The sequence below is a fragment of the Rhizobium sp. 862_C5_N1_2 genome, assembly GCF_051811205.1.
GTDB lineage: Bacteria > Pseudomonadota > Alphaproteobacteria > Rhizobiales > Rhizobiaceae > Rhizobium > Rhizobium leguminosarum.
In genome coordinates this window covers 2,980,170-3,092,124 of sequence record NZ_JBPWPT010000001.1, presented here as the reverse complement: position 1 = coordinate 3,092,124, position 111,955 = coordinate 2,980,170, and the positions used below count along the sequence as shown (strand labels likewise).

At 60.8% G+C, this 111,955-nt stretch carries 113 protein-coding genes and 3 pseudogenes (1 of these 116 running past the window's edge); 69 read left to right on the top strand and 47 right to left on the bottom strand.

Annotated elements, in window-relative coordinates; genetic code table 11:
- Positions 1-765, top strand: partial view of a pyrroline-5-carboxylate reductase gene (gene proC, locus ACD590_RS15610; RefSeq protein WP_439003015.1) — the 3' portion only. It extends 63 nt beyond the left edge of the window; only the last 765 of its 828 coding nucleotides appear in the window; its start codon lies beyond the left edge, outside the window; the stop codon is at positions 763-765.
- 10 nt (positions 766-775) lie between these two features.
- Positions 776-1,117, top strand: coding sequence for a tRNA-binding protein (locus ACD590_RS15605; protein ID WP_439003014.1), 342 nt, complete (start codon positions 776-778; stop codon positions 1,115-1,117).
- Between the two features lie 113 nt (positions 1,118-1,230).
- Here the strand turns inward: ACD590_RS15605 and ACD590_RS15600 are convergent, their stop codons facing one another.
- Positions 1,231-1,914, bottom strand: coding sequence for an MBL fold metallo-hydrolase (locus ACD590_RS15600; protein WP_439003013.1), 684 nt, complete (start codon positions 1,912-1,914; stop codon positions 1,231-1,233).
- 288 nt (positions 1,915-2,202) lie between these two features.
- On the opposite strand from ACD590_RS15600, the pseudogene ACD590_RS15595 reads away from it, so the two are divergent.
- Both ACD590_RS15595 and ACD590_RS15590 read left to right on the top strand, forming a co-directional pair.
- Positions 2,203-2,820, top strand: a pseudogene (locus tag ACD590_RS15595) (DUF1236 domain-containing protein).
- Positions 2,821-3,002: 182 nt separating this feature from the next.
- Positions 3,003-3,272 (top strand): hypothetical protein, encoded by a 270-nt coding sequence (locus ACD590_RS15590; protein WP_003541697.1) that lies wholly within the window; start codon positions 3,003-3,005, stop codon positions 3,270-3,272.
- 116 nt (positions 3,273-3,388) lie between these two features.
- Here ACD590_RS15590 and ACD590_RS15585 read toward each other — a convergent pair.
- Positions 3,389-3,616 (bottom strand): annotated as a pseudogene (locus ACD590_RS15585) (hypothetical protein); the annotation flags it as partial.
- A gap of 328 nt (positions 3,617-3,944) precedes the next feature.
- On the opposite strand from ACD590_RS15585, the gene ACD590_RS15580 reads away from it, so the two are divergent.
- Genes ACD590_RS15580 through ACD590_RS15570 form a run of 3 tightly spaced genes read left to right on the top strand, consistent with a single transcriptional unit; the run spans position 3,945 to position 6,539 of the window.
- Complete coding sequence (locus tag ACD590_RS15580; protein ID WP_026230704.1) at positions 3,945-4,436, top strand: MarR family winged helix-turn-helix transcriptional regulator; 492 nt, start codon at positions 3,945-3,947, stop codon at positions 4,434-4,436.
- On the top strand, positions 4,437-5,138 hold the full coding sequence (locus ACD590_RS15575) for a response regulator (protein WP_003581129.1): 702 nt from the start codon (positions 4,437-4,439) through the stop codon (positions 5,136-5,138). It begins immediately after the preceding gene.
- Positions 5,139-5,162: 24 nt separating this feature from the next.
- Positions 5,163-6,539 carry an ATP-binding protein gene (locus ACD590_RS15570; protein ID WP_047618532.1) on the top strand — a complete coding sequence of 459 codons (1,377 nt, stop codon included), beginning with the start codon at positions 5,163-5,165 and terminating at the stop codon, positions 6,537-6,539.
- Between the two features lie 57 nt (positions 6,540-6,596).
- Here the strand turns inward: ACD590_RS15570 and ACD590_RS15565 are convergent, their stop codons facing one another.
- Entirely contained in the window at positions 6,597-7,055 is a 459-nt protein-coding gene (locus ACD590_RS15565; protein ID WP_439003012.1) for a winged helix-turn-helix transcriptional regulator, read from the bottom strand.
- Between the two features lie 34 nt (positions 7,056-7,089).
- Here ACD590_RS15565 and ACD590_RS15560 point away from each other — a divergent pair, with 34 nt between their 5' ends.
- Positions 7,090-7,956 carry an oxidoreductase gene (locus ACD590_RS15560; protein ID WP_113542334.1) on the top strand — a complete coding sequence of 289 codons (867 nt, stop codon included), beginning with the start codon at positions 7,090-7,092 and terminating at the stop codon, positions 7,954-7,956.
- A gap of 59 nt (positions 7,957-8,015) precedes the next feature.
- Here ACD590_RS15560 and ACD590_RS15555 read toward each other — a convergent pair whose 3' ends face one another.
- The 3 genes from ACD590_RS15555 to ACD590_RS15545 form a co-directional block, all read right to left on the bottom strand.
- Complete coding sequence (locus ACD590_RS15555) at positions 8,016-8,471, bottom strand: BA14K family protein (protein ID WP_026230703.1); 456 nt, start codon at positions 8,469-8,471, stop codon at positions 8,016-8,018.
- A gap of 141 nt (positions 8,472-8,612) precedes the next feature.
- Positions 8,613-8,828 carry a cold-shock protein gene (locus ACD590_RS15550; RefSeq protein ID WP_003561293.1) on the bottom strand — a complete coding sequence of 72 codons (216 nt, stop codon included), beginning with the start codon at positions 8,826-8,828 and terminating at the stop codon, positions 8,613-8,615.
- Between the two features lie 486 nt (positions 8,829-9,314).
- On the bottom strand, positions 9,315-10,205 hold the full coding sequence (locus ACD590_RS15545) for a DMT family transporter (protein ID WP_439003011.1): 891 nt from the start codon (positions 10,203-10,205) through the stop codon (positions 9,315-9,317).
- Positions 10,206-10,305: 100 nt separating this feature from the next.
- Here ACD590_RS15545 and ACD590_RS15540 point away from each other — a divergent pair, with 100 nt between their 5' ends.
- Complete coding sequence (locus ACD590_RS15540) at positions 10,306-10,776, top strand: hypothetical protein (RefSeq protein WP_026230701.1); 471 nt, start codon at positions 10,306-10,308, stop codon at positions 10,774-10,776.
- 4 nt (positions 10,777-10,780) lie between these two features.
- Here ACD590_RS15540 and ACD590_RS15535 read toward each other — a convergent pair whose 3' ends face one another.
- From ACD590_RS15535 to ACD590_RS15525, 3 genes are all read right to left on the bottom strand, one after another.
- Positions 10,781-11,923, bottom strand: coding sequence for a PQQ-dependent sugar dehydrogenase (locus ACD590_RS15535; protein ID WP_439003010.1), 1,143 nt, complete (start codon positions 11,921-11,923; stop codon positions 10,781-10,783).
- 168 nt (positions 11,924-12,091) lie between these two features.
- Positions 12,092-12,811, bottom strand: coding sequence for a class GN sortase (locus tag ACD590_RS15530; protein ID WP_439003009.1), 720 nt, complete (start codon positions 12,809-12,811; stop codon positions 12,092-12,094).
- Positions 12,801-15,185 (bottom strand): marine proteobacterial sortase target protein, encoded by a 2,385-nt coding sequence (locus ACD590_RS15525; protein ID WP_439003008.1) that lies wholly within the window; start codon positions 15,183-15,185, stop codon positions 12,801-12,803. Before ACD590_RS15525 ends, ACD590_RS15530 begins: the two co-directional genes overlap by 11 nt.
- Before the next feature lie 384 nt (positions 15,186-15,569).
- Between ACD590_RS15525 and ACD590_RS15520 the strand changes: the two genes are divergently transcribed.
- From ACD590_RS15520 to ACD590_RS15510, 3 genes are all read left to right on the top strand, one after another.
- Entirely contained in the window at positions 15,570-16,772 is a 1,203-nt protein-coding gene (locus ACD590_RS15520) for a pyridoxal phosphate-dependent aminotransferase (protein ID WP_018243012.1), read from the top strand.
- A gap of 270 nt (positions 16,773-17,042) precedes the next feature.
- Positions 17,043-17,948: a glycosyltransferase family 8 protein gene (locus ACD590_RS15515; RefSeq protein WP_427147867.1), complete on the top strand. Its 906-nt coding sequence runs from the start codon at positions 17,043-17,045 to the stop codon at positions 17,946-17,948.
- Positions 17,949-17,995: 47 nt separating this feature from the next.
- Entirely contained in the window at positions 17,996-18,865 is an 870-nt protein-coding gene (locus ACD590_RS15510) for a 3-deoxy-manno-octulosonate cytidylyltransferase (RefSeq protein ID WP_427147866.1), read from the top strand.
- A 111-nt stretch (positions 18,866-18,976) separates the two neighbouring features.
- On the opposite strand, the gene ACD590_RS15505 is transcribed toward ACD590_RS15510, so the two are convergent.
- A complete protein-coding gene (locus ACD590_RS15505) occupies positions 18,977-20,074 on the bottom strand; it encodes a calcium:proton antiporter (protein WP_018243009.1) in 1,098 nt (365 codons plus the stop codon).
- Between the two features lie 231 nt (positions 20,075-20,305).
- Between ACD590_RS15505 and ACD590_RS15500 the strand changes: the two genes are divergently transcribed.
- Complete coding sequence (locus ACD590_RS15500) at positions 20,306-20,587, top strand: DUF2188 domain-containing protein (protein ID WP_017965291.1); 282 nt, start codon at positions 20,306-20,308, stop codon at positions 20,585-20,587.
- Between the two features lie 2 nt (positions 20,588-20,589).
- Here ACD590_RS15500 and ACD590_RS15495 read toward each other — a convergent pair whose 3' ends face one another.
- Together ACD590_RS15495 and ACD590_RS15490 are read right to left on the bottom strand one after the other, a co-directional pair.
- A complete protein-coding gene (locus ACD590_RS15495) occupies positions 20,590-21,105 on the bottom strand; it encodes a GrpB family protein (RefSeq protein WP_439003007.1) in 516 nt (171 codons plus the stop codon).
- Positions 21,106-21,200: 95 nt separating this feature from the next.
- The gene (locus tag ACD590_RS15490) at positions 21,201-22,100 is read right to left on the bottom strand and encodes a LysR family transcriptional regulator (RefSeq protein WP_439003006.1); all 900 of its coding nucleotides are present in this window, start codon (positions 22,098-22,100) and stop codon (positions 21,201-21,203) included.
- 94 nt (positions 22,101-22,194) lie between these two features.
- Between ACD590_RS15490 and ACD590_RS15485 the strand changes: the two genes are divergently transcribed.
- Positions 22,195-23,217, top strand: coding sequence for an NAD(P)H-binding protein (locus tag ACD590_RS15485; protein WP_018243006.1), 1,023 nt, complete (start codon positions 22,195-22,197; stop codon positions 23,215-23,217).
- Here the strand turns inward: ACD590_RS15485 and ACD590_RS15480 are convergent.
- The 6 genes from ACD590_RS15480 to trxB all read right to left on the bottom strand — a co-directional run bounded on the left by ACD590_RS15480 (position 23,214) and on the right by trxB (position 29,147).
- Positions 23,214-24,014 carry an aminoglycoside phosphotransferase family protein gene (locus tag ACD590_RS15480; protein WP_018243005.1) on the bottom strand — a complete coding sequence of 267 codons (801 nt, stop codon included), beginning with the start codon at positions 24,012-24,014 and terminating at the stop codon, positions 23,214-23,216. The two genes, ACD590_RS15485 and ACD590_RS15480, sit on opposite strands and share 4 nt — an antisense overlap.
- Before the next feature lie 74 nt (positions 24,015-24,088).
- On the bottom strand, positions 24,089-25,213 hold the full coding sequence (locus ACD590_RS15475) for an alkene reductase (RefSeq protein ID WP_439003005.1): 1,125 nt from the start codon (positions 25,211-25,213) through the stop codon (positions 24,089-24,091).
- Between the two features lie 25 nt (positions 25,214-25,238).
- Positions 25,239-26,405, bottom strand: a complete 1,167-nt coding sequence (locus tag ACD590_RS15470) for an MFS transporter (RefSeq protein WP_018243003.1) — start codon at positions 26,403-26,405, stop codon at positions 25,239-25,241.
- Position 26,406: 1 nt separating this feature from the next.
- On the bottom strand, positions 26,407-26,700 hold the full coding sequence (locus ACD590_RS15465; protein WP_018243002.1) for an ArsR/SmtB family transcription factor: 294 nt from the start codon (positions 26,698-26,700) through the stop codon (positions 26,407-26,409).
- 553 nt (positions 26,701-27,253) lie between these two features.
- A complete protein-coding gene (locus tag ACD590_RS15460) occupies positions 27,254-28,150 on the bottom strand; it encodes a LysR family transcriptional regulator VtlR (RefSeq protein WP_018446649.1) in 897 nt (298 codons plus the stop codon).
- A 22-nt stretch (positions 28,151-28,172) separates the two neighbouring features.
- Positions 28,173-29,147, bottom strand: coding sequence for a thioredoxin-disulfide reductase (trxB, locus tag ACD590_RS15455; RefSeq protein ID WP_018243001.1), 975 nt, complete (start codon positions 29,145-29,147; stop codon positions 28,173-28,175).
- Between the two features lie 231 nt (positions 29,148-29,378).
- On the opposite strand from trxB, the gene ACD590_RS15450 reads away from it, so the two are divergent.
- Entirely contained in the window at positions 29,379-29,846 is a 468-nt protein-coding gene (locus tag ACD590_RS15450; RefSeq protein WP_003541645.1) for an Lrp/AsnC family transcriptional regulator, read from the top strand.
- Between the two features lie 32 nt (positions 29,847-29,878).
- Here ACD590_RS15450 and ACD590_RS15445 read toward each other — a convergent pair whose 3' ends face one another.
- Entirely contained in the window at positions 29,879-31,225 is a 1,347-nt protein-coding gene (locus ACD590_RS15445; protein ID WP_047618498.1) for a sigma-54-dependent transcriptional regulator, read from the bottom strand.
- A gap of 4 nt (positions 31,226-31,229) precedes the next feature.
- A complete protein-coding gene (locus ACD590_RS15440) occupies positions 31,230-33,098 on the bottom strand; it encodes an ATP-binding protein (RefSeq protein WP_439003004.1) in 1,869 nt (622 codons plus the stop codon).
- Between the two features lie 224 nt (positions 33,099-33,322).
- On the opposite strand from ACD590_RS15440, the gene ACD590_RS15435 reads away from it, so the two are divergent.
- Positions 33,323-34,657, top strand: a complete 1,335-nt coding sequence (locus tag ACD590_RS15435; RefSeq protein ID WP_064651908.1) for a dicarboxylate/amino acid:cation symporter — start codon at positions 33,323-33,325, stop codon at positions 34,655-34,657.
- Positions 34,658-34,730: 73 nt separating this feature from the next.
- On the opposite strand, the gene ACD590_RS15430 is transcribed toward ACD590_RS15435, so the two are convergent.
- Positions 34,731-35,789, bottom strand: coding sequence for a glycosyltransferase family 4 protein (locus ACD590_RS15430; protein WP_047618492.1), 1,059 nt, complete (start codon positions 35,787-35,789; stop codon positions 34,731-34,733).
- 27 nt (positions 35,790-35,816) lie between these two features.
- Positions 35,817-36,293, bottom strand: a complete 477-nt coding sequence (gene greA, locus ACD590_RS15425; RefSeq protein ID WP_003541639.1) for a transcription elongation factor GreA — start codon at positions 36,291-36,293, stop codon at positions 35,817-35,819.
- Between the two features lie 253 nt (positions 36,294-36,546).
- Here greA and ACD590_RS15420 point away from each other — a divergent pair, with 253 nt between their 5' ends.
- Positions 36,547-37,779, top strand: a complete 1,233-nt coding sequence (locus ACD590_RS15420; protein ID WP_439003547.1) for a putative DNA modification/repair radical SAM protein — start codon at positions 36,547-36,549, stop codon at positions 37,777-37,779.
- Positions 37,779-39,233, top strand: a complete 1,455-nt coding sequence (locus ACD590_RS15415; protein WP_439003003.1) for a UdgX family uracil-DNA binding protein — start codon at positions 37,779-37,781, stop codon at positions 39,231-39,233. Before ACD590_RS15420 ends, ACD590_RS15415 begins: the two co-directional genes overlap by 1 nt.
- A gap of 77 nt (positions 39,234-39,310) precedes the next feature.
- Here the strand turns inward: ACD590_RS15415 and carB are convergent, their stop codons facing one another.
- Both carB and ACD590_RS15405 read right to left on the bottom strand, forming a co-directional pair.
- Positions 39,311-42,799 carry a carbamoyl-phosphate synthase large subunit gene (gene carB, locus ACD590_RS15410; RefSeq protein ID WP_112904308.1) on the bottom strand — a complete coding sequence of 1,163 codons (3,489 nt, stop codon included), beginning with the start codon at positions 42,797-42,799 and terminating at the stop codon, positions 39,311-39,313.
- A gap of 269 nt (positions 42,800-43,068) precedes the next feature.
- On the bottom strand, positions 43,069-43,845 hold the full coding sequence (locus ACD590_RS15405; protein ID WP_427148773.1) for a LytTR family DNA-binding domain-containing protein: 777 nt from the start codon (positions 43,843-43,845) through the stop codon (positions 43,069-43,071).
- 47 nt (positions 43,846-43,892) lie between these two features.
- Between ACD590_RS15405 and ACD590_RS15400 the strand changes: the two genes are divergently transcribed.
- The 3 genes from ACD590_RS15400 to ypfJ all read left to right on the top strand — a co-directional run bounded on the left by ACD590_RS15400 (position 43,893) and on the right by ypfJ (position 48,711).
- Positions 43,893-44,366 (top strand): DUF2306 domain-containing protein, encoded by a 474-nt coding sequence (locus tag ACD590_RS15400; protein WP_439003002.1) that lies wholly within the window; start codon positions 43,893-43,895, stop codon positions 44,364-44,366.
- Between the two features lie 879 nt (positions 44,367-45,245).
- Positions 45,246-47,546, top strand: a complete 2,301-nt coding sequence (locus ACD590_RS15395) for an autotransporter family protein (protein ID WP_439003546.1) — start codon at positions 45,246-45,248, stop codon at positions 47,544-47,546.
- Positions 47,547-47,790: 244 nt separating this feature from the next.
- Positions 47,791-48,711 carry a KPN_02809 family neutral zinc metallopeptidase gene (ypfJ, locus tag ACD590_RS15390; RefSeq protein WP_112904300.1) on the top strand — a complete coding sequence of 307 codons (921 nt, stop codon included), beginning with the start codon at positions 47,791-47,793 and terminating at the stop codon, positions 48,709-48,711.
- 57 nt (positions 48,712-48,768) lie between these two features.
- On the opposite strand, the gene ACD590_RS15385 is transcribed toward ypfJ, so the two are convergent.
- Positions 48,769-49,764: an aldo/keto reductase gene (locus ACD590_RS15385; protein ID WP_113542320.1), complete on the bottom strand. Its 996-nt coding sequence runs from the start codon at positions 49,762-49,764 to the stop codon at positions 48,769-48,771.
- A gap of 139 nt (positions 49,765-49,903) precedes the next feature.
- Between ACD590_RS15385 and ACD590_RS15380 the strand changes: the two genes are divergently transcribed.
- The 3 genes from ACD590_RS15380 to ACD590_RS15370 all read left to right on the top strand — a co-directional run bounded on the left by ACD590_RS15380 (position 49,904) and on the right by ACD590_RS15370 (position 53,744).
- Positions 49,904-50,815: a LysR family transcriptional regulator gene (locus ACD590_RS15380; RefSeq protein ID WP_439003001.1), complete on the top strand. Its 912-nt coding sequence runs from the start codon at positions 49,904-49,906 to the stop codon at positions 50,813-50,815.
- A 138-nt stretch (positions 50,816-50,953) separates the two neighbouring features.
- The gene (locus tag ACD590_RS15375; protein WP_018242986.1) at positions 50,954-52,198 is read left to right on the top strand and encodes a TCR/Tet family MFS transporter; all 1,245 of its coding nucleotides are present in this window, start codon (positions 50,954-50,956) and stop codon (positions 52,196-52,198) included.
- Positions 52,199-52,340: 142 nt separating this feature from the next.
- Positions 52,341-53,744 carry an MATE family efflux transporter gene (locus ACD590_RS15370; protein ID WP_018242985.1) on the top strand — a complete coding sequence of 468 codons (1,404 nt, stop codon included), beginning with the start codon at positions 52,341-52,343 and terminating at the stop codon, positions 53,742-53,744.
- Positions 53,745-53,754: 10 nt separating this feature from the next.
- On the opposite strand, the gene ACD590_RS15365 is transcribed toward ACD590_RS15370, so the two are convergent.
- Entirely contained in the window at positions 53,755-54,075 is a 321-nt protein-coding gene (locus tag ACD590_RS15365; RefSeq protein ID WP_065276157.1) for an antibiotic biosynthesis monooxygenase, read from the bottom strand.
- Positions 54,076-54,204: 129 nt separating this feature from the next.
- A complete protein-coding gene (gene carA, locus ACD590_RS15360) occupies positions 54,205-55,410 on the bottom strand; it encodes a glutamine-hydrolyzing carbamoyl-phosphate synthase small subunit (protein ID WP_439003545.1) in 1,206 nt (401 codons plus the stop codon).
- A gap of 273 nt (positions 55,411-55,683) precedes the next feature.
- On the opposite strand from carA, the gene ACD590_RS15355 reads away from it, so the two are divergent.
- Complete coding sequence (locus tag ACD590_RS15355) at positions 55,684-56,139, top strand: GatB/YqeY domain-containing protein (RefSeq protein WP_439003000.1); 456 nt, start codon at positions 55,684-55,686, stop codon at positions 56,137-56,139.
- A gap of 3 nt (positions 56,140-56,142) precedes the next feature.
- Here the strand turns inward: ACD590_RS15355 and ACD590_RS15350 are convergent, their stop codons facing one another.
- The gene (locus ACD590_RS15350) at positions 56,143-57,033 is read right to left on the bottom strand and encodes a hypothetical protein (RefSeq protein ID WP_130729311.1); all 891 of its coding nucleotides are present in this window, start codon (positions 57,031-57,033) and stop codon (positions 56,143-56,145) included.
- 670 nt (positions 57,034-57,703) lie between these two features.
- Between ACD590_RS15350 and dnaG the strand changes: the two genes are divergently transcribed.
- From dnaG to ACD590_RS15265, 17 genes are all read left to right on the top strand, one after another.
- On the top strand, positions 57,704-59,713 hold the full coding sequence (gene dnaG, locus ACD590_RS15345) for a DNA primase (RefSeq protein ID WP_439002999.1): 2,010 nt from the start codon (positions 57,704-57,706) through the stop codon (positions 59,711-59,713).
- Positions 59,713-61,593: a DNA helicase RecQ gene (gene recQ / locus ACD590_RS15340; protein ID WP_439002998.1), complete on the top strand. Its 1,881-nt coding sequence runs from the start codon at positions 59,713-59,715 to the stop codon at positions 61,591-61,593. The genes dnaG and recQ overlap by 1 nt, the downstream gene beginning before the upstream one ends.
- 48 nt (positions 61,594-61,641) lie before the next feature.
- Complete coding sequence (locus ACD590_RS15335) at positions 61,642-62,370, top strand: class I SAM-dependent methyltransferase (protein WP_439002997.1); 729 nt, start codon at positions 61,642-61,644, stop codon at positions 62,368-62,370.
- A gap of 164 nt (positions 62,371-62,534) precedes the next feature.
- The gene (locus ACD590_RS15330) at positions 62,535-63,722 is read left to right on the top strand and encodes a glycine C-acetyltransferase (RefSeq protein WP_439002996.1); all 1,188 of its coding nucleotides are present in this window, start codon (positions 62,535-62,537) and stop codon (positions 63,720-63,722) included.
- A gap of 262 nt (positions 63,723-63,984) precedes the next feature.
- Positions 63,985-65,022 carry an L-threonine 3-dehydrogenase gene (tdh, locus tag ACD590_RS15325; RefSeq protein WP_047618441.1) on the top strand — a complete coding sequence of 346 codons (1,038 nt, stop codon included), beginning with the start codon at positions 63,985-63,987 and terminating at the stop codon, positions 65,020-65,022.
- A gap of 10 nt (positions 65,023-65,032) precedes the next feature.
- Complete coding sequence (locus ACD590_RS15320) at positions 65,033-65,380, top strand: GFA family protein (protein ID WP_028732902.1); 348 nt, start codon at positions 65,033-65,035, stop codon at positions 65,378-65,380.
- Positions 65,381-65,951: 571 nt separating this feature from the next.
- A complete protein-coding gene (gene rpoD, locus ACD590_RS15315; RefSeq protein WP_011652885.1) occupies positions 65,952-68,009 on the top strand; it encodes an RNA polymerase sigma factor RpoD in 2,058 nt (685 codons plus the stop codon).
- A gap of 242 nt (positions 68,010-68,251) precedes the next feature.
- Complete coding sequence (locus ACD590_RS15310) at positions 68,252-68,545, top strand: GYD domain-containing protein (RefSeq protein ID WP_018242976.1); 294 nt, start codon at positions 68,252-68,254, stop codon at positions 68,543-68,545.
- A gap of 167 nt (positions 68,546-68,712) precedes the next feature.
- On the top strand, positions 68,713-69,456 hold the full coding sequence (locus ACD590_RS15305; protein ID WP_131703940.1) for a DUF930 domain-containing protein: 744 nt from the start codon (positions 68,713-68,715) through the stop codon (positions 69,454-69,456).
- 85 nt (positions 69,457-69,541) lie between these two features.
- The gene (locus tag ACD590_RS15300; RefSeq protein ID WP_439003544.1) at positions 69,542-70,678 is read left to right on the top strand and encodes a DUF930 domain-containing protein; all 1,137 of its coding nucleotides are present in this window, start codon (positions 69,542-69,544) and stop codon (positions 70,676-70,678) included.
- On the top strand, positions 70,675-70,944 hold the full coding sequence (locus ACD590_RS15295) for a hypothetical protein (protein ID WP_131704352.1): 270 nt from the start codon (positions 70,675-70,677) through the stop codon (positions 70,942-70,944). Before ACD590_RS15300 ends, ACD590_RS15295 begins: the two co-directional genes overlap by 4 nt.
- Positions 70,945-71,047: 103 nt before the next feature.
- Positions 71,048-71,845, top strand: a complete 798-nt coding sequence (locus ACD590_RS15290; RefSeq protein ID WP_047618433.1) for an APH(3') family aminoglycoside O-phosphotransferase — start codon at positions 71,048-71,050, stop codon at positions 71,843-71,845.
- A gap of 72 nt (positions 71,846-71,917) precedes the next feature.
- Complete coding sequence (locus ACD590_RS15285; RefSeq protein ID WP_439002995.1) at positions 71,918-72,724, top strand: AraC family transcriptional regulator; 807 nt, start codon at positions 71,918-71,920, stop codon at positions 72,722-72,724.
- A gap of 83 nt (positions 72,725-72,807) precedes the next feature.
- Positions 72,808-73,707 (top strand): DMT family transporter, encoded by a 900-nt coding sequence (locus tag ACD590_RS15280; RefSeq protein WP_439002994.1) that lies wholly within the window; start codon positions 72,808-72,810, stop codon positions 73,705-73,707.
- A 3-nt stretch (positions 73,708-73,710) separates the two neighbouring features.
- Positions 73,711-74,403 carry a B3/B4 domain-containing protein gene (locus ACD590_RS15275; RefSeq protein WP_439002993.1) on the top strand — a complete coding sequence of 231 codons (693 nt, stop codon included), beginning with the start codon at positions 73,711-73,713 and terminating at the stop codon, positions 74,401-74,403.
- A 96-nt stretch (positions 74,404-74,499) separates the two neighbouring features.
- Positions 74,500-74,898: a DUF427 domain-containing protein gene (locus tag ACD590_RS15270; protein ID WP_003541590.1), complete on the top strand. Its 399-nt coding sequence runs from the start codon at positions 74,500-74,502 to the stop codon at positions 74,896-74,898.
- Between the two features lie 80 nt (positions 74,899-74,978).
- Positions 74,979-75,221, top strand: coding sequence for a DUF6894 family protein (locus tag ACD590_RS15265; protein ID WP_018242968.1), 243 nt, complete (start codon positions 74,979-74,981; stop codon positions 75,219-75,221).
- 159 nt (positions 75,222-75,380) lie between these two features.
- On the opposite strand, the gene ACD590_RS15260 is transcribed toward ACD590_RS15265, so the two are convergent.
- Positions 75,381-75,626 (bottom strand): DUF6894 family protein, encoded by a 246-nt coding sequence (locus ACD590_RS15260; RefSeq protein WP_439002992.1) that lies wholly within the window; start codon positions 75,624-75,626, stop codon positions 75,381-75,383.
- Between the two features lie 134 nt (positions 75,627-75,760).
- On the opposite strand from ACD590_RS15260, the gene ACD590_RS15255 reads away from it, so the two are divergent.
- Both ACD590_RS15255 and ACD590_RS15250 read left to right on the top strand, forming a co-directional pair.
- Positions 75,761-76,480: a Crp/Fnr family transcriptional regulator gene (locus tag ACD590_RS15255; RefSeq protein WP_028732895.1), complete on the top strand. Its 720-nt coding sequence runs from the start codon at positions 75,761-75,763 to the stop codon at positions 76,478-76,480.
- Between the two features lie 78 nt (positions 76,481-76,558).
- Complete coding sequence (locus ACD590_RS15250) at positions 76,559-77,494, top strand: LysR family transcriptional regulator (protein ID WP_439002991.1); 936 nt, start codon at positions 76,559-76,561, stop codon at positions 77,492-77,494.
- A 27-nt stretch (positions 77,495-77,521) separates the two neighbouring features.
- Here the strand turns inward: ACD590_RS15250 and ACD590_RS15245 are convergent, their stop codons facing one another.
- Complete coding sequence (locus ACD590_RS15245; protein WP_439002990.1) at positions 77,522-78,448, bottom strand: NADP-dependent oxidoreductase; 927 nt, start codon at positions 78,446-78,448, stop codon at positions 77,522-77,524.
- Complete coding sequence (locus ACD590_RS15240) at positions 78,448-78,915, bottom strand: ester cyclase (protein ID WP_439020870.1); 468 nt, start codon at positions 78,913-78,915, stop codon at positions 78,448-78,450. The genes ACD590_RS15245 and ACD590_RS15240 overlap by 1 nt, the downstream gene beginning before the upstream one ends.
- A gap of 239 nt (positions 78,916-79,154) precedes the next feature.
- Here ACD590_RS15240 and ACD590_RS15235 point away from each other — a divergent pair, with 239 nt between their 5' ends.
- The 6 genes from ACD590_RS15235 to ACD590_RS15210 all read left to right on the top strand — a co-directional run bounded on the left by ACD590_RS15235 (position 79,155) and on the right by ACD590_RS15210 (position 83,009).
- Positions 79,155-80,375 carry an MFS transporter gene (locus ACD590_RS15235; RefSeq protein ID WP_439002988.1) on the top strand — a complete coding sequence of 407 codons (1,221 nt, stop codon included), beginning with the start codon at positions 79,155-79,157 and terminating at the stop codon, positions 80,373-80,375.
- 74 nt (positions 80,376-80,449) lie between these two features.
- Positions 80,450-81,046: a DUF922 domain-containing Zn-dependent protease gene (locus ACD590_RS15230; protein WP_028732890.1), complete on the top strand. Its 597-nt coding sequence runs from the start codon at positions 80,450-80,452 to the stop codon at positions 81,044-81,046.
- Positions 81,047-81,137: 91 nt separating this feature from the next.
- Complete coding sequence (locus tag ACD590_RS15225) at positions 81,138-81,491, top strand: DUF1428 domain-containing protein (RefSeq protein WP_018242960.1); 354 nt, start codon at positions 81,138-81,140, stop codon at positions 81,489-81,491.
- Positions 81,492-81,596: 105 nt separating this feature from the next.
- The gene (locus tag ACD590_RS15220; protein WP_247266241.1) at positions 81,597-82,019 is read left to right on the top strand and encodes a secondary thiamine-phosphate synthase enzyme YjbQ; all 423 of its coding nucleotides are present in this window, start codon (positions 81,597-81,599) and stop codon (positions 82,017-82,019) included.
- A 126-nt stretch (positions 82,020-82,145) separates the two neighbouring features.
- Positions 82,146-82,451, top strand: coding sequence for a hypothetical protein (locus tag ACD590_RS15215; protein ID WP_018242958.1), 306 nt, complete (start codon positions 82,146-82,148; stop codon positions 82,449-82,451).
- A 177-nt stretch (positions 82,452-82,628) separates the two neighbouring features.
- Positions 82,629-83,009 carry a hypothetical protein gene (locus tag ACD590_RS15210; protein ID WP_028732889.1) on the top strand — a complete coding sequence of 127 codons (381 nt, stop codon included), beginning with the start codon at positions 82,629-82,631 and terminating at the stop codon, positions 83,007-83,009.
- A 325-nt stretch (positions 83,010-83,334) separates the two neighbouring features.
- On the opposite strand, the gene ACD590_RS15205 is transcribed toward ACD590_RS15210, so the two are convergent.
- Positions 83,335-84,075 carry an SIMPL domain-containing protein gene (locus ACD590_RS15205; RefSeq protein ID WP_018242956.1) on the bottom strand — a complete coding sequence of 247 codons (741 nt, stop codon included), beginning with the start codon at positions 84,073-84,075 and terminating at the stop codon, positions 83,335-83,337.
- 197 nt (positions 84,076-84,272) lie between these two features.
- Between ACD590_RS15205 and ACD590_RS15200 the strand changes: the two genes are divergently transcribed.
- Complete coding sequence (locus tag ACD590_RS15200) at positions 84,273-84,719, top strand: GNAT family N-acetyltransferase (protein WP_210067762.1); 447 nt, start codon at positions 84,273-84,275, stop codon at positions 84,717-84,719.
- Between the two features lie 194 nt (positions 84,720-84,913).
- Positions 84,914-85,465: a hypothetical protein gene (locus tag ACD590_RS15195; RefSeq protein ID WP_439002987.1), complete on the top strand. Its 552-nt coding sequence runs from the start codon at positions 84,914-84,916 to the stop codon at positions 85,463-85,465.
- A gap of 166 nt (positions 85,466-85,631) precedes the next feature.
- Here ACD590_RS15195 and ACD590_RS15190 read toward each other — a convergent pair whose 3' ends face one another.
- Positions 85,632-85,778, bottom strand: coding sequence for a hypothetical protein (locus ACD590_RS15190; RefSeq protein WP_018242953.1), 147 nt, complete (start codon positions 85,776-85,778; stop codon positions 85,632-85,634).
- 253 nt (positions 85,779-86,031) lie between these two features.
- Here ACD590_RS15190 and ACD590_RS15185 point away from each other — a divergent pair, with 253 nt between their 5' ends.
- Positions 86,032-86,232, top strand: a complete 201-nt coding sequence (locus ACD590_RS15185) for a hypothetical protein (RefSeq protein ID WP_028732885.1) — start codon at positions 86,032-86,034, stop codon at positions 86,230-86,232.
- 103 nt (positions 86,233-86,335) lie between these two features.
- On the opposite strand, the gene ACD590_RS15180 is transcribed toward ACD590_RS15185, so the two are convergent.
- Positions 86,336-86,530 (bottom strand): hypothetical protein, encoded by a 195-nt coding sequence (locus tag ACD590_RS15180; RefSeq protein WP_028732884.1) that lies wholly within the window; start codon positions 86,528-86,530, stop codon positions 86,336-86,338.
- 540 nt (positions 86,531-87,070) lie between these two features.
- Here ACD590_RS15180 and ACD590_RS15175 point away from each other — a divergent pair.
- Entirely contained in the window at positions 87,071-87,220 is a 150-nt protein-coding gene (locus ACD590_RS15175; RefSeq protein WP_080671773.1) for a transmembrane anchored protein, read from the top strand.
- 386 nt (positions 87,221-87,606) lie between these two features.
- Here ACD590_RS15175 and ACD590_RS15170 read toward each other — a convergent pair whose 3' ends face one another.
- Positions 87,607-88,287, bottom strand: coding sequence for a hypothetical protein (locus tag ACD590_RS15170; protein ID WP_439002986.1), 681 nt, complete (start codon positions 88,285-88,287; stop codon positions 87,607-87,609).
- Between the two features lie 147 nt (positions 88,288-88,434).
- Between ACD590_RS15170 and ACD590_RS15165 the strand changes: the two genes are divergently transcribed.
- The 3 genes from ACD590_RS15165 (at position 88,435) to ACD590_RS15155 (ending at position 91,866) form a co-directional block, all read left to right on the top strand.
- Positions 88,435-89,112: a hypothetical protein gene (locus ACD590_RS15165; protein ID WP_439020869.1), complete on the top strand. Its 678-nt coding sequence runs from the start codon at positions 88,435-88,437 to the stop codon at positions 89,110-89,112.
- Positions 89,113-89,515: 403 nt separating this feature from the next.
- Positions 89,516-90,898 carry a tyrosine-type recombinase/integrase gene (locus tag ACD590_RS15160; protein WP_439002984.1) on the top strand — a complete coding sequence of 461 codons (1,383 nt, stop codon included), beginning with the start codon at positions 89,516-89,518 and terminating at the stop codon, positions 90,896-90,898.
- Positions 90,895-91,866, top strand: a complete 972-nt coding sequence (locus ACD590_RS15155) for a hypothetical protein (RefSeq protein ID WP_439002983.1) — start codon at positions 90,895-90,897, stop codon at positions 91,864-91,866. The genes ACD590_RS15160 and ACD590_RS15155 overlap by 4 nt, the downstream gene beginning before the upstream one ends.
- A gap of 34 nt (positions 91,867-91,900) precedes the next feature.
- On the opposite strand, the gene ACD590_RS15150 is transcribed toward ACD590_RS15155, so the two are convergent.
- The 3 genes from ACD590_RS15150 to ACD590_RS15140 form a co-directional block, all read right to left on the bottom strand.
- Positions 91,901-92,182: a helix-turn-helix transcriptional regulator gene (locus tag ACD590_RS15150; RefSeq protein WP_439002982.1), complete on the bottom strand. Its 282-nt coding sequence runs from the start codon at positions 92,180-92,182 to the stop codon at positions 91,901-91,903.
- Positions 92,183-92,243: 61 nt separating this feature from the next.
- Positions 92,244-92,918, bottom strand: coding sequence for a helix-turn-helix domain-containing protein (locus ACD590_RS15145; RefSeq protein WP_439002981.1), 675 nt, complete (start codon positions 92,916-92,918; stop codon positions 92,244-92,246).
- Positions 92,915-93,487 carry a helix-turn-helix domain-containing protein gene (locus ACD590_RS15140; RefSeq protein ID WP_439020868.1) on the bottom strand — a complete coding sequence of 191 codons (573 nt, stop codon included), beginning with the start codon at positions 93,485-93,487 and terminating at the stop codon, positions 92,915-92,917. Before ACD590_RS15140 ends, ACD590_RS15145 begins: the two co-directional genes overlap by 4 nt.
- 127 nt (positions 93,488-93,614) lie before the next feature.
- Between ACD590_RS15140 and ACD590_RS15135 the strand changes: the two genes are divergently transcribed.
- The 5 genes from ACD590_RS15135 (at position 93,615) to ACD590_RS15115 (ending at position 98,582) form a co-directional block, all read left to right on the top strand.
- Positions 93,615-93,983, top strand: a complete 369-nt coding sequence (locus ACD590_RS15135; RefSeq protein ID WP_439002979.1) for a DUF6634 family protein — start codon at positions 93,615-93,617, stop codon at positions 93,981-93,983.
- Positions 93,983-95,962, top strand: coding sequence for an AAA family ATPase (locus ACD590_RS15130; protein WP_439002978.1), 1,980 nt, complete (start codon positions 93,983-93,985; stop codon positions 95,960-95,962). Before ACD590_RS15135 ends, ACD590_RS15130 begins: the two co-directional genes overlap by 1 nt.
- Entirely contained in the window at positions 95,963-97,285 is a 1,323-nt protein-coding gene (locus ACD590_RS15125) for a DUF2442 domain-containing protein (protein ID WP_439002977.1), read from the top strand. It begins immediately after the preceding gene.
- A gap of 52 nt (positions 97,286-97,337) precedes the next feature.
- On the top strand, positions 97,338-98,195 hold the full coding sequence (locus tag ACD590_RS15120; RefSeq protein ID WP_439002976.1) for a metallophosphoesterase: 858 nt from the start codon (positions 97,338-97,340) through the stop codon (positions 98,193-98,195).
- 72 nt (positions 98,196-98,267) lie between these two features.
- Positions 98,268-98,582, top strand: coding sequence for a hypothetical protein (locus ACD590_RS15115; RefSeq protein WP_439002975.1), 315 nt, complete (start codon positions 98,268-98,270; stop codon positions 98,580-98,582).
- Positions 98,583-98,602: 20 nt separating this feature from the next.
- Here the strand turns inward: ACD590_RS15115 and ACD590_RS15110 are convergent, their stop codons facing one another.
- The gene (locus tag ACD590_RS15110) at positions 98,603-100,462 is read right to left on the bottom strand and encodes an NERD domain-containing protein (RefSeq protein ID WP_439002974.1); all 1,860 of its coding nucleotides are present in this window, start codon (positions 100,460-100,462) and stop codon (positions 98,603-98,605) included.
- A gap of 406 nt (positions 100,463-100,868) precedes the next feature.
- Here ACD590_RS15110 and ACD590_RS15105 point away from each other — a divergent pair, with 406 nt between their 5' ends.
- Both ACD590_RS15105 and ACD590_RS15100 read left to right on the top strand, forming a co-directional pair.
- Positions 100,869-101,192: a hypothetical protein gene (locus ACD590_RS15105; RefSeq protein WP_439002973.1), complete on the top strand. Its 324-nt coding sequence runs from the start codon at positions 100,869-100,871 to the stop codon at positions 101,190-101,192.
- Positions 101,192-102,178 (top strand): aminotransferase class I/II-fold pyridoxal phosphate-dependent enzyme, encoded by a 987-nt coding sequence (locus ACD590_RS15100; protein WP_439002972.1) that lies wholly within the window; start codon positions 101,192-101,194, stop codon positions 102,176-102,178. The genes ACD590_RS15105 and ACD590_RS15100 overlap by 1 nt, the downstream gene beginning before the upstream one ends.
- Positions 102,179-102,507: 329 nt before the next feature.
- On the opposite strand, the gene ACD590_RS15095 is transcribed toward ACD590_RS15100, so the two are convergent.
- Positions 102,508-102,951 carry a hypothetical protein gene (locus ACD590_RS15095; protein WP_439002971.1) on the bottom strand — a complete coding sequence of 148 codons (444 nt, stop codon included), beginning with the start codon at positions 102,949-102,951 and terminating at the stop codon, positions 102,508-102,510.
- A 511-nt stretch (positions 102,952-103,462) separates the two neighbouring features.
- Here ACD590_RS15095 and ACD590_RS15090 point away from each other — a divergent pair.
- Positions 103,463-104,383 carry a hypothetical protein gene (locus ACD590_RS15090; protein WP_439002970.1) on the top strand — a complete coding sequence of 307 codons (921 nt, stop codon included), beginning with the start codon at positions 103,463-103,465 and terminating at the stop codon, positions 104,381-104,383.
- A gap of 148 nt (positions 104,384-104,531) precedes the next feature.
- On the opposite strand, the gene ACD590_RS15085 is transcribed toward ACD590_RS15090, so the two are convergent.
- From ACD590_RS15085 to ACD590_RS15060, 6 genes and pseudogenes are all read right to left on the bottom strand, one after another.
- On the bottom strand, positions 104,532-105,143 hold the full coding sequence (locus tag ACD590_RS15085) for a L,D-transpeptidase (protein ID WP_439002969.1): 612 nt from the start codon (positions 105,141-105,143) through the stop codon (positions 104,532-104,534).
- A gap of 1,389 nt (positions 105,144-106,532) precedes the next feature.
- On the bottom strand, positions 106,533-107,168 hold the full coding sequence (locus tag ACD590_RS15080) for a hypothetical protein (RefSeq protein WP_439003543.1): 636 nt from the start codon (positions 107,166-107,168) through the stop codon (positions 106,533-106,535).
- Between the two features lie 129 nt (positions 107,169-107,297).
- Positions 107,298-107,561, bottom strand: a complete 264-nt coding sequence (locus tag ACD590_RS15075; RefSeq protein WP_094088423.1) for a hypothetical protein — start codon at positions 107,559-107,561, stop codon at positions 107,298-107,300.
- 4 nt (positions 107,562-107,565) lie between these two features.
- A pseudogene (locus ACD590_RS15070) lies at positions 107,566-108,377 on the bottom strand (Ku protein).
- 11 nt (positions 108,378-108,388) lie between these two features.
- Positions 108,389-109,294, bottom strand: a complete 906-nt coding sequence (locus ACD590_RS15065) for a Ku protein (RefSeq protein ID WP_439002968.1) — start codon at positions 109,292-109,294, stop codon at positions 108,389-108,391.
- Positions 109,295-109,354: 60 nt separating this feature from the next.
- Positions 109,355-109,558: a hypothetical protein gene (locus ACD590_RS15060; RefSeq protein WP_130776557.1), complete on the bottom strand. Its 204-nt coding sequence runs from the start codon at positions 109,556-109,558 to the stop codon at positions 109,355-109,357.
- A gap of 71 nt (positions 109,559-109,629) precedes the next feature.
- Here ACD590_RS15060 and ACD590_RS15055 point away from each other — a divergent pair, with 71 nt between their 5' ends.
- The 4 genes from ACD590_RS15055 to ACD590_RS15040 all read left to right on the top strand — a co-directional run bounded on the left by ACD590_RS15055 (position 109,630) and on the right by ACD590_RS15040 (position 110,958).
- Positions 109,630-109,812 carry a DUF3606 domain-containing protein gene (locus tag ACD590_RS15055; RefSeq protein ID WP_130659861.1) on the top strand — a complete coding sequence of 61 codons (183 nt, stop codon included), beginning with the start codon at positions 109,630-109,632 and terminating at the stop codon, positions 109,810-109,812.
- Positions 109,813-109,959: 147 nt separating this feature from the next.
- Positions 109,960-110,196 (top strand): hypothetical protein, encoded by a 237-nt coding sequence (locus ACD590_RS15050; protein ID WP_439002967.1) that lies wholly within the window; start codon positions 109,960-109,962, stop codon positions 110,194-110,196.
- Positions 110,197-110,428: 232 nt separating this feature from the next.
- Positions 110,429-110,632 (top strand): dehydrogenase, encoded by a 204-nt coding sequence (locus tag ACD590_RS15045; RefSeq protein ID WP_131645327.1) that lies wholly within the window; start codon positions 110,429-110,431, stop codon positions 110,630-110,632.
- Positions 110,629-110,958 (top strand): hypothetical protein, encoded by a 330-nt coding sequence (locus ACD590_RS15040; RefSeq protein ID WP_439002966.1) that lies wholly within the window; start codon positions 110,629-110,631, stop codon positions 110,956-110,958. The genes ACD590_RS15045 and ACD590_RS15040 overlap by 4 nt, the downstream gene beginning before the upstream one ends.
- A 65-nt stretch (positions 110,959-111,023) precedes the next feature.
- On the opposite strand, the gene ACD590_RS15035 is transcribed toward ACD590_RS15040, so the two are convergent.
- Complete coding sequence (locus ACD590_RS15035) at positions 111,024-111,869, bottom strand: hypothetical protein (protein ID WP_439002965.1); 846 nt, start codon at positions 111,867-111,869, stop codon at positions 111,024-111,026.
- Positions 111,870-111,955: the final 86 nt, after the last annotated feature.

Genomic DNA, 111,955 nt, shown 5'->3' with positions numbered 1-111,955 from the left:
GGGGCGATGCTCTCCGGCTGGCTGAAAAGCGGCGTTCCGGGCTCAGCCGTCATCGTCGTCGATCCCGGCCCATCGCCGGCGATGTTGGCGACGATCAACGGGGCTGGCGCGACCCATCTGACGGCGCTTCCCACGGATTTGAAGGCAAGCGTGCTGTTCCTGGCGGTCAAGCCGCAGGTGATGGAGACGGTGCTGCCGGCGGTGAAGAGCGCCGTCGGGCCTGACACGGTCGTCGTCTCGGTGGCGGCCGGCAAGACGCTCGGTTTCCTCGAGAAACATCTCGGCAAGGCCGCCATGGTGCGGGCCATGCCGAATACGCCGGCCATGGTCGGGCGTGGCGTCACCGGCGCCTTTGCCAATTCAGGGGTCAGCGATCGGCAGCGCGAACGCGTCCATTCCCTTCTGCGCGTCTCGGGCCCGGTCGAATGGGTGCCGGCGGAAGCCGATATCGATGCCGTGACGGCGCTTTCGGGCAGCGGCCCGGCTTATGTATTCTATCTCGTCGAATGTATGGCGGAGGCAGGCCGTAAACTCGGTCTGCAGGCGGACCTCGCCATGCGTCTTGCGCGGGAAACAGTCGCGGGGGCTGGTGAACTCATGCATCAGTCCCCCGACGACGCTTCGCGGCTGCGGGAGAATGTAACCTCTCCCGGTGGCACGACGGCGGCGGCGCTGGCCGTACTGATGGCCGAAGACGGCATGCAGCCCTTGTTCGACGCAGCACTCGCGGCGGCGCGCAAGCGGGCCGAGGAATTGGCCGGCTGACGGAGACCATATGGCCGAAGAGATCAACTACGTCGATTTCGAGCGTGTCGACATTCGCGTCGGCACGATCATCGAGGCCAGTCCCTTTCCGGAAGCGCGCAAGCCGGCGATCAAGCTGGTGATCGATTTCGGCCCTGATATCGGCACTAAAAAATCCTCAGCGCAGATCACTGTGCATTATACGCCGGAAAGCCTGCTGGGCCGGCAGGTGCTCGGCGTCGTCAACTTCCCGCCGCGCCAGATCGGACCTTTCCGCTCGGAAGTGCTGACGCTGGGATTCGAGGACGAGAACGGCGCAATCGTGCTTGCTGCCGTCGAACAGCCGGTCCCGAACGGCCGAAAGATGATGTGAGCTCAAGCTCAACCTTAAGCGCGTCGGGTCTATCCAGATTTATGCGGCGCTTTAAGTCCTTGTTTTATGCAAGTCGTTATCCAAAACCGCTGCCCACTTCTGGGCGACATGCATTAGTTGTTCGGGGCTTCGCCTGATGTGCCGGCACGAGGTCTGATCTCCCGCAGAAATGGATTGCTGCGTCGCTCGTCGCCGATGCGGCTGCCCGGGCCGTGGCCGCAGATGAAGCCGACGTCGTCGCCAAGCGGCAATACCTTGTCGCGGATCGAATCGAGAAGCTGCTGATGATCGCCGCCCGGCAGGTCGGTGCGGCCGATCGAACCGTTGAAGAGGACATCGCCGAGATGGGCGAAATTCTGCGCACGGTTGAAATAGATGACGTGGCCGGGGGCATGGCCGGGCGTGTGATAGACCTCGAATTCATGGGCGCCGAAAGAGATCTTGTCGCCGTCTTTCAGCCAGCGGTCGGGCACGACGTTACGCAATCCTGATATGCCGTATTTCGCGGCCTGGGTCTCGATCCGCTGCAGCAGTGGCAGGTCGTCCTGATGCGGGCCAACCACGTCGATGCCGAGAGCTTCCTTCAGTTCACCGGCGCCGCCGGCATGGTCGAGATGACCGTGTGTCAGCCAGATTTCCTTGATGGTCAGGCCGTTCTGGGCGATCGCCTGCAGGATGAGCGGCACGTCGCCGCCGGGATCGACGACGATGCCTTCCTTGGTATCGGGATCGAAGAAGATCGTGCAGTTTTGCTGGAAGGGTGTCACCGGAATGATGCCGGCCTGGAGCATGCCCATAAGTGCCTCGCTTGGTGTCTCTGCTGCTTCGGGTATAATCCGAAACCGCGGCAAGGACAGCCGGAATCTTGTGCCATGGGCGGTGTGCCTCACGGTAAAAAGACGGACTGCAACAAGAATTTATGCCCTTCTTTGCCATCGTCGCAGGGTGATAAAATCGTTTTTCTCTCAATTCTTCCAAACATTTGCATGAAATCTCCCGCAAGTAGTGTTTCGCTCGGCGGAGCACAGGGGAACATCGTGGAACCCAGTGCGTTGTCAGCCCATCGAAACCAAGGAGACGCTCACATGACCTTGAAGAGAAACATTCTGCTGGCAGGCGCGGTGCTGATGGCTAGCGCCGGTCTTGCGCAGGCGGAGATGATGGCGACGACGGTCAACGATCTCAACGTCCGTGCTGGCCCCGGCCCACAATATCCCTCGGTCGGTCTTGCCACCCGCGGCTCCACCGCAGTCCTCGACGGCTGCATCGAAGGCAGCCGCTGGTGCCGTGTCGACGTCAACGGCATGCGCGGCTGGGTCTATGCCGATTATCTGCAGGTCGATCACGGCGGCAGCTCAGTCATCGTCGAGCAGCACCGCTCCGAGATCGGCGTTCCCAGCGTGACCTACGAGTCGACCGCGAGTGTCGTTCCGGCCGAGCCGCAGCCGGCGCCGGGCGACGAGTTGCTCGGCCCCGTCGGGTCGGTCGAGACTATCACCCCGCCGTAGACGGTCCGCACCTATATCGACACCAACCCGGGTGAGACGGTGCAGCTTGGCGGCGATGTCGTCGTCGGCGCGGAAGTGCCTGCAGACGTTACCTTCCAGACGATTCCCGACTACGAGTACCGCTATACGAGGATCAACGATCGGCCGGTGCTGGTCGATCCCGGTACGCGCCGGATCGTCTACATCTATCAATGACGTGATCGACAGAAACTGAGGCGAGGCGGACGTCGGACCGCCTCGTTTCGGGGCGCGTCTCCCTGCCTTAATCCCGCATCGGTTGATTTTTCTTAACGCTTTCCTCCGAAATATGATAAAATGCTAATACGCCAAAGATCGGCGTAGCTGGGCGATCGGGGAGATCGCCAGAGGAGGAAATCATGGAAGCCCTACTTCCGCTCATCACACAATTGATTGCCGGTGCAATCGGCGGCAACGCCGCGAGCGCCGCTTTGAAGCAGCAGGCGATCAACGTCGTCGCCCGTACGATCGCAGGCGCGATCGGCGGCGTTGCCGGCGGTATGCTGCTCAGCATGGTCGGTGGGGAAGCGGCTATGACCGGCCTGATCGCCGACGGCATCGGCGGCCTGATCGGCGGCGGCATTCTCTCGACGCTTGCCGGACTGGTCATGGCACGGGCGCACAGGTAAAAAGGCCCGGCAGGCGTTTATCTACAGCGCCGCGCGCTTTTGAGACGCGCAAAGAACGCTGTAGCACTTTAAATTGCTGCATAATTTTACCCTTCAATCGATTCCGATTTAAGGAATTATGCAGTAGCCGGCCGATTTCCTGAGGGTCTTATTCGGCGGCGATCACCGCCGGATAGACTTCCTTCATGTATTTCGGAGATCGTCGACGGCGTGAAGCGGTATGGGCCGGTTTCGGAAACCGGGGTCACTTCCGCAGCCGAACCGGTGAAGAAGCACTCGCTAAAGCCGGGGAGTTCCTCCGGCAGGATCGCGCGTTCGATCACCTCGATGCTGCGGCGTTTTGCAGCCTAGGGCTACGCCGATGCTATGGTGCTCGATTATCGCGGCCAGGTCGCCGAAGCGACCGGCGCATCCCTAACTCCTCCGGCGCTTCACGCGCCATGCCTGTTGATTGTTGTCCCCATTACGTCTTATCCACAGACGCAAGGGGAAATCGCGTGTTGCGTCGGAGTGCCAGACGGGCCTTAGTTTCCAGGAAGTGCCAGGGAAATGAGGAGACCGTGCGGGCCTCCCGCAGAGTTCGCGGAAGCTAAGCGGCAAATTTATGTCAATAAAGCTGACATATCTTCGCGAAAGTTTCCCGCAGCGCGCGGAACGAGAAAGGAATGCCGAGTGTCACGACAGACCGGCCCGAAAGTAGGCAAGCCAGAGCCGCTGGGCACGCCGATGGAAGATACTGATATCATCGATTTCGAGATCATCGAGCTGTTCTTCTTCGCCTATCGCGACTTCGTTTCCGATCCGGATGCCATCCTCGAAAAGAGCGGCTTCGGCCGGGCGCACCATCGCGTCGTGCATTTCGTCAACCGCAATCCCGGCATGACGGTGGCTGATCTTCTCGATACCTTGAAGATCACCAAGCAGAGCCTCGCAAGGGTGCTGAAACAGCTGATCGATTCAGGCTATATTCGCCAGGTGGCAGGTCCCGAGGACCGGCGGCAGCGCAAGCTTTATCCGACGCAATCGGGACGAGAGCTGGCGCTTGCCCTTGCCGAGCCGCAATCGCGCCGCATTGAGCGGGCATTCGAAGGGGCTTCTGCGGAGGTGCGGGAGGGCGTAAAAGCTTTCCTCAGCGGCATGCGGGACAGACAGAGGGCGGATTGAATGGCGGTCAAGACAGGTATTTCCGACGATGCGGCGCATTTGCTGGTGGTCGATGACGACTCCCGTATCCGCGCGCTGCTCAATCGTTATCTCGCCGAGAACGGCTTCCGCGTCACTGTCGCCGCCGACGGCGCCGAGGCGCAGCGCAAGCTTGCGGGTCTCGATTTCGACCTGATCATCATGGATGTGATGATGCCGGGCGAATCCGGCATCGACGTCACCCGCGGGCTTCGCGCCATCAAGAACGTCCCGATCATCATGCTGACGGCGCTGGCAGAATCGGGCAACCGCATTGAAGGCCTGGAGGCGGGCGCCGACGACTATCTTTCCAAGCCCTTCGACCCGCGCGAACTGGTGCTGCGCATCAACAACATCCTGCGCCGCAACGCCGGCGGCGAGGGACCGAAGATCGAACAAGTGATGTTCGGCCCCTACACCTTCTCGCTGACCCGCAAGGAGCTGAAGAAAGCCAGCGAGGTGATCCGGCTCACCGACCGCGAGCAGGAGATCATGCTGCTCTTTGCACGGCGCGCCGGCGACACGATCCCCCGCCATGAACTGATCGGCAACGATACCGAAGTCGGCGAGCGGACGATCGACGTGCAGATCAACCGGCTGCGGCGTAAGATCGAGGACGATCCCGCCAATCCCGTCTGGTTGCAGACCGTGCGCGGCATCGGATACAGGCTGAGCATCGACTAAACTCAAGGTTCGGGACCGGCGCTGATGGTGACGATCGACAGCTTGCGGCGGGAAGACCGCACTTCTGCGCCGGGCTGGCGCTGGATCGTCCGGTGGCTGCGCCGCCGGCTGCCGACCGGACTTTACGCGCGCTCGCTGCTGATCATCATCATTCCAATGGTGCTCTTGCAATCCGTCGTCGCCGCCGTGTTCATGGAGCGCCACTGGCAAATGGTGACGGAGCGGCTGTCGCTTGCCGTCACCCGTGACATCGCCGCCATCATCGAAATCATCGAGACCTATCCGCAGAACTCGGACTATAGCGAGATCATCCGCATCGCCCGCGACCAACTCAGCCTGCAGATCTCGATCGAGCCGGACGGCGATCTGCCGCCGCCGCGCGTCAAGCCTTTCTTCTCGATTCTCGATGGCATCCTCAGCGACGAGATCACCGACGAGATCCACCGACCTTTCTGGATCGACACGGTCGGCAATTCAAACCTCGTCGAGATCCGCATCAAACTCGACAACAAGATCCTGCGGGTGCTGACCAAACGCAGCCAGACCTATGCGTCGAACACCCATATCTTCATCGTTTGGATGGTTGGCACCTCGCTGGTGCTGATCGGCATCTCGATCCTCTTCCTGCGCGGGCAGATCCGGCCGATCCTGACCTTGGCGCGCGCGGCCGAAAGCTTCGGCAAGGGGCAGAAGCCCGATAATTTCTATCCGCGCGGCGCCGACGAGGTCAGGCGCGCCGGTCTTGCCTTCATTCTGATGCGGGAGCGAATCGAACGGCAGATCGAACAGCGCACCGCGATGCTCTCCGGCGTCAGCCATGACCTGCGCACCATCCTCACCCGCTTCAAGCTGCAACTGGCGCTCGCTGGCGACAATCCCGACCTGCATGGGCTTAACGATGACGTCAACGACATGCAGACCATGCTGGAGGCCTACATGGCCTTTGCACGCGGCGAGGTCGAAGAGGATGTCGGCGAGCTGAAACTCAGTGAGATCTTCGCGAAGCTGGAATCCGATTTCGCCCTGCACGGCAAAAAATTCAGCTATTCCATCGAAGGCGATGACGACATATCCGTCAGGCCGAACGCTTTCATGCGGCTCGTCACCAACCTTGCCTCGAATGCTCGGCGTTATGCCAATAGGCTCGACATCGAAGCCAAGCACAACGCCAAATGGCTGACCGTCGTCTTCGACGATGATGGGCCGGGCATTCCTGAGAAGAACCGCGAGGACGTGTTCAAGCCATTCTTCCGGCTGGATACGGCGCGCAACCTGGATGCGTCGGGCACCGGCCTCGGCCTTGCGATCGCCCGCGACATCGCCCGCAGCCACGGCGGCAACGTCACGCTCACCGACAGTCCGCTCGGTGGGCTGAGGGCAACGATCCGCATTCCGGCTTGAAGGCATGTCGCGCAAAATTGTGGAGCGGTTTTGCGCGACATGCCTTTGCGACGCGCTTTAGACGCCGGCGGCCGTCAGCTTCACGGCTTTGCGCGCATCGAAATCATCCAGGTGTTCGACGATCCAGCGCCAGAGCGTGACGACTTGCATGAGGAGGTCGCGTCCGAGCGGCGTCAACTCATATTCGACGCGCGGCGGCACTCCGGGATAGAGCGTGCGGATGATGAGGCCATCTCTTTCGAGGGTGCGCAGCGTCTGCGTCAGCACTTTTTGGCTGATGCCCTCGACCCTCTCCATAAGGCGTGAGAAGCGCAGGGGTGCGCCGGCATCGGAGAGTACGTGCAGGATGCGCAGCGGCCATTTCGCCGCCGCCCGCTCGATCAGTTCACGGGCCCGCCCATCCTGTTCGTCCGTCATACTGCTGCAGAAATCGAAGATGTCACTGGTCAAGTCAGTTACCTCAAGGTGTGTATAGATCGTCCGGGTACCTTCTTTCGATAGGATACAATAGACCATACATGAGCCGGGAACCAAAGCAGGAGGGTTTCCGATGTTCAGAGTCTGGTTGATAACAGGGAGTTCGCGCGGTCTTGGCCGGGCGCTGGCCGAGGCGGTTTTGGCCTCCGGCGACAATTTGGTGGCAACTGCGCGCGATCCCGGCCAGCTTGCCGATCTTTCCGAGCGGTATGGCGATCAGGTCCTGACGCTGGCGCTTGACGTGACCGACGAGGTGGCGGCAGCGGCAGCAGTCGAGGCTGGTGTGAAGAGGTTCGGGCGCATCGACGTGCTCGTCAACAATGCCGGCTACGGCAATGTCGGCTCGATCGAGGATACCAGTCTTGCCGATTTCCGCGCCCAGATCGAGACCAACCTCTTCGGCACGATCATCATGACCAAGGCGGTCATCGCCCTGATGCGCGGGCAGGGGGCGGGGCACATCATCCAGTTCTCATCGGTCGGCGGCCGGATCGGACCTGCCGGGCGCGGCGCCTATTCGGCAGCGAAATTCGGTGTCGAGGGCTTTTCCGAGGTACTGTCGAAAGAGATCGCGCCGTTCGGCATCAGGGTGACGGTGATCGAGCCCGGCGGCTTCAGGACCGATTTCGCCGGCTCCTCGACGGTGCTTGCCGAAGGGCGGCAGGACTATGCGGAGACGGTCGGTGCTACGGTGCGTTTCCAGCGTGAGTACGATGGTCGCCAGCCCGGCGATCCTGCCAGAGCGGCGGCAGTCGTCATCCACATCGCCGGTCTCGACGAGCCGCCGTTCCGGCTGCTGCTTGGCAGCGATGCGGTACTCAACGTCGAAAAGGCGGATGCGGCGCGTATCGAAGCCGATCGGATGTGGCGCACCGTGAGCGTCTCGACCGATTTTGATGCTGAGGCTGAGTTCATGCCCTGGAACAAGAAGACCGGCTGACGCAGGCAAAACAAAGCGCCGCTGAAAAGCGGCGCTTTGCATCAGGGATATTCGACGATTCAGCCGGCGGTGCAGAAGTGGCTGCGGCCGTCATTGCCGACATAGGTGCCGCTGCGCGGATCGAAGGAGCGGTAGCGGTAAGAGCAGTAACGCTCCCATTGCGGCGACCAGGGCTCCACCGCCGTGCGGACCGGCGCGTAATATTGCGGCTGATCGACATAGACGCGGCGGGGCGCGCGATAGACCGGGGCAGGCTCGTAATAATCCGGCTCGTAGGCCGGGTCGATGTAGCGGCGTTCTTCGTAGACCGGACCATTATTGGCGTTGGCGATGGCCGAACCGACGATCAGGCCGGTGGCAAGGCCGACGGCGCCGCCGACCCACGCATCGTTGTTGCCGTGATTGCCGTGGCGCCAGTGGCGGTCGCGGGCCGACGCTTCACCGATGGCGGAAAGCGTGAGTGCGGCAGCGGTTGCCGTCAGCAGAATGGTCTTGGCGAGCCTGTTCATAAGCATAAATCCTAATCCCGGGAACCGAACGCCGGCCCCTTTCTCGATGATGAGAGAAGTACAGATTTGTAGCTGAACGAAGGCTGAACGACAAAACCCGGCATTGCTGCCGGGCTTCAACTCGAACTCGCCAGCCTTGTTAAGGGTTCAGCCCGCAATCTGCAGATTGACGGCCTTCGGGCCCTTGCCGCGGCGATCCGGCTCCGTGTCGAAGCTTACCTTCTGGTTTTCCGTCAGACCGGCCAGGCCGGAGGCCTGAACGGCAGAAATGTGAACGAAGATATCGGCGCCGCCCCGGTCCGGCTTGATGAAGCCGAAGCCTTTGTCGGTATTGAAGAATTTTACAGTGCCAGTCTCTGCCATGCCTCAGGTCCTTTTCTCTCTGCCCGCCATCCACACGGGCAGCATCATAGCATTGCCTCCTTGCGGGGAGGTGTTGGCAGGCAATTCTTGAAATGTGAGAAAAAGGTCCCCTCTACCTCGGCCTGTTCCAGGCAGGACTTTCGCCCGCCATTTTCGGAACCGGCTGACCGGAATATTAGCGTTCCCGGCGCGCAAATACTTAAGGACTTCCCATGCTCGCAAAATGCCCGAACGCGGCGAGAGTGCTGCGTTTAAAGGATTTTGGCAAGCAAAAGTTTTTTAACGTGTCGTTCCGGGCACCCCCTGCCGACATCCAATTTGCGAAAAAACGCAAAATTTCCTTCGCTGATAGGGAATGATTAACGTTTTATATCGTCTGCAATATAAGTTCCGAGCAGATTTTCCCAAAAATGCAACGTGAACGCGTCTCTCGCGGCAAATGAATTTTTTTTCCGATGCGTGACTCACCCATATTTGGACGCGTGTTCACGCGGCTGGCAAGCGCCGGCGGGTCAGTCCCGGCACGAGTTCGACTACAAGCATAGCGATAAACATTAGCGCGCAACCTGCATAGCCTGTTACCGGCATCGTCTCGCCGAGCAGCAGGGCGGCGAGTGAGGCGCCAAAGAGCGCTTCGGAAGAAAGGAAGATCGCGGCTTGCGAGGGCGTCGTGTAGCGCTGGCCGATCACCTGCAGCACGAAAGCCACGCCCGAGGAGAAGATGCCGACATAAAGGATCTCCGGCGCCGCGGCCCAGATCGCCGAAAGGCTGACCGGTTCGACGGCTGCGGCAACGGCCAGCGCACAGACTGCGGTGACGGCGAATTGCACCGCGGAGAGCGCAAGCGGCCTTCCGGTCTCCGAAACGGTCGTGCCGGCAAGGGTGATCTGGATCGCCCAGAAGACGGCGCAGACGACGGTCAGCAGATCGCCTGGCGTCAGCGCCGAGAGATGGCCGCCGGACAGGAGATAGATGCCGGTGACCGCCATCAACGCGCCCGGCCAGATGACCCAATGCGGGGCACGGCGCAGGAAGAACACGGCGATCAGCGGCACGAAGACCACATAGAGGCCGGTGATGAAACTGGAATTCGTCACCGTCGTCGTCTGCAGTCCGACCTGCTGCGTGGCCGCGCCGCCGAAAAGGGCAAGGCCGATCAGGATATAGAGCTTCGCATGGCGTGCGCTGGTCTTCTCCTTTGCCTTTCGCGCTTCGAAAAGGACGAAGGGCAGCACGGCCAGCGTGGCGACGGTAAAACGCAGGCCGATGAACCAGAAAGGGCCGATCGCCTTCATCGCCGTCGACTGCGCGACGAAGCCGCCGCCCCAGATGGCGGCTGCAAGCAATAGGAGGAGGTTCGCCTGAACGCGCGTCATGTCGTCCTCGATGGGGAAGGGAGATGTGCGCAAGCGGTTAGCAGTTGCGTTTCCTTTCGGCAAGGGTGAAGACTTCGTGCCGGTTGACGGAGGCGAAGGCATGCGAGGCGAAGAACGGAAGCCGGCCGGCGACGTGGCCGCGCCGAGGGCGGCAGGCTATTCCGGCACGCCGCTCGTCAGGAAACTCGGCCTTGCACAGGGGCAGTCAGCCGCTCTTCTCGGCATTCCCGAAACGATCGGCGACATCAATGGTTTCGACGGTTTTGCCTCGGTCGTTCGGGCACTTCCGGAAACGCCCGCACGCGTATTCGACTATGTGCATCTCTTTACGACCGAACGGGCCGTGCTAGAGCGGACCGCGCCTGCGCTCCTGCCTGTTCTGGTGCCGAATGGCATGGTCTGGATCTCCTGGCCTAAGAAGAGCTCGAGGGTGCCGACTGATATCACCGAGGACGTGCTGCGGGAGGTTCTGCTTCCGATGGGCCTCGTCGACATCAAGGTCTGCGCCGTCGACGAAATCTGGTCCGGGTTGAAATTCGTCATCCGCAAGGAACTGCGCGGCGCGTTGTGACGTCTCAGCCGTTGCGGGCCTGCGCTCTGGAGATCCTGAGCAGCGCGCCGTTGTCCTCGTCCGTCACCATCAGCAGGGCGCCGTCGGGTGCGACGACGACGTCGCGGATGCGGCCGTATTCGCCCTCGAACAGACGTTCTTCGGTGACGAAGGCGCCGCCGTCGTCGCGCTGCATGCGCGAGAGCAGTTGGAACTTCAGCGCCGCGACGATGAAATTGCCGTCCCATTCTGGAAACATGGCGCCGCGATAGACGACGAGCGCGCCGGGTGCGATCGAAGGATCCCAATAGTGCAGCGGCTGTTCCAGCCCTTCCTTGGCCGTGCCTTCGCCGATCTCGGCACCCGAATAATCGCGGCCATAGGTGATAATAGGCCAGCCGTAATTCTTGCCGGCCTCGGGCTGGTTGATCTCGTCGCCGCCGCGCGCGCCGTGCTCGACGGTATAGAGCTTGCCATCCTTGGCGTCGAAGGTGATGCCCTGCGGGTTGCGGTGGCCTTTCGACCAGATTTCCGGCAGCGCCTTGCCGCCGTCTTTGAACGGATTGTCGGCAGGGATGCTGCCGTCGGCATTGATATGGATGATCGAGCCGGCATCGTCCTGCCAGTCTTGCGAGCGGTCGCGGTCGCCGCGGTCGCCCACGCTGATGAACAGCGAGCCGTCACGGGCAATCGCGATGCGCGAGCCGTACTGGATGTTGCCTGACGTGAAGCGCTGCATGGTGAAAACAGGCGTCACGGCAAGAAGCGTCTTTTCGTCATTTGAAAGCGTGGCGCTGAAGGCTTCGGTGCCGGAGCCCCGGCTGTTGGCGATGGCGGCGGTGAAATAGAGCTTGCGGCTCGTCGCAAAGTCCGGTGCGAGCGCCACGTCCATCAGGCCACCCTGGCCACGGGCGCTGACCTTAGGCACGCCGCCGATCGGGTCGGAGAGCTTGCCGTCGCGGACGATGCGCATGCGGCCCGGCCGCTCGGTGACGAGATAGGCGCCGTCGGGCAAGACCTCGACCGCCCAGGGATGTTCGAGGCCGTCGGCGAGCTTGTCGACCCGCACCGCGAGATCCTGCGTGTTGACAGTATCAGCTGCATCCGCCGATACGGTGCCGAACAGGACCAGCGCTGCGGCGAAATGGAAGGCGGACATTCTCTTCATCGTGCTTCCCCGTCGTCTCTCGGGCTGAACGTGGAGCGGGCAGGGGAGGGCTTCAACCCTCATTCGACCTGCAATAACGGCTTTGTGTTTACCGGTTGAACTGATCCCGTTGCGCAGATTCAAAAGAGGTAGAGCGTCCTTTGTGCGTCCAAGAGGACGCACGGCGCTCTAGCCATCGACCAATTCCGCCTCGAGGATGTAGCGCAACGCCCCGCGTTCCGTCGCGTCGAAGGGCCAGCAGGTGGTCAGCACCAGGCGGCGGCCATCGGAGGTGGGATCGATGCCGCTTGCATCCCACGGGGCGATGCGGCCCTCGCCGGCCTTGAAGGTCAACAGTTTGCCGTCGCGGCGCGTGACTTCAATCGTATCGCCGGGCCTTATATATTGCAGCCAGCGGAAATGCGTGTCGCGATGGGCAGCAATGACGGAGGTGCCTTCCTCTCCGGGCTGTGGCGTGTTGACGAGCCAGGCCGGACCGAAGGCGAGAGCTTCGCCGGAGGCGCCGGAGAGCACGATCGCCTCCTTGCCGAGGCGCGGGGCGCGTACCTTGGCCTCGGTGGTGAAATCCGCCCAGGGCCAGGGTTTTGTTTCTTCGCCCCGTAATTCGGCGGCGAAGGCGCGTTTCAGCAGCACCTGGGAAAGCTCCGCCTTCGCCTTCAGCAGGAAGCCGTCGCCGATCAGCGCCAAACCATAGAGGGCAAGGCCGGCGATGGCAAAGGCGATTGCTTTTTCGATCGAGGAAAGACGCCAGAGGAAGAAACCCTTCTTCTGGCGCATCTTCGGTCGGTCATAGGCCGTGGCGGCGGCCATGGCGAGTTCCAGATAGGTCGGAAGCGGCTCGAATTCGGCCACTTCCTCATTCTGGCTTGCAGAGAGCCTAGAGACCATTTTGTTTGGCTCCGACGGCAATAATGCCCTTGAGGCGCCGCCGCCAGACGGCCAGGCCGCTTGCCGCCATCAGCGCGAGGAGCAACATGGTCAGTCCCCGGATGATCTGCTCGTCGGCGCGCGTTGCCGTCTGCGGCAGGTTCACGGTCGTGCTTTTTTGCGCGATCATGGTGGCGGCCTTGGCGGTCGGGGCTGCAGCCATCATGTTTGCGATCTCAGGCGATGCGATGAGTTTCTGTGTTTCGGCCTCAGCCTGCTCCGGTCCGGCGTTTCCTGTCGGCGTAGCCGAGCCATGGCGCTCCGCGTCGTCACGAGGGGCAGGGTTTTCGCCTAGAACCTTATCAAAGTCCCAACCTTCCGGTAGGTTGAGCGGCAGCGTGGTCGAGCCCAGCGGCTGATCGACCGGGCGAGACGGGGTGACGTCGACGGCGACCAGGCTGGTGACGCGGGAGACGAGGTTATGGGCGAGCGCCACGGTCTCGATATCCTTGTCGAGCGCGGCCGGATCCTGACGTTCATAGGCGCGCGCCTCGAAATCGTCGATCTTGCGCCGCGCCCAGAGCTTGGAAATGCCGTTGCCGTTGGCGGCATTGGCGATATCCATCTCGACGCGCCAGGGCTGGTCGCCTGTCTTGCCGATGATCTGCAGCTTGCCGGCGGGCTTATCGTCAGGCAGTTGCGCGGTCAGCACGACAGGCTCGCCGCTATAGAGGTCCGGCATCGGGTTTGGCGTGATATCCTCGGCTGCGATGCCTTCGAAGCTTGCGGCGATATCGGTCATGGCTGGGTTCTGCAGCTTGGCGAAAAGCTCGCCCATGCGGCTCGCCACCTGATCGGTCGAGCCGATCGCCGTAAAGGTGCCGCGGCCGACTTCGGCGGCCTTGGTCATGAAATAGGTGTTCGGCGCCGAGCCGATGCCGACGGTGAAGACGCGGGCATCGCCGCGATTTGCGGTGATCTCCTGGAAAAGCTGCTGTTCGTTGCCGATCGCGCCATCCGTCAGGAACACGACCTGGCGCAGCGCTCCGGTTGCGACCGGTCCCTGGTTACGCAGCGCAGCCTGCAAGGCAGGTAGCATTTCCGTGCCGCCGTCGGCAGTCAGGCCTCTGACATAGGCAATCGCCTTTTCGCGATTGTCAGGGGTGGCAATGACGAGACCCTTGAAATAATCGGTCATCGTATCGTCGAAACGGATGACGTTGAAGCGGTCGTCGGCGTTCAGCTTGGAGATCGCAAGCGCCAGGCTCTGCCTTGCCTGCTCGATCGACGGGCCGGACATGGAGCCGGAATTGTCGATGACGAAGACCACCTCGCGTTTCGCCGGCGGCGCTGCCGTATCGGGGGCAGTGGGCGGGGTGACGAAGGCGAGCAGATAGGTCTTACCATCAATCACTTCGCGGAAGAGGCCGGCACTCGGCATCTTGCCGGGGGCGGCCTTCCAGGTGAGCTCGAAATCCTTATCGGCAGGAACGGAGTCCGCCTTCAGGCTGATCGTTCTCGTCTGGTCGCCGTTGCTGATATCGACCGCGTGGAAGGAGGATTTGACGTCGCCGAGCGGGAAACCGGCCTTGAGGTCGACGGTCAGCGAAACCGGATTGATCCTGGCGTTCTCACGCGGGTCAAGCACGGGGGCTTCGATCTTGTCGCGGTTTTCCACCGGGTCGCGCGGTGTGGCAAAACCGGCGCCGTTGTTGAATTCGACGGTCTGGACGATCGGCGCCGGATTGTAGCGCGGGGCGACGACCATCGGGAAGCGCAGCGAGAACTCGCCGCCCGACTGGTGGATGGTCTGCTGGTATTCGATCTGGACGACGATGGTTTCGCCGGGACCGATATTGGCGACCTGGTTGGTGAAGATGTTCGGCCGCTGCTGTTCGAGCAACGCCGTCTTCTTGCCCTCGGCCTTGGCCTGCTCGTAGATCTCGCGGGCTTCCTGGCGCGGCTTGATCTGGCCTTCGATGAAGCGTTCGCCGATCTGCATTTTCAGGGTGTCGACGGCGGAATTATCCGGCAGCGGAAAGACGTAGGTGCCCTCGACCCAACCCTGGCTCGGATTCTGGAAGCGTTGCGTCACCTTCACCCTGGCGATCGGGCCGGAGACATCGATGGCGACATCACTCTTCAGCCGCGGCGCTTCGACATAGAAGCCCGGCTCCTTCGAGGGAAAGAGCAGCGAGCCGCTGCGGACGTCGTTCGGCCGCACAAGTGCTGCGAGCTCAGCGGATGCCTGCGGCGTCTCGGCGGCGCGGGCGGCGGAGGCAAGTCCCAGCACCGCGGTGATGCAGGCCGCAAAGATAGTGAATGCAACAAGGACTGAAACGGAAATTCGGCGCGCGCGAATGCGCCCTATGGCAAACTCATCTTCCAGAAACATTGGCATACCCTCAATAACCAATTTCGGATGCCGGATGATGCGGCTTCGATCTCGGCGCGCTCGCGACCGAATTGCGGCGCGGCGCGGCATTTGTTGCGGCTTATTCGTGGCGATGGCCAAATTCGGCGATGCCACTGATTTCAGGGGATAAATCCGGATGACTTCAGAGATTGATTCAAGATCTGCGCATGGCGTTTCGACCAGGTGACGCAAGCCTCTCCCAAGGGCGCGGCATGCCGGGCTGATGGTGCGGCGAACCGATCAATAAGAATCATGCCACCATGACGCCTTTCCGCTTGAAATGCCGCCATACATTGGACATAGAGCTAACCGCAGAACTCCGGTCCCGGCTTTCTGCCCGTTTCAACCATTAGGACCGTTATCATGGCTTTCCTTGCCGATGCTCTTTCCCGTGTGAAGCCTTCAGCCACCATCGCCGTCTCCCAGAAAGCGCGCGAGCTGAAAGCAAAAGGACGTGACGTCATTGGCCTCGGCGCCGGTGAGCCGGATTTCGATACGCCCGATAATATCAAGAAGGCGGCCATCGACGCGATCAACCGCGGCGAAACGAAGTACACGCCGGTTTCCGGTATCCCGGAATTGCGCAAGGCGATCGCCGCCAAGTTCAAGCGCGAGAACGGCCTCGACTATTCCTGGGAGCAGACGATCGTCGGCACCGGCGGCAAGCAGATCCTTTTCAACGCCTTCATGGCAACGCTGAACCCCGGCGACGAAGTCGTCATCCCGGCGCCTTACTGGGTTTCCTATCCTGAGATGGTGGCACTGTGCGGCGGCACGCCGGTTTTCGTTTCTGCCACCCAGGAGCATAACTTCAAGCTTCAGGCGGCCGATCTCGAAAAGGCGATCACGCCGAAGACCAAGTGGTTCATCTTCAACTCGCCGTCCAACCCGACGGGGGCCGCCTATACGCATGACGAGCTGAAGGCGCTGACGGATGTGCTGATGAAGAATCCGCAGGTCTGGGTGCTGACCGACGACATGTACGAGCACCTGACCTATGGCGACTTCAAGTTCGTTACGCCTGTGGAAGTCGAGCCTCAGCTTTACGACCGCACGCTGACGATGAACGGCGTCTCCAAGGCCTATGCGATGACCGGCTGGCGTATCGGCTATGCGGCCGGCCCAATCCAGCTCATCAAGGCCATGGACATGATCCAGGGTCAGCAGACCTCGGGTGCGACGTCGATCGCCCAGTGGGCGGCTGTCGAAGCGCTGAACGGCACACAGGACTTCATCCCCGAGAACAAGAAGATCTTCGAAGGCCGCCGCGATCTCGTCGTTTCGATGCTGAATCAGGCCAAGGGTATTGTCTGCCCGGTGCCGGAAGGTGCCTTCTATGTCTATCCCTCGTGCAAGGGTCTGATTGGTAAGACCGCACCCTCCGGCAAGGTTATCGAGACGGACGAGGATTTCGTCTCCGAACTTCTGGAATCGGAAGGCGTCGCCGTTGTTCACGGTTCGGCCTTCGGCCTCGGCCCGAACTTCCGTATCTCCTATGCGACCTCGGAAGAGCAGCTCGAGGAAGCCTGCCGCCGCATCCAGCGCTTCTGCGGCGCCTGCAAGTAAGCGGATTTTCAAAAACACCGATCGAAGGCCTGCCGGCGACGGCCGGCCTTTTTGTTTGCGGCGACGTTGGGCTGGCGCTGCGATTATCGCTCACATCCCGATTCAACATGCTGCGGAGTTGATTCCGCTTTGCCTCTCAAGTCGTTGAAATCCGATTCAAAACGTGACGGCAGAGTGACGGTCCGGCGGGTGATCTGCGGTTGCGGGTTGGCATCAAACCAACTAGATATCCGGCATCAAGTTTAAGCGCCGCTTCGGGAGGCCGGGATTTTGCAGCAGAGTGCCGTGATCGTCTGTTCGGATGTCAACATGCTGCCTGCCGCCTGCTGCACCCTGCTTTCCGTCAAGCGCAATCTCTCAGGCTCTGCCGTGGAGTTCCTGCTTCTCGGCATCGACCTCAAGCCGAACGAGATCGCCGAGGTGGGAAATTTCGCGCGGCTGCATGATATGGCGATCAGGGTGCTGTCCTACAATACGCCGGATACGGCGCTGCAGGCGCGGGGCCGCTGGTCGGGCGCGACATTGGCGCGACTCTACATGGATCTGCATATACCCGATCATATCGAGCGCCTGCTCTATCTCGACGCCGATGTGCTGGCGGTTTCGCCTGTCGACGAACTCTTCACGAGAAATTTTCAAGGCAAAGCGCTGGCTGCGGTCGACGATTATGTCATGGCCTTTCCTGAAAAGGCCGGTGCGCGGCAGCGGAAGATCGGCATGCGCGAGGGCGGCCGCTATTTCAATGCCGGCGTGCTGCTGTTCGACTGGTCGGCCTGCCGCGAGAGGCAGCTTTTTGCCAGGACACGGGAGATCTTCGAGGAGCGGTCGCATCTTTTCGAGAATAACGACCAGGATGCGCTGAATGTTACCTTCGACGGCGACTGGCTGGTGCTCGGTCCGCGCTGGAACACGCAGACGGGCCTGCTGCCCTTCGTCGGCCGGCCGGCGATCCTTCATTTCACCGGCCGGAAAAAGCCGTGGCAGGCCACCGTGCCCTGGGTGCACCGGCGGATGGCCAAGCACTATATCGAGGATCTCAGCAATACACCGTGGGCCTCTTTCTGCAGGCAGCCGTCAATGGCGGGTCGAGTTGCGGGTTTCTTCTCGCATTTGGGAAAGCGCATCGGCGGGCTGACGCGGCTGGCACGAACGCGCGCCTATTTCAGCAACAGCTAGTAAGGCGGGCAGAGCGCATCGTCCTTGGAAAGTGCATGTGAGCCGGTATGGAAGCAATCCCCAGTGATACGCAGAGTGCCGCCGCCGCAGATGGCGGCTTCAACGTCCTGATGCCGGAGGCGTGGAAGGCGTTGCTGTCACCCTATTCCCACGTCGTGCTGGTGGCAAACAGCGAAGCAGTTGATTTCGGACGGCTGCGAAGCGAATTGCCGGAGACGGCGCTCTACGTTTTCTTCAACAATGTTTATAAGGTGCTCGACGAACCCTTCGCCGGCCATGCGGTGCTGGTTGCCCGCAGCGGCGTGATGGGCGCCAATATCGTTCACCGGCGCGAGGTGGTGGATGTCCTGCGTTTCTTTGCCGGCGACGATTTTCTGGGCGTCGTCAACATTCGCGTCTCCCCGGAGGAGAACTTCAGTGACGCGAGCGGCTTCAAGGGCGCGAGAACCCGCCATCTCGATCTGACGCAAATGCTCGGCGACCTCTATCCGACAGGAAAAATCGCGACGAGCGGCTTTGCGATGGCTCTTTGGCTCGCCGAGTTGCAACTGCCGGGCAAGATCCTGCTTGCCGGCTTTTCGGCCAAGAGGAGCGAGAAGTGGAAGGTCTTCGACGTGCACGACTGGACGTTCGAGCAGATCTTCCTGCGTCTCTTTGCCAGGATGGGCACGATCTCGATGATGGGCGGCGTGGACGCCGGCCCCTATGCGGCACTCGCCAAACGCTTCCCACAGGTGCCGCCGATCGAGATCGCGATGACCGCGGCTGAAGTTTTGTCGGAACGGCTCCACAATGCGAACGGCCAGATCGACAGGCTGATGTCCGTCACCAAATCGATCCGTGCCATCGAGGGTTTCTTCCGGCGCTTCAAGCCGAAAACCCGCAAGCAGCGTTTCCTCGAAAAGTCGAAGGAATGACTGTCGAAAGCCCTCCCCAAAGGCGAGGCTGTCCAGAAAGTTGCTCTTTGAGCTAACGTTCCGCGCGCGGATGACTGCTCTCCATTCCCCTGTCGGGGAGAAGGGAAGCCCTCAAAGTCCCAGCGCCGTCAGCATGACGAAGGTGGCGAAGAGGATGAAATGCGTCATGCCCTCGATGGCGTTGGTCTCGCCGTCGTTGAGGTTGATCGCGGCGGCAATCAGCGTGATCGCCACCATCACCGTCTGCACCGGGGTCATCGCCATGATGAAGGGCTGGCCGGTATAGAGCGCGATCGCCTCCATGACGGGCACCGTCAGGATGACCGTCGACAGCGAGGCGCCCATGGCGATGTTGACCGTCGCCTGCATGCGGTTCCTGAGTGCCGCCCTTAATGCGGTCAGGATCTCGGGGGCCGCCGAAATCGCTGCGACGACGACGGCGGTCACGGCGATCGGCGCGCCGCTGTCGCGCAGGCCTTCGGTCATGAAGGTCGCCATGAACTCCGCCAGCAGGCCGATGATGACGACGCCGACGAGAATGGTGGCGATCGAGATTGTGGTCGACTCGTCGGCGCTATGCTCGTCCGGACTTTCTTTCTTCCGTTCGGAGCGCGGGTAGCTGTAGCTGAAGAAATAGCTGTGCTGGCCAACCTGCATGCGCAGGAAGAGGCCGTAGAGCGCGATCATCGCGACGATGGTGAAGGCGGAATAATAGTGCCATTTGTCGCTCGGCACGAATTCCGGCACGATCATCGAGATGCCCATGGCGGTGAGGATCATCACGCCGTAGGTCTTGCCGGAATTGTCGTTATAGGGCTGTTCGCCGTGCTTGAGGCCGCCGAGCAGGGCGGCAAGGCCGAGAATGCCGTTGATATCGAGCATCAGGGCCGAGTAGATCGTGTCGCGCACCAGCGTCGGCGAACTCTCGCCGCCCATCATGATGGCGAGGATGATGACTTCGACGGCAACAGCCGAGAGCGTCAGGATCATCGTGCCATAGGGATCACCGACCTTGACGGCGAGCAGTTCGGCATGATGGGCGACGCGGATCGAGGCGAGCACGATGGTGCCGACCAGGACGACGGCTGCGATCAGCGCGACGCCGCGCCCCATCCCGATCACGGCGTGTTCCAAGAGATAAGCGATCCCTGCAACGACAAGTGCGGCGACCAGAAACTTTTCTTCTTTAAAGCGTGACGCGATCCTCAAGCCTCAGCTCCTGTCCAGATTCACGCATTTTATCTAAGTCGCTGATTTCGCCTATCAAGCGAGCTCCGGTCGAGTGCCATTTGCAGTCTTCGGCGTTTAATGGAATACTGAACGTCATCGGGGCCGGAAAGCAGATCGCGGCGTCCTCGAATTCTCGTCAAGCGGCCGCGATGATCCGGATCCTGTCCGGAAGCCTGCGAATGCGCAACAAGAAGATGAGGAGACGGATGCATGATCAAGGTGGTCTACGAAGTCGTGCCACATGACGGCGGCTGGGCCTACAGGCTGGGAGGTGTCTATTCCGAGGCATTCCCGACCCATGCCGAGGCGCTCGAAGCTGCGCGCATCGTCGCGGCCGAACAGCAGGTCGGCGGCGATTCCGCCGAGATCAGTTGGCAGGACGAGAACGGCAAATGGCATGAGGAATATGCCGAGGGCGGCGACCGGCCGGAAACCGAAGTGGTGGACGGCCTGTGGAAGGACCGTACGGCCGAGGCCTCGCAAGGCATTTGAAGCTAAGCATCGCCCGTCAATGCCCGCGCGACGATCGCATCGACGAATTCGAGCTTATGCGCAGTGTAGCGGTCGCCGTCCATCCTGAATTCGGCTGCCAGCCTGCGTTTGAGCGCGGCATAATCGGCCGCCGCTTGCGGATGCGCGATGAGATAATCCCGGAAAGCCAGCCTGTTTCGATGCGTGCCGTTGCCGGAAGGGCAAAGGTAGACCCGTTCCGCCGGCACTGAACCTCTCGATAGAAAAGCCCAGACCTCGTCGTCATAGCGGTTGCCGCGTGGCTCGTAGCCTTCTACCAGGAGCACGCGTGTGGCGCCCTCGATATGCCCGAGGTCGGGAAGAACGATGTCGATATCGATAAGCGGCTTGGCTGTCATGCCCGGTATGGACGTGCTGCCGATGTGATCGATGGAGAGCGCCTGCGGCAGCAAGGCCAGCAGCCTGTCGCGGATGCGCTGGAAGGCTTGCGGCCATTGCGGATCGTGAGGCACGAGTTCAACCGGGCTGTGCGCTATCATTTTCATCCCGCTGTGGTGCTCGACGCGTTAAGGAGGCTCTATCGCTTCGAAATTTGCGCATGATTCTTTGCGAAAATCGATTCTGATTTTCGCGATTATGCGCTGGTCGAATATCGGTGATAGTCCTGAAGTCCCTTGACCAATGCATCAAAGGTAGCGCGGCAGCGCGGCGAAGACTTCAGGCTCTCATGCATCGCCACCCACGTGCCGAGCGGAATGCTGAAGGCATCAGGCAGGATGTGAACAAGGTCTGGATTTTCACGCGCGAGCCCTGTCTGGCAGATGCCGATGCCAACGCCTGCACGGATCGCCGAAAGTTGGGCAAGGTTACTGTCGGAGCGGAAGGAGAACTCGATGCCAGGCACCGCATAACGTTTCATCACCATGCGGACATAGGCCGTCTGCCGGTCGAAGCCGATGAGCCGGTGGTTTGCGAGGTCAGCCAGGGTCTGCGGAATGCCGTATCGTTCGAGATAGCGGCGATGGGCGTGAAAGCCGAGCGGGATATCGCCGATTCGGCGCACGACGAGTGCGTCCTGCTGCGGTTCGGCCATGCGCACGGCAATATCGGCTTCGCGGTTCACTAGGTCCTCGATCGTATCGGAAGCCGAGAGCTCGATTTGAAGTTCCGGATAAGTCTCCTGCAGCGGTCCGAGAATCGCAGGCAGTACTTCGACGGCGATGACCTCGCTGGCGCTGACCCTGATCGTTCCCGTCACGCAATCGCGCTGGCCGGATGCTGTGCGCAAAAGGGCGGCGGTGGTTGCCGCCAGCGTTTCGGCATAGGGCTTGAGCGCCAGTGCGGCGTCGGTCGGCAGCAGGCCGTTCGGTGAGCGGGTGAAGAGTTCGGCGCCGATCGCCAGTTCCAGGGCGTCGACATGGCGGCCTATGGTCGGTTGAGTCAGCCCCAGTTCGCGGGCGGCGGCTGACAGCGACCCTTGCTGGAGCACGGTCAGGAAACTGCGGTAGAAATCCCAGCTTGGTTCGACGCTCATATATTTTTGTATAGCAGATGCATTTATTTCGTCAATTTCGTTTATTCCCTTCTGGGGGCATGATCCTCTCATCCGATCGAAGGAGATGATTGTCATGAGCAGCAAAATGAAGACGACGGCCCTCATTCTCGGCGCCACAGGCGGTATCGGCGGCGCGGTTGCCCGCAAGCTGCTTGCGCGCGGCTGGCGCATCCGGGCGCTGAACCGTGACGCCGCCAAAGCGTCGAGGAACGAGCCGGCTTTCGAATGGGTGCAGGGCGATGCGATGAATGCCGGCGACGTCCTGAGGGCGGCTGAAGGCGTCGGCCTGATCGTCCATGCTGTCAATCCGCCCGGTTATCGCGACTGGGAAACGCTGGTGCTGCCGATGCTCGACAATACCATCGCCGCTGCTCGCGTAGTCGGCGTGCGCGTCGTGCTGCCGGGCAACGTCTATAATTTTGGTCCCGATGCCCTGCCGGCGCCGACGGAAGAAAGCCCACAGAATCCGGTGACGAAGAAGGGGGCGATCCGCGTCGAAATGGAGAAGCGGATGAAGGCGGCGTCGCAGTCCGGCGCCGGCGCCATCATCGTCAGGGGAGGGGATTTCTTCGGTCCAGGCACGACGGCCAATAGCTGGTTTTCGTCCGGCCTCGTGACCCCAGGCAAGCCGGTCGGCACGATCAGGAACCCGGCACGGCGCGGCATCGGCCATCAATGGGCCTACCTGCCCGACATGGCAGAAACCATTGCCCAACTCGTCGAGCGGGCCGATCGACTGCCGCCTTTCGCCGTCTATCACATGGAGGGCTTCTGGGATGCGGACGGCATGCAGATGGCCGAAGCGATCAAGCGCGTCGTCGGCGGTAGGGCGAAGATCGGCAACTTCCCTTGGTGGATCGTGCCGCTGACCGCTCCTTTCGTTCCCGTGATGCGGGAGATCAAGGAGATGCGCTATCTCTGGAAGGTGCCGGTGCGGATGCGGAATACCAGGCTTACGGCCGAACTCGGCAAGGAGCCGCAGACGCCGATCGACGAGGCGGTCAGGGCTTCGCTCGTGGCGCTTGGCTGCCTGCCCGAACCGCACCGTCAAGCCGCGGCCGCCCTTATCGGGCACCCGTCGCAGAACGCGGGTTAGCTCTCGAGTTCGGCCAGCGCGATCCGGGCGACCGTCAGGGCTGTCTCTGCCTGCTGAATATTCGGATCGCCGAGGAACCAGGCGGCGGAAAGACCGGAATAGGCGGCGATCCATCGCAGCAGCCGCTTCGGCTCCAGTTTCGCCTCTGCTGAGACGATGGCGAGCTGGCGGCGGAAACGGGCGGGATCGGTGATCGTTGGCAGTTCCTCGTTGGCGAAGATATTGGCGAAATCGAAGCCACGTTCGCCATGGAGCCGCTTCGGATCGATTGCCAGCCAGCCGCGTGCCTCGAAATCGAGGATATTGTCGTGGTGGATGTCGCCGTGGAGGATGGTGACTTCACGCTGATCGGCAAGGAGGGTGTTGGCGATCGCCGAGCAATCGGTAAGCGTGCCGCCATGCTTGCCTGCTGCCGGCTCCAGATCGCGGAACCAGCGGGTGAGGGGTATGGGATCGGGAAGCGGTTTTTCGCGCGGCGCATGCAGCCGTGCCGCTGTCCGGCAGAGGATGCGGCTTGCCTCGTCGTCCTCGCCGTTCATCGCCATGGCAAGCAATGAGCGTTTTCCCGTCGCCCTTTCCAGCAGCACGGCGTCGCCCTCATGGGCGTAGACATAGGCTGCGCCGTCGCCGTCCCACCATTGCATCAATAGCGCGCCATAACGTTCGTCGATATCGGCCGCCACTTTCAGCATGGCTGGCCTGCCCTGCCAGCGGACCGGCAGCAGGCGGCTGGAATGGGTGATGATGGGTTCACCGTCTGATATCAGCGACCAGCGATCAAGATGGGGACTAAACATGGTGCAACTTACCGAGAGGTCGTGAAAATGGGAATCCCGCCTTTCGGCGGGATTCCCATTCGTGTGTGAAAGGTTCAGGCGACTTTTTCGAGAACGGGATAGTCAATATAGCCCTTGCCGGTGCCGCCATAGAAGGTCGACTGGTCGGGCGTGTTGAGCGGCAGATTGTGTACCAGGCGCTCGACGAGATCGGGATTGGCAATGAAAGGCTTGCCGAAGGCGACGAGATCGGCGCGGCCGCTTTCGACGACGTCGATCGCCAGATCGCGATCGTAGCCATTGTTGACCATCCAGTCGGCTTTGCCGCCGGCCCTTTCATAAGTCTGGCGCAGTGCCTTGTAATCGAAGGCGGGATTGTCGCCCTGCTTGTAGTCGCGGTCGCCGCCGGTCTGGCCTTCGATGACATGGATATAGGCAAGGTCGTATTTGGCCAGTCCCTCGACGACATGGGTGAAGGTCGCCTGCGGATTGGAATCGTAGCTTTCGCCGGACGGCGTCACTGGCGAGATGCGGATCGCCGTGCGACCGGCGCCAATTTCCTTCACCACGGCATCGACGACTTCGAAGGTCAGACGGGTGCGGTTTTCGATCGAGCCGCCATATGCATCAGTACGGTCATTGACGCCGTCGCGGATGAACTGGTCGAGCAGGTAGCCGTTGGCGCCGTGGATCTCGACACCGTCAAAGCCGGCGTCGATCGCCGCCCGGGCAGCCTTGCGGTAATCCTCGATGATGCCAGGGATTTCGGCGGTTTCGAGCGCGCGCGGTTCGGAGGTGTCGGCAAAGCTGCCGGTGCCGTCGGTATTGACCAGATAGGTCTTGGCCTTGGCGACACGATTGGTCGATGAAACCGGCTTGCCGTCGTTCGGCTGCAATGTCGTGTGCGAGATGCGGCCGACATGCCACATCTGGACGACGATCTTGCCGCCTGATGCATGGACCGCGTCGGTGACGCGCTTCCAGCCGTCGAGAGCCTCTTTGCTGTAGAGACCAGGCACGTTGGCATAACCCTGGCCCTGATGGGTGATCGCGGTTGCTTCGGTGATGATCAGGCCTGATGTGGCGCGCTGGCGGTAATATTCGACGTTGAGGTCGTTGGGGATTGCGCCCGGCGATCGGTTGCGGGTGAGTGGCGCCATGACGATGCGGTTCTTGACTGATATGTCGCCGACTTTCGTGGGTTCGAAAAGCTTGGCCATGATGGTCCTTTCTTTTGCGGGTGGATCACTCGGCAGGGGCGAGGGCGGCCCGGCCCCTGGCGGAGAGATAGGTGAGTGCCGTGGCGCCGAGGCCGGTCAGGGCCATCAGGGCTGCGGCGAGCGGAACGCGGGTGAGATCGAAGCCGGCGTCGATGACCAAGCCGCCCACCCAAGCGCCGAGCGCATTGCCGGTGTTGAAGGCGCCGATGTTGATCGTCGAGACGAGATTCGGAGCGTCTTTGCCGAAGCCGACGACGCCGACCTGAAGCGCCGGCACGGCGGCAAAGCTTGCCATCGCCCAGAGGAAGAGGGTGATTTCAGCCGGGATGAAGAAGCGGCTCGTATAGCTGAAGGCGATCGAGGTGATGGCGATCGCGGCGAAGACGCCGGCAAGCGTCGCGCCGAGCCGCCAGTCGGCAAGCTTGCCGCCGACGAGGTTGCCGATGGTCAGTCCGAGGCCGATCAGAAACAGCGTCCAGGTGACGCCTTCCGGCGAAACGCCGGTGACGTCGCGCAGCAGCGGCGCAATATAGGTGAAGAGAGCGAACATAGAGGCGGCGAAGAAGACGGTGGTGGAGAGTGCCAGCCACAGGCGGCCATTCCTGAGGGCTGCGATCTCACGCAGGATGCTGCCGTTCTCTTGCTGCTTATCCCTGGGCAGGATGGCGATCAGGCCTGATATGGTGACGATACCGATGACGGTGACGACGCCGAAGGTGGCGCGCCAGCCATAGGCCTGGCCGATCGCGGTGCCGAGCGGCACGCCAAGAACATTGGCGAGCGTCAGCCCGGTGAACATCAGCGCGACGGCGCGGGCCTTGCGATCCTCGGCGACGAGGCCGGCGGCAACCACCGAGCCGATGCCGAAGAAGGCGCCATGGCAGAGTGCCGTCACGACTCGGGCGATCATCAGCACCCAATAATCGCTCGCCAGAGCGCAAAGCAGGTTGCCGGCGATGAAGAATGCCATCAGCGCAATCAGGGCGGTACGGCGCTTCAGCTTCGCAGTCGAAATGGCCATCACAGGGGCGCCGATCGCGACCGCCAGGGCATAACCGGTGACCAGCCACCCGGCCTGCGGGATGCTGACCGAGAGATCGGCAGCCACCTCCGGCAACAGACCCATGATGACGAATTCGGTGGTGCCTATCGCAAACGAGCTCAAGGCGAGAACGAGGAGGGCGAGGGGCATTCTAAAGATCCTGCGTCAGTTGCTTGAGGAAGGCGGCGATCGTTTCTTCGTTGCGCTTGTAAAAGATCCACTGGCCGACGCGTTTGGTGGTGACGAGGCCGGCGCGATGCAGCGTGCCGAGATGGGCCGAGACCGTCGACTGCGACAGGCCGCAGCGCTCGAACTGGCTGGCGCAGACGCCCATTTCGAAAGGATGCTCCTGCGAGGGGAAATGTTCCTCGGGGTTTTTCAGCCAGCTCAGAATGTCCATCCGGGTGGGATGGGCGAGTGCCTTGATAATTTCGTCTTTGTCCATCGTCATTCGCCGAACTATAAATCGTGTTTAATCGATATATTGATCGTCAGGCTTCGATATGCAAATCACGGAGGCGTGAGGCCGTGGTTTTTAGTGAGTGCGCAAATTTTGGGCAAAAAAAGAGGGCCACCGGAAAACCAGGGCCCTTGTAATTGTGAAGGTCAAAAACCTCCAGAGGGGAACAGCTAATGCGGTGGTACTGGGAGAGAAACCACAAGATGCATCAGCTGAGAGAGATATGGTGCTTCCTTGAGCAGCTTTCAATGCTTTTTTGTGCATGTCTGCTATGCGCCGCACAATTTTTTTGCGGTGCGGCATTTATCGAGGAAGTAAGGGCAAAAAAAGAGGGCCACTGGAAAACCAGGGCCCTTATAAGTGTGAAGGTCAAAAACCTCCAGAGGGGAACAGCTAATGCGGTGGAACTGGGAGGAAAAGCCACCATGTGCATCAGCTATGTGCGATATGGTGGTTTATTGGGCAAACGGCAACCCTCATTTGTGCATGCCAGTCATGCACGTTCTGCATAGTCGACGATTCATCAATAAAACCGGGCTCAAAAGTTCCAGTTTCTGGCCTTGCTGACGATAAAATCGCGGAAGGCTTTCAGCTTGGCGGCGTTCTTGATCTCGTCTGGATAGCAGAAATAGGTGTCGAAGGAGGGGACGTCGGCATTGATCGCCAGCTGAATCAGGCCGGGGTCGCGACCGACGATGTAATCCGGCAGGCAGGCGACGCCGATTCCGAGCAGGGCGGCGCGCTTGATCGAGGTCTGGCTGTTGATCTGCAGATGCGGGATGCGCTTGTTGTCGGAGGAGCGGCCGGCGACCTCAAGCCAATTGACGTCGAGCAGGTAACTCGGCGCCGGCTCACCGAAGGTGATGATGCGGTGATTGTCGAGATCCTCGACCTTCTGCGGCTCGCCGTGGCGGTTGATGTAGGACGGGGCCGCATAGACGTGCATGTGCACGGTGAAGAGCTTGCGCTGGATGAGGTCGGATTGCTGCGGCTGGCGCAGGCGGATCGCGCAGTCGGCATGACGCATGTTCACATCCACTTCCTCGTTGTCGAGGATCAGCTGGATCTGCACATCGGGATAAAGCTGCAGGAACTCCTGGATCTTGTCGGTCAGCCAGCCCTGGCCGAGACCGACCGTCGTCGTGACGCGCAGCTTGCCGGATGGCGTCTCGGTCGTCTCGGTGAGCTGCATCTTCACGGTTTCGAGCTTCAGCAGCACGTCATGGGCGGTGCGGTAAAGCAGTTCGCCCTGTTCCGTCAGAATCAGGCCGCGTGCATGGCGGTGAAACAGCTTGGTGCCGACATCCTGCTCCAGCGCGCTGACCTGGCGACTGATGGCGGATTGGGACAGATGCAGTTTATCCGCCGCATGCGTGAACGAACCCGCCTCGGCAGCTGCGTGAAAAATACGCAGCTTGTCCCAATCCAATGGCATTCCCCCACCCCTCATGCCGATCTTACTCCGCGGCCACGGCGACGGGCATGTGGCCCGTCAGATATCGCTCGGCTTCAAGTGCAGCCATGCACCCCAGGCCGGCGGCAGTGATCGCCTGGCGGAACGTATCATCCGTCACGTCGCCCGCGGCATAGACCCCGTCCAGGCTGGTCGCGGTCGAATCCGGCGCGGTCCAGAGATAGCCATTGTCCTTCAGCTTCAGCTTGTCCTTGAAGAGTTCGGTTGCCGGCGCATGGCCGATCGCGACGAAGACGCCATCGATCACCATGTCGGTGATCGTGCCGGTTCTGACGTCACGCAGGCGCGCGCCGGATACGGATTGCGGCATTGGCGGCTTGGCCGGTGTGCCTGTTATTTCGGCCACTTCGGTATTCCACAGCACCTTGACATTCTCCTTGGAGAACAGGCGTTCCTGCAGGATCTTCTCGGCTCGGAAGAAGTCGCGCCGGTGCACTAATGTAACCGACTTGGCGATGTTGGAGAGATAGAGCGCCTCCTCGACGGCGCTGTTGCCGCCGCCAACCACGATCACGTCCTTGTTGCGATAGAAGAAACCGTCGCACGTGGCGCAAGCCGAAACGCCGAAGCCCTGGAAATGCTGCTCGCTCTCGATGCCGAGCCATTTGGCCTTGGCACCGGTGGCAATGATCAGCGTATCGGCGGTCCAGACCTGGCCGCTGTCGGTGCGGGCGACGAACGGACGCTGATTCATGTCGACTTCGGTCACGAGGTCGTTGACGATTTCGGCGCCGACATGTTTTGCCTGCTGCAGCATTTGTTCCATCAGCCAGGGACCCTGGATCGGATCGGCAAAGCCCGGATAGTTCTCGACATCAGTGGTGATCATCAGCTGTCCGCCCTGTTCGAGACCGGCGATCAAAACCGGTTTCAGCATGGCGCGCGCGGCATAGACCGCGGCAGTATAGCCTGCGGGTCCGGAACCGATGATGAGCACCTTGGTGTGGCGGGCGGGCATGTCATTTCCTTTCGACTGGCAGGAGGGCGGCGGCTAAGTGGCGATTGCGGCCGTTTCGCGGTCCATGCGCCATTTATGAACGTCCAATGCTTTTATTCAAGGGCAGCCTTGCGTTACCAACAAGGCAAATCGCCCAGATGTGCAAGAATCCGTCATCGGCGTGAAACTTTCTTGCGTATTCCGCGGCTTTATATAGAAGCTCCCCGCGGAGAATTAAAGAAAGGCAATGATGTGGGGCGTGCGGAACTCGACGTCATCGATATAAAGATCCTCCGGGAACTGCAGGCCGATGGCCGCATGACCAATGTGGAGCTCGCCGATCGCGTCGGCATCTCGGCGCCGCCTTGCCTGCGCCGTGTGCGCAAGCTCGAGGAAGCCGGCATCATCGAGGGCTACCACGCGATGCTGAACAGCCCGAAGCTCGGCTTCGACCTCGTCGCTTTCTGCATGGTCGGCCTCAAGCACCAGTCGGAAGGCAATCTCAAGGCCTTCGCCGCTGCCACCGCCGAATGGCCGCTGGTGCGCCAGGCCTGGATGGTCTCGGGCGACAGCGATTTCCTGCTGCATTGCGTGGCGGAGAACCTCACCCGCTTTCAGGATTTCGTCATCGAGGTGCTGACGGCGAACGAACATGTCGATACCGTGCGCACCATGCTGACGATCCGGCAGGTGAAGAAGCTGGGACTGGTCGAAGTCTAAAACGACCTTGGCAGGTTAATCGTCGTCGCGGATTACTTGCGCGAGCTATAGCCGCCCCGGTTGATGCCGTGGCGCTGAAGTTTGTCATAAAACGTCTTTCTCGGAATGCCGAGCGCCTCGATGGTGCGGCGCACGTCGCCGTCATTGGCCGACAGCGTGTCGCGGATGATCTCCGCCTCGTAGCGTTCCAGCCGTTCGGGGAGCGTCGCACCCGTCGGCTGAGGAGGGACCGCTGCCGCTCCGCCGCCTTCCACGCCAAGCACCACGCGTTCGGCATAGTGCGAGAGCTCGCGGACATTGCCTGGCCATGTGTGCGAGGCCAGATGTCGCCGTACATCAGGTGAAAGCGGCGGGACATCGCGACGGAAGCGCTCCGCGGCGCGAGCGGCGAAGTGGGAAAACAGCAGCGGAATATCGTCCCGCCGTTCTCTCAGCGGCGGAATGGAGATCGTCACGACATTCAGCCTGTAATAGAGATCCTCGCGAAAATCGCCGCGAACCGCGGGATCCCCGAGGTCGATCTTGGCAGCCGCGACGACGCGAAGATTGACGGGGCGCACCTCATTGGTGCCGAGCGGCGTGATTTCGCGCATCTCCAGCACCCTCAGCATCTTGACCTGCGTGGCGGCCGGCATGCTTTCGATCTCGTCGAGGAACAGCGTGCCGCCGCTTGCATGTTCGATGCGGCCCGTGCGGCGCTTCTGGGCGCCGGTAAAGGCGCCGGCCTCGTGGCCGAACAGTTCGCTTTCGATGACGGTTTCGGGCAGGGCGCCACAGTTTAGCGCCACGAAATTGCCTTTCCGGCGGTGGCTCCATTGATGCAGGATCTGGGCAACCACTTCCTTGCCGCTGCCCGTTTCGCCGGCGACGAGTACGTCCACATCGGTATCGGCGATGTGGCGAAGAATGTTTCTGAGGTTTTCCATCACAGGTGTCTGGCCGATCAGCGGCAAATTCTCCTGCGCATCTTCGGCTGCTTTCCGCAGCATGCGGTTCTCCAGAACAAGCCGCCGTTTCTCGCTTGCGCGGCGCACGCTCTGCACGAGCCGATCGGCTGCGAAGGGCTTGGCGATGAAATCATAGGCGCCGTCCTGGATCGCCTGAACGGCCATGGGAATATCGCCGTGGCCGGTCATCAGGATCACCGGCAGGTCGACATCCATCCCTTGCAGCGTGGCGAAGAGTTGCAGTCCGTCGATCTCGGGCATGCGGATATCGGTGACGACGGGGCCGGCAAAGTCCGCCGGCAGGTCCGCCAGCGCGGCTTTCGCACTGCCATAGGCGGAAACGGAAAATCCGGCGAGTTCGAGCGTCTGCGCGGTGGCACGGCGCAGATCCTTGTCGTCGTCGATCAGCGCAACGGGCATCAGTGTGTCCATGACCTCAAGCCTTCCTCAGCTGAACGATGAACCGGGTACCACCGCTGTCGCTTGCAACCTCCATCCGGCCGCCGTAGTCGCCGACGATATCCTTGGAGATGACGAGGCCAAGGCCGAGACCGCTTTCCTTCGAGGTATTGAACGGCGTGAACAAGCCTTTACGGATTTCCGGGGGAATGCCGGGGCCGTTGTCGGCGACTGTCACCGTTACCATCCCCGCGTCAGTTGATGTTCTGATCTCGACGCGACCCTCTCCGGCCTTCGGCGCCACCGCCTCCAGGGCGTTCTGAAGCAGGTTGATGAGCACTTGCTCGAGACGAATCCGGTTTCCCATCACCTGCAGTTCTTCGGGCGGCAGGTCGATGTCGAGCGTATCCATGCGGCCGGCAAACCGGCTGCGCAACAGCATCACCGCGCCCTCGATGACGTCTTTCAATCCTGTTGGTTCGGCGCTGCCGCGGCCCTTACGGGCAAAGGTCTTCAGCTCCTCGGTGATCGAACCTATGCGCTCCGTCAGCGCCGCGATGCTTTCGAGATTTTCGCCGGCAGGCGCAGTCTGGCCGCGATCGAGGAAGGTGCGGGCGTTATCCGCATAGGCACGGATGGTCGCCACCGGCTGGTTGATCTCATGAGCGACGCCGGCGGCTACCTGGCCCAGGATGGCCAGCCGATTGGCCTGCACCAGATCCTGCTGCACCGCCTGCAGCTTTTGCTCCGTGCTCTTGTGGCCGATGATTTCAGCCTGCAGCCGGTCCCGCGCCTGGCTGAGATCCAGCGTCCGCTCGACTACCCGCCGTTCCAGTTCCTCTCGTGCTTGCTGTTCGCTCGAGATCCGCAGGGCGATCGTATGGCGGCGGCGCAAGAGGAAGGCTGCTCCGGCCAGCAGTGGCAAGAGTATGAGCAATGCCAGCATGCGGGCTTCGCGAATCCCCGCATCGACGGACGGCCCCAACGCCACCAGATGCTGCAAATGCCATCCGGTCGCCGGCACCGACGTTGCGACATCGAGAAACCTGGTTTTCCCGGCATCGCCGGGCATGACGATCTCGACGACATCGAGCCCTTCGCCGAGGTTTCGGACCATGTCGAGGGGCAGGGGTTGAAGTGGCGCAGCGCCGAATTGGAGGCTTTCGCGGATCGCTGTCAGCCGGTCTTCGGCGATCCGGCCGATCGTCATGAACCGCCATGATGGAAGACTGGTGATGAGGACAATGCCACGCTCGTCAACGACGTAGGACGGGGTGCCGGAGGCGTTCCAATCCGCCTCGACGTCGTCGAATTCGACCTTGACCACAACGACACCCAGCAAGCCATTGCTGCCCGAAATCCGCTGCGAGATATAAAGACCCGGTTTCTTGCTGACCGTGCCGAGCGCGAAGTGCTCGGCCTGTCCTCGTTCGACCGCCCCCTGAAAATACTCCCGGAAGCGGTAGTCATTGCCGACGAAGCTCGTCGGCTCGCGCCAGTTGCTGGCCGAAACCGCCATGCCGTCCTTGTCGATGACATAGATGACGGCGGCCTTCGTGCCCGCCGCCAGCATTTCCAGCTTCTGACTGAGCCGCTCGAACGTGCCGGCATCGTTTCCCACCAGCGCCGCGGCGAGCGCGGTGTCCTGCGACAGCACGAAGGGAAGCGCCCGGTATTTTTCGAGGACCGTGCGCAGCAACGCCGCATTCAGCGTCACATCCATGCGGGCCCGCTCCTCGAGGGCAGCCTCCGCCCGGTGCTGGCCGATCTCGCCGCTGGTCCAAAGGCTTGCGACGACGGCGAGGAAGGCGAGCGCGGCATAGGTCCACCACATCCGGCGGATGCGGTGTTGCAGGGGCAGGGAAGGCCACAATTTCTGCGACACGGACATGGCGGATTTGTGCATTTTTCTGCACGAAACGCAAATGGATTTGTGCGGATTTCCGCATTGCTTAGTTAGTTGTCAGCAGTCTCGTAAATTTTTCATTAATAAATTCAATCGGTTGGTTGGCGACTTAAAACTGGCACGGCGATTGCGAAGGAGGTGGCAACAACGGCTGAGCTGTTGGACTTGAAGCGAACGGCTCGGGAGGCCGGAGTTCGTTCCGGACGAGCCACTAGGAGGACATCATGATCGCAGCACCACTCGATGCAGTCGCAGGCAGCAAGGGCAAGAAGCCCTTTTATAGCCATCTTTACGTTCAGGTTCTCGTGGCCATCGCTGCGGGTATCCTTCTCGGTCATTTCTATCCCGAACTCGGCACCCAGCTGAAGCCGCTCGGCGATGCCTTCATCAAGCTCGTCAAGATGATCATTGCGCCGGTGATCTTTCTGACGGTTGCGACCGGCATTGCCGGCATGAGCGACCTGCAGAAGGTCGGCCGCGTCGCCGGCAAGGCGATGCTGTACTTCCTGACCTTCTCGACATTGGCGCTCATCATCGGCCTGATCGTCGCCAATGTCGTCCAGCCAGGCGCCGGCATGAACATCGATCCGGCCTCGCTGGATCCGGCCGCCGTCGCCACCTTTGCCGCCAAGGCGCATGAGCAGAGCATCGTCGGCTTCCTCACCAACATCATCCCGACGACGATTGTCGGCGCCTTTGCCGATGGCGATATTCTGCAGGTTCTGTTCTTCTCGGTGCTCTTCGGCATCGCGCTCGCCATGGTCGGCGAAAAGGGCGAGCAGGTCGTCAACTTCCTCAATTCCCTGACGGCTCCCGTGTTCAAGCTCGTCGCCATCCTCATGAAGGCTGCCCCGATCGGCGCCTTCGGCGCCATGGCATTCACCATCGGCAAGTACGGCGTCGGATCGATCGCCAACCTTGCCATGCTAATCGGCACTTTCTACATCACGTCTCTGCTCTTCGTCTTCATCGTTCTCGGTGCTGTTGCCCGCTACAACGGATTCTCGATCGTGGCGCTGCTGCGCTACATCAAGGAAGAACTGCTGCTGGTCCTCGGCACCTCGTCTTCGGAAGCCGCACTTCCGGGGCTGATGAACAAGATGGAAAAGGCCGGTTGCAAGCGCTCGGTCGTCGGCCTCGTCATCCCGACCGGCTATTCCTTCAATCTTGACGGCACCAACATCTACATGACGCTGGCAGCGCTGTTCATTGCTCAGGCAACCGGCATCCATCTCTCCTGGGGTGACCAGATCCTGCTGCTGCTGGTGGCGATGCTGAGCTCGAAGGGTGCCGCAGGCATCACCGGCGCCGGCTTCATCACGCTTGCCGCAACGCTCTCCGTCGTCCCATCCGTGCCGGTCGCTGGCATGGCGCTCATCCTCGGCATCGACCGCTTCATGTCGGAATGCCGGGCGCTGACCAACCTCGTCGGCAATGCGGTGGCGACGATCGTCGTGGCACGTTGGGAAAACGAGCTGGATACGGCGCAGCTTGCCGCAGCACTGGGCGGCCAGACCGGAGAGGATACTTCGGCTGCCGGGCTGCAGCCGGCCGAATAGTCAGCCGCTATCCCCTTATCCTTAAAAGTCCTGTAGCGGCCCGTCATCCAACGGGCCGTTTCTCTTTTCTGCTTCAGCTGCGATTGTCGCCGAGAAGACTGTTATAAACGGCGCCGATCGCACTTGCTTCCTTCTCCAGCGCGAAATTCGCCCTGACATGCCGCAGCGCATTCTCGCCATGCGCGATCGCCAGAGCGGGATCTGCGATATAGGGCGCGATTGCCCGCGTCAGCGCCTCGCCATCGCCGGCGGCGACGACCGAACCCGTCTCGCCCGTGACGATGAGCTCGGCATAGGCGCCCGCATCCGATGCCACCACCGCGGTTCGCGAGGCCATGGCTTCGAGCGGCGTCAGGCCGAAGCCCTCGTTGCGGGAGGGGGCGACATAAAGCGTCAGGCGGCGATACCAGATCTTGATGTCAGGCACTTCGCCGAGAAAGAGGATGCGGTCGCTCAGTCCGGCGGCGGCGACATCCGCCTTGAGTTTGTCTGCGAATGCCACGTGCTCCGCCGTCACGCGGCCGGAGACGACTGCCGTCCACTCAGTATGCTGCGGCAGGAGTTCGATCATAGCCCTGACGAAAAGATCAGTGCCTTTCTGATGGCGCACACGGCCGAAGCAGCCGACCAGATGGCGGCCGGGCAGGCCGGTGGCGGCGATGCCGTCCTCTGCGGCTTCCGGCGGATGGAACAGAGCAAGGTCGACGCCGTGCTGGATGACCGTGTGCGGCACCTCGAGGAACGAGCCGGAACGGTCGCTGGTCGCGATGACGGCGTCCATGCGACGGATCAGCCATTTCGTATAGGCGGTGTGGCGGCGTTGCGCGGCCGAGGTGAAGAGAAGCTTCAGCGGCATGCGCGCGAGATGGCGAAGCAGGATGCCGACGGCCATCTCATTGTTGCGGCGAGCGTGCCAGACACGCCGGCGCCGGCGCGCCGGCGGGCGCCAGAGGCCGAGGAGCTGCCGCCACTTCAGTTTCGGCAGATCCTCCGGCAGGCCGGGGCCGAGTGTCGCGATCTTGATGCCGACCCGGATCTGGCACGGGATGAGCTGGACGATCGTCGACGTGACGCCGGAGAGCCGGCGCTTGAAATTGGGCGCAATGATCTCGACGTCACGGATATCAGGCAAGGGAGGGGTCTCGCGGCTCGCGGGCGATCAGCCCCAGGAAACCTGGAGGATTTCGTAGGCCTTGGAGCCGCCCGGCGCGTTGACCTCGATGGAATCGCCGACTTCCTTGCCGATCAGCGCACGGGCGATTGGCGAGGAGATGGAGATGCGGCCAGCCTTGACGTCGGCTTCCTGGTCGCCGACGATCTGGTAGGTCTTTTCTTCCTCGGTGTCCTCGTCGATGAGTTTCACCTTGGCGCCGAACTTGATCTTGTCGCCCGACATCTTGGTGAGGTCGATGACCTCGGCGCGCGCCGTCAGGTCTTCCAGCTCGCTGATGCGGCCTTCATTGTGGCTCTGGGCTTCCTTGGCGGCGTGGTATTCGGCGTTTTCGGAAAGGTCGCCATGAGCACGGGCTTCGGCGATCGCCTCGATGATTCGGGGGCGCTCCTCCTGCTGGCGCCAGCGCAGCTCTTCCTGCAGCTTGACGAAACCGCCCGGTGTCATCGGTACCTTTTCAACCATTTTTCTGTCCTTCAATCCTCGTATCCGCACAATCAGCGGCGAACACAAAAGAAAACAGGTCCCGAAGGGGAGCTTCGGAACCGTGCCACAATCTTAGTCGGACGCTTATAGCAGATCGCCAAGGCCGATTTCCAGAAAATTCGCATAAGAGAAACGCCGCCCGCCCCGATATCAGGTGGTGCGCCTTGAGAATGGGCAGAAATCCGATCGTCCCGATTGACTTCGCATAAGAGAACATATAGTGAACATACTAATGAAGAAGTCGCTCACAGAACGCTTGGCCATCCTATCCGATGCCGCGAAATATGACGCTTCCTGCGCTTCCAGCGGCACGGTGAAACGTGATTCCCGGGCAAGTGGCGGGCTCGGTTCGACCGAGGGATCCGGCATCTGTCATGCCTATGCCCCGGACGGGCGGTGCATTTCGCTTCTGAAAATACTGCTGACCAATTTCTGCATCTACGACTGCGCCTATTGCGTCAATCGCTCGTCGAGCAATGTCGAACGGGCGCGCTTTACGCCCGAAGAGGTCATCTGGCTGACGCTGGAATTCTACCGCCGCAACTATATCGAAGGCCTGTTCCTTTCTTCCGGCATCATTCGTTCGTCCGATTACACGATGGAAGAGATGGTCCGCATCGTCCGCGAACTGCGTGTGACCCATAATTTCCGCGGCTATATCCATCTGAAATCGATCCCCGAGGCGTCACCGCGTCTGATCGAGGAGGCGGGGCTTCATGCCGACAGGCTGTCGCTCAACATCGAGTTGCCGACGGATAACGGCATCACCCGCTACGCGCCGGAAAAGAAGCCTGCCAATATTCGGCGATCGATGGGAGATCTGAGGCTGAAGATCGAGGCCGCCAGCGAACCGACGCTGCGGACCAAGAAGCGTCAACGTTTCGTGCCGGCCGGCCAGAGTACGCAGATGATCGTCGGCGCTGACGGGGCGAACGATGCGACGATCCTTGCGACCAGCGGCCGGCTTTACAGCAGCTACGGCCTGAAGCGCGTGTATTATTCCGCCTTCAGCCCCATCCCGGACTCGTCGAAAAATCTGCCGCTGATCAAGCCGCCGCTGATGCGCGAGCACCGGCTCTATCAGGCCGATTGGCTCTACCGATTCTACGGTTTTGGCATCGACGAGATCACCGCGAACCAGGCGGGTGGCATGCTCGATCTCACGCTCGACCCCAAACTTGCTTGGGCGCTCGCCAACCGGGCCGAGTTTCCCGTCGATATCAACAAAGCCGAGCGTGAACGGTTGCTGCGCGTGCCCGGTCTCGGCACCAAGACGGTCAAAGCGATCGTTTCGGCCCGACGTTTTCGCCGGTTGCGGTTGGACGATCTTTCGCGGCTCGGCATTTCGATCAAGAAGGTCCAATCCTTCATCTCGGCGGAAGGCTGGTCGCCGCGCCGATTGATCGAGCGCCCCGACCTTCGCGCCATGTTCGAACCGCAACCTGAACAATTGTCGTTGCTGTGATGCGCCGGGTCGTGCTTGCAGGACGCGGGGAGCTTGCCGAATGGCGTGACGCCGCGCGCGCTTTTGCGGCTGCGGGCATCCTGCCGGAAGAGATCGATTGGCGCGAAAAAGGCGCGGAGGCGGACCTTGCGTTTCAACGCGACGCCATGCCGCCGGCGCCTTTCATGGCACGCAAGCCGATGACGGTGCCGCCCGCCTTCATTGAGCTCGCGCAGACAGTTCTCTGCCATTCCGACCCGGCGCGCTTTTTCCTGCTTTACCGTCTGCTCTGGCGGCTGCAACTGGACCGGCAACTGCTTGAAGTGGCTTCCGACGAGGACGTCGCCCGTGCCAGGCTGATGGCGAAAAACGTTCGACGCGACGCGCACAAGATGACGGCCTTCGTCCGCTTCAAGGAGGTTGGTGCGGTATCGGCTGACCGTCGAAAATTCCTCGCCTGGTTCGAGCCGGATCACCATATCGTCAGGCGCACAGCGCCCTTCTTCCAACGGCGCTTCACCGACATGGACTGGCTGATCGTCACGCCCAAGGGATCGGCCGCCTGGGACGGCGAGCGGCTGACGATGAGCGACGAGCCGTGCGAAAAACCCAATCTCACCGATGCTGCCGATGAACTTTGGCGCACCTACTACGCCAGCATTTTCAATCCGGCGCGGTTGAAGCTGAAGGCGATGCAGGCGGAGATGCCGAAAAAATACTGGAAGAACCTGCCGGAAGCCGATCTCATCCCCGGGCTGATCGCATCGGCGGAGAGCAAGGTGCGGGCCATGGCCGCACGAGAGGCGACCCAGTCGTTGCCTTTTCATGACCGGCTTCAGCAGGCGGCACGCAGCCTTCCCGCCGAACCTGAAGCACCGGCGGGCACGCTGGAAGCGCTGCGCGCGGAAGCTGCCGCCTGCACCCGTTGTCCGCTTCATGCGAAGGCGACGCAAACCGTGTTCGGGGAGGGGCCGCGCGATGCCGAGGTGATGTTCGTCGGCGAGCAGCCGGGCGACCAGGAGGATATATCAGGGCGCCCCTTCGTCGGTCCCGCCGGCAGGCTCCTCGATCAAGTGATCACTGAAGCGGGCATCGACCGCTCATCGCTTTACGTCACCAATGCCGTCAAGCATTTCAAATATGAGCCGCGTGGCAAGCGTCGCATCCATCAGAAGCCCAATATGGGCGAGGTGAAGCATTGCCGCTGGTGGCTCGATCTGGAGATGGCGCTGATCAAGCCGAAGCTGGTCGTTGCCATGGGCGCGACGGCGCTTGCGGCGCTGACCGATACGAAACAGCGGCTGCAGGATGTCAGGGGGAAAGCGATCGCGATCGACGAGAGGCGAACGCTCTTCGTGACGGTGCATCCATCCTATCTGCTGCGTATTCCCGACGAGCGGCTGAAAGCGGATGAACTGGCACGATTTCGCGAAGATATGCTGACAATTCAGCGCCTTATGCTGGCGGCTGCATAAACTGATTCCGAAGCCTCCGGCGATGCCTCAGCGGCAAGGCTGGCGCCATCGCTCATCGAGCGGTGGCGTTCGGTATCTCAGGCGAAATAGCTCTGCAGCGGCCGCACTTCCAGATTGCCGGCTTTTAGCGCCTTGATCGCCTGGGCGGCGGCCTCTGCGCCTGCCATCGTCGTGTAGTAGGGCACCTTCTGCATCAACGTCGCACGGCGGAGCGACTTGGAGTCCGAGATCGCCTTGTTGCCATCGGTGGTGTTGATGACGAGCTGGACCTGGCGGTTGCGGATCGCGTCCTCGATGTGCGGACGGCCTTCGAGCACCTTGTTGATCTTGGTAGCGGTGATGCCGTTTTCGCCAAGGAAGCGGGCAGTGCCGCCGGTCGCCAGCACTTTGAAGCCCTGCTCGACGAGGATGCGGATCGCCGGCAGCACGCGCGGCTTGTCCGCGTCGCGGACGGAGACGAAGACCGTCCCGTCACGCGGCAGCTCGACGCCGGCGCCGAGCTGCGACTTGGCGAAGGCCAGCGCAAAATCGGTATCGAGGCCGATGACTTCACCCGTCGAGCGCATTTCTGGGCCGAGCAGTGTGTCGACGCCGGGGAAGCGGGCGAAGGGGAAGACGGCTTCCTTGACGGCGATGTGCTTCAGCTTGCGCGGATCGGGCTTTTGCCCATAGGCGGCAAAGGTCGCATCGAGTTTCTCGCCGGCCATGACGCGGGCGGCGATCTTGGCGATCGGCGCGCCAATGGTCTTTGCGACAAAGGGCACGGTGCGCGAGGCGCGCGGATTGACTTCGAGAACGTAGACGGTGCCATCCTTGATGGCGAACTGGACGTTCATCAGGCCGCCGACATTGAGCGCCTTGGCCATGGCCTTGGCCTGGCGCTCCAGCTCGTCGAGCAGTTCGACCGACAGCGAGCGCGGCGGCAGCGAGCAGGCGCTGTCGCCGGAATGGATGCCGGCTTCCTCGATATGCTCCATGATGCCGGCGACATAGACATCGGTGCCGTCGGAGAGGCAGTCGACATCGACTTCGATGGCGTTGCTGAGATAGCTGTCGAAGAGCAGCGGGTTCTTGCCGAGCAGGGTGTTGATCTGGCCGGTCTTGTCGTTGGGATAGCGCTGCTTGATATCCTCAGGCACGAGTTCAGGCACGGTATCGAGCAGGTAGGTCTGCAACTGGCCTTCCGAATGCAGGATCTGCATGGCGCGGCCGCCGAGCACGTAAGAGGGACGTACGACCAGCGGGAAGCCGATTTCGGTGGCAACCATGCGGGCCTGCTCGACCGAATAGGCGATGCCGTTGTTCGGCTGATTGAGGTCGAGCTTCATCAGGAGCTTCTGGAAGCGGTCGCGGTCCTCGGCAAGGTCGATCATGTCAGGCGCGGTGCCGAGGATCGGGATGCCGTTCTTTTCGAGGGCCTCGGCGAGCTTCAGCGGCGTCTGGCCGCCGAACTGGACGATGACGCCGACGACTTCGCCCTTTTCCTGTTCTGCCCGCAGGATCTCGATCACGTCTTCGGCCGTTAGCGGCTCGAAATAGAGGCGGTCCGACGTATCGTAGTCGGTCGAGACGGTTTCCGGGTTGCAGTTGATCATGATCGCCTCATAACCCGCATCCTTGAGCGCGAAGGCGGCGTGGCAGCAGCAATAGTCGAACTCGATGCCCTGGCCGATCCGGTTCGGGCCGCCGCCAAGGATAACAACCTTCTTGCGGTCGGAGACTTCAGCTTCGGAGCGAGCGGCGCCGACGAAAGGCGTCTCATAGGTCGAATACATATAGGCGGTCGGCGAGGCGAATTCGGCCGCACAGGTATCGATGCGCTTGAAGACAGGCCGGACGTTCAGGCTGTTGCGGAATTCGGCGACTTCCTTCGGGCGCTTGCCGGTTAGTGTCGCCAGGCGCGCGTCGGAAAAGCCCATGGCCTTCAACATGCGCAGGTTAGCGGCATCATCAGGCAGGCCGTGCTCGCGAATCCGGGCCTCCATCTCGACGATCGCCTTCAGTTCGGCGATGAACCAGGGATCGATTTTGCAGCCTTCGTGGACTTCGGCTTCGCTCATGCCCTGGCGCAGCGCCTGGGCGACCATGCGCAGGCGATCGGGCGTCGGTGTGCCGATTGCGGCGCGGATGGCGTTCTGGCTGGATTCGCCCTCTTCAAAGCCGGGGATCTCGATCTCGTCGAGGCCCGTCAGGCCGGTTTCCAAGCCACGCAGCGCCTTCTGCAGCGATTCGGCGAAGGTGCGGCCGATCGCCATGACTTCGCCGACCGATTTCATCGCGGTCGTCAGCACCGGCGAGGCGCCGGGGAATTTCTCGAAGGCGAAACGCGGGATCTTGGTGACGACGTAGTCGATCGACGGTTCGAAGGAGGCAGGCGTTGCGCCGCCGGTGATGTCGTTATCCAGTTCGTCCAGCGTATAGCCGATCGCGAGCTTGGCGGCGATCTTGGCGATCGGGAAGCCGGTGGCCTTCGAGGCGAGTGCCGACGAGCGCGAGACGCGCGGGTTCATTTCGATGACGACGAGACGGCCGTCCTTCGGATTGACGGCGAACTGGACGTTCGAGCCGCCGGTCTCGACCCCGATTTCGCGCAGCACCGCGATCGAGGCGTTGCGCATGATCTGGTATTCCTTGTCCGTCAGCGTCAGCGCCGGCGCGACGGTGATCGAATCGCCGGTGTGGACGCCCATCGGATCAATGTTCTCGATCGAGCAGATGATGATGCAGTTGTCCGCCTTGTCGCGGACGACCTCCATTTCATATTCCTTCCAGCCGAGCACCGATTCCTCGACCAGCACTTCGGTGGTCGGCGAGGCGTCGAGGCCGCCGCCGACGATCTCGAAGAATTCCGAGCGATTGTAGGCGATGCCGCCGCCGGTGCCGCCGAGCGTGAAGGAGGGGCGGATGATGGCGGGCAGGCCGACATGGTCGATCGCCTGGGCGGCAATCGCCATGGCATGGCTCATGTAACGCTGCTTGCGGTCGCTCTCGCCGAGGTTCCACTGGTTTTCCAGCTCGTCCAGCGCCTTGTCGAGATCGGATCCGGAGAGGCTTTCGCGCAGCTTGTTGCGCTCGGCCTCGTGCGTCTTGCGGTCGAGGTCCTTGATGTCGGTGGCGTTCGCCAGCATCGAGCGCGGGGTTTCCAGCCCGATACGGGCCATCGCCTCGCGAAACAGCGCGCGGTCCTCGGCCATGTCGATGGCGGCGGGCTTGGCGCCGATCATCTCGACATTGTAACGGTCGAGCACGCCCATGCGCTTCAGCGAAAGCGCGGTGTTCAGCGCCGTCTGGCCGCCCATGGTCGGCAGCAGCGCATCCGGGCGCTCCTTGGCGATGATCTTGGCGACGACTTCGGGGGTAATCGGCTCGACATAGGTGGCGTCGGCAAGGCCCGGATCGGTCATGATCGTCGCCGGGTTGGAGTTGACGAGGATGACGCGGTAGCCTTCCTCCTTCAGCGCCTTGCAGGCCTGGGTGCCGGAATAGTCGAACTCACAAGCCTGGCCGATGACGATCGGTCCCGCGCCGATGATGAGGATCGATTTGATATCTTGGCGCTTCGGCATGAGTGCTTCCGTTTTCTGGCTGCGCAGAAAGCCGGCCAGGGTGGGAGATCACCGGGTCGGGTCGCGCATGCTGGGTCTTTTCAGGCTAGAAGCGGCTTATAGGCAAATGTATTTGCAAACGGAACCCCATAAATCGCGGAATCGACAGGAATCCAACACGGCGCGAAAGACTATTTCCCGTCAGGCACGACCACCACCCGGATTTCGCCGCCGCCCTGCTTCCGGAAGAGCGAAAGCGGGAGTCCCGTCAAGCGCTTGGCGCGTCTTCTTTAGGTGAAGCGGCGGCGCACATCCTCGGCATAGCTGCGGCTGACCGGGATTTTCGTGCCGTCGCGGGTGAGGATCAGCAGCCTGCCATTGTCGCGTTTCAGGCTTTCGACATGGGCGTCGGCCACCCAGTGCGAGCGATGAACGCGAAGGCCCGGCGTTGCGGCGGTTTCCTTCAGTGCGTCGGCAAACCGCAGCAGCACCAGTTCGCGCCCGCGGCCGGTCACCACCTCGGTATAGTGATCCTGGACGGAAAGGCGCAGCAGCGGGCCACGGTTCTCAGGCTTCAGCCGGTCGAGGATCGAGGTGCCATGGCCGGTTTCCTCAGGTGCTGCGGCTTCGGCGATTTTCTGGCTCATCGCCATGTAGGTCAAAAGGCAGAAGAGGGCGCAGAGCGGCACCGCAAAAAGCGCGCGCTGCAGGCCGCTCTGCAGCGTGGTCGTTTCGCCGGTGAAGACATAGTCTACGAGGCCGATGGCAAAGCCGATCGGCAGGGCGGCGGCGAGCGAACCCGTCATCATGCGGGCGAACATGGAAACGATCACCTCCCGCAGCAGTCTTTCGGCCGCGACCGCGCAGAGGATGGCGATCACCCAGGCAAGGGCATGCAGGCTCAGCCAATAGGCGAGGCGTTCGCCGAAGGCCATGCTTTGCATCGTGCCGTAGGGGCCGGTGAAGGCAAAGAGCAGGACGATCGCGGCAAAGGTTCCCCAGAAGCGCCGGGAGTGGAGAAAGACCTGCAATTCGCGAAGCGTGGATTGCAAGAAGGGGTGAATCACGAAGTTTTCCTGCCGTTCGCGCGGTTCGGATTGAGGCAGATGAAGTCTTGGCGGAAAGAGCGATCGAATTCAACCGGATGCCGCTCATGACCCTCGAACCGCTCTTCGATGCCCCGCTCGCCGTTCAGATCCATGTCGCCGCTGTTACGCCGGCGGCCCTTCTCGGCGCCTATATCCTGTTGCGCCCCAAGGGCACGCCGCTGCACCGGCTGCTCGGCAGGATCTGGATGGTGCTGATGATTGTAACGGCAATATCAAGTTTCTTCATTCACCAAGTCGATCTCTTCTACGGGTTCAGCCCGATCCATCTTTTGTCGATCGCAACATTGTTCGGCAGCTGGAATGCGATCGCGGCGGCCCGCCGCGGCGATATCCGTCTGCACAAACGCATCGTCGCCGGCCTTTATTTCGGCGGCATCGTCCTCGCCGGCCTGTTCACTTTCGTGCCTGGCCGGATCATGCACGCGGTCGTCTTCACCGGAGCGGAATGGCCGGCTGCCCTTGCTGCGGCGGTGATGTAACCCGCAAGAGCACATGGCACTAACCGGTATTATCTGGGAATTACCGGGAATTCGCGGGACCGTCTGATCTGTAAGGGGTTTTGGGGGGAAGCGGCGGAAGCGAGCGGAGAGTTTGCGCGCGAGATCTCGGCACTAAACGGCGGCCAGCGGCTGACCGGCCCAAGCGTTCAAATCGCAAGCCATTGAAAACTAAGGGATGCGGTCAACGAAAGTGGGACGGAAATTCAATTGGCAGAAAATGCGGCCCAACTTATAGAAAACCCTGATTCAAGCGACCCGAAGACGAGGCCTTGAAGCGCGGGCAAAGGACGACCAGGGCGCGCCGCTCTTTCGCTTCGTCAGGGCCTACGACCTTGGCTAACCAAGATAATGGCGGCTGAACTCGCGGCCGCTTGCCGAGCTGTCCGATGGCATTTTTCACCCGCGCCTGTGACAATTTCTGAACACCCGCTAGTTCTTTTCGCGACTGGGTTGTTAATTCCGGTTGAATCCCGTTTAGAGTCAATCCCTAAGAGTATTTTGAGGGGCGATATAATGCGGGCGGGTGTCTTATTTAACAGGAGAACTGCGGTAAGTGGCGCGGGAAGGCGTCGGTGGTCAGTTCGGCGACACCGGTACCTCTCGACTGTATCGGCGGCGGCGCTTGTGGTCCTATCCGCCGGGGCGGCTCAAACCGCTGACTGGCACGGACTGACAAGCAGCGACTGGACGGACGGGAGTAACTGGTCGGGAGGCACCGTTCCTGGTGCCGGTGCAACCGTCAACATCAGTACGCCGGGTGCACCGGGCAATACACCGGCAATCCTCGGTGTCACCGGCCCGGTCAGCGTCTCGGTGGGTACTATAAATGTCGGCCAGAGCGCTACTGTGCCTGGGACTTTGACGATCCAGAACGGCAGCCGTCTGACCAGCACGGGCAGCTCCCGGCTTGGGGTACCAGCCGGAAGCGCCGGGACCGTCACTGTCACCGGCCCTGGATCGCAATGGAACATACCAAGCGGAACTTTTTATGTCGGCTTTTTCGGCATCGGCACGCTCAACGTTGAGAACGACGGACAAGTCACCACGGGGTCCAATACGGTGCTGGGTGGCAATGCCGTGTCGTCGGGCACACTCAACATCAGCGGCGGCGGCACGTTGCAGACGCTGTCCCTTCGGGGCGGCCCCGGCGGGAGCCAGGCCAATTTTGACAACGGAATTCTGCGCGCGGGGGCCAATAATGCCACCTTCATCAACAGTTTCAACGGTACTGAGCTCAATCTGCTCGCCGGCGGGCTGACGATTGACACCGCCGGCTTCGCGCTGGGCACCGACGCAGCGTCCGGGTTCACCGGCGTCGGCGGTCTGACCGTCACGGGTGGCGGTACTTTCAGCCTGCTGGCAAACAGCATTTACTCAGGCCAGACGCAGATCGACTTCGGCAGCAGCCTCGCCCTTTCCGGCGCCGGCGCCATCGCCAGTTCGAGCCGGGTTGTCGCCGACGGCACTTTTGACGTTTCCGCCTCTGCATCTCCTACCATCCAGAGCCTGGCCGGCAGCGGCACCGTGGCGCTCGGAGCCCAAACCCTGACGATCACCAATGCCAACGACACGTTCGCGGGCGTCATCGGCGGCACGGGCGGACTGAGCGTCACTGGAGGCAGGCAGACGCTTTCGGGCGTCAACACCTATACCGGCGCGACGACGGTGAGCGGTGGCCGGCTTGCCGTCAACGGCTCGATCACCAGCCCGGTCACGACATCGGGAGCCGGCATTCTCGGCGGCACCGGCACGATCTTCGGCGATGTGATCAATGCCGGCACGATCGCGCCGGGCAATTCGATCGGCACGCTGACGATCTCCGGCAACTATACCGGCAGCGGCGGCACGCTCGAAATCGAGAGCGTGCTCGGCGACGATACGTCATCGACCGACCGCCTCGTCGTCACCGGCAACACGTCAGGCACAACCAATGTCAAAGTGATCAACCTCGGAGGCGGTGGCGCGCAAACCGTCGAAGGCATCAAGATCGTCGATGTCGGCGGCACCTCGGCCGGCAGCTTCTCGCTGCTTGGTGACTATGTGTTCGAAGGGGATCAAGCCGTGGTCGCCGGGGCCTATGGCTATCGCCTTTACCAAGGAGGCACCAGTACCCCGGCGGACGGCGACTGGTATCTTCGCTCGGCCCTGCGCGATCCCTCCGGCACCGAGGTCGTGCCACTCTATGCGCCCGGTGTGCCGCTCTACGAAGCCTATGCCGGCGTGCTGCAGAGCCTCAATGAGTTCGGCACGCTGCGCCAGCGCACTGGCGGGCGCGAGGAAGACGACGGTCAATCGGCCGACGACGCCGGGAACGGGCCAACAAGGGCGATCTGGACGCGCATCGATGGAACGCATTCGCATTTTGAGCCGGAGACCTCGACGGCGGGCACCGAATACGATGTAAATAGCTGGACGCTGCAGGCGGGCGTCGACGGAATGCTGCATGAAAGCGGAGCCGGCGCGCTGATCGGCGGCGTGAGCTTCCATGTCGATACCGCCTCGGCCGACATTTCCTCGCGCTTCGGGAAGGGTGACATCGACACGACAGGCTACGGCTTCGACGGCACGTTGACCTGGTACGGCAATAGCGGCTTTTACGTGGATACGCAGGCTGGCGTGACCTGGTACAGCAGCGATCTCAAATCCTCGACCCTTCGTACCACGCTTACCGACGGCAATGACGGCTTCGGCTATGGGTTCAGCGTCGAAGCCGGCCAGAAGATCGCGCTGACGAACCAGTGGTCGCTGACGCCGCAGGCGCAGCTTGCCTATTCCTCCGTGCGCTTCGACAGCTTCACCGATCAATATGGCGCCGATGTATCGCTCGACGACGGCGACAGCCTGACCGGCCGTCTTGGCATCTCGGCCGATTATGACGGCGACTGGAAGGATGCCTCCGGAAAGATCAACCGCGTGAAGCTCTACGGCATCGCCAATCTCTATCATGACTTCCTCAACGGCTCGGATGTCGATGTCTCGGGGACCAGCCTCGTCAGCGAGAACCAGGCGCTCTGGGGCGGCCTTGGTGTGGGCGGCTCGCTCAGTTGGTCGGACGACCGCTATGCGCTCAACGGCGAAGCCTTTGCCCGCACGAGCCTCAAGGACTTTGGCGACAGCAACGCCATCGGGGCGAAGGTCGGGTTCAGCGTGAAATGGTAGAGGAGTGCCGCTCTCGTCACGCACATCGGTCGAGAAGATGATTAGCCGATGTTGCGCCGCATCTGCGATTTCATCATCGCAACGGGTTATAACAGCGGCGGGACGATACACTACCGTCCGGGTGAGGAGAATCGCGCCGCCGACGCAGGCGCCTGATTGCCCGATGAAGTCGCTGGAATTCCAGCCGCCGACGGATATATAGACTCCTTGAGTGCAAGCACAGGCATTGCCGGGGAGAGCGAAGATGGAATGGAGAGGCCGGCGTCAGTCCGACAATATCGAAGATCGCCGCAGCGATCCGACCGGTGGCGGTTTCGGCCGCGGCGGCGGCTTTAATTTCCCTTCCGGCGGCGGCGTTCGCCGCGCCGGCGGCGGCCTCAGCATCGGTACGATCATCTTCCTCGTCGTCATCTATTTTATCTTCAAGGCGATGGGCATCGACCTGATGCAGGTGCTCGATACCGGCGGCACGACGAGCGGTCCCGGCTACGAGCAGAGCCAGTCCGGCGGAACACGCACGCCCGCCAATGACGAGATGACTGCTTTCATGCGTACCGTTCTTGCCGAGACCGAAGATACCTGGCAGGGCATCTTCCAGGCGCAGGGCCAGAATTACGAGGAGCCACGCCTCGTGCTGTTCTCGGGCTCGACGGCATCGGCCTGCGGCTCCGCATCATCTGCAACAGGCCCGTTCTACTGCCCCAGCGACCACAAGGTTTATCTCGATACCGAATTCTTCCAGGAGCTTTCCGACCGCTTCGGCGCGTCCGGCGATTTCGCCGAGGCTTATGTCGTTGCCCACGAGGTCGGCCATCACGTGCAGAACCTGCTCGGAATCCTGCCGAAGTTCAACCAGGCTCGTCAGCGCATGAGCGAGGCCGACGCCAACAAGATGTCGGTGCGCGTCGAGCTGCAGGCCGATTGCTTCGCCGGCATCTGGGGCAAATATACCCAGCAGAAGGGCCTGCTGGAGTCCGGCGATCTGGAGGAAGCGCTGAACGCCGCCCAGCAGATCGGCGACGACTCGCTGCAGAAGCGGTCACAGGGTTATGTCGTGCCGGAAAGCTTCAACCACGGCACCTCGGAGCAGCGCGTCAGATGGTTCAAGCGTGGCTTCGACAGCGGCCAGTTGTCAGCCTGCGATACGTTCTCCGGCCCGATTTGAGGAGTAGTGAGAAGGGGCGCATGGCACAAGCACATCGCAGCCCCTTCCATCCCTTGCTTACTTCTCGCTGTCCATATGCTGCAGCATATGCTCGGGATAACGCCCACCCGCGGCCGCGTCTTTCGGCACGGCGCGTTCGATAACTTCGAAATCTTCTGGCGACAGGTCGACGGCGCGTGAGCCGAGCGCCTCGCTCAGTCGGTCGCGGCGGCGAGCGCCGATGATCGGGACGATATCCTTGCCCTTGGCGGCGACCCAGGCGATGGCGATCTGGGCGACCGAGACGCTCTTTGCCTCGGCGATCTCGCGCAGCTTCTCCACCAGAGCGAGGTTCTGCTCGATATTGCCTTCCTGAAAGCGTGGGCTGTAATTACGGAAGTCGCCTGCCGTCGCACCCTGGCCCTTCTGCCAGTGGCCGCTGATCAGGCCGCGCGACAGCACGCCGTAGGCGGTGATCGAGATGCCGAGTTCACGTGTCGTCGGCAGGATCTTCTCCTCGATGCCGCGTGAGATCAGCGAATATTCGATCTGCAGGTCGACGATCGGGGCAACAGTGGCGGCGCGGCGGATCGTATCGGCGCCGACTTCCGACAGGCCGATATGCCTGACATAACCCGCCTTGACCAAATCTGCGATGGCGCCGACGGTGTCCTCGATCGGCACGTTCGGATCGAGGCGGGCGGGGCGGTAGATGTCGATATAGTCGACGCCGAGGCGCTGCAGCGAATAGGCGAGGAAATTCTTGACCGCGACCGGGCGGGCGTCAATGCCGTTCCAGCCGCCGACCGGATCGCGCAGGCCGCCGAACTTGACGCTGATGACGGCGTTCTCGCGCCTGCGGCCCTTCAATGCCTCGCCGATCAACATTTCATTGTGGCCCATGCCGTAGAAATCGCCGGTGTCGAGCAGGTTGACGCCGGCATCGAGCGCGGCATGGATCGTCGCGATGCTTTCTGCGCGATCTGAGGGACCATACATGCCCGACATGCCCATGCAGCCGAGGCCGATGGCCGAGACATCAGGTCCGGTCTTTCCCAAACGATAGGTCTGCATTGTCTTCTCCTTCTTTGCGCCGGAGCGGCGCGCTATCGGACGTCCGCGCCGGGGCGGCGCTGCCGGACACCGTTTTAGCGCTTTCGTATTTGTGCGATAATCCGGATAGTGTCGAACAGGCCGTACGGAAAAATGCACAATGAGCGATCTTCCCTTGAGTGATCTGGATGCCTTCACGGCGATTGCAAGGGAGCGCAGCTTTCGCGCCGCCGCCCGCAAGCGTGGGGTTTCGGCCTCATCGCTCAGCGACTCGCTGCGGCGGCTGGAAGAGCGGCTCGGCGTGCGCCTGCTCAATCGGACGACGCGCAGCGTCACGCCGACGGCCGCCGGGGAACGATTGTTGGCGCAACTAGAGCCGGCGCTCGGCGAGGTCGCCGCCGCACTCGGGGCGCTCGACAATTTCCGCGACAGGCCGGCCGGCACGCTGCGGCTCAACGTGCCGACGGTCGCGGCGCGGCTGTTCCTGCCCGACATTGCCTGCCGGTTCCTGAAGCTCTATCCCGAGATCGAGCTGGAGATCGTCGCCGAGGATACGTTCATCGACGTGCTCGCCGCCGGTTTCGACGCCGGCATCCGTTATGACGAGCGCATCGAGCGCGACATGATCGCCGTGCCGATCGGTCCGAGCCGGCAGCGCTATGTCACCGCCGCTTCACCGGCTTATCTGCAGGAAAGGGGTATGCCGCAACATCCGCGTGACCTGCTGGAGCACAGCTGCATCCGGCATCGCTTTCTCAGCGGGATCGGGCTCACCTGGGAATTCGAGCGCGGCGGGGAGACTTTTGCCATCTCGCCAAGCGGTGCGCTTACGTCAAATTCGATCGAGATAGAGCTCGCCGCCGCCGTCGCGGGGCTGGGCATCATCAGCTCATTCCAAGAGCTCCTGGAATCGGGCCTCGCCTCCGGTCAACTGGTCGCTATCCTCGACGATTGGGCCAGCGAATTTTCCGGTCCGTATCTTTATTACGCCAGTCGACGGCATATGCCGGCACCATTGTGCGCCTTCGTCGATTTTCTGAAGCTGGAACGGCAGCGCGCGCCCCTCGGTTGAGACGTCTCATAAACTTCCCGTTCTGCATTATCAAAAACTTTGAAATGTTCACGGATTGTTTCGGTTTCCTTTCTGAGCTATGTCACTTTCTTGGCGACGAGATCGTCTTTTCAGAACCGATCGCTGTAGAGATGCCTCATGCTTGACCCTAAATTCGTTCGCCGCGGCCTTTTTCTGGTCTTTATCATCCTCTTCCTCGACATTATCGGCATCGCCATCATCATGCCGGTGCTGCCCGCTTATCTGGAGCAACTGACCGGCGGCAGCGTCAGCGATGCGGCGATTGACGGCGGCTGGCTGATGCTCGTCTATGCCGGCATGCAATTCCTGTTTGCGCCGCTGCTCGGAAACCTGTCCGACCGTTTCGGCCGTCGGCCGATCCTTTTGCTTTCGGTGCTGACCTTCGCGATCGACAATTTCATCTGTGGCATCGCCACCAGCTACTGGATGCTGTTCGTCGGCCGCGTGCTTGCCGGCATCAGTGGCGGCAGCTTCGCCACCTGCTCGGCCTATATTGCCGATATCAGCACGGAGGAGAACCGCGCGAAGAATTTCGGGCTGATCGGCATCGCCTTCGGCGTCGGCTTCACGATCGGTCCCGTCATCGGCGGTTTGCTCGGCGAATTCGGCCCGCGTGTGCCGTTCCTTGGCGCGGCCGCGCTATCGCTGGTCAATTTCATCGCCGCCTGCTTCCTGCTGCCGGAAACGCTGGAGGCGAAAAACCGCCGCCGGTTCGAGTGGAAGCGCGCCAATCCGCTCGGCGCGTTGCGCCAGATGCGCCATTATCCCGGCATCGGTTGGGTCAGCCTCGTCATGTTCCTGTTCTTCCTGGCGCATGCGGTCTATCCCTCGGTCTGGTCGTTCGTCTCGACCTATCGCTACGGTTGGAGCGAGGGACAGATCGGTTTGTCGCTCGGCATTTACGGCATCGGCGCCGCGATCGTCATGGGCCTGGTTCTGCCGCGGATCGTGCCGGTGCTCGGCGAGTGGAAGACCGCTCTTCTCGGCCTCTGCTTCTCGGCCGTCGGGCTCACCGGTTATGCCTTCGCCTGGGAGGGCTGGGTCGTCTATGTCATCATCGTTGCGACTGTCATGGAAAACGTCGCCGATCCGCCGCTGCGCAGCATCGCCGCCGGCATGGTGCCGCCCTCGGCACAGGGCGAGCTGCAAGGCGCGCTCACCAGCCTCAGCAGCATTACCACCATCCTCGGACCGCTAATCTTCACGCAGATGTTCGGTTATTTCACGCGGCCCGAGGCGCCGGTCACTTTTGCCGGCGCGCCCTATCTTGCCGCCGCCCTGTTCATCCTGTTGGCCGCCGGCGTGTTCCTCATGCGGGTCCGGGTCCGTGAGCCTGCCCAGGCGCTGGAAGCGGCAGGTTGATCGATCAGAAACGCTGATGCGATGATGAATTTTTCATCATTTGCCTCATCTGGGGTAGTTCTTTGCGGGGCTTTGCTCTAAGTCCGGATGTTATTTCGCCGCAAGCTGCGGCGACGCATATTTCAATCACAGGACTGGTGTCATGGACACGCCGATCGACACGCGCAGGCTTGCGCCGACAGCCGATAATCGTTGGGGCGCACATTTCCGTGCAACGCTGGCGCTCGGCATTCCGCTGATCGGCGCGCAGCTTGCCCAGCTCGGCATCAACACCACCGACGTCATGATCGTCGGCCGGCTCGGCGCCGAGCATCTAGCGGCGATGGTGCTTGCGGCGCAGTTCCTGTTCACGATCCTGATCTTCGGCTCGGGCTTTGCCATCGCCGTCATTCCGATGGTGGCGCAGGCCTATGGCCGCGGCGACGTCGTGTCGGTGCGCCGGTCGCTGCGCATGGGTCTGTGGGTGGTGATCGCCTATTGGGTGATCATGCAGCCGGCCTTCTTCAATTCGGAGCAGATCCTTCTCTTCGCGCAGCAGAAGCCCGAGGTGGCCAAGCTCGCCCACGGCTACATCATGATCGGCCAGTTCGGCGTGCTGCCGGCGCTGCTCTTCAACGTCATGCGGGCGCTGGTCAGCGCCATCGGCAAGGCGGGTATCATCCTCAACGTCACCATCGCCACGCTGGTGATGAACGCGATCTTCGCCTATATCCTTGTCCTCGGCCATTTCGGCTTTCCGGCGATGGGGCTCGAAGGTGCTGCGATCGTTTCGGTCGTCGTGCAGACGGCCGGCTTCATCTTCATCCTGGCTTTCGTGCAGCGGCGGGAGGAGACTCGGCGCTACGAGATCTTCGTGCGGTTCTGGAAGCCCGACTGGCATGCGCTGCTGGAGGTCATCCGGCTTGGTTTCCCGATCAGCGTCACCATCCTTGCCGAGGTCAGCCTGTTCACGGTGGCTTCGCTCCTGATGGGCTATATCGGCACGATCGAGCTTGCGGCTCATGGCATTGCCCTGCAATGGGCCTCGATCGCCTTCATGATCCCGCTCGGCCTCAGCCAGGCGGCGACGGTGCGCGTCGGTGTCGCGCACGGGCAGGGTGATTATCAGGGGCTGGTGCGCGCTTCGATCACGGTGCTCGTCCTCGCCTGCGCCATTTCGGCGGTGGGTTCTGTGCTCTTTGCCACCATGCCGCAATTCCTCGGCAGCTGGTTCCTCGACGTCAATGCGGCCGAGGCGCCCGAGGTCCTTGCCTATGCCGGGCCGCTGATCGTCGTTGCCGGGCTTTTCCAGCTCGTCGACGGGCTGCAGGTGATCGCCAATGGATTGCTGCGCGGCCTCAAGGACGCACGCGTGCCGATGATCATGGCGTTGATCGCCTACTGGCCGATCGGCTTCTTCCTTGCCTGGGCCTTTGCCTTCCCGCTGGGTTTCGGCGGCATCGGCATCTGGTTCGGCTTCCTCGTCGGGCTGGCCGCCGCCGCCGTCATGCTCTGCGCGCGCTTCTACCTTCTCCTTCGCCGCGAAGGAGTGACGGCCGGCGCCTGATATCTCCTGGTCAGGCTGCGACCGGCTTGTAGCCGGCGATATCGGCGCGGATGCCGAGCCGTTCGAACGTTTCCTGCGGACTAAGGTTTGCCGTCGCCTGCGCGGCGGCGACCGCTGCCTGCGCCTGCTCGAACGCCTCGGCATTTTCCCATTCGGCGATCGTCACGAAGTTGAATTCGCCGGGGCCGGCGACCTGCTCCAGGACAGAGTGTCGGGTGAAGCCTTGCTGCGCCTGCAGCAAGGCATGTGTGCACACCATATGCATCAGGAACTCGTCGCGCGCCGGGGCCGGCACGGCGAACTTGTCGATCCTGTAGAAAACGCCGTTCATCCGGTTTTCTCCCGCATCAAATGTTTGCAGGCAGATCTGTAGTTCCTCAAGTTAAGTTGAGGTCAACAGGCGATTAAAGAAAAAGGCCCACTTGGGTGGGCCTTCATCTGAAATGGGCATTGTTTGAAATCAGCGCTCGGCGAGCGCCGGTTCGCCGTTCTTCTCACGCACCATGTTGATGAAGCGACGGAAGAGATAGTGGCTGTCCTGCGGGCCCGGAGAGGCTTCCGGATGGTGCTGGACGGAGAAAACCTGCTTGCCGAGGACACGCAGGCCGCAATTGGTGCCGTCGAAAAGCGAAATATGAGTCTCTTCAACACCATCTGGCAGCGACTTCGAGTCGACCGCGAAGCCGTGGTTCATCGAGACGATCTCCACCTTGCCTGTGGTATGGTCCTTGACAGGGTGATTGGCGCCGTGATGGCCCTGATGCATCTTCTCGGTCTTCGCGCCGAGTGCGAGGCCCAGCATCTGGTGGCCGAGGCAGATGCCGAAGACCGGGATATCGGTCTTAACAAGCGTCTTGATCACAGGCACGGCATATTCACCGGTTGCCGCCGGATCGCCCGGGCCGTTCGACAGGAAGATGCCGTCCGGCTGCATGGCGAGCACGTCTTCGGCACTCGTTGCCGCCGGCACAACAGTCACTTTGCAGCCGAGGCCTGCAAACAGGCGCAAGATGTTGCGCTTGACGCCGTAATCCAGGCAGACAACGTGGTATTTCGCCTCCGTCGCCTTGAGTTCACCGTAACCTTCATTCCACACCCACGGCGTTTCGGTCCATTGCGAGGACTGGCCCGACGAGGCGATCTTGGCGAGGTCGAGACCTTCGAGGCCGCTCCAGGCTTTGGCTTCGGCCTTCAACGTCTCGATGTCGAAGACGCCGTTCGGGTCGTGGGCGATCACCGCGTTCGGGGCGCCGTTCTCACGGATCCAGGCGGTCAACGCGCGCGTGTCGATGCCGCAAAGGCCGATGACGCCGCGGGCCTTCAGCCATTGGTCGAGGTGTTTGGCGGCGCGGTAGTTCGAGGGGTCAGTGATGTCGGCCTTGAAGATGACGCCGACGGCGCCGTGACGGGCGGCAGGCGTCAGATCCTCGATGTCTTCATCGTTGGTGCCGATATTGCCGATATGCGGGAAGGTGAAGGTGACGATCTGGCCGAGATAGGAGGGATCCGTCAGGATCTCCTCATAGCCGGTCAGCGCGGTGTTGAAGACCACTTCGGCCGGCACCTTGCCGGTGGCGCCGATGCCCTTGCCTTCGATGACCGTGCCGTCGGCAAGAACGAGCAGGGCGGTCGGCTTCTCGATTGTCCAGGGTGCTGTCGCGGTCATCTTCATCCCGTTTCCGGCGTTCGGTGCGCGCGTTGCCGCGGCTCGCCGCCTTTTGATCTCGCAGGCGCGTGGACGCGGCAATGCCGCGCGCTTCAGGCCTGATCACGAATTTTGGTGCAGGTGGCGGTAAATAGCCACGCAATCGCTTAGCGTCAATCTTTGTAGCCGAGATTGCTGCCATTTTCCTGCGCTTTATCGCACTGACCGCGCAATTTATTTGATCCCCCGCATCAGCGTGGTTTATGAAGCGGCATCAAAACAGGAGTGAAGACCATGCTGCGCGATCAACTCGCCACCCAGCTGAAAGAGGCGATGAAGGCCAAGAATGCAGAGCGGCTTTCCACCGTCCGGCTGATCCAGGCCGCGGTCAAGGACCGCGATATCGCCAATCGCGGCATTGCCAAGGAACAGGCGAGCGACGACGAAATCCTGCAGATCCTCGCTAAGATGGTAAAGCAGCGCGACGAATCGGCAAAGATCTACGAGGAGAATTCCCGGCCGGAGCTTGCCGCCAAGGAGCGTGCCGAAATCATCGTCATTCAGGATTTCATGCCGAAGCAGCTTTCAGACAGCGAAGTGCGCGCCAACGTGTCGGCGATCATCGCCGAGACGGGTGCAGCGGGCGCCAAGGACATGGGCAAGGTGATGGCGGCGCTGAAGGAGCGTTATGCCGGCCAGATGGATTTTGCCAAGGCGTCGGCGACCGTCAAGGAACTGTTGAACGGATAAGCCTCAGATGACGAGCCTTGCCTGCGGTTCGTTACGAACCGCAGGCCCGAGCACCGCTTCCGCTGCGGCATCGATGATGGCGAATTTCGCCGCCTGATAATTCCAATATTCGCCGATGAAGTGGCCCGACAGCCAGAAGTCGCCCTTGCGGGAGGGTTCTGTCCAGCCAACGCTTTCCATGGTCGCTGCCTGCGTCAGAAGCCGCTTCAGGTGGGTGTTGGAGATCATGAACTGTTCACGGATTTCCCTGAGCGACAGAGGACCGAGAACGACGCGGTCGGCCGTCCTTGGAAATTCCGGAAGCCGCGAGATCAGGTAATCCATCACCAGGCCGCCGGAATTTGCCCAGTTGAAGAGGTTGAAGGTGGCGCCCGGATTGCGCACCGCTTCACTCCCGATGATCGCCCTTGCGATCAGCGGCTGGATTGCTGCCATCATCGCAGAGGGATCGGCGGTGATCTTATCGGCGCGCTCACCGCCGTCGAGACTGTCGAGGATCATCATATGGGCGACGAGCCATCGGGTGAAATGCTGCTCGGCGATTTCGGTGGGCTCGAGGTAGCGTGTGCGCTTGTCGGGGCCGGGAACCGGTCGCAGGAAGCGATAGGCCAGCATCTCCTGCATGAAGGCCGCGGCCGTGTTGCGGCTGGCGATGTCGTTCCTGACCGCAAAATCGATGAAGCGGCCGGAATAGAGGCCGCCGCTCTTCCCGTCGTCGGAATAACCGTAATGAAGCGCGAAGCCGGCATGGGCCATCAGCCAGCGCTGCTGCGCGGCGAAGATCGAGGCGATGCGCGGGCTCTCACGATAGATGGAGAGCATCTGATCGGCGCAATGCAGGATGGCAGCGAGAAAGCGATCGTCTGCTGCAAGATTGTCCGCGGTAAAAGCCATTTGGAGAGGTCCAGGGAGTTCGGCGCATACATCTTTCATGCGAGCGCCGCCTGTCAATGGTTTTGTCAATAAGCGGTTAATTTCAAAGGGAGAGTTGTCGCAGGGAGAGCCAAAAATTTAAGAAGGCAGGAGCTGGGGGCGCTCCTGCCTTCTTGCTCTTTGCTTCCACCGGCACGCAGGGCCGAAGCCCAAGCCGGAGGGTATTTGCAAAGGCACCCTTGCGAAGCGGCGCCGGGGGTAGGGATGGTGCTTCGCTCGGGGATCGCTTTGTTGAGATCGAACCTATTGCGGTGCGGCGGCTTATTCAAATTACAAAAAAATAATAATTGCCGGAATCGGCGGTTTGGGAGGCGTCGAAGCGGAGTCTCGGGAGGTGGCGCGGAGGTTGATGAGGTGCAATCATCAGAGGTGCTAATCTTTTGTTTCTAAAGGGGATTCTTCGTCTCCGTCAGAGACCGCTGCGCTTGCTGAAGTTTTTCTGCCGGCGGAATTCCGGCTCTGAAGGGACAATAATGTCGCACCCTGTCGCAGGGGGCGATAACGCGTTGTTGATCGGATAACCGGAGCCGCCGATGACGGCCACATAGCCTGTGAATAGCGGGTTTTCATGACAAGTTTCGTGGCATGGAGCGGCAAAGCAGCTTATATGGAGGTTGGCCAAGAGGTATAAATGCGCTTTTCCAACACCTTTCTCGATGATATCCGCGACCGCGTTCCGATTTCGAACGTGATCGCGCGCCGCGTGAGCTGGGATAAGCGCAAGACCAATGTGTCGCGCGGCGATTATTGGGCCTGCTGCCCGTTCCACGGCGAGAAATCGCCGAGCTTTCACTGCGAGGACCGAAAGGGCCGCTACCACTGCTTCGGCTGTGGCGTCACCGGCGACCATTTCCGCTTTCTCACCGAGCTGGAGGGCCTGAGTTTTCCCGAGGCGGTGCAGCAGATCGCCGATATGGCAGGCGTGCCGATGCCGCTTGCCGATCCTGTGATGGAGAAGCGCGAGAAGGAGCGCGGCTCGTTGATCGACGTCATGGAAATGGCGACACAATTTTTCCAGGATCAGTTGCAGACGGCGAATGGGGCGAGGGCGCGCGCCTATCTGCGCGACCGCGGATTGACGGGGCGCACCATCGAGACCTTCCGTCTCGGCTATGCGCCCGACAGCCGTAATGCGCTCAAGGAATTTCTCGCCGGCAAGGGTGTCTCCAAGGACCAGATCGAGGCCTGCGGTCTGGTCGTCCATGAAAACGTGCCGGTTTCCTACGATCGTTTCCGCGACCGCATCATGTTCCCGATCCTTTCGTCGCGGGAAAAGGTGATCGCTTTCGGCGGCCGCGCCATGTCGGCCGACGCGCCGGCGAAATATCTGAACTCCAACGAGACGGAGCTCTTCCACAAGGGCAACGTCCTTTACAATTTCGCCCGTGCGCGGCGCGCGATCCAGGGACCGGGCCGCGGCGATTCTCAGGATGACAATGCGACCGGCACCATCATCGCCGTCGAAGGCTATATGGACGTGATCGCGCTGCATCAGGCGGGCATCGAGAATGCCGTCGCGCCGCTCGGCACAGCGCTCACCGAAAACCAGCTCGAGCTGCTCTGGAAGATGGTGCCGCAACCAGTGCTTTGCTTCGACGGCGACGGCGCCGGCATCCGCGCCGCCAATCGCGCCGCCGAACTGGCGCTGCCGCATCTGAAGCCTGGCCGTTCCGTTCGCTTTGCGCTTCTGCCCGACGGCAAGGATCCCGACGATCTCGTGCGCGATGACGGGCGCGCGCCTTTCGACAAGGTGATGAGCCAGGCAAAGCCGCTCTCCGAGATGCTTTGGAGCCGGGAGATCAACACCGGCAAGTTCGATACGCCCGAGGCGCGCGCCGAACTGGAGGCGCGGCTGAAGCAACTGGTCGCCGTCATCGTCGACGAGAACGTGCGCCGCCACTACCAGCAGGATATTCGCGACCGGCTGAACGCCTTCTTCCAGCCGCAGTTCCAGAACCGCAACAATGGCGATCGCCGCGGCGGCTTCAACGGCAATGGCAATTACCGGACGGGCCGCGACAATGCCGGCATGGCAGGGCCGAAAAGCCCGAGCGTCATTTCCGAAAGGCTCGCCCGGTCAGGCCCGGTGCGCGGCCACCAGAACAATACGGCGCTGCGGGAATGCGTGCTGGCGCTGACCGTCGTCAATCACCCCTCGCTGATGATCGACGATTATGACGAGATCGCCGCGATCGAATATGACAGCCGCGAGCTGCAGCGGCTCTGGTCGGCGATGCTGGGGGCAGCCGCGGCCGTCGCCGGCCCGCATCTGACGCGCGAATATCTGACCGAAAGGCTGGAATTCGAAGGCTTCGGCCCGCTCATCAAGAGCCTCGACCAGCAGGTGCGCAATGCCCGGCTGTGGATCGCGACCGAGGAGGCGGCGATGGAGGACGCGCGTGAGGGATACCGCCAGGCGCTGGCCTCCCACAAGCGGGCGAAGGCGCTGCGCCGGCAGAAGATCGAGCTCGAGCGCGAGATCGCGCTGGCGACCGAAGCCGGCGACGGCGAGGCGATCGTTCAGCTGATGCGAGCGCAGCAGGAAGTGCATTTCGAAGGGGTGCGCCTTGAGAACCAGGAGGCAATCATCGATGGCTTCGGCGTGCTTTCTGGCCGCGTCAAAGGGGCGGCGAACCACTGATGTCGCTGACTGAACGGAATGAACCGGGTTTTTCCGCTTCCGGCGTGCTGTTTTCTTCCGGCCGCTCGCCGCTCGATATTCTCAAGCAGGTCTATGGCTATTCCTCCTTCCGCGGCAAGCAGCAGCAGGTGGTCGAGCACGTGGTTTCCGGTGGCGATGCGGTCGTGCTCTTTCCGACTGGTGCGGGCAAATCACTGTGCTTCCAGATCCCGGCGCTTTGCCGCGATGGCGTCGGCATCATTGTTTCGCCGCTGATCGCGCTGATGCGCGATCAGGTCGAGGCGATGAAGCAGCTCGGCATCCGCGCCGCGGCACTCAATTCATCGCTGTCGCGCGAGGAGTTCGTCGAGGTTCGCCGCGCGCTTTCGGCGGGCCAGCTCGACCTTCTCTACGTCACGCCCGAGCGCATTCTGACCGATGGTTTCCGCGAGCTGATCGCCAACGAGAAGATCGCGCTGTTTGCCATCGACGAGGCCCACTGCGTCTCGCAATGGGGCCATGATTTCCGGCCGGAATATCGCGCGCTAGGCCGGCTCGGCGAGCAATATCCCGGTGTGCCGCGCGTTGCGCTGACTGCGACGGCCGATCCGCACACACGCGACGACATCATCGAGCGGCTGGGGCTCGATGCCGCCCAGATATTCACCACCAGCTTCGACCGACCGAACATCGCCTATGAGATCGTCGAGCGTGACCAGCCGCGCCAGCAGCTGTTGCGGTTCCTGTCCGGCCACAAGGGCGACAGCGGCATCGTCTATTGTCTGTCGCGCGCCAAGGTCGAGGATACGGCCGAATGGCTGAACGGTCAGGGCATCCGCGCGCTTGCCTATCATGCCGGCATGGACAGGTCGGTTCGTGACGCCAATCAGGATGCCTTCCTCAAAGAAGAGAACCTTTGCCTGGTCGCCACCGTTGCCTTCGGGATGGGCATCGACAAGCCGAATGTGCGTTATGTCGCCCATCTCGATCTGCCGGGCTCCGTCGAGGCCTATTATCAGGAGACCGGGCGTGCCGGCCGCGACGGCCTGCCGTCCGAGGTCTGGATGGCCTATGGCATGGCCGACGTGATCCAGCGCGGCCGGATGATCGACGAGGGAAATGCCGCCGCGGAGATCAAACGGGTCGAACGCGCCAAGCTCAACGCATTGCTGGCGATCTGCGAGACCGCCTCCTGCCGCCGCCAGGCGATCCTTGCCCATTTCGGCGAGGCGCATGCCGGCCATTGCGGCAATTGCGACATTTGCCTGAAGCCGGTCGAGACCTGGGAGGGCACGGAGGCGGCGATCAAGGCGCTGGCCGCCATCTATCGCACCGGCGAGCGTTTCGGCGCTGGCCATGTCATCGACGTGCTCCTCGGCAATGTCAACGAAAAGACCGAACGTTTCGGCCATGCCGAAATGCCGGTCTTCGGCGCCGGCAAGGATATTCAGGCGCGCGTCTGGCAGTCGGTCTTCCGCCAGTTGCTTGCCATGGGATTGATCCGCGTCGATCATGAGGCTTACGGGGCGCTGAAGCTGGAACCGGAGGCGCGCGCCGTCTTCAAGCACGAGCGACAGGTGTTCTTCCGCAAAGACCGGCCTGCCTCGGAACGGCGCACGAAGAAGGCGGAGCGCAGCGAGCGCAAATCGGGACTATCGGGCGCCGACGGCAGTCTCTTCGAGGCGCTGCGGGCCGAGCGTATGGCGATTGCGAAATCGCTCGGCGTGCCGCCCTATGTCGTCTTTCCCGATACGACGCTGATCGCCTTCGCCACCGAGAAGCCGCGCAGCCGCAAGGAATTGCTCGCCATATCAGGTGTCGGGCAGGCGAAGCTCGAACGCTACGGCGATGCCTTCCTGGAGATCATCCTGGCGCAGGACAACGGCCCGCCTGATCCTTGAGATCGGGCGAGGGGGCATGGTAGTGCTGCCTCTGGAGGAGGAGCGCCGATGGCCCAGAATATCTACGACCGACCGGAATTCTTCGCCAGATATAGCGGCATGAGACGATCCGTTCACGGGCTCGACGGGGCGTCCGAATGGCCGGCCGTGCGTGCGCTGCTGCCTGATCTTGCCGGCAAGCGTATCGTCGATCTCGGCTGCGGGTTCGGCTGGTTTTCGCGTTTCGCCATGAGCCAGGGTGCAGCAAGCGTGCTGGCGCTCGACATCTCCGAAAAGATGATCGCCAGAGCGAGGGCCGATACGGCTGAAGCCGTGATTACCTACGAGATCGCCGATCTCGAGCATCTCAGGCTTGCTCAAGCTTCTTTCGATTTTGCCTATAGCTCGCTGGCGCTGCATTATATCGAGGATTTCGCCGGTCTGGTCGCGACGGTCCATCGCGCGCTTTTGCCGGGATCGCAATTCGTCTTCACCATCGAGCATCCGATCTTCATGGCGCCGACCCACCCGGCCTGGGCGGCCGATGCCGAGGGGCGGCGCATCTGGCCGCTCGACCGCTATTCCGTCGAAGGTCCACGCACCACCGACTGGCTCGCCAAAGGTGTCGTCAAGCAGCACCGCAAGCTCGGCACGACGCTCAACACCTTGATCGCGGCCGGTTTTGCCATTCGCCATGTCGAGGAGTGGAGCCCGAACGAAGATGAGCTCCACGACAATCCAGATTGGGCGGAGGAGCTGGACCGGCCGATGTTCGTGCTGATCTCGGTCCAGCGCTGAAGAAGACAAGCAGATGGTGATATGCTAACTCGGCTGGCGCATCGGCCCGAAATTGGAATTGATTTTCGGAAAGCACGATGCGCAAATTCAAAGTGTTACGGCGTCCTTTGCGCGTCTGAAAAGACGCGCGGCGCTGTAGAGAAATCTTCACGAAGGGCCGCCCCATGACCTCGCAATTTCTCTCCCATCTCCAAGCTGAAATTTCGGCGCTGAAGGATGCCGGCCTCTATAAATCCGAGCGTGTCATCAGCTCCAAGCAGGCGGGCGAGATCGCGATTTCCACCGGCGAGCGGGTGCTGAATTTCTGCGCCAACAACTATCTCGGCCTTGCCGACAACGAGGAGCTGGCAGAGGCCGGCAAGAAGGCGCTCGACCGATACGGCTATGGCATGGCCTCGGTGCGCTTCATCTGCGGTACGCAGGAGGAGCATAAGCAGCTCGAAGCGCGCATCTCCGCCTTCCTCGGCATGGAAGACACGATCCTCTATTCCTCCTGCTTCGACGCCAATGGTGGTCTCTTCGAAACGCTGCTCTCGGAGGAGGACGCGATCATCTCGGACGCGCTGAACCACGCCTCGATCATCGACGGCGTCAGGCTTTCGAAGGCCAAGCGTTTTCGCTACGCCAACAACGACATGGCGGCGCTCGAGGAGGAACTGAAAAAGGCCGAAGGCAGCCGCTTCAAACTGGTCGCCACCGACGGCGTCTTCTCGATGGACGGCATCATCGCCAATTTGGACGGTGTCTGCGATCTCGCCGAGAAATACGGCGCGATGGTCATGGTCGATGACAGCCATGCCGTCGGTTTCGTCGGTAAGAACGGTCGCGGCTCCGCCGAACATTGCGGCGTCGAGGGCCGAATCGACATCATCACCGGCACGCTCGGCAAGGCGCTCGGCGGCGCCTCGGGCGGCTATACCTCCGCCAAGGCGGAAGTCGTCGAATGGCTGCGACAGCGCTCGCGGCCCTATCTGTTCTCGAACACCCTGGCGCCCGTCATTGCCGCCGCCTCGCTCAAGGTGTTCGACCTCATCGAAAACGGCGATGCCTTGCGCAAGCGTCTTTCCGACAATGCGGATCTGTTCCGCACAGAGATGACCAAGCTCGGCTTCACACTTGCCGGCGAAGGCCATCCGATCATCCCCGTCATGCTGGGTGACGCCAAACTCGCCCAGGATATGGCCGGCCTGATGCTGAAGAGGGGGATCTATGTGATCGGCTTCTCCTTCCCCGTCGTGCCGAAAGGCCAGGCCCGCATCCGCACACAGATGTCGGCGGCGCATTCGCGGACGGATGTGGAGCGGGCGATCGCGGCCTTTGCCGAGGCAGGGCGGGAACTGGGTGTGATTTGAGAATAGCGTTGCCATCTCCCTCTTCTCCCCAGCGGGGGTCCCAAGGACGGGTCGAGACCCGTGGCTCGACCCAGGCAGAGATGTCCGTCAGGATAGAAGAGGGGGAGGAGCGAAGCGACGTTTCGAGCGGTAAGCGAGGAACAAAGTAAGGTTTATATGGCGTGCCGTGCCGCCCCCTCATCCGCCCTACGGGCACCTTCTCCCCGACGGGGAGAAGAGGGAGTCGCAAAGTCGGGCACCAGAACAAGGCGGGATATCGTTGATGTCGAACATGATGAAGGCGCTGGTCAAAGCGAAACCGGAAGTCGGGCTTTGGATGGAGAATGTGCCGGTGCCCGAGGTTGGGCCGAACGATGTGCTGATCCGGGTGAAGAAATCGGCGATCTGCGGCACCGACGTCCATATCTGGAACTGGGACCAGTGGGCACAGAAGACCATTCCGGTGCCGATGGTAGTCGGCCATGAATTCTCCGGCGAGATCGCCGAGATCGGCTCGGCGGTCACCCGCTATCATGTCGGCGAGCGGGTCTCCGGTGAGGGGCATATCGTCTGCGGCAAGTGCCGCAACTGCCGGGCGGGCAGGGGGCATCTCTGCCGAAATACGCTCGGTGTCGGCGTCAACCGCCCAGGCTCCTTCGGCGAATTCGTCTGCATTCCCGAAAGCAATGTCGTGCCGATCCCGGATGATATATCAGACGAGATCGCCGCGATCTTCGATCCGTTCGGCAATGCCGTGCACACCGCGCTTTCCTTTGATCTCGTCGGTGAGGACGTGCTCGTCACCGGTGCCGGGCCGATCGGCATCATGGGCGCGCTCGTCGCCAAGCGATCCGGCGCCCGCAAGGTCGTCATCACCGATATCAATCCACACCGGCTGGAGCTGGCGCGCAAGCTCGGCATCGATTACGTCGTCGACGCATCGAAGGAAAACCTCGCCGACGTGATGAAGGCGATCGGCATGACGGAGGGTTTCGACGTCGGGCTCGAAATGTCAGGGGCCGCACCTGCCTTCCGCGACATGATCGACAAGATGAACAATGGCGGCAAGATCGCCATTCTCGGCATCGCGCCGGCGGGCTTCGAGATCGACTGGAACAAGGTGATCTTCAAGATGCTCAATCTCAAGGGCATCTACGGCCGCGAGATGTTCGAGACTTGGTACAAGATGATCGCTTTCGTCCAGGGCGGCCTCGATCTCGCGCCCGTCATCACCCACCGGATCGGCATCGACGATTTCCGCGACGGCTTCGAGGCGATGCGGTCAGGCAATTCCGGCAAGGTTGTGATGGACTGGATGTAGGGAGGACGACATGCTCCATGAAGGAAGCTGCCATTGCGGCAATGTGGCTTTCGAAGTCGAAGGCGAATTCACCGAGGCGCTCGACTGCAACTGCTCGCTCTGCCGCAGGCGGGGCGGACTTCTGGCCTTCGTGCCGCGCGAGAAGCTGGTGCTGAAAACACCGGAGGACAATGTCTCGACCTACACTTTCAACCGGCATGTCATCCGGCATCACTTCTGCGCCAATTGCGGCATTGCACCGTTCGGCGAAGGCGTGGGTCCGGACGGCGCGGCAATGGCTTCGATCAATCTGCGCTGCATTCCCGCGGTCGATCTCGGCGCGCTGACAGTGAAGGCGTATGACGGCGCGGCGCGCTAGCCACTATTTCTCAGGCCGGCGCATCGGCCCGAGAATCGGAATCATTTTCGGAAAGCACGATGCGAGGATTGAAAGAGTTAGAGCGTCCTTTGTGCGTCCGAAAGGACGCACGGCGCTCTAAAGGTGCATATACCGTCTGCACAACTGCAAAGATGATGGAAACAACTGGGTACGGCGGGCAAAATATTTGCTGCCCTTGTCTTTTGTTCGCCGCATCTTAAATAAGGGTTCGCAATCGCTGCCGCGGTTCAAAGCCTGTGGATAAGGCTTTTTCCGTATTTTTGTGGGCTTTTTTTCTGGAAAAGCTTGACGAGAACAAAAAATGTGGGAATCACCGTTCGACTTGTTGAATGGTGAACTGGGTCAAGGCGGATCGCGCAACCATGGCCGGAAATCCAAGAGCAAGAAAGCTTTGCTGTCCGGTGCCGGTAATCGTGGTTAATCAGGCTTTAAATGTCATCCCGTTAGGTGGGCAAAGGTGATTCGAGGGCGGCGCGTGCGGCGCGTCAGGCCCTGAGACAGCCCGTTCACCGTAGCGAGATTGGATAGCGTCAGGAAGGCGACGATATAAATGGCAACCAAGGTCAAAGAGAACGAAGACGCGGAAGTCGAACGCGACGGCGCAAGCGACGGCCCTCTTCTCGATCTTTCCGACGACGCGGTCAAGAAGATGATCAAGGCCGCCAAGAAGCGCGGCTATGTGACCATGGACGAGCTTAACGCGGTCCTGCCGTCCGAAGAAGTGACGTCCGAGCAGATCGAAGACACGATGTCGATGCTGTCCGACATGGGCATCAACGTCATTGAAGACGAGGAAGCCGAGGAAGCCGGTGCTTCCGGCAGCAGCGACGACGACGACGCCGGCGGCGACGAGGAGAGCGAAGGCGGCGAACTCGCGCCTTCGAGCGGCACGGCGCTGGCGACCGCCAAGAAAAAAGAACCGACCGACCGTACCGACGATCCGGTTCGCATGTACCTGCGCGAGATGGGCTCGGTAGAGCTTCTTTCCCGCGAGGGCGAAATCGCGATCGCCAAGCGCATCGAGGCCGGCCGCGAGACGATGATCGCGGGTCTCTGCGAGAGCCCGCTGACCTTCCAGGCGCTGATCATTTGGCGTGACGAACTCAACGAAGGCACGACGCTGCTGCGCGAGATCATCGATCTCGAAACGACCTATTCCGGCCCTGAAGCCAAGGCTGCGCCGCAGTTCCAGAGCCCGGAGAAGATCGAAGCCGATCGCAAGCTCGCAGAAGAGAAGGAAAAGACCCGTCGCGCCCGCTCCGGCGACGACGACATCACCGATGTCGGCGGCGAAGGCCTGCCTCCCGAGGAGGAGGAAGAGGACGAGGACGAATCCAACCTTTCGCTGGCGGCGATGGAAGCCGAGCTTCGCCCGCAGGTAATGGAGACGCTCGATACGATCGCCGAGACCTATAAGAAGCTGCGCAAGCTGCAGGACCAGCAGGTCGAGCAGCGGCTGTCGGCTTCCGGCACGCTGTCCACTGCCCAGGAGCGCCGTTACAAGGAACTCAAAGATGAGCTCATCAAGGCTGTCAAATCTCTGTCCTTGAACCAGAACCGCATCGACGCCCTCGTCGAGCAGCTCTACGACATCAACAAGCGCCTCGTTTCCAACGAGGGCCGCCTGCTGCGTCTGGCCGAATCCTACGGCGTCAAGCGCGACTCCTTCCTGGAGCAATACCAGGGCGCCGAGCTCGATCCGAACTGGATGAAGTCGATCGGCAATCTGGCCGCCCGCGGCTGGAAGGAATTCGCCAGGGGCGAAAACACGACGATCCGTGACATCCGCCAGGAAATCCAGAATCTGGCGACCGAAACCGGTATCTCGATCTCGGAATTCCGCCGCATCGTTCATATGGTGCAGAAGGGCGAGCGCGAAGCGCGTATCGCCAAGAAGGAAATGGTCGAAGCGAACCTTCGCCTGGTCATCTCCATCGCCAAGAAGTACACGAACCGCGGCCTGCAGTTCCTCGACCTCATTCAGGAAGGCAATATCGGCCTGATGAAGGCGGTCGACAAGTTCGAATACCGCCGCGGTTACAAGTTCTCGACCTATGCGACATGGTGGATCCGCCAGGCGATCACCCGTTCGATCGCCGACCAGGCCCGCACGATCCGCATTCCGGTGCACATGATCGAGACGATCAACAAGATCGTCCGCACGTCGCGCCAGATGCTGCACGAGATCGGCCGCGAGCCGACGCCGGAAGAACTGGCCGAAAAGCTCGCCATGCCGCTCGAAAAGGTCCGCAAGGTCCTGAAGATCGCCAAGGAGCCGATCTCGCTCGAAACCCCGGTGGGCGACGAAGAGGATTCGCATCTCGGTGATTTCATCGAGGACAAGAACGCGCTGCTGCCGATCGACGCCGCCATCCAGGCGAACCTGCGCGAGACGACGACCCGCGTTCTCGCCTCGCTGACGCCGCGCGAGGAACGTGTTCTGCGCATGCGCTTCGGCATCGGCATGAACACCGACCACACGCTCGAAGAAGTCGGCCAGCAGTTCTCGGTCACCCGCGAACGTATCCGCCAGATCGAGGCGAAGGCGCTGCGCAAGCTGAAGCATCCGAGCCGTTCCAGAAAGCTGCGCTCGTTCCTCGACAGCTAAGGGGCGACAAGAACTCTACGATTGCGAAAGCCGGGCTTCATGTCCGGCTTTTGCTTTCGATCTTTGCGCCACTGCCGCACACTTTTGGGCGACACGCCTAATACCAATGATCCCGGCGGCTTTCTTGTCGCTCGGTGGTGACAAGATTATAGTCCGGCCACGGGGGAAGAAATCGATCGCGATGCGCGAGCGAGGACCGACGCATGCCCGTGTCGGGCGAATCCTCCGCTGGGAGGTGCAAAATGACCACTTACATTGTGTTGATCAACTGGACGGACCAAGGTGTGCGCAATGTTCGCGACTCGTCAAAACGGCTGGATGCGGCGAAGAAGCTGCTCGGCGACATGGGCGGCTCCTTCAACCAGTTCTTTCTGACGATGGGCGGCCACGACATGGTGGCTGTCTGCGAAGCGCCTGACGATGCCGTCATGGCGCGGTTTGGCCTCTCGCTGGCGATGGGCGGCAATGTCCGCACCCAGACACTGAAGGCATTCCCGGAGGCGGCCTATCGAGAGATCATCGGCTCGCTTGGTTGATCGCGACAAAGGAACGCTATCGGCGATCATAAGCGTTGCGCAACTCGCGTCAGACTGGCACTGTCGCCCTGTCCTTAATTCCTCGTGGCGTATCGGCAGGGCTCTTGATGAAAGCGTTCCCGGGTTTTATGGCCGCCTTCGATTGTCCGACAGCTGCTTCCTGAGCGATGGCACTGGTGTGGGAAAATCGGGACGAAGGCATCGAGCGGGGCGCTTTCGCCTCGTTCGCTCTGCATGCCGTCATGCTTGCACTGCTGCTCCTGCTGCTTCCGAGACCTGAGCCGCCGGCACCGTTGCCGGACGACGGCATTACGGTTGATATCGTTCCCGAAGTCGCCAAACCTTCTGCGATAGCGCAGCGGGTCGCGACGCCTGCACCCACTACGGCAAAGAAGGACGCGAGTGCGTCGGTCCAGGAGATCTCTCCGCCGCATCAGGAGAAGGCGCCGACGCCCGCGAGGTCGCCTGAAGTGGCTTCCGTCCCTCCGGTGCCGCCGAAGCCTGGTGTATTCGTCCAGGCGGGCCAGCTGTTTTCGGACACGGTGTTGTCAGATCCGCGCGGCCGGCGCGCCCGCGAGGCGCTGCGCGGCCTTGCCGGCAGCGAGCGCAATCTGCAGCTCTGTGATCTGGAGGCGCTGGAGCAGGTGCGCCGGGCGGCGCAGCCGGCCATGGCGCCGGATGCGCTTGCGCCCTATGCGATGGCGGCGGAGAAAGTCAGTGGCAACAGCGTCGAGGTGAAGGGTGGCGCCTTCCGCAGCAAACGCAAGTGGTACAATATTCAGTTCAAATGCCAACTCGATGCCGGCTCCGGCAAGGTCGCTTCCTTCGCCTTTCTCATCGGCGATGCCATTCCGCAAAGCGAATGGCAGGCGCATGATCTGGTGGCCGACGATGGAGCCGCCGACCAATGACACTATAGCGTAGCGCGTCTTTTCGGACGCGCAAAGGACGCCGTAGCACTTTAAATGGCTGTTGCGATCACGCGGTTTTTTTCTTTTGTGGCTTGATGCTGCCGGCTTTAGAGGCCACATCGCTGCTGTGACAGAAGAAGACGTGGAACCGGCGGAAACGCAGCACGAAACGGGAAAGCAGCGGCCTGAAATCCGCTGGGGCGTCGTTGCGTCCGTTGTCGCTCATATTCCTATCATTGCTCTTCTGATTTTCGGGCTGCCGAAGATCGAGTCGAAGCCTGTCGAAGACGAGAGCGTGAAGGTGGAGCTCGTTCCGCCGCCGGAGGAGAAGAAGCCGGAGCCCAAGCCCAAGGAAAAGCCACCGGAGCCGAAGCCGCCGGAAGAGGCCAAGAAGGAACCGCCACCGCCTCCGCCGCCACCGCCACCGCCGCCACCGCCTCCAAAAGCTGCGAAGCTGCCGGAAGCGCCCGTCGCTCCCCAGCCACAACGTGTCGCCCGCCCGGTCTTCGAATTTGCCGAGAAGGATTCAGCGCCGGAACAAAGCGAGCGGGGTATACCGCAGCAGGCAGAAGCACCAAAACCGCCGGTCGTTGAGCCAAAACCCGAAGAAACGCCGCCTGTCGAATCGCCGCAACTCCAAAAGCCGGAGGTTCCGGAGACTATGCCCGCCGCGAATCCGCTGCCGCAGGATATCGAACTTCCCGAGGTAGATACTGCTGAGGCCAATCCGGAAAAGAACGGGCCGGCTGCCACAGGGCACGATGAGGCAAAGACGAATTTCGAGCCGGCAAAGCCGTCGACGAATTCGACGGCAACAACCTCCTCAACGCCACCAGACGTTGAGGCTAAGGAATCGAATAAGCTCACGAAAGCGAAGACGCTATTTACCGACAACTTTGTCTCAGACCGCGCGGTCAAGACGGCGATGAATAACTTGCCGCGCCAAACGCGGGGTGGTCAGCTTTGCTGGAGCGAGCTCAGAGAGCAGCTCCTTCATTCGTCTGCGGCATATGATCCTAATCGTATTGAGGTGCCTCGATACAATCTGCCGAACGGCAATTTCCTCGCGCTTAAGCGAAGTGCGTTCTTTGACGGCCAGCAATTGCATCAGTTGGCGTTCAGTTGCGAAGTGAACGATAATGCGACGAAAATTGTATCGTTTGAATTCGGTGTCGGGCATGTAATTCCCAAAAGTGAGTGGGCGATTTATGACTATCCATGATTGATGGCGCTCTTGGTGAGTCGCCGCAACAAGCCACGCGCAAGCAACCCTACCTAGCTTCTTCCTATGGCCGTGATGATTCCGGTGAAGAAGAGGACAATGATATGTCGAATGAGATCGAGCGTTTCTTTGAGCGTCAGGACGAAGCCGTGAGTGCGCTGTTCCTGGAAAACAAGGGCGACGAGTTGACCGATATTCTGGTGGCTGCTCTGGAAGAGGCTTTCGAAATTCTTCTCGAAGCCGCCCCCGCCGAAACCGTTCATTGAGGTTCCCGACGGCTGTTCAGTCTGCCCATGTGCTGACCGATCGCGACGCTTGCGGTCTCCCGTCCGGTCGGGATAATGCGCCAGCATCGATGGCCTAGATATCATGTCGATTTTTCAAGAGGATCAACCGTTGTCAGCGGGCGCACTTGATGCCCGCCTAGCCAGTTACCGGTTCGAGCGCGATGCACTCGGCCGTTCCGCCGCGAGTGTCTTCCGGCTGGAAGCTCTTGGATTGCCGACGCTTTATCTGAAAGTTGAAGAGACGGGTGCTTTCGGCGAGCTCGCCGACGAGGCAGCCAGGCTTCGCTGGCTCAAGACTTCCGGTCTGTCCTGTCCCGATATCATTGCAGAGGACAGCGACGGTGTGCACAATCGGCTGCTGATCAGCGCGCTCCCCGGGAGTGACCTTGCCAGTGCATCGGCGCTGACGCCGATCGCGCGGGTCGGGCTGCTGGCTGCGGCGCTTCTTGACCTGCATCGCCTGCCGATCGCATCCTGCCCCTTCGATCATCGGCTGGAGAGACGTATCGCCGGGGCAAAAGCGCGGATGCAGGCCGGCATCGTCGACGAGACCGATTTCGATGAGACGCGGCTTGGAAAGAGTGCCGAGGCTCTGTTTACCGAACTCGAAAGCAGGAGGCCGGGCGGCGAGGATCTTGTTGTCACCCATGGCGACGCCTGCCTGCCGAATTTCATCGCGTCCGAAGAGGGATTTTCGGGCTATATCGATTGCAGCCGCCTCGGTGTCGCCGACCGCTATCAGGATATCGCGCTCGCCTGCCGCAGCATCGCCTATAATTTCGGCGAGGCGCTGGTGCAGCCCTTCCTTGATTGTTATGGCATGCCGGCCACCGATCCGGCTCGGCTCGAGTACTATCAGCTGCTCGACGAGTTCTTCTAGGCCTCCAGGCTGCAACGATTGCGTCATGCCCATGCGGCTGGCAGAGTGCCCGGCGAGACCTGCGGGCAGACAATGGCGAAAAACCAGTTCAGGATGTTGCGCTCGGCGCTGGCTGGCGTCGAAGCGGTGGAAGCGGAAACGCCTCACAGCTTCGACCGGCACACGCATGAGCAATTCGGCATCGGCCTGATTTCCGCCGGTGCGCAGTCGTCGCTCAGCGGCCGCGGCATGGTGGAGGCAGAGGCCGGCGACATCATCACGGTCAATCCGAACGAGGTGCATGATGGTGCGCCGATCGGTGAGGGGCGGTCGTGGCGCATCCTCTATTTCGACCCCGCCATCGTCACCGGTCTGTCGCAAGAGATCAGCGAAGGCGGGGCAGGGCGATCGGAAATCCCACATCCGGTCATCCGCAATGCGGCGATCGCCGCCGGTTTCGAAACGCTGTTTCGCGCAGTGACCGGCGGCGCGGCGGCGGATGGGCTGCTCTGCGAGGAACTGCTTCTGCAACTCGTCGCCGACGTCATGCGCGAGCGCGGCGGCGCCGAAGAGCGGCCACTGGTGCCGGCGTCGATCCGCGCCGCCCGAAACCTGATTGACGACGATCCGCTTGCCGCCGTCTCGCTCGCCGATCTCTCCAGGGAAAGCGGACTGAGCCGCTTCCAGGTGTTGCGCGGTTTTGCCAAGGCGACCGGATTGACGCCGCACGCCTATCTCGTCCAGGCCCGCATCCATATCGCGAGGCGGCTGATCGCTCAGGGCATGCCGCTGGCGGAAGCCGCCTTTGCCAGCGGCTTTGCCGACCAGAGCCACATGACGCGGGTCTTCGTGCGCAAATACGGTCTGTCGCCGCGCCTTTATGCCGGCGCCTTACTCTGAGCGCCGGCTTTGCGCCTGCAATTTCGTTCAAGACCCCGACCGGCTCCTGCTGTTTTCTCGGCGCATCCAACAGGAGACGTTGAATGTCGAGGCAGGTTCAAGGTTATGTTTATCTGGCGCTGGCGATGCTGACTGTGGGAAGCACTGTGATCGCCAGCAGGCTGATCGCGTCGGGTCTGCCGCCGTTCAGCGCCACCGCATTGCGCTTCGCCATCGCCTTTCCGGTCTTTCTCCTGCTGATGTGGGCAACCGGCGCGCGCCTGCCGAAACTCTCCAGGGAAGACCGCCTCATCCTCCTCATCCAGGCGGGGGCCGGCAGCGTCGGTTATACGACGCTGCTGATCTCCGGCCTCAGCCTGACTTCGGCGGCCGATGCCGGCGTCATCATCGGCACGCTGCCGGTGGTGGCGGCCGCAATCTCCATTCTGCTGCTTCGCGAACGGCCGCAGCGTGCCCTGCTTGTGGCCGTGGCGCTTGCGACGGCTGGCGTGCTGTCGATCGCCTTCACGCCGGATGCGGCCGGAGGATCGCTCTCCGGCAATGCACTGATCTTCCTGGCGGTCGTCTGCGAGGGATTGTTCATCCTGCTGAACAAAAAGCTGAAGACGGAGATTGCGCCGCTTGCCCAGTCGACGCTGATGACCGGCATCGGCTTCATCGTTGCCGCCATCCCGGCCGCTATTTTCGAAGCGCCTTTCGCACAGGACATTTCCGCAAGCACTGTCGCCGCCGTCTTTTATTATGCGCTGGTGCCGACCGTCGGCGGATTTCTGCTGTGGTATGCGGGGGCAGAAAGGGTGAGCGGCACCGAAGCCGCGCTCTTCACCGCGGTTGCACCAGTTTCCGCCGTCATGCTTGCCTTCATCATCCTTGGCGAGCCGGTCGGCCTCCACCAGCTCGCCGGCATCGCCTGCGTGCTTGCGGCCGTGCTCGGTCTCGCCTTTGCCGGGACCCGCACGGTCAAACTTGCCGGCGGGAGATAGATCATGCAGTTCAGCCATTCCGATGCCATATGGCAGGCCTTTCCAGAGCTTCGCGCCGGCGCGCTGCATGCGGGAGGGATCCATGCGAATGCCGATGTCCAGGCGGCGATCGCAGACTTCAACGCGATCGCCCAGGCCCGGCTGACGCAAGCGCAGGAAGGCGAATTCCCTGAAATCCAGGCCTGGCGGCGCGGCTTTTCCCGCATGGGGCTGAAGCCGACGCAATATCGCTGCGCTTCCGAGGCGCTGTTGCGCCGCTTCCGTCAGGAACATGTGCTGCCGCGCCTGCATCCGCTCATCGATCTCTGCAATGCGATTTCGCTCGCCTTCGCCATTCCGGTCGCCGTCTTCGACGCTGAAAAGATCGTGGGCGATCTCCAGGTTCGTCGGGCTAGGGGTGACGAGACCTATCTGACCTTTGGCGGCGAAATCGAACATCCCGAGCCTGACGAGGTGATCTTTGCAGATGGCGGGGAGAACGCGCATGCGCGGCGCTGGACGAACCGGCAGAGCGGGCTTTCGGCGGTGCGGGCGACGACGCGTTCGGTGCTGATCGTTGCCGAGGCCCTGCATGCCTCCGCCGGCGACGACATCGCCAGGCTGGTCGAAACAGTTGCGGATGCGCTTGTACGGCACTGGCCGGCGGCGACGAAAACGGCGATGCTCAGTCCGGTATCGCCGCATTTCGAGTTCTGAGGGCGCAGCGTTTCAGGGAAAGCTGCGTTCGGGCCTTGGGCCGGCGGCATGCCCGCCCTATCTCTATGCGATCGATAGCTTCTGGAGACGAACCCGATGTCAGACAAGTCGTTCAAGATTCCGGGGCCGGACCATCCGATCACCGTCGAGCACAATCCCTCCCGCGTCGTCGTCACGCTTGGCGGCAAGACGATTGCCGATACGCGCGATGCGCTGACGCTGTGTGAGGCCTCCTATCCGCCGGTGCAATATATTCCGCGCAGGGATGTGGACATGTCGCTGCTTCAGCGCACCGACCATAGCAGCCATTGCCCCTATAAGGGCGACGCTTCGTATTACAGTATCATTCCGGGCGGCGAGCGCTCGAAGAATGCCGTCTGGACCTACGAGGCGCCGAATGCCGCGGTCAGCAGCATCAAGGACCATCTCGCCTTCTATCCCGACCGTGTCGACGGCATCGAGGAGATGGCCTCGCCGGAAGCCGGCGCCTTCTGACGGCAGGCATGACATTGAACCTGTTCCGGCGGAACATGTTTGCCGCCGGACCGTTAGGGTCATCTAGCGAGGGATGTGTCGTGCCAAAATTCTATTTTCAGCTCTTCGATCGTGATGGCGCCGGGACGACCGAGACGGCATATGATTTTGAATCCATCGAAGCTGCGAAAGCGGAGGCACGGCGCGTGTTGGCGGAGATGGCCACCGAAGGTCTGCCGGCTGCACCTCTGAACATGATGTCGGTGGAACTCTTCGATGAAAGCCGGCGACCGCTCGCAGAAATCCGGCTGATTCTCGAAGAAATTGCGAAACAGCCACGATAGGCACACCAAGCTGCGAATGCCGGTCGATCGAGCCAAAGCAATCAAAAGACTATGTCAAATTTAATTGCCGGCTATCAAGGCGGGTCTTAGCGTCGCGCCAACCGACCGAGTCGGATTGATGCGTAGGAGTGACCGGCGGCAGCCCCTAAACGGCAACCGCTATCGTAAGACGTCGAGCCATTCATTGTTGAAGACGAGGCTGGCAACCGTGACCGGATCGCCGCTCTCGTCGCGAACGGTGATGGCGATCGTCATGCGATCACCCGCGGGCAGTTCGTCGCGGGCCACATCCAGCAGGATGCGGGTCAGCTCCTTCGGAATGTCGTCACGAGATCTGAGCTCGGTACCGTGCTCGTCGCGCGTGGGGCCTTCCCCGTTGTGTAGATCGAAATAGTAGCGAGCCATGTTCTTTCCTGCGCGTTACAGGGGGAAATCACAGATGAAGACAATTGTTCCCGAGGCTAAGCATTGATTCTTATAGAAAAATCTAGGTCGCATCGAAATGGATCAGGGCTCCAGCAATATCGGCGGGCAAGCCCGTGATTGAATCCCTGCTGCTCAACCTTGGAAGCCGCGATGTTTTGTCGGCCGAAGAGGAAAGCCATCTCAGAGCAATCATCGTCAAAGACAGGTATTTTGCTGCCGGGGAGGATCTTGTCTCCGAAGGGAGCAGGCCGGGTTACAGCACGCTGCTGCTTGATGGTTTTGCGGCGCGCTACAAGGTGATGGCCGATGGCAGTCGCCAGATCACCGCACTGCATGTCGCCGGCGATTTCGTCGATCTGCACGCTTTCCCGATCAAGAAGATGGATCACGGCATCGTTGCGCTGTCGTCCTGCCATGTCGCCTTCGCCGATCACGGCGATCTCAGGACGATCACCGAGCGCATGCCGCACCTGACGCGGCTGCTCTGGCTCGACACGCTGGTCGATGGCGCCATCCACCGCGAGTGGATCGTCGCCATGGGCCGGCGCTCCAAGCGCGCCCATATCGCCCATCTCGTCTGCGAACTGTTCGTGCGGCTGCAGGTGGTGAAGCGGACGCGGGGCGCAAGCTTCCAGTTTCCGTTGACGCAGATCGAGATGGCCGACGTGCTCGGCGTTTCCGTCGTCCATCTGAACAAGACGCTGCAGGCGCTGAGGCGCGAGGGCGTGTTCATCTGGGAGAACCGGACGATCACCATCGTCGACTGGGAACGCCTGCAGGAAATCGCCGAATTCGATCCCGGCTATCTCAGCATCTCCAGGGAACCGCGCTAGGGCGTCATGGTTCTTGCATCTAGACGGGGTTTGCAACATGTTGCCGGTCGATAGTCGTCGACCGGGATCATCCACATCATGAATAACCTTCCAGCGGTCGATCTCAACCTCCTCGTCGCCTTCGACGCGATCATGGCAGAGCGCAGCGTCACCCGGGCCGGCGCCCGCATCGGCCGCACCCAGCCGGCGATGAGTGCTGCACTTGCCAGGTTGCGCCAGCTTTTTCAGGATGAACTCTTCGTGCGCAGCCCGAGCGGGCTGGAGCCGACACCGCGTGCGCTCGATCTTGCCGAGCCGATCGGAAAATCTCTGCGGCATGCGCAGGAGGCGCTGGCTTTCAGTGGCGTCTTCGACCCGCGGTCGTCATCGGCTTCGTTCCGGCTCGGTCTCTCCGAACACCCAGCCTTCGTGCTTCTGCCGAAGCTGCTGGCCGCGATCAGGCAGGCCGCGCCGAATATCAGCATCGATGTCAAGGGTTTCATCGCCCGTGAAAAGGCGGTGGAAATGCTCGATGCCGGCGAGGTCGATGCGGCGGTCGGCGTGCCGGTTTCCACGTCGCCACGCATCCTTTCCCGGCTGCTTTTCGAGGAGAGCTTCGTTTCGATCGTCCGCGCCGATCATCCGGCGGCGGCAAGGGGTCTCGATCTCGATACTTTCGTCGCGCTCGACCACCTGCTCGTATCGCCGGAAGGCGATCGTTATGGCCATGTCGACCGTAAGCTTTCGGAACTCGGTCTGCGCCGCAGGCTCGGCCTGACGCTGCCGCAGATGTATGCGGCGCCGGCGATCGTCGCCGAGACCGATCTCGTCGCCACGCTGATGCGCGGCATCGTCGACGTTTCGGATAGCCGCGCCCGGCTGTCGATCCATAAGCCGCCGATCGAGCTGCTGCCGGTCTCCTTTGCGCTGTCATGGCATCGCCGCAACGATTCCCATGTCGGGCAGCAGTGGTTCCGCGAACTGATCGGGTCAGTTGCGGCGAAAAAACAGGATCGGCTCGGGGAATCGAACTGATCCTGCTTCTGAAGTCGCCAGCTCGCCTTACACCATCAGCAGCGTCTTGCCGCGGGCGCCACCCTTCGAAAGGGACCGCAAGGCCTCGGCCGTGTCCGCAAGGGCGAATTCTTGTCCGATGACGCTTCGGAGACGGCCATCTGCGGCAAGTGCCGCCACCGCAGCCAGGCGGCCGGCATCGCTCTGGTGAAAGAGGAATTGCGCATCGATGCCGCGCGCCTTCGGCCCTTCGGTGTCGAACGGCGCGGAAAGGCCGATGAGCTTGCCGCCACGACGGATGATGCCGAGTGATCGCTCCAGCGTTTCGCCGCCAATCGTGTCGATCACCAGGTCGAGCCCCGTCGCCAAGGCGGCAAAATCCTGGTTGCGATAGTCGATCACCCCGTCAGCGCCGAGCGAGCGGACGAGGTCGAGATTGGCCGCAGCGGCTGTCGCCGTCACATGTGCGCCGGCACGCTTTGCGAGCTGAACCGCGAAGCTGCCGACGCCGCCGGCGCCGGCATGGATGAGCACCGACTGGCCGGGCTGGACGGCTCCGGCCTCGAACAGCGCCTGCCAGGCGCTGGCCGCAGCCGTCGGCAGGCCGGCAAGGCTTGCGAGCGGCAGATCGGCCGACACCGGAACGACCAATCGGGCAGGCACGGCCGCCAGTTCGGCAAAGGCGCCGCCGCTTGCCGGATCGGTGCGCGCGATCACCCTGTCACCCGGCCTGACGGTGGCGACGAGCGGGCCTGTTGCAACCACCGTTCCGGCGAGATCGGTCCCGAGCGTATAAGGGAAGGCGAGGGGGAAGAAGTCCTTCAGATATCCGGCAAGCAGCTTGTTATCCATTGGATTGAGGGCGGCGGCCTCGACACGGATGAGCACGCCGTCAAGGCCGGGTACCGGCTCGGGCACATCCTCGATCCGGATATCGTCTATCGCGCCATAGGCATGGATGCGGGCGGCCTTCATCACGCGCTCTCCGGATGAAGGGACGTCGTCTTCGGCGGCCAGGCGCCGAGCTGGTGCAGCATGCCGAACCAGTCCTCGAGATGCCAGGTGTGGGAGATCCTGCCGCCTTCGAAGCGGTGGAATTCATGGAGCGCGATCTCTATTCGGCGGTTCGTCGCCGGAATGCCGAAGAGCGCGCCGCGTTGGGTGCCGACGATACGGGCGCGAACGCCGGCGCGGTCGTTGAAGCCGATCACTTCGTCGACCACGATCTCCACATCCGGCAGGGATTCGATAAAGCCGAGGATGATCGGCTTCAGCCCGGCTGGCCCGGGACCCTGGCCGGGGGCGAGCGGAATATCCTGCCAGCCTGATGTGACGGCCTCATCGAGAAGATCGGGATTTTTGCGCGTGAAGGCGCCGTAGAAGGTTTCAAGCGTTGCGTGCTGCTCTGCGGTCAGCGCACTTGCCGTGGTGTCGATGGTCATCGAAAGCCTCTTGGTTTGGTAACAGCAATGAGGCTACGGCCAGTCGATCCATATCGGAAATTGATACCCGATATATCGCCCCATCCATATTTTGTATGAGTAAGGACCCGGGCCCAACGCAATCCGGTGAGCGCAGCTCATTCCGATTGACAAGCCGTCCATTCGAGCAGAACACCGTTCCGGCATTCAAAAACTCTATAAAGGCTGGCGGACCCAAGCTGCCGGCCGGTGACATCGCAATGGACATATCCCAAGGACCGGGGAGCGTTCTTCGCCACCCCGGCTATCTGAACTTCGCTGCCTCCCGCGTTTTTTCCTCGCTCTCCTTCCAGTCCATTGGCATCGCCATGGGATGGATGATCTACGATCAGACGCACAGCGCCTTTGCGCTCGGCCTCGTCGGCTTCTGCCAGTTCCTGCCGATGGCGGTGCTGACCTTCGTCGTCGGTCATGTCGCCGACCGGTTCGACCGGCGGCGCATCGGGCTTGTCTGCCAGTTGATCGAGGCGGTGACGGCACTGGTGCTGGCGATCGCCACCTGGCAGCAATGGCTGACGCCGGCCGGCATCCTTGCCGCCGTCACGGTGCTCGGCGCCGTCGTCGCCTTCGAGCGCCCGACCATGGCGGCGCTGCTGCCGAACATCGTGCCGGCCTCGATGCTGCAGAAGGCGGTCGCAACCTCGACCTCGATGATGCAGACGGCGCTGATCGTCGGCCCATCGCTCGGCGGCCTGCTTTATGGCCTCCATCCCGTCGCGCCCTTTGCCATCGCGGCGCTGCTTTTTGCCGTTGCGAGTTTCAACGTCATCTCGATCCGGATGCAATGGAGCCCTGCCAAGCGCGAGCCGGTGACACTAGCCTCGGTCTTTGCCGGCGTCTCCTTCATCCGCAGTCGACCGGTGATGCTCGGCACGATCTCGCTCGATCTCTTCGCAGTGCTGCTCGGCGGCGCGACCGCACTGCTGCCGATGTTTGCCCGCGATATCCTGCATGCCGGTCCGTGGGGGCTCGGCCTGCTGCGCGCGGCGCCCGCGGTCGGCGCGCTCGTCATGTCGATCGTGCTTGCCCGTCGGCCGCTCGAGAGCAATGTCGGGCGCAAGATGCTGGCCGCCGTCGCCGTGTTCGGCGTCGCCACCATCGTCTTCTCGCTCTCCACCAATATCGCGCTTTCCGTCGTAGCGCTGCTCGTCGTCGGCGCGTCCGACACGGTGAGCGTCGTCGTGCGCAGCTCGCTGGTGCAGCTTTTGACGCCGGACGAAATGCGTGGCCGTGTCAGTGCCGTCAACTCGCTGTTCATCGGCACCTCCAACCAGCTCGGCGAATTCGAATCCGGCATGATGGCAGCAGCCCTCGGGCCCGTCGCCACCGGCGTTGTCGGCGGGTTCGGCACGATCGTCGTCGTGCTCCTGTGGATGCGGCTCTTCCCCGATCTCACCAAGGTCAAGACGCTGCAGGGCTAGTGCATGCATGACGCGTTGAAAGCGGCGACCGCTGCCGTTAGGTTCGCCCCAAATATCATTCGGCGGAGCCGCGCGTGACGACAAATTTTCTATCCTGTGTGCTGGCGGCGTTTTTCACGTCGGTGCCGGCTATGGCGCTGGCTGAGTGGCAGGCGGTCGAAGAGGTGCGGCCTTATTCGATATCAGGCAAAACGGGCGCTGAGCTCTATGAATCGATTGGGGCGCGAGGGCCTGAAGCCGGTGCGGGCAGGGTGATCGCGCATACGACGTTCAAGTTGACCTGGACCAGGAAATACGAACCGCAGGGAAACGCCTGCGTGATCACGACCAACCGGCCGAAGCTGATCATCACCTATACGCTGCCGAAGCCGGCGGCCGAGCTGCCGGCCGCCGTCAAGAGCAGCTGGCAGGCCTTCATATCAGGCGTGCAGGCCCATGAGCGGGTGCATGGCGAGACCATCAAGGAGATGGTCAAGGAAATCGAGGCGACGAGCATCGGCCTCACCGTCGCCGACGATCCCGATTGCAAGAAGATCCGGATCGAACTGACCCGCCGCCTCGGCGAGATTTCCGGCAGGCAGCGCCAGCGCGGCCGTGACTTCGACAAGATCGAAATGGGTGACGGCGGCAATATCCAGCAGCTCATCCTCAAGCTGGTGAACGGGCCCTGATTGCCCGTCGCTGCCGCGCGCTTTATCCCTGGACCTGTCCGACCGATCTCCTATCTCTCCCGCTAACGAGGGCAGGTGGAGGAGAAGCGCAATGTCCTATGTCGACGGTTTCATCGTGGCGGTGCCGAAGGAGAATGTCGATGCTTACAAAGAATTCTCGACCTTCGCCGGCTCGATCTGGAAGGAATATGGCGCGCTCGAATATGTCGAATGCATCGGCGACGACGTGCCCTATGGCGAGCTGACCTCCTTTCCCCGCGCCGTGCAGGCCAAGGAGGACGAGGTGGTGGTGTTTTCCTGGATCGTCTACCGGTCCCGGCAGGAGCGTGACGATATCAATGCCAAGGTGATGGACGATCCGAGGCTCAAGGGCGACCAATGGCAGATGCCGTTCGACGGCAAGCGGATGATCTATGGCGGCTTCGAGATGATGCTCAAGCTCTGATGCCGCCTTGCCAGGGCGCGTGTAGACTTGCGTGAGGCAAGCATTGACTTGGTCGTCACGGCGCGCCAACTCCCGGGAGATGTCATTCCAAGACGGGAGAGCGCCTTGCCCCAGACGATCCTCACCTTGTCCACACGCGGACAGGGCCTTTACGAATTCACCGACCAGGCGAGCGCTTTCGTCAACGCATCAGGGCGGGAGGAGGGGCTTCTCACCGTCTTTGTGCGCCACACTTCCTGTTCGCTGCTGATCCAGGAAAATGCCGATCCCGACGTGCGCACCGATCTTCTCTCCTTCTTCCGCCGCATCGTGCCGCCGGCCTCCGATCCCTCTATGGGCTGGGTCGTGCATCGGGCCGAGGGGCCGGACGACATGCCGGCGCATATCAAGGCGGCGCTGACGCAGGTCTCGATCGGCATTCCCGTCGCCAGGGGGCGGCTGATGCTTGGCACCTGGCAGGGTATCTATCTCTACGAACATCGCGACCGGCCGCACCGGCGCGAAATCGTGCTGCATCTCAGCACCTGAAACCGGATTCATTCTTGTGAATGCAAACTGAATGCCCGGTTCGAACACCGTTCAGTTTGCGGCGGTTACTGTCGAGACAATCCCTGAAGGGAGAGCTTAGGTAATACCAATCGACGGAGACACCCCATGACGCATTTCCTGACCAAGGCTTCGCTTGCCGCTTTGCTCGCCCTCTGCACCATTCCGGCCACAGTTTCCACGGCCGCCGCCGCAGGGCCGCAGACGAGCTTTATCGTCGAGGCGCAATACCATCGTCCGATACGCGGCTGCTCGCCGATGCATGCGGTGCGCAAGGCGCGTGATTTCGGCCTGCGGGACGCCCACATCACCCGCATGTCGCCGCGGGTCGTTGTCGTCGCGGGGCGCGAACGCCGCGGCTGGGACAGGATTACCTTCGCGAATGTCCGCGGCTGCCCGCTGATCCGGCGCTGAGGACTCCGCGGCAAGCGCCCATGTGGTGCTTGCCGCCCCGTTTTTGCCTTGACGCTGACACTTTCAGCCGTCTCTTCTCTGACCTGTATGAGTGATTCCCAAATGACGCTTCGGCGTAATGCGGACGAATGGGGAGGGCGGCTTGACCGGCCCGACTTTCAAACGAAAGGTTTTTCGATGATGCAGTTTCTGGCAAAGGCGGGTCTTGCCGTCATGCTGACAGCCGGTACCCTGGCCGGCACGGTGGCGCCTGCCGCCGCCCAGTTGAATATCATTATTGGCGAGCCGGACCGGGGTCCGCCGCAGGACTATCGCCGTCCGCCTCCGGGTTATGACCGTCCGTCTCCGGGTTATGACCGTCCGCTTCCGGGCTATGGCCGTCCGTCGCGCGGCTGCAATCCGCAGCTCGCCGAAAACCTCGCTCGCGATTACGGCTTCCGCCGCGCCCGCGTCGTCGACATCACGCCGCGCCGCGTGATCGTCCAGGGTTGGACCCGTCGCGGCCCCGATGAGATGAGCTTCGGCAATGTGCGCGGTTGCCCCGCTCTGCGCCGCTGATCTCAAGGTCGATTACCGCCTCGTCTCCCCGATGCGGCGGCCACAACCGCCTTTGCCAGTCTCCCCGGATCGGCAAGGGTGGTTTTCTTTGTGCGCTCAGTTTGACTGCGCTCTTTCCTCCGGCATCATCGTGGGTCTTGTGCCACGGCTGTCCGGTTGGCGCCAATGGCTGCCCCTCATCCGGCTGGTGGCGGCAGCCGGATGAGGGGCTGGTCTCGCCGATCTCCAGAGCCGAGATGTTGCGTGTCTCAATCAGCAGGAAGTCGGTAGACTTTGACAGCAGTTTGAGCGCCGTGCGCCTGAAAAGACGCGCGGCGCTTTCATTTTACTGCTCGATGGCGAAGGTCACGGTGACGCTGACATTGTAATTGTTCTCGCCGCTCTGGACGGGAACGGCAGCGTCGGAGGCTTCCTTCATCATCGTGGCGCGATAGACCGGCTGCGGCATAGCGCGCGGCACATTCTCGTTGATCTCGATGATGCGGCCGAGCTTGACGCCGGCGGCTTCGCTCAGCGTCTTCGCCTTTTTGACGGCTTCGGCGACGGCATCCTTGCGCGCCTCTTCGATGGCGGCATCCGGCTTGTCATTGGTGAACTGGATGTCGCCGCCCTGGTTGATGCCGAGGCTGACGGACTGGTCGATCACCGCGCCGAGCTTGGCGAGATCGCGCAGCCGGACGGTGACCGAATTGATGGTCTGGTAGCCGATCAGCTGCGGCTGCTGCTGCTGGCCGTCGACCGGCTGCGGATAATTGTATTGCGGCTGGATGGAAAAGCCGGAGGTCTGCAGGTCGCGCTCGGCGATGCCGCCGCTCTTCAGCGCGGCAAGCACGTCGTTCATCGCCTTGTTGTTCTCGTCGAGCGCTTCGCGGGCGGTTTTCGCCTGTTTGACGACGGCGAAATTGACGATGGCCATATCGGGAGCGACGGACGATTCGCCATCGCCGGTCACCGAAATCACCGGCTCGCGCGGCTTCATCTCCTGCGCGAAGGCGGGCGCTGCGGCGGCGAGCGGCAGCGCCAAAAGGGCGGTCATCAGGACTGTTCTGGTATAGATCGGCGCCATGTTTTCATTCCTTGGTTGTCGTTTCCCGGAAGAGCTTTCTGTCGGTTGATTGTGAAGCTATTACGGCGGAAAAGACAGGCGCATGTGTAGCGAGAAAAAAATGTCAGGGATGCCTGTATCGGAGCCTGAACCTGCAGGACGTTCGCCGATCCTCAAGAACCGAAACGGTTGGACCGGAACCGACGGCTCGCTATCATATGGCGACCATCGACAACGAGGAAGCAATGTTCGAAACGCTGGATCCCGTCCCGTCCGAGATCGCCACCGCGATATCAGACGGCCTGAACGCCTTCAACGAGAGCGCTGAGATCAGACGCGAGGCTTTTGCCATCGTTTGGCGAGAGAACGGAGCGCTTATCGCCGGAATAACGGCGTCCGTTTCCTTCTCGGTTCTTTTCATCGGTAATCTGTGGGTCGCAAAATCGCTGCGGCTGGGCGGCATCGGCACGAAATTGATGGCGGCGGCCGAAGAAGAAGGGCGTCGCCGCGCCGCGGTCGCGGCCTGCGTCGACACGCTCTCGACCCAGGCCCCGGATTTTTACCCGAAGCTCGGATATGTCGAATTCGGCAGGATCAGCGGGCATGCGGGAGGCCGGCCCGTTGACCGGATCTGGTTCCGCAAGGAATTTTCCGCCGTGGCTTGATCATGACCGCCGGCTGTGGCCGCCCCCCTCTGCCCGGGCCTGGGCAGAGGGGACTCACACGGCACGCCGGTAAAGCTGTAGCAAACAATGCTGCTTTGGCGCGACCGCTTCCCAAATCCTGCAAACCTGATAGCAAATATGGCGGGTTAAGGAACAAACGGCGGCCGCGCTGCTGCGGCCGGCAAGGGGGCAGCATGCGCTTCATGGCAATTCTTTCGATCAGCCTCGCCATCGGTCTGGCGGGGTGCTCTCAGGTGGCGGAAAAGGCGGAGAACGCCGCCAACCGCTCTTACACCAGCTATGCGCTGGGCAAGCCCTATGCGGAGGTCGCCAATCTTGGCCAGTCGCCAATGGCGCGGCTTTCCGGCTCCGAAGCGACCTTCGGGCCGATGATCGGCGCGACGCCATTGATGAACGGCATGACGATCTACCGGCATATGGCGCCCGGCGCCCAGACCGAGACCGGCACGAATTTCGCCGGCCTGGTCGGCAGTTCCACGATTTCGCAGAACAACCGGCTTTCCTATTTCCTGGTGGGCGCCGACGGAATCGTCAAGGATTGGGCCACGGGCTCGGTACAGGGCAGCGCCAGCGATTGCGTGGAGTATATCGGTGGCATCATCAACCGCTGCAACGATATGCGGCAGCTCCAGGCTTCACTCGCGCTCTATGACGTCAGGGTGGCGACCAAGGCCGGCCAGCCTATCTCCAGCTGGGGCGAACCGGCCGCACCCGTAGTCAACTGAGCATGCGCGCCAGCCGGGATGAGGTCACTACCTTACCCGGCGGCGAGCGGATGCCTTGGATGGGCAAAGCATGTCGCGCAAATGTGTGGAGCGGTTTCGCGATAAACAGATGCGCGAAACCAAAGGCGAAAGCGCGGTAAGCGAACTTAAAGGTTCGCTACGCGCTTCAGGCGCCGAAATCGTCCATGAAGGATGGATGGATGGCGGGCTTGCGCTCTTCGCGTGCGTCGCGAATACGCTGGGGAACCGCGCCGAGACCAGCAACGAAGCGGGTCAGGAGATTGCGGTGGAAAAGTTTCTGTATGGCACTCATGGCAGTTTACTCATTCTTTTTTTTGTTAGCTGGCAGCATATATTTTGCGCAAGCTGCTATCGCAATGGGCAATTTTACATGACAGTTATGCGACAGTGCATGGCTTGAGGCATTGGGCCTGAAAAACGATCACATTGGCGTTAGAAGCGGCCGCCGGGGCCGCTCAGCCCCTATAAGTCCTCGCATACCCTCGTGATGGCGTGGTAGATTGCAAACTTCGGCTAAAGCCGTGCCCCTCCGAGGAGAAGCTCAGATGAACCGATTTTTCGCATTTATCGCGACCGGAACGCTGATCAGCCTTGCCACGATCATTTCGGCTTGCACTTCATCCGGAAGCCTCGACCAGACGTCGTCGATCGGCGGCGGTTATGGCGGTTATTATGAGCGTCAGCCGCTTAATCCGGCGTGTGGGGGTGGGTTCAGGCCGAGCGATGGCCGTTCTTGTAGCTATTAGAAATGTGCGTTGATCGGGCATGATGCCGCCGGAAGAAGTCGTGTGATACTGGCCATCCCCAGAGACGAACCATCGCGGCAATCAGACTTCTCATTTTCCAGCGCTAATAGCTGCACGGACGATCGTTGCCGAAACCATCGCGGCAGGCAGGCCGAAGCGCAAAGTCAGCGCTCTGAGCGGTATAGCCGACGGAGCCCGTCTGCACCGAGTCGTTTGAGCTCGTGGTACACGACGACGCCGACAGGGCAATGACGAAGACGGCTGCCATGGCTGCCGATAGTTTGCGAGTTTGAAGCATCTCCCCACCCCTTACTGTCCAAAGTGTCCGTATAATTCTGGCAAGTAGGGCCGATGAGGCGTTCCGATAACTGTCGTTGCCGATCAAGATTTTGTTATTGCCTGAAAACCCCTTCGCCAGCGTTCGCTGCCTCAATCAAGGTTGCCTCGGCCACGCCTACAGATGTCGTTTGTTTGGACAACGATATGGGGAGCCGCAGTGTGTTCAAAGGGGTCTCATTCACCCGGCCGATTTCGCTATTTGGTCTACGCGGGGTCGGCATCAAATGCGAAGGAGCTGGACATTGAGGGCGGGCACCTTCGGCTTGACGGGAAATTAAATGAGCACAGCGTTTTCCCTTCTAGGTTGGTTTGCCACCATTTACAGGGGCTGGAACCTACTCACGTCTCTGTTCGAGCGGAGCCGAAGGGCGTCCGAATTGAAGCGTGCTTTTCCATCGCATGCGCCAGATATATAATATTAGATATTCCTAAATTTACCAATTGCAGGTAGACGCAAAAGGTGTACTAGTCCCGACCTCTTCAACCAAGAGGGGCTATCATGACGAAGACCATCATTGCGATCATCTTGCTTTCGTTTGCCATTCCATCCATCGCTGTAGCGGGGAACTGCCAGACATCGTCCGATCGCGCTTCGGATGGGTCTCGCTGCGGCGGCAGGGCTTCAGATCAAAGGGACGGCGGCGAATAATCAGCCTGTCCTTTGCATGATAGGGCATGTCGGGAGAGCATCCCGCCATGTCCCTCACCTCGCCCGACGATCGCATCTCGACCTATAATCCAGCCGCCGCGACCACTCAGTTCGCGGTTGGTTCTCAGTTTTCGACAATTCCGATATCATCGTCTTCGTCGATGGTGTCGAGCGGTTCGATTTCACGATCAGCGCGACCTATGACGACGGATCTCGACGGATGCGAAAGCAGTGTTTTCGCCCGGCATCGTCGGTGATGTTGTGGCTTCTGGTAAACGCGCGCCGACGATCTTCTCGATTTCAGAACGGCAATTCGCATCACTCGCTCCCCAAAGTTATTTGAGGCGATTGTACTCACAGTCAAGGGCATTGGATATTATGTCGGACTAGCCGACCTCGCGGAAATAGGGAACAGACTTGTCTCTGAGATGCTTGCGTAGCGCAGGGGTCAGTTTCTTGCACAAGATGGCCGATTCCTGCCTGAACAGTGGGAGTAAATCCGTTATCGACTTAGTCAGCGTATTCAACTCCATAACTATTATCTGCGAGGTCACATCAAGCGGTGTGCTGTGGCTAACTATTTCGCCGTTGACGGTTCCTTCAGTCACGCGGCTTCGCAGTTCAATTTTGCGGTCAGCAAAATCGTTGAAGGCATCGCACATTGACTTGTGGCGCATAGTCAACGTCAGCAGTTCTTGAACAAGCTCGTATTCGCGCGCTTCTATGAAGACCAGTAATTCGTTGGGTTCGATCGCTATCGGTTCGAGTTTACCTGATAGGAGGGGGATGCGTGTCCATAAATCAAACTTGACGCGGGGGGTTGTTCCTTTCGCCTTGTTGTCGGCGCTTTTTATGTGGTGCAGCAAATGCGAAAAACTGTTGTTGATTAGCGTCGCTTTGAGCGCCACCGCAATCGCCTCACTCTTTCGCTGTTTGCGATGCTCCCGCCCTGCAAAATACGCGGTTATGGCCATCGTGATTATGCCACCAATAAGAACTCCCCAAACTTCCAACGGAATAGCTTGCAGCGCCATGAGCAAAAAAGAGGCGACAGTCGCGAAGGTCATAGAATCCTACCATTCGACACGAATCAGGTGACTTCGCCATAGCGTAATTGAGTTGTGCGGTCCTCTAAACTGCTCTTTTAAGTAACTCGAATAAGTGTTTCTCTGGATCGTTCAGAGTCGATAGGTATGAATGAACGATCCCTTTCAATGGCACGCGACAAGAAACCGTCAAACAGCACGGCCATAATTGTCTCGGTTAGTTTTGCCAGTGCCGTCTGGCTGTTCGCGGGAATTGTGCTGCTAGGTTACCTCGCAAAGTCACCTCCATCGTGTGTCGGTACGTTTAGTTGTCTGACCTTAGATACTTGGGGAACCTACCTTTCTGGCGTTTTTGCTCCGCTCGCATTCTTTTGGCTCGTTGCCACGGTGTGGATTCAATCCCGAGAGCTTGCACAACAACGTGAAGAACTTGCGTTGACGCGTAGGGAGTTCGAACACAACAGAGAGGTTATGAAGGCCCAATCTGACTACGTGGGTGCACAAACCGATACTGTTATCCGCGACCAAGCCGATCACGAGCTTTTAATGATGCTTCGTTTGTTTCGCACCTGGGCGCTTTCAAATCTCAGTAAGCCGGAACACAGAGTTCCGGGGATGGATGCTGGGCCATTCACTAAGCAGACCCCGGATGACCCAATTGATTTCATCGTCGCCGTTAGCGGTCGGCTCGCCCATCCTGTTTTTATGATCACGTTCATCGATGACAAACGCTACATTGAAGAATTTAAGCACTTGACGGCTGAAACCGTCGAAGAGCTGGCTCAGCACTACGACCGCATTTTCGCAATCCGTTCACGCGTGAGTCCCGCAAACGCTGCGCTGTAAGAGCAGCTCATGACTACGGTAAACAGCAAAGACATTCGAACTGTTGCGAAAAAGCTGCCGAGCATCATGGACGATTATACAGGGTTGGCTACCTAATGATTGGCAATGAAGTGCGGCCTTTTTGTAGCCCAATTTGTAGCCCGAGCCTTTCGACCCATGAGCGAAAATCCGCTAAATCATTGAAATAAGTGGTGGGCCCGGAGGGACTCGAACCCCCAACCAAGCGGTTATGAGCAGTGTGGTTAGCCGGAACCAGGAGGTATCATTCGGTAACATACGGAACTAACCAGTTGAAATCATTGACTTCGCTGCGGTGTAGGGGTTTGATTCCCGCCTAGCGGCTGAAACATGGTCAACTCCGCAGCTTGCCGCCCATCGCGCTGCCCAACACTGGAGCACGGCAATGAAAAGAGCGCGTATATTGGATGAGGACACTATCAAGAATTTCAAGCCGGCCAAGTTCAAGTCCGGGAAGCGATATGACAAACACGACGGCGAGGTCGCCAACCTGGTCGTCAGGGTGGGCACGCTCACCAAGGTGTTCGTGCTGATGGCCAGGTTCCCGGGCGACGACAGGACGACCCGCAGGAAGATCGGGACGTTCGGCCTCATGTCGCTGGAGAAGGCGCGGGAGATCGCCCGCGATTGGAACGATAAGATCAAACTTGGGATCGACCCGGCGGAAGAAGAAAAGCGGACAGGGCGGGAGAAACGCCTTCAGGAGCGGCGGGTGTTTCGGTCGGCCCTTGTGGACTTCATCGCCTGGTTGCCAGACCGGCGATACACGCGGCATGTGACCGGCGACATCGCCGTGATCCGTCGGACCCTTCTCGACAATCCCGAGGCAACGGAAATTCTGAAGAAGGCTGTCGCCGACGTGACCCGCGACGACCTCGGTGAGATCGTCGACGGCGTGACCAGCCGCTCGATGAGCCAAGCCTATCTGCTCTGCGACCAGTTGCAGGCATTCTTCCGATGGGTCAACGCGCCCCGGCGCTCGGGGCCCTACGGGATCGCGGTCAATCCGATCGACGGGCTCACCGCCGGCGACTTTGATGTTTGGAAGAACGCGCGGCTGCATGTCCTGGAGCCGTGGGAGGTGCGGGCGTACTGGCAGGCGGCGAGCGAAATGCCGTATCCGTACGGACCGTACTTCATCGTCCTTCTGCTGATCGCCGAGCGGAGGACTGCCGTCGCGGGGATGCGCTGGTCAGAGTTGGACCCGAGACGGAGGGTCTGGAGAGCGCCTCCCATCAAGGTCAAGGGCAAGCTCGTCGAGCACCTCGTGCCGCTTTCGGACCAGCTTATGGACCTGTTGGCGGACCTTCGCCACAGCCAGCCTCCAGGGCATGGCGACTACGTGTTCAGCTCGAGTCACGGTCAAGCGCCGATCAACGGTTTCGGCGCGGCGACGAACGAGTTGCGCGCCAGGGCGGAGGCGGCTCTCCGGGAGATCGATCCGACCAAGGTCATGCGGCATTTCGTGCTTCACGACGACCGGCGGGTCGACCGGACGGCGCTATCGGCCTTGGACGTTCCCAACGATGTGGCCGAGGGCATTCTCAGCCACAGCAGGAAGGGCATGGAGGGGCTGTACGATCAGTACCGCCAAATTCCGCAACGACGGTTGGCGATGGCGAAGCTGCATGACAGGCTCGACGAAGTGGTCGCGGGTTCAAAGGAAGACTTCTGGGAGGACGAACCTGCTGGCGGTTCCTGGGATGACTTCGGCCGCCTCGCGGTGAAGATCGAGAAGGCGGCGCAAGCCCCCCGGAGGCGGCCATGACCACGATCACCCGCGACGCGCTCTACGCGCTGGTCTGGAGCGTCCCCGGCGTCGAGGCAGCCGCGCGCCTGAAAGTGTCCGACAGCTACCTCGGCTACGTCTGCACGGCATTGGAGGTTCCAAAACCTTCGCGCGGCTATTGGAGGATACACGATACCGACAACGCCGGCCCCGTGCCCGAGCTTCCGGCGGCGGGCCCGGGTACGCGCCAGTCGTGGACGACAGGCGATGCCATCGGCTTTGCGCGCCGCCGAAAGCCGAAGAAGCTGAAGCGCGCCCTACAGCCGGCGATACCGGCCCCCGCGGCGCGCACGAAAAATGAGGCGCATGAACTGGTCCGCCGGGCCGAGCATGACTTCCGGACGGCTCAACCCGGTTCCGACGGCTATTTCCTCAAACCGCAGAGGAGGCTGCTCGTCGATATCGCAACGTCGGCCCCGGCGCTGCACGCCTGCCTTCGGTTCGCGAGCGCGTTGTTCAACAGGCTCGAGGAGTCCGGCCATCCCGTCGTGATCGCGGGCGGTTCTGAAATCCTGATCCGCGTCGAGATCGACAACTACGACGAGGCTGTTAAGCCTGATCCGGCACGCCCCGACAGTCCACTGCCCTGGGCACCGCTCCGACCGACCGTGGTCCACATCGGAGGCGTTCCGCTGGGCCTTTCGCTCGTTGAGGTCAGCGAGATACAGCAACTGGCCTATGCGGGCGGCGGAGATTTTGTTCCCGTGGCGGAGTTCAACGCGGCCGAGTTCGTTGGCTACACGTGGAAGACGTACCGGAGAAGGCCGAGCGGCCGATTGAAGCTTACAGCCTACAGTCCGTTCCACGACGTCCCGTGGCGGCACCAATGGATCGAGGGGCAGAAATCGACGTTCGAGGGCAGATTGGAGGAGATCGTGGCCGTCCTGCGGGCCGCCGCGATCGATCTTTCCCTGAGGCTCGAAAAGGCCGGCCGCTTTTTTACCTGAGCGGCTTGACGGCAGAGGGCGGCTCGGCCGCTCTCTACTCGTCATCGTCGTCATCGTCGTCATCATCGTCGTCGTCCGGCTCCGGCGGGTCGGGCTTCCACGTTCCCGCCAGGAAGTGGTGGATAACGTCTTTCGCCCAGACTAGCCGGCCTTCGGTAAGCTTCCGGCCCTGGGGAAACAACCGCTTCTTGCGCTTCACGTAGATGGTCTGCCTGGACAGCGTTGTCAGCTCGCAGACCTCGCGGTACGAGTAGACGCCGTGTGGATTGGAGATCGTGCGAGAGCCTTTCGGCCTGCGCGGGGGGCGCTTTGACATGGCTGTTCACCTTCCTAATTCGGGCGATACCGAGCGAGGAAAGCACGATGCGAAAACCCGGTCAAAATCGGCTACGATTGTATCGCTTTCGACTCCAGGCGGTCGGAATCCGCGTAAAAACGTGGTCGCCACGGTTTATCCAAAGCTGTCGCGGCGGGGGTACTTCAACAGACGCACGGCGCACCCCGAGGCCAACGAAACCGCGGCCCGACAAGACACTCAGAAACTCCACTCCGCGGTCCACGTAGAAATCGCGGAGGCGATCGTGGCTCTTCTTGGTAAAGGCCCCCCCGTTTTCGAGGTTCCCCACCTGTCGCAACGTCAGGCGCACGTCTTTGTCTTCAGCCACCTCCTGCCGTTCAAGCCCTAAAAGCGCTCTGGCGGCGGAGAAGTTCGCTTCGTCGGGTAGCAGAAAGCGGCGTAACACTGCCGCCTGGTAATGCCAGTATGCGCCTGAGCCGTGCACCACGTTATGGGTCCAGTCGGTCCTTCCCAGAAATCTTATGCCACGCCCTTGGTAGAATTCCCGCAGCGCGGCGATAGTCTTCAACGTGGTTTCCGCCGATCCCATCTCGCAAGCGGCCAGCGATACACGGGAGATACGGATAGCCCCCGCCATTTGTGTTTGTGTGAGCCCCATGAGCGCCCGGGCGGCTCGCAACGCGTCGGGCGGGATCGTAACTGCGAAAGGCCGGATTCCAAGGTGCTCGTGCGGTGCCGTCTCGCCAGCGCTCATGGCGGAGCCTGATAGGATGCACATTCCGGCCCAATTGACTTTGGAGACCAGCGGACGCCTATGCCGAAATACCTATCGGCAACCGGATCGCCCCAACCGAGGAACTCGACGCCGGCGCATTCGTAGAACGTCAGAAGCGTCCGGTGCGACCCCTGCCAGGCCTCGCCGGATTCCAGGCTCTTGACGGTGGCTCGGCTCAAGCCTGTTAATTCGGCGATCTCACCCTGCCCTTTGTTCAACAACGCTCGCGCGGCGCGAAAGGACACCCGTGCATCCTCGGTATGGAATTTCGCCTTTTCCGCCCTGCTGACATCCTGCGAACTCGGGGCCGACCACCTGGCTCCGGCGCGGGTGATCTCGTTTCCGATAGACGCCTCGCCGAGGAACTCGATGCCCGCCGCGGCATAAAAATCAACCAAGTCGAGGTTGGTGACGATCCGCGAGTCGGAGGTCTCGACGATCGTGAGATACCTATGCGGCACGCCAGCCGCCGCGGCAGCTGCGCGCTGCGAGAGATTCATAAGCGCGCGGGCGACCCGGAGGGCGTCGGGTGGAGCGGGTATTCTCATCCTCCCGAGAAGCCGGTCCTCCAAAAAAATGTCAATTGATACCGTATAGGGTCTTTTATTATCGCAAATGGAGTCTATAAGACTCCGCACGCCTCAATAAATGAGGGCAATGATTCGAGGGCTTGTGATGCAGCATGATGATTCGGTTTCCCGCGCGTGGTTTGGAACGTCAGGTGCGGAACTCGTGGAGAAGCTGCGACTTCTCGCCGACGACCTCGATAATATCGATCGTCGCGTCGATGTGATCGCACCGAACGCGGCCATGAACAGCTGGGCTTTGGCGATGCGCTCGGTGCCTTGCCTGATCGGCCGTCCTCTCGCACATCCGAACATCTCAGACGGAAGACCTGCGTACTCGAGCGAGCTCTTTTACCTCGACCCGGAACGCGGCATCGCGCGAACGATGTCTCGTTGGTACAGACTCGGAACGCGCGTGGACTCCGAATACTGGGAAAAGAGGCTCCGGGAGAATGGGCCGTCGGAGTACTCGCATTGATGGACATCGTCGAATTTCTCGAGGTTCTAAACGAGCCGCCGCCGCCTTCTACCAGAAAGCCGCCAGTCCCGTGGAAGCCAAGTAGCCCCGGCGACGATACCTTCATCACGCTGCCGGTCTTCATGGCCTTCTGCGGCATAGCCGCGGCGCTTCGGCCCTGGAACAAGAAGAACGCCAGGTTCAAGGGCGTCGTTTGCCTTCAGGAGGAAGCCTGCCTTTCCGTCTATACGGCCGCCGCCCGAGTCTTTCTACACGGGGTCGCAGAATACAAGAAAGATACCCGCCCATATGTCAGTGACTGGGGCGGACGCTACTCACACCGCGACCAGCTGGAAGTATTGCGAGTGAATCGAGCGATCTTCGTAAAGGAGCCCGGCAAAGCCTTGGATGACGAAGCGAGGCTCTTCGCCGACTTTGTGGTCGATGTTCCGATGCGGAGCCGGGGGCATGTCGAGGCGGCGCTTAGACGCTTCGGGATGCCGGTCATCGAGAAGGATGTCGAACTTCTCCTCTCTGCGCCGTGGTCCTTGCTGGACAAGGCCTTCCAGGAAGGACGCCCGCCGATGCTTTCTCTTCGGAGGCTACAGCAACTCGCGTTGCCGTCGACGCGCTCCAGTGCGCCGGAACCCACGATCAGTGTGCCAACCCTCGCGGATATGCATGGATACGGTCCGGTCGTGCAGTGGGGGTTCGACCTGGCGCGTGATCTGGCGGATTACAAAACGGGCCGCATCCGGTGGGAGGATGTCGACGATGGGGTCTTGATTTCAGGTCCGACTGGAACCGGAAAGACGACGTTCGTGCGTGCCTTGGCCAACACCTGCAGGGTATCCGTCGTCGTTGGGTCTTTCTCGACCTGGCAGAGTGCCGGTTCGCTCGATGACTTCTTGAAAGCCATGAGGAAAGCCTTCGAGGAGGCAAGATCGAAGGCTCCGGCAATCCTATTTATCGATGAAGTCTCTACCTTTGGTGATCGTAGCATCCGTGATCATAATAGGGCCTACATGACGGCCGCGATTGCCGGATTACTCGAACTCCTCGACGGCTTCCACCACCGAGAAGGTGTGGTGGTCGTGGCAGCCTGTAACCATCCCGACGATCTCGATCCGGCGATACGGCGCGCGGGACGGCTGGATCGTCAGTTCCCGATCACGCTTCCCGATGCTCAATCCCGGCTTTCGATTTTGCAATTCCACAGCGGGGTCGAGCTTGATCAACCTCAAGCTGAAATGTTCGATACAGCGACCGATGGTCTATCAGGTGCCGATATCGAACAAATCGCTCGAGGCGCACGACGAGCAGCGCGACGCCGTTCGGAGGTCCTTGCGGGGACGCATATCATCGACCAATTGCCGGCGGTGACGGAACTTCCGGAAGACTTCGTTCGTGCTCTTGCCGTCCATGAAGCGGGCCATGCCCTCGTCTCGATCGAAGTCGGCCATGGAGAGGTCAGTGAGGTCAAGATTTCACGGTACCGGGCTGAGGGCAAATCCAGCCAACTTGGGTACGTCCACTACGGTCACAGTAGTGCCCGGCCAAAGACGCGGCCAGACTATCTCGCGGCGATCGCCGTCTGCCTGGCTGGCATAGCCGCCGAAACGGAAGTCTTCGGTTGTTTTGCCGACGGCGCTTCGGGATCGGAAACGGCCGACCTCAACAGGGCGACGGAGCTTGCGACGATGTTGGAAGGCTGCCTCGGGATGGGACACACACTCGTCGTCGAGGGTTCCCCTGAACAGCTCGAGCGACTGAGGTCCTACAATCCAGAATTCCGCAGGCGCATTCACGAGGTTTTGCAGAACGAGTTCGATCGCTCGAGGTCCATCATTCAATCTCGTCGAGCCGCTCTCCATGCCATTGTCGAACGTCTTCTGGAAGCAAATGTCCTGCCAGGAGAGGAGGTCGCCGAGATCGTACGGCGGCACCGGATGCCAACGGTCAGCCTTGCGAAGCTGCCTCGTCGCGGCGCGGGAGCGTAGATGGCGAGCAAGGGGCGGGGAAGGCGGCGCTATCGTCGCATCAAAACGGAACCCGACCGGGAGAGGTCGGTTGGGTCGGGTCTGGACGAAATCGGCTTTGACCCGCCGGGACGCCGCATTGTGGTCGGGAGCGCGCGCGACGCATATTGGCGACTGAAACACTCGACTCCAAAGGGTGCCTACTACGATCAGTCGACAGGCCGGATCGTCGTCGAGTTCGAGAACGGCTCGACCTTCACGGTCCCCGGACGATTCCTCGAGGGATTAGTCGAGGCATCCGAGGCTCACCTCGCCGAAGTCGAACTGCTTGGCGAGACGGGTCTCCACTGGGACCTGGATGTCGATCACGAGATCGGGCTGATGATCACCGGAATATACGGCACGCCGAGTTTCATGGCGAAGTCTGCGACGCGTGCCATGGAGCTGCACAACAAAAAGCAGGCAAACGACTTCGCCGCCTGGGCTCGGGCAGTTGCCGTATATTTGTCGTACGGATTACCTTACAAGGACGAGATAGGTTGGGAACATTACCACATAACCGCCTATGAGGTCGGGTGTGCGGCGCTTATTGCACTGGGACAGGCGCACGAATTTGTCGGGGGAGCCAAGCCGCGGCGATTTCCCGAACGTCCCGAGCCGCCGCCGAGGTGGGACGATATCTCGATCGCGGTGATCTACGTGGCCGACCAGAACGGCGAACTGCGATTCCGAAAGTTGGACAGACGAGTTCTGTCGCTGAAGGCGGACGACCGCGATAGCGTGCCAGTAGCCAACATCGCCGCTGCCAACGGGGCCGGCCCGGCGTGCGCCACGGTCAACGCATACTCGGTTCTGGAGGCTCTCGGACTTGTGCAAGCGGGGTGTTGGACGAAAGCTGCTGAAACGGTCCTCTGGCGCTTCAATCCGTCGAAGTGGAACCTCCATTTCGCGAGCGATGCCAGATTTATCACGGCGGCTTTCGACGCTGCCGCGAATGTGCCAGACGACATCCGCTCTCAGATAGACGCGATTGTCACCGCCGCGGATGAGGAGACTTGGGTGGTTCAAACGCCGAATGGTGAGCACTCCGACAAGTCTGACCTGCCTCCCGATGCCGAAGCGATGCCGCCAGAAAAGCCCAGCGATCTGCGGAGCATGGCAGAAGATTTCCGACGCCATCGTCTCGATGTCTTGTTCCATCGCCGATGGCGCTTGAGCGACGGTTGGCTCTCCGCTGACGAGGCGAAATCCGCATTAGAGATTCACCACGATGACTTGGCGAGTTCGATGAGAAAGGCGGTCATGGGTTGGCTCTACCCAAGCCAGCCACTCCTGGCCCTCTGATCCACTCGCTAGACCGAGTTCTCCTTTTTTCTGCCGCAGTAGGATAACAGTCATGAAACTTTGGGTCCTCTCAGACCTCCATCTGGAATTCGGACAGCCTTTTTTGCAGACCCCACCAGCCGATGCCGATGTCATGATTTGCGCTGGCGACGTTCTGGACAAGGGCATCGTCCCGAGTCTGCAATGGCTCGCCGACACCGTGGCGCATGCTATCCCCGTGGTTTTCGTACCGGGAAACCACGAGTTTTATTCTGCGTTCGTCCAGGAAAGTACCCGGGACGCCCGCGATTTCGCTGGTCGTTTTCCCAACATTCATTTTCTTGAGAACGAGACCGTCGACATCGGTGGTGTCCGGTTCATCGGCGGAGGACTTTGGACCGATTTTCGCCTGTTTGGCCGAAATCCGGAGGTCACCATGTCGTACGCCGCGCACGGGATGAACGACTATAAGAAGATCAAATTCGCCAAGGCACCGTTTCGCAAATTCAAGCCGATCGACGCCTTGCGGAAACATCGTGAGACTCGCGATTTCATCGCCAGTCGATTGCGCGAAGGGACAGGGCTAACGACAGTCGTCGTGACGCATCACGCCCCGTCACCGCGTTCGATTGACCTCGGTTTCCGGCACGATCCACTCTCCGCTTGTTACGCTTCCGACTTGGAAGATTTGCTGTACGAGGTTGGGCCAGAATTATGGGTACACGGTCACGTCCACCATCGAAATGACTACATGGTCGGAGATACACGGGTTGTATCTAATCCCAGAGGATATCCCGGCGAACCGACGGGGTTTGATCCTAATTTCACTGTTGAGATTTCTCCGAAACCGGGTTCAAAGGGGAAGCTCGTGGAGTCGGCGTCGGCCATCCTCGACCGCGCACCCAAGCTGTGTTTCGGCATGCAAATTTGACTACCTTGGCGGGGTAATCGGCGTCCAATTTTTAAAATTGCATGCCGATCAGGGGTGAATTTTGGACGCCGATTGACAGTGTATTTCGCAGATCGCTTCTCGGCGGAAGGGCAACGCGTCTGGCAAAGCGCGGGCATTTTCTCGGCGGTCTTCCGCTTCGACGTCGATGACTACATGCTGGACGTCATGCTGGTTCCGGCTGGTGGTGATCGGCAGTCCTTGCGGTTGGCCATCAGCGACGACGATCAGGACATCATCGATCTGATGCTACTGATGACAAGGACGATCGACGGCGCTCTCGCTGCTGCGGCAGACGAGAAGCGGGCCGCCTATGTCGCCAAGGGTCCGCCGGCAAGGGACGAGCGGGGACGGATCAAGAGGCTTTGACGTCTTCAGGTATTTAGTCTTCATACCGCAGTTGCTGCGGCAATCTCAGCATAGTCGGGAAAGCCTTTCCCGAACGCATGGAGTTCGGGTGCTGAGGATACGACTGTCAACCAGCTACCTTGTTGGCTTCGCTTCAACCTCGTCAAGCCCGCATACACAAGAGCCAAGCTTTGGGCATGGGCCGCATGGGGCACGTATATGACGAGCAGGCGAGACTCCCATCCTTTGAAGCTGTGTAGGGTAGTCGCTTTAATCTTGGCGTCTCCCATGTAGAACCCCATCTTTCGACGCCGGTGGTCGCTCCCGAACGTATTGACCGTGTAGATATTGTACTCCTCAAGACGAGTAACCACGTCCATTCCGGATAGCATATCGCCGGTGAGCAATGTGATGTCGGCATTTGCTAATTCTCGCCTTCCAGTCTGGCGCATCAAAGATTGTATCTCATTCGAGCAGACCGTGCTGGCCTTATCGGAAGAGCATTGCACCCACCGCAAGCGGCACGGGTAAAGGTCGAGCGATCCTTGCTCTGCTTCCGGAAGGTCAATTGCATCTTTTGGAAGAAACGTCTCAGCGAAGTTCCGTGCGAGCCTCAGCGCATCAGGAGGGAGGCGATAGCTAGTGGCCAGTTGCGCCCACCTCCCACCGAAGCCTGCCCCCTTCATCGCGTCATCCGTCCAAGATGACGCAGTACCGTAGACGTCCTGGGTAGCATCGGCGACCAACAGCATTTCTCCACCTTGTTTGCACGCCTTGCGAAGAACGTTCCACCACAGGGGCAGGTAATCCTGCCCCTCGTCGACCAGGATCGCATCGTGCCGTTCGAAATCGGGGAGTGCTACAGCCTTCTCTGCGAGGAGTGGCAAAGCATAGTTTAATGTATCTCTTTGGCTGTTAGGGTCATTTGACCAAAGGTTCTCATACTCTTTATCCCATCCTGCGTCGTGACAGACGTGCTTGCACCACAGATGGAAGTGCGTGAAGCGAACATTTCTTAATTTTTCCGGTGCATCGAGACCTCGCACAATCAGGTCTCTCAAGTAATGCCAGAGCGTTATATTGAAGGTTGCCACCAGAACGGACTTTCCCTCATTAGCAAGGCGCGCGGCTCTTGCTGCAAGAACCAGCGATTTGCCTGACCCCGCCGGCCCCTTGATCCGGCGATAGCCACTTTCGGTCCTGGTTTCGGCCAGTGATAGTTGGTCCCGATCGAGAACTAGCGGCGTCCGCTGAGTTGATGAAAAGTCCGGCTCGACAAGCCATCCCCGCAGATCGCTCGCGTAGTCGGCCGTCATCACGCGCGATCCGCTGCGCATAGACTCAGGGAAAACGGCCCCCACATTTCCTGCTGATATCTCGGCTATGCCGCTGATAGGTTGGTATTTCTCGAATTTGCCGCCGTCTTGGGCCTGCTGGAAGGGGTAGAGAAGGCGCTTAACTTCACCCGCATCAGCGAAGGGAAAGATGACGCCTGCAGTGATCGCGGCCCAGCCTGCTCCTTCCTTGAGGCGTGGGCAGTAAAGGTCGAAGATTTCCCTCCTATAGAGGTTGACCTTCGTGATAGGATTTTGGTTCTGAATAGAGAACTCTTCGCCATTTCTCTCCGCCCAAAGCTCAGGTCCGTTTCGGCCCCGTTTGGTGAAGTATCGCATTGCATTCAAGTCCCAATCCTTCACCTCAAAAACTGCGATACCGCAGTTTGGGTTCAAAAGGACAAAGTCGGGACGTAGGCCGTTGAGATGAGGCTGTAGGTAAATTTCCCAGTTTTTTGGCAGATGTTGGCGAAAAAGCTGAAAGACAGCACGTTCTCCCGCAGTCAATGGCTGTCTCAACTTCGCCAGTTGGGATAGCGGCGGAGAGATAACTCTATCATCGATCAACGTACAATCTCGCGCCAGAAAAATATAAGCCGTTAGTAAGTTCGTCCGCAAACCAAAGGGCCGCAGCCACCAGCGCCGCCAATCCTGGGCTAAACCACTTCTGATACATGCATGCCCTCTGACGTAGGACATTTTTTATCGGATTAAACTTTGCCATTCAAGTATTTGTCGTGAACAGTGAGATTGCCGGAGCTGGAGGTGTGTCTCGACTGCTCGTTGTAGTGCCTCAAACATCAACCACCGGGCTTGAGGAATCAACCAAAACATCCGTATGCCTGTTCCGGCTGGCCTCGCGCCCACCACATCCTGTCACCTTTTGAAATCCATATTCAGCTCCCAAATGGGATATGACCTGTCCCCAACTCCACCTTATCCTCCCGGTCATGCGGCCTTGGGGGACCTCACAGTGGACAGCGCGGAATTCGACGTCTTTGGTAGAGTGACAACCGACTACGACGACCAGGCAGCTATCGACCTCCCTGGTCGATGGAAGCCCATGACGGGCTGGTGGGATGCGCGGATGCGGAACAGCCTCGATCCCTACAGCAAATACACCGCCGCCCGGATCGACACAGAAATCGTCGCCTACGCGAGGAACGGAGAACCTTTCCCCGGCGTGAACTTCGCATCCCAGGACTACCTGAACCTCGCAACGGAGAAACGCGTCATCAATGCGGCGACCGAGCCGCCGAGCGCTATGGAGTCCACAGCGCGGGATCGTCCGCCTTAATGGGGCTTACGGAGATCACGATCGAACTGGAGAGGACGCTCGCCACCTTTCTCGGGGTCGCCGATGCGACGGTGTTCCCGACCGGCTGGGGAGCTGGCCACGGCCTTATCAGAACACTGGTTCGCCGCGATGACCATGTCGTCATCGACGTTCTTGCACATGCCTGCCTTCAGGAGGGTGCCGACGCTGCGACGGGCAACGTTCACCGATTTCCACACTGCTCGAACGAGGGCGTCGAGCGGAGGCTTGCCCGCGTCCGGGCCGAAAACCCGGATGCGGGCATCCTGGTCGTTATCGAAACCGTTTTCTCCATGGACAGCGACGTTCCCGATATCGCCGGACTGCATGCGATCTGCTCCCGGTACGGAGCGACCCTGATGGTCGACGTCGCCCACGACCTTGGCGCGATCGGCCCTTGCGGCCGTGGGTATCTCGAGCTGCAGGGTGTTTTGAAGAACGTCGACATCGTTATGGGGAGCTTCTCTAAGACATTCGGTTCCAACGGCGGTTTCGTTGCCTCGAACAGGACGGAGCTGAAACTCGCGCTCCGGTACGGGTGCGGTCCTCTTACCTTCACGAACGCGATATCGCCGATGCAGGCAGCCGCGGTGCTTTCCTGTCTCGCTATCGTCGACAGTCCCGAAGGCGAGCGGCGGAGGGAGCGCTTGATGGGCAACGTAATGCACATGCGCTCATCCCTCCAAAGCGCTGGATTTCATGTCCTCGGACAGCCGAGCGCGATCGTTCCGGTCGTCCTCGGCTCCAACGGCCTGTCGAGGAAAATGACATCATACATGCTAAACAACGGAGCGATCGTAAACCTCGTCGAGTATCCCGCAGTCGGCAAGAACGGATGTCGTTGGCGGGTGCAGTTGATGCATAATCACACGCGCGAGCAGATACACGCCTTCGTGATGACTGCCGTGGCGGCGCGTGACGCCGTATCGTCAGGCGGCGATCGCTTGCTATCGCTTGTCACAGCCTGATGTCTTGCGGTACTTACTGCTTTTGGCAGTGTTGAGGCGTGGCTTGCACCGTGTTTCATTCCACACGGCGGGGCAACATGGCGGAGAGCATTCGCCCGCCGCTTTCGTCGGAGTAAGGCACTAGCAGAGCATCAATCTTCCCATGAGTGCCGCCAATTCGCTCTGCCTCGAAACCTCGAGTTTGCTCTAGGGCGCTCGGCCAGCTCGACGGTGACAGTGCCGCATCGTAGATCGTCGCGATCGCAGAATGAATAAGATTTGGTTCGCCCATGTTCCAACGTCCGCCGACCGTAATCGCCTGCGAACGGTCCCTCGCTTGAAGCCGGTGTTTAGCCCTTCTTTGGTCTCCACAATGCCGCAGTTTTCGCCACCGACCCTGCAGGCATGTCCGCGTGGCCAGCAAGTTCGTAACCCAGAAAACGCATGAGTTCTCCCACGATCCCACCTGCACTTTTGGTTCCGTCGTTGTGCGGATGGTAGCGGTCGCCGAGGTCCGCGACGATGAGCGGCTCGACTCCGGCCAGTGCTGGCCGCCCGGCCTGCGTCGCTCCGACAGCAGCCTTCTTTCCTTCCGAGGACCAGACGATCTCTTGCATTCTCTGGTAGACGGGGTCGGACAATCTCATGCCTCCGGAGCTGAGCGGCAGTCCGGAAGATTCAATCAGCTCAATTATTGCTTGCCCGCCATCGTCAATGCGCTTCCTGGCGTTTTCGTGGAGGTTCGCACGCTGCTCAGGAGTCATTTTCCTCAGTCTTTCGCTCGTGATCGCCATAGCTTGCTCCTTAGCTGACAGTTGGTCTGTTCACCTGCATATCTTGGGCAGCCAATTCGGGCCAAGGGGCATCGGGTGCTCTGGCTGACGCTGAACGCCTGGCTTGAAGGGAGCAACTCCCAAGGGCGGGGGTGCTGGACAGGTACAACTGACTTGGTTGCCTTCGTTGTCCACTTTGAGGCAGAAGCATCTCGGACAAATAATGCCTTCTTCCATTGCCTCCGACCATTCGCCCATAAGAACCTCCACCTGAATTGCCACAGCTTCGCAGAGAGTTTCCCGCGGTCAATTCACCTAAACGGGCAATGCATCGCTCGAACTGTGAGGCTAGAGCTGGACGCTACAGACGGATGGCCGGTGATTTCTCGTAGCGATCAGAACGAAGCTCGCCAGAAGGAGAGAGGATAGCGCTGGCGGTGGCGTGGGTGGTCTCTCGCCCGAACGGGTGATTTGACACCAAGAGCCTGTCTGCGATTCTCAGGAACGGGAACTTCCAGGGAGCTTATGGACGATGACGAAGGCCTCCGTTGAGTTTACGGCTTCGGAACTTGAGACGCTTGAGGCCTTTATCTGGGAAACCGTGGAGACGAGGCGAAATGTAGTAACGCGATCCGATCTAAAGGGGGTCGCCAGCGGCTCTGTGTTCAACGTCCTCAAAGAATGGCACCCTGCGCTGTCGCTCAAGGTGCGGAGTCGGGAAGGACTGGTATCGATCGCCGAACGCCTGGGTTTTTCCATCAACAGCGGATTGGGCGGCCGAGGTCTGCGCGGAACAGGCACATGGGAGTTTATTGATTTGCCAAAGGAGGCGAAGCAGCCGCGCCAGAAGCCCACTGTTGTCGGTGCTGTCTCGCCTCGTTCGCCCGCCATTTCCCACGCAGGTGAGAACAGCGACAAACTTCCTTCCGGCCCGGCCGTGGTCAGCATAGTAGGCTGGCACGGCGACGAACCACCGGATGCCATTGTCGCGAGGAAGGCCAAGGATATAGCGGAGGCAGGGCAGACGCTCTGGGCATTTCAATCATGGAAGGCAAGACCCGGCGCAGTCCAGGACTTCGGCCGCATCCATCCCGGACTGATGGTCTTTTTTATTGAAGGTGGTGCCACTCCGACCGGAACTTCTCAGTGTGCAAGTTGGATGTCAGAGGACCAGCGTAACTGGGTTCCATTGCCGAAGGGAATCGGTCCGGTGACGGGCAAGATCAACGGCGGCACAGCTCTGGTACTCGAAAGTCTCGAACCATGCTCGGCATCGATTGATCTATGGCGCTTCATGGAACATCCAAGTTCCGATCCCGTCAGGTTCATGCTCGGTGCGTCTACGGCATGCTTGATTCCAGCAGTCGAGATCGCCGACGGGATGAAGTCCCGATACCGACGCGTCCTGGCAGTAGGCCGGTTGGCGAAGCCATACGCCGTATACCTGCGGTGACACCTGGTTTATCACGACGTCAATGGGAGGAGGATGCCGTGATCAAATTCCCTACATTCACACTCGTCAACGGAGACGTTGAAGTTCTCACCCCCGTCATCGCCGCCGCGGATTGGATGCGTCCAAATCAGCCTGCCGCCCGATCCGATTACCGCTGGACGACCACTCGGGTCCCCGGCTGGACCATCTCGTAAAGCTCCTCGACGTCCTGACGGTACATCCGAAAGCATCCGCTCGATGCATTGGTGCCGATGGAGGAGGGGTCGTTCGTGCCATGGATGCGGAGCAGTCCGTCAGCGAGATAGATCGCGCGGGTTCCGAGCGGATTTTCAGGGCCGGGTTTTACCACTGTCGGAAGCCTTGGGTTCTTCTGGCGCATGCTGGCCGTCGGCCGCCATTCGGGATGTAATCGTTTCGACACCACCCGCGTCGTTCCGTACCATTGTTTGCCTTCACGGCCGACAGCGATGGGGTAGGCGAACTGCTCGCCCCATGGCGTCGTGTAGATAAGCGTATGTTCGCGCGTAGCGATGATGATGGTTCCCCTCGCGCTTCGTGTTGACGGTTCCCGACGCTCTCGGAAAGGTTCCCGGTATCGAGGCGCTGGCTCATAATAGTCGGGAGGTGGATACGGGCTATATGGGTCGTCGTAGCCATAGCCATCGAATTCATCGTATCGATCATACGGCACATTCACTTGGGCTTGGGCATGCATCGCTGTCAGAAAGAGGGCCGCAGCAAGGAGAACCAACAATCTCATTCTTCGCCATCCGCTTGTTATCACGCATGATTGGGCGGAATTCTGTGGCGGCACTATGGCGGGTTCGGTCTGGATTCATGGTGATCTTTCATCGCTCGCTCCCGAAATTCGCGGAGGCAAATACCACAACAGATCGGATCGTTAGCTGTTCGGTCGAGCGTCTTTGACGAGCCGACTTGCTTCTTCCAACATTTCGATCTCAGTGGATCGAACATCAGGGTCGCCAAAACGGTGCTCAGCAGCTATCTCGACGGTAGCTTTCTCAAATCGGAGCCGCGCGGCGGTTGCTTTGCGTTCTCGGTCATGTGGGTCTAAAGAGGTTTGCCTTGGCATCACGGGACTCGCGGAAGACGCTTGCAACAAGCCACCATAGTACGTCTTGTGCCAGTTGCTACGCAATTCCGTATTTATACGGTCGCTCGGCGTTGTTGCTTGCCCCGGGCAGCCACCACTCCTGTGCGCCGGGCGGCCAATCATCCCTAGTGTTTTAGTTTGTTTGACTGAGAGCGCTCGAATGGACAAGGGAGGCTATCATCGTGGGCAGGGGGACATCCCCCCAGAGGCAGGTTTTGCAAATCGTCTGCTGGTTCGTATTGCTCGCCTGCCTAGACCGGTTCGTCAGGCAATTGGATGGACTGTTTACCTTGCTCTCGTATTGGTGATGTTCGGGGTGACCTTGATGCCGGTTTGGTGGTCACAATAAGTTGCCACAGGCAATCGGCTGTTGCGCCGGCGCGGTGGCAGTTCGTCGAATTGGCGCAGCTTCTTGCTGGGCAGCTTGAATTGAACACAATCCGACACTACCTGGTGGTCATCGGCGTTGCTGGTGAATGCTCCACGCGAGCGTTCGCGACTGCCGAAGTCGCTTATCTGCTTTTGACCACGGATGTACTGGCACTGGTGTGAAGAGCGATATTGGAAAGGTCGGTGCGATTTCGCCCCGGCCTTTTTATTTGCCCGTTTGCCAGGGGGCTGAAGGGCGTTTCCTCAAACGACATCAGTATCGTCTCCAAAGGGCTGCGTTGGTAGAACGTTTTGTCTTTGGACCGCGTTTCTGACCGCGCCGGCCCCGTCAAAGTGGCAGGGAGTCCTCGTGCCGATCAAGCAATCTTCCTCCAGGGAGGCGGTCGGTTGTTAGCCGCCTCGGGGACTGACGGCACCTACTGGCGCTGATCCGCCTGGATCCCCTTTTCATCCAGGGAATGTAGTGCCGGAGAGCTGGGTTGCAGCATGCCGGTGGGGGTGAGGCCCCCACGTCTGTGATGCCCACCCGATCAAGTTCGCCGAAATGCTCGGCGACTATTGGAACGGAGAGAATGAGTGAAGAAGCAAAGAGCAGCGAAGCAACGATTGGGGCAGTAGGCATCGACCGGCAGAGGTTCCCACGCTTTAGCGGAGCAACCCATCGCGACTAAACTCTTCCCAGCCGAGAGGTTTCGAACGTGACTCATCGTCGGGGTCGGCATCAGGTTTCGAAGGGGTCTTGCCCTTGCTCTTCAGCGAACGCGTCAACTTCGCTTTTAAGGCTGCCCGTCGTCGTATCTCGGCCGTAGCTTCAGCATCCTCTTCGCGCCAGACTGTCACCAGGTCTCGGTCGAGGATGTCCTCCACCACGCGCGGGTCGAATACGTGGAAGGTAATTTTCCTCGCGCGCCCACGCAGCTTGACGGTACGCGTCCCTGCACTGGGCAAGCGCCCATCGCTGAGCCAGCGATGTCTCTCGGTAGAAGAGATCGTCAGGATATCCTGGATTTCACGAGGGATCACAGGCAGGCTTTCGATGTCTTCGAGGGCGTTGGAAACGACTGACGAAGCTGCACGGAAAGCACTCTTAGCCGTTTCAGCCATCGCCAATGTCAGCGCACCCGCCTCGAGTTCGAGCGACTTTCTCACCGCCAACGGCAGACGTGCGCGGATTTCCAGGAGAATTCCCTTCGCGCGAACGGATGATCCGAGCGTGGCTGCGGTCGATAGCGGCCACTCCTTGACGAGCTCAGCATGGTCGTTGGTCTTGGGCTTTGCCATGTGGAAGTAGATGGGCCTTCCGCTCTGCAGCGTCAACGGCTACCCCAGGAGGGAAGGACTTATGCGCTACGGCTTCGCGTTTCGATCTTGCGTTGGTGTTGCAGGATCTGGGGGCCGAAGCTTTGGCAGCTAATGCCGGGTGTCCAGAAGTGGTTCGTCGTCGTCAAAGTTTCCATTGCTGGCGGCATCGTACGGGTTGATGCTCCGGCCGCCGCCACGCGTGCCATATGCCGTCAACTGAACCATGACCTCTTTCGCCCGCTCAATGGCCTCGTCTTCGCTTGCAGCGTGACCGTCCGCGACCTTGATCGACACCGCTTCCCCGTCGTCGCCAACGAAATCTATCCGCCAGCCCGTTGTCTCGTGTGCAACCTTGGTTTCCAGCAAGTGCATGTGACTACCCGGCCTTCCTGCCTTTGAGATCGGCTTCGACGCTCTTCCGGAGCGCATCCATGATGTTGAACACATTCGACTTCGGAGCGGCTTCGGCAGCTTTCCCCTTCGCCGTTTTTTTCGGTTTCAACGCCTTTTTCTTCTCGTCGATGAGCCGCAGCAGGCTGGTCTGAATGGGATCGCTGGCCATCTCCGGGGACCAGCGCGCGGTCTTCTGCTTGATGAGCTTCTGGACGAGCGAATGAGATCCGGATCGGCCTGCTCGTCGATGTCTTCGAAATAGTTCTCTTCCGGCCGAACCTCGTCGCCGAAACGCAGCGTCCAGAGCACGATGCCTTCGCCGCGCGGTTCCAGGACGACCGCCCGCTCTCGGCGGCCCATCACGAGCTTCGAAACGCCGAAAACCTTGTCGGCTTTCATGGCATCCCTGATCACCGCAAAGGCCTCGTTGCCGACGGCGTCGTCCGGCATCAGGTAATGCGGCTTCTCAAGGTAGATCCACTCGATACTGTCGGCCGGGACGAACTTGTCGATGTCGATCGTCTTCACCGTGTCGAGCGCAACGGCATCCAGATCGTCCTCGGTGAGGATAACGTAGTCGTTCTCCCCGCGAGCGTAGCCCTTGGCTTCGTTCTCGTCCTTGACGGGCTTGCCCGTGACGGAATCGATATACCGGGAGACGACGCGGTTGCCCGTCTCCTTGTTGAGTGTATGGAATCGAACCTTCTCGCTTTCGCTCGTCGCCGGGGTCATAGCCACGGGACAGGTGACCAGGGAGAGTTTGAGATAGCCTTTCCAGTAATATTTCGGAGCCATCGTCTATCTCCCTAGCTGGCTTTGCGCTGCGGGGCCTTTGAAGCGGCGGACTTCACTGCCGTCCCGCGCGCGGCGCGCTGCCTCCCAGTGCCAGTGTTGGCGTTGGCGGCAGTGCGTTTCGATTTGTCCGCAGCGGGCTTCATCATGCCTGCGCTCTCGCGGAGCGCCGCCAGCAGATCGTTGGGCTTCGAGACCTCGACCTTCTTCGGCTTCGGAAGCGACTTGCCTTCCAGCTTCGCCTTCACCAGATCCGCAAGGGCGGCTTCGTAGCGGTCGTCGAAGGTCGCCGGATCGAACTCGCCCTTCTTGGTGCTGATGATGTGCTTGGCCAGATCGAGCATCTCGCCCTGGATCTTGAGCTTGGGCATCTCCTCGAAAGCCTCTTGGGACGAACGAACCTCGTAGTCGTAGTTGAGCGTGCTGGCGATCAGGCCCTTGCCGTGCGGCCGTATCAGCACCGTACGCATTCGACGGAATAGGACGGTGCGGGCGATGGCCGCGACCATCGACTTCTTCATCGCATCGCGGAGAGCCGCGAACGCGTCTCCGCCCATTTTGTCGGGCGTGAGGTAGTACGGCTTGTCGAAGTAGACGTCGTCGACGTCGGAGCACGGGATGAACGCCTCGATCTCGAGCGTTTTGTTGCTCTCAGGGATCGCGGCGGAAATTTCCTCGGGATCGATGATGATGTACTGGCCGTTCTCGATCTCGAAGCCCTTGGTCTGGGCTTCCTTCGGCACCGGATCCTCTGTCTCGCTGTCTATGAAGATGCGGTTGACGCGATTGCCCGTGGCCTTGTTGATGGTGTTGAAGGTGATGCGGTCGCTAGTCGAGGCTGCCGTGTAGAGAGCGACGCCGCAGCTTACCTCACCGAACTTCAGAAAGCCTTTCCACTGCGCACGTTGTCCTGACGGCATGACAATACTCCGAATCATTAATACGCGACTCAAAGACGTGTCAGGGTGATTCGTTCCGACTCAAAACGAATCATTTTTCAATGCTTTACGGAATTTCTCTCCCAAATTGATTCCGCCGTCTCCGCTGGTCGAATTGCGCCCGGCAGTAGTGGAAAGGGGTGGAGATTGTTCAGTTCGAGAGCCACAGCAACCTGCTTCCTCCAGCACCATGCCGGGCACCTCGCTCAGGGAATTCCGCAGCCGCTTCAAGCGGAGCATCATCATCCATTATCTCCCGGGAACCACCGGAATCATTGTGAGTTTCTACTGCGGACGTCATTCGAAGGAGAAGCCCGATGGCACAGACACCGACATCCCGCGGCCGCGCACAGGATCGAGCCCGCGTGGCCGGCGGCCAGGATCACGAGGTCAAGTACGAAGCAAAGAAGGAGGGCGTCTCGAAAGATGCCGTCAAGAAGGCCGTGAAGAGCGCTGGCAACTCACGGAAGAAGGTCGAGGCCGAGATTGACCGCCGTTAGGCGGCCGAACGACGTTGCTCTGTCCACGGACGTGGCAGGTCCCGTGGGTGTCCTGGCTTTCCTAATCTGGGATCAGGGCGACGCCGCTGTCTCGTAACGAACAGTCATAGCCACGCAAGCCTGCCGCCTCCATGTTTGGGGTAACGCATGTCCAAGTGCATACAGAACGACCACCTGCTGATGTCGAAGGCGGTCCGTGAATGGTATCGGTACTACGAGGTGGAGTGGGACGATCAAGCGTCCTCGTTTTTGTGTGATGCCGCCATCGAACTCTACAACGAGGGTTGTCGCTCGGTAGAGGAGATGGCGACCGTGCTGATCGGCACTTACGTCGGGCTGGCTGCCACGCGTGTAAACGCGCCGTCTTCGAGCTCATTGCATTGACAGGCTAAATCAGGTCAGACTGAACTCGACGAACTCGACGAACTCGCACTGCATGTGATCCGATCGCGTCTTCTTCCAGGCGTACAGCTTATGACCTGCTGATCGTTCAACGAATCCTTGCTACGACTCGTTCTGGTGTCTAGCTTTTCGGTGCTCGCGCCGTTGCATAGGCCACTTCGCTGCCGCAACATTGTCTTCGAGCATGCTCTCCGTGAACTGACAAGGATCCGACATGCTTGCCGAACGTCATACGACACCCGAATCCAACCCCGTCGACGCAGCTATGGCCTGGCACGGAGGGGATCCGCGCGCAACTATCGACGCTCTGCTCAAGGATCGCGAACGGCTGTGCGAACAGCTTGCAATCGCCCAGGCATGCATCAGCAAGGGCTATACGCGCGGTTGGCTGCCCGGCGCTGAATTCGAGGGACGATGATAACTTCGGAGACGAGCAGTGTACCGGGGTTCGTCGCAGAACTCGTGAGGGCGGCGAATGAAGTCGACCGCCTGACCGCGAGCGAAATCGAGAGCTTGTTGCTTCGTGCGATGACCACGGTACGCGATCTGCGCGAGCAAACTGGCATCCCTGGAAGTGGTACCGAACACGATGCAATCGTCCGCCTGGACATCGCGGCAAAAGGCGTCGTCACATTTTCCCAAGCGAATATCGTCCCTTCGCGAAGCCGCAGATTTGGTCCGAACTCTCTGGATCATCGTCGACAGCGGGACGGTTGTGACCTTAAAGCCGTCGCGGTAAATTGACGGACATCTTGTACCAACGGCGCGTCGAAACCGATGGATAATGATCGACCTACACGAACCGGAGATCAAAGAACCCGATCCGCAAACGCGTCTATCGACTTTTGAAGTGCATTGTACACAAAGGGAAGCTGATCACCTCGAAACGCCGGCACGGCCGATCGCAGGGCGCTATATGCATTTTTACGGACCGTCAGCCGTCCCTTCTTGATATCGACGAACTCGATCTCGCATCCGCTTTTTTCGCCGTTGACGTAGTGGAATCTGACGAGGCATTCGTCGGCGTCGGTCGGATCGAGCAATTCCACATCGGAAACTCTAACCTCCGGGGTTTTGAGGTCTTCACGAGAAACAAACGATGTCCAATCTCGTTCGAGAAACAGATCGTCGAGTTCCTGCGCGATATCCAATTTCGATTTGGGGTCCCAAAGCATTTGCTGGTAGGCGGCAGCAAGATATTCTCGAACGCCGTCAGCAATGATGGCCCGTGCTTTCTCGTCGTCTCCCAGATCTTGCGCTCGATAACGCAGCAGGCCTTCCGCCGTGTCGAACTCTTCCGAGACGTCGAACACCTCGATTTCGTCTTCGAAATCGAAGGAATGTCGAATGGCGAAGCGGTCATATCCGGTGGTAGGTCTTTCCTCATCCTCGGGGAAGATTAGCTCCCAGCTGCCGTATGTGCGGCCTTGCGTCGGAATGCGGCGTGCGCCGAACACCGCCCGGGAATGAGCTAGGTGGCGAAGTTCCGGGAGTGCATGTGAGACAGCGATCGATAGCGTCGGGCCCGAGGCGACCACGGTAGCGTCGTCGTACTTCGAGAATACCTGGAGCTCAAATTCGCATGGCGCGGCCGATGTGATAGTGGCCGTCTCCGAGTGATTTTCGGGTCGGGTAATTTCGGCAGATTGGGACATTGAGGGCCTCGTTCAATGGATACTGTTTAATCATGCTTGTCCGGAACGCTTGGCTCGGCAAGAGGGAGTTTCGTACCAGAGCCCGT

Coding starts and splice junctions, on each gene's coding strand:
- ACD590_RS15605 (WP_439003014.1), top strand. CDS start 776: ATGGCCGAAGAGATCAACTACGTCGATTTCGAGCGTGTCGACATTCGC.
- ACD590_RS15600 (WP_439003013.1), bottom strand. CDS start 1,914: ATGGGCATGCTCCAGGCCGGCATCATTCCGGTGACACCCTTCCAGCAA.
- ACD590_RS15590 (WP_003541697.1), top strand. CDS start 3,003: ATGGAAGCCCTACTTCCGCTCATCACACAATTGATTGCCGGTGCAATC.
- ACD590_RS15575 (WP_003581129.1), top strand. CDS start 4,437: ATGGCGGTCAAGACAGGTATTTCCGACGATGCGGCGCATTTGCTGGTG.
- ACD590_RS15570 (WP_047618532.1), top strand. CDS start 5,163: ATGGTGACGATCGACAGCTTGCGGCGGGAAGACCGCACTTCTGCGCCG.
- ACD590_RS15565 (WP_439003012.1), bottom strand. CDS start 7,055: ATGGTCTATTGTATCCTATCGAAAGAAGGTACCCGGACGATCTATACA.
- ACD590_RS15560 (WP_113542334.1), top strand. CDS start 7,090: ATGTTCAGAGTCTGGTTGATAACAGGGAGTTCGCGCGGTCTTGGCCGG.
- ACD590_RS15555 (WP_026230703.1), bottom strand. CDS start 8,471: ATGCTTATGAACAGGCTCGCCAAGACCATTCTGCTGACGGCAACCGCT.
- ACD590_RS15550 (WP_003561293.1), bottom strand. CDS start 8,828: ATGGCAGAGACTGGCACTGTAAAATTCTTCAATACCGACAAAGGCTTC.
- ACD590_RS15545 (WP_439003011.1), bottom strand. CDS start 10,205: ATGACGCGCGTTCAGGCGAACCTCCTCCTATTGCTTGCAGCCGCCATC.
- ACD590_RS15540 (WP_026230701.1), top strand. CDS start 10,306: ATGCGAGGCGAAGAACGGAAGCCGGCCGGCGACGTGGCCGCGCCGAGG.
- ACD590_RS15535 (WP_439003010.1), bottom strand. CDS start 11,923: ATGAAGAGAATGTCCGCCTTCCATTTCGCCGCAGCGCTGGTCCTGTTC.
- ACD590_RS15530 (WP_439003009.1), bottom strand. CDS start 12,811: ATGGTCTCTAGGCTCTCTGCAAGCCAGAATGAGGAAGTGGCCGAATTC.
- ACD590_RS15525 (WP_439003008.1), bottom strand. CDS start 15,185: ATGTTTCTGGAAGATGAGTTTGCCATAGGGCGCATTCGCGCGCGCCGA.
- ACD590_RS15520 (WP_018243012.1), top strand. CDS start 15,570: ATGGCTTTCCTTGCCGATGCTCTTTCCCGTGTGAAGCCTTCAGCCACC.
- ACD590_RS15510 (WP_427147866.1), top strand. CDS start 17,996: ATGGAAGCAATCCCCAGTGATACGCAGAGTGCCGCCGCCGCAGATGGC.
- ACD590_RS15500 (WP_017965291.1), top strand. CDS start 20,306: ATGATCAAGGTGGTCTACGAAGTCGTGCCACATGACGGCGGCTGGGCC.
- ACD590_RS15495 (WP_439003007.1), bottom strand. CDS start 21,105: ATGATAGCGCACAGCCCGGTTGAACTCGTGCCTCACGATCCGCAATGG.
- ACD590_RS15490 (WP_439003006.1), bottom strand. CDS start 22,100: ATGAGCGTCGAACCAAGCTGGGATTTCTACCGCAGTTTCCTGACCGTG.
- ACD590_RS15485 (WP_018243006.1), top strand. CDS start 22,195: ATGAGCAGCAAAATGAAGACGACGGCCCTCATTCTCGGCGCCACAGGC.
- ACD590_RS15480 (WP_018243005.1), bottom strand. CDS start 24,014: ATGTTTAGTCCCCATCTTGATCGCTGGTCGCTGATATCAGACGGTGAA.
- ACD590_RS15475 (WP_439003005.1), bottom strand. CDS start 25,213: ATGGCCAAGCTTTTCGAACCCACGAAAGTCGGCGACATATCAGTCAAG.
- ACD590_RS15470 (WP_018243003.1), bottom strand. CDS start 26,405: ATGCCCCTCGCCCTCCTCGTTCTCGCCTTGAGCTCGTTTGCGATAGGC.
- ACD590_RS15465 (WP_018243002.1), bottom strand. CDS start 26,700: ATGGACAAAGACGAAATTATCAAGGCACTCGCCCATCCCACCCGGATG.
- ACD590_RS15460 (WP_018446649.1), bottom strand. CDS start 28,150: ATGCCATTGGATTGGGACAAGCTGCGTATTTTTCACGCAGCTGCCGAG.
- trxB (WP_018243001.1), bottom strand. CDS start 29,147: ATGCCCGCCCGCCACACCAAGGTGCTCATCATCGGTTCCGGACCCGCA.
- ACD590_RS15445 (WP_047618498.1), bottom strand. CDS start 31,225: ATGGACACACTGATGCCCGTTGCGCTGATCGACGACGACAAGGATCTG.
- ACD590_RS15440 (WP_439003004.1), bottom strand. CDS start 33,098: ATGCACAAATCCGCCATGTCCGTGTCGCAGAAATTGTGGCCTTCCCTG.
- ACD590_RS15435 (WP_064651908.1), top strand. CDS start 33,323: ATGATCGCAGCACCACTCGATGCAGTCGCAGGCAGCAAGGGCAAGAAG.
- greA (WP_003541639.1), bottom strand. CDS start 36,293: ATGGTTGAAAAGGTACCGATGACACCGGGCGGTTTCGTCAAGCTGCAG.
- ACD590_RS15420 (WP_439003547.1), top strand. CDS start 36,547: ATGAAGAAGTCGCTCACAGAACGCTTGGCCATCCTATCCGATGCCGCG.
- ACD590_RS15415 (WP_439003003.1), top strand. CDS start 37,779: ATGCGCCGGGTCGTGCTTGCAGGACGCGGGGAGCTTGCCGAATGGCGT.
- carB (WP_112904308.1), bottom strand. CDS start 42,799: ATGCCGAAGCGCCAAGATATCAAATCGATCCTCATCATCGGCGCGGGA.
- ypfJ (WP_112904300.1), top strand. CDS start 47,791: ATGGAATGGAGAGGCCGGCGTCAGTCCGACAATATCGAAGATCGCCGC.
- ACD590_RS15385 (WP_113542320.1), bottom strand. CDS start 49,764: ATGCAGACCTATCGTTTGGGAAAGACCGGACCTGATGTCTCGGCCATC.
- ACD590_RS15380 (WP_439003001.1), top strand. CDS start 49,904: ATGAGCGATCTTCCCTTGAGTGATCTGGATGCCTTCACGGCGATTGCA.
- ACD590_RS15375 (WP_018242986.1), top strand. CDS start 50,954: ATGCTTGACCCTAAATTCGTTCGCCGCGGCCTTTTTCTGGTCTTTATC.
- ACD590_RS15370 (WP_018242985.1), top strand. CDS start 52,341: ATGGACACGCCGATCGACACGCGCAGGCTTGCGCCGACAGCCGATAAT.
- ACD590_RS15365 (WP_065276157.1), bottom strand. CDS start 54,075: ATGAACGGCGTTTTCTACAGGATCGACAAGTTCGCCGTGCCGGCCCCG.
- carA (WP_439003545.1), bottom strand. CDS start 55,410: ATGACCGCGACAGCACCCTGGACAATCGAGAAGCCGACCGCCCTGCTC.
- ACD590_RS15355 (WP_439003000.1), top strand. CDS start 55,684: ATGCTGCGCGATCAACTCGCCACCCAGCTGAAAGAGGCGATGAAGGCC.
- ACD590_RS15350 (WP_130729311.1), bottom strand. CDS start 57,033: ATGGCTTTTACCGCGGACAATCTTGCAGCAGACGATCGCTTTCTCGCT.
- dnaG (WP_439002999.1), top strand. CDS start 57,704: ATGCGCTTTTCCAACACCTTTCTCGATGATATCCGCGACCGCGTTCCG.
- recQ (WP_439002998.1), top strand. CDS start 59,713: ATGTCGCTGACTGAACGGAATGAACCGGGTTTTTCCGCTTCCGGCGTG.
- ACD590_RS15335 (WP_439002997.1), top strand. CDS start 61,642: ATGGCCCAGAATATCTACGACCGACCGGAATTCTTCGCCAGATATAGC.
- ACD590_RS15330 (WP_439002996.1), top strand. CDS start 62,535: ATGACCTCGCAATTTCTCTCCCATCTCCAAGCTGAAATTTCGGCGCTG.
- tdh (WP_047618441.1), top strand. CDS start 63,985: ATGTCGAACATGATGAAGGCGCTGGTCAAAGCGAAACCGGAAGTCGGG.
- ACD590_RS15320 (WP_028732902.1), top strand. CDS start 65,033: ATGCTCCATGAAGGAAGCTGCCATTGCGGCAATGTGGCTTTCGAAGTC.
- rpoD (WP_011652885.1), top strand. CDS start 65,952: ATGGCAACCAAGGTCAAAGAGAACGAAGACGCGGAAGTCGAACGCGAC.
- ACD590_RS15310 (WP_018242976.1), top strand. CDS start 68,252: ATGACCACTTACATTGTGTTGATCAACTGGACGGACCAAGGTGTGCGC.
- ACD590_RS15305 (WP_131703940.1), top strand. CDS start 68,713: ATGGCACTGGTGTGGGAAAATCGGGACGAAGGCATCGAGCGGGGCGCT.
- ACD590_RS15295 (WP_131704352.1), top strand. CDS start 70,675: ATGATTGATGGCGCTCTTGGTGAGTCGCCGCAACAAGCCACGCGCAAG.
- ACD590_RS15290 (WP_047618433.1), top strand. CDS start 71,048: ATGTCGATTTTTCAAGAGGATCAACCGTTGTCAGCGGGCGCACTTGAT.
- ACD590_RS15285 (WP_439002995.1), top strand. CDS start 71,918: ATGGCGAAAAACCAGTTCAGGATGTTGCGCTCGGCGCTGGCTGGCGTC.
- ACD590_RS15280 (WP_439002994.1), top strand. CDS start 72,808: ATGTCGAGGCAGGTTCAAGGTTATGTTTATCTGGCGCTGGCGATGCTG.
- ACD590_RS15275 (WP_439002993.1), top strand. CDS start 73,711: ATGCAGTTCAGCCATTCCGATGCCATATGGCAGGCCTTTCCAGAGCTT.
- ACD590_RS15270 (WP_003541590.1), top strand. CDS start 74,500: ATGTCAGACAAGTCGTTCAAGATTCCGGGGCCGGACCATCCGATCACC.
- ACD590_RS15260 (WP_439002992.1), bottom strand. CDS start 75,626: ATGGCTCGCTACTATTTCGATCTACACAACGGGGAAGGCCCCACGCGC.
- ACD590_RS15250 (WP_439002991.1), top strand. CDS start 76,559: ATGAATAACCTTCCAGCGGTCGATCTCAACCTCCTCGTCGCCTTCGAC.
- ACD590_RS15245 (WP_439002990.1), bottom strand. CDS start 78,448: ATGAAGGCCGCCCGCATCCATGCCTATGGCGCGATAGACGATATCCGG.
- ACD590_RS15240 (WP_439020870.1), bottom strand. CDS start 78,915: ATGACCATCGACACCACGGCAAGTGCGCTGACCGCAGAGCAGCACGCA.
- ACD590_RS15235 (WP_439002988.1), top strand. CDS start 79,155: ATGGACATATCCCAAGGACCGGGGAGCGTTCTTCGCCACCCCGGCTAT.
- ACD590_RS15225 (WP_018242960.1), top strand. CDS start 81,138: ATGTCCTATGTCGACGGTTTCATCGTGGCGGTGCCGAAGGAGAATGTC.
- ACD590_RS15215 (WP_018242958.1), top strand. CDS start 82,146: ATGACGCATTTCCTGACCAAGGCTTCGCTTGCCGCTTTGCTCGCCCTC.
- ACD590_RS15210 (WP_028732889.1), top strand. CDS start 82,629: ATGATGCAGTTTCTGGCAAAGGCGGGTCTTGCCGTCATGCTGACAGCC.
- ACD590_RS15205 (WP_018242956.1), bottom strand. CDS start 84,075: ATGGCGCCGATCTATACCAGAACAGTCCTGATGACCGCCCTTTTGGCG.
- ACD590_RS15200 (WP_210067762.1), top strand. CDS start 84,273: ATGGCGACCATCGACAACGAGGAAGCAATGTTCGAAACGCTGGATCCC.
- ACD590_RS15195 (WP_439002987.1), top strand. CDS start 84,914: ATGCGCTTCATGGCAATTCTTTCGATCAGCCTCGCCATCGGTCTGGCG.
- ACD590_RS15190 (WP_018242953.1), bottom strand. CDS start 85,778: ATGAGTGCCATACAGAAACTTTTCCACCGCAATCTCCTGACCCGCTTC.
- ACD590_RS15185 (WP_028732885.1), top strand. CDS start 86,032: ATGAACCGATTTTTCGCATTTATCGCGACCGGAACGCTGATCAGCCTT.
- ACD590_RS15180 (WP_028732884.1), bottom strand. CDS start 86,530: ATGCTTCAAACTCGCAAACTATCGGCAGCCATGGCAGCCGTCTTCGTC.
- ACD590_RS15175 (WP_080671773.1), top strand. CDS start 87,071: ATGACGAAGACCATCATTGCGATCATCTTGCTTTCGTTTGCCATTCCA.
- ACD590_RS15170 (WP_439002986.1), bottom strand. CDS start 88,287: ATGACCTTCGCGACTGTCGCCTCTTTTTTGCTCATGGCGCTGCAAGCT.
- ACD590_RS15165 (WP_439020869.1), top strand. CDS start 88,435: ATGGCACGCGACAAGAAACCGTCAAACAGCACGGCCATAATTGTCTCG.
- ACD590_RS15160 (WP_439002984.1), top strand. CDS start 89,516: ATGAAAAGAGCGCGTATATTGGATGAGGACACTATCAAGAATTTCAAG.
- ACD590_RS15155 (WP_439002983.1), top strand. CDS start 90,895: ATGACCACGATCACCCGCGACGCGCTCTACGCGCTGGTCTGGAGCGTC.
- ACD590_RS15150 (WP_439002982.1), bottom strand. CDS start 92,182: ATGTCAAAGCGCCCCCCGCGCAGGCCGAAAGGCTCTCGCACGATCTCC.
- ACD590_RS15145 (WP_439002981.1), bottom strand. CDS start 92,918: ATGAGCGCTGGCGAGACGGCACCGCACGAGCACCTTGGAATCCGGCCT.
- ACD590_RS15140 (WP_439020868.1), bottom strand. CDS start 93,487: ATGAGAATACCCGCTCCACCCGACGCCCTCCGGGTCGCCCGCGCGCTT.
- ACD590_RS15135 (WP_439002979.1), top strand. CDS start 93,615: ATGCAGCATGATGATTCGGTTTCCCGCGCGTGGTTTGGAACGTCAGGT.
- ACD590_RS15130 (WP_439002978.1), top strand. CDS start 93,983: ATGGACATCGTCGAATTTCTCGAGGTTCTAAACGAGCCGCCGCCGCCT.
- ACD590_RS15125 (WP_439002977.1), top strand. CDS start 95,963: ATGGCGAGCAAGGGGCGGGGAAGGCGGCGCTATCGTCGCATCAAAACG.
- ACD590_RS15120 (WP_439002976.1), top strand. CDS start 97,338: ATGAAACTTTGGGTCCTCTCAGACCTCCATCTGGAATTCGGACAGCCT.
- ACD590_RS15100 (WP_439002972.1), top strand. CDS start 101,192: ATGGGGCTTACGGAGATCACGATCGAACTGGAGAGGACGCTCGCCACC.
- ACD590_RS15095 (WP_439002971.1), bottom strand. CDS start 102,951: ATGGCGATCACGAGCGAAAGACTGAGGAAAATGACTCCTGAGCAGCGT.
- ACD590_RS15090 (WP_439002970.1), top strand. CDS start 103,463: ATGACGAAGGCCTCCGTTGAGTTTACGGCTTCGGAACTTGAGACGCTT.
- ACD590_RS15085 (WP_439002969.1), bottom strand. CDS start 105,143: ATGAGATTGTTGGTTCTCCTTGCTGCGGCCCTCTTTCTGACAGCGATG.
- ACD590_RS15080 (WP_439003543.1), bottom strand. CDS start 107,168: ATGGCAAAGCCCAAGACCAACGACCATGCTGAGCTCGTCAAGGAGTGG.
- ACD590_RS15075 (WP_094088423.1), bottom strand. CDS start 107,561: ATGCACTTGCTGGAAACCAAGGTTGCACACGAGACAACGGGCTGGCGG.
- ACD590_RS15065 (WP_439002968.1), bottom strand. CDS start 109,294: ATGCCGTCAGGACAACGTGCGCAGTGGAAAGGCTTTCTGAAGTTCGGT.
- ACD590_RS15060 (WP_130776557.1), bottom strand. CDS start 109,558: ATGATGATGCTCCGCTTGAAGCGGCTGCGGAATTCCCTGAGCGAGGTG.
- ACD590_RS15055 (WP_130659861.1), top strand. CDS start 109,630: ATGGCACAGACACCGACATCCCGCGGCCGCGCACAGGATCGAGCCCGC.
- ACD590_RS15050 (WP_439002967.1), top strand. CDS start 109,960: ATGTCCAAGTGCATACAGAACGACCACCTGCTGATGTCGAAGGCGGTC.
- ACD590_RS15045 (WP_131645327.1), top strand. CDS start 110,429: ATGCTTGCCGAACGTCATACGACACCCGAATCCAACCCCGTCGACGCA.
- ACD590_RS15040 (WP_439002966.1), top strand. CDS start 110,629: ATGATAACTTCGGAGACGAGCAGTGTACCGGGGTTCGTCGCAGAACTC.
- ACD590_RS15035 (WP_439002965.1), bottom strand. CDS start 111,869: ATGTCCCAATCTGCCGAAATTACCCGACCCGAAAATCACTCGGAGACG.